Below are 114,124 nucleotides of genomic sequence, written 5' to 3'. Positions count from 1 at the left end.
ACTAGAAAATCACGGTAAGAATTTCAGCGCTGGCAGAAGGGAGTGACCCCCGAGTCGAGTGTGAACACGAGCGGCTGGGGTCGCGATAGAGAAATACGTACGATGATTTTTGGGATAAAAATATTGAGGCTTGATCTTTTGTTTTTTTTGAAATCATCGATTCACCAACTCCAATAAATTATTAACGCGTGAGTAATCAAGACAAGAGAAAAAATTCATGAATACCGATCAAACCAAAAATTAAAACACATAGAAACATAGACTTCTATTTCCAAATTTCTTTGAAAACCAGAAAAACCTATGTTTCTATGTGTTTAAAATAAAATTCTAATTACATCCGGATAAATAACAATAGGACTATTTCAAATACTGTTTTTTATAATAAGTCGCATATTCCCCAGTAGTTACATTATTCAACCAATCTGCATTATTCAAATACCAATTAACCGTAATTTCTAACCCTTGCTCAAAAGTTACTGAAGGCTCCCAACCCAACTGTTTGTTTATTTTATTTGCATCAATAGCATAACGCAAATCATGTCCTGGTCTGTCTTTGACATAGGTGATCAATTTTGCAGATTCACCTACAACTCGTCCCAACTTATCATCCATGATCGAGCACAATAATTGCACTAGGTCAATATTTTTCCATTCATTAAATCCTCCAATATTATAAGTCTCATGATTTATTCCTTCATGGAAAACCAAGTCTATAGCTCTGGCATGATCTACAACAAACAGCCAATCACGGGTATAATTCCCGTCACCATAAACCGGCAAAGCTTTATTAGTAATAATATTGTTAATGAATAACGGAATTAATTTTTCAGGAAAATGATTCGGCCCATAGTTATTAGAACAATTCGTCAGTACATAAGGCAAACCATAAGTTTCACCATAAGCTCGTACAAAATGATCCGAGCTTGCCTTTGAAGCTGAATACGGAGAGTTAGGGTCATATGAAGTAGTCTCCGTAAACAAACCCTCTGCCCCCAAAGAACCATATACCTCATCGGTGCTAATATGGTAGAACCGTTTCCCCTCGGTGTTATTAGCCCAGAGTTTTCTGGCTGCGTTAAGCAAATTAACAGTCCCAATCACGTTCGTTTTCACAAATGCCATAGGATCTTCTATGGATCGGTCAACATGGGATTCAGCAGCAAGATGAATAACGCCGTCAAACTGGTGTTTTTCAAACAAATTAGTGATATAACTTTCATCGGTAATATCCCCTTTTAGAAAAGTATAATTAGGCTCATTTTCAATATCTGCAAGATTTTCTAAATTCCCTGCATAAGTAAGCGCATCCAGGTTATAGATTTGATATTCGCTATATTTTGTAACAAAAAGTCGGACAACATGTGACCCGATAAACCCGGCTCCACCGGTAATTAATATTTTTTTCATCTAAATTTTTATATTTTATTATCAGTTAAAAAATGCAACGATATAAAAACGTACCGTAAATCATTTTTAAACTATCTAAATGTTATCATTTACTTTAACTTCATTTTCAAAACACAGCCTAGTGATTCTAAAACAAGAATATAATGTGTTTTATTAACTTCTTTAACAATTGCTTTCTGTTTAGAAAATGGGCCTGACTCTAGTTCTATAGAATCCCCAACCTGAATCGAAGTTAAGGAAACGTCATATGAATCTGGAGTATGAAGCCACTTCCTTATTACATCAATTTCTTCGTCTTTGACGATTGCTGGTTTTCCTAACCAAAATAAATAACGTACAGCACCTGCAGACTGAAATACTAAATTCCGGTCTGATTCTGCTAACTGCACAAAGACATAAGAATTGAATAAAGGAACCTCTATCTTTTTCTTCCTGTCAGACCATTGACGCACCACCGTTATTAATGGGCAATAGCATTCGATTCCAATTTTCCCTAATTGCTCCGCTACTTTTCTCTCCCATTTAGGTTTTGTATAAACTACATACCAATTCATCTTGCGTTTTGTATTGAAATATTTTATTATTAGCCCCTTTGGATGCCATCACTTTTTAATAATTACATCCAAAAGAATCATATTATTTTCTTTTAAGAACCAATCCCTTGATAAATAAATCCAATGGCTTCTAGCGCCGGACCATTCAAGATGTTTCTTCCATCAAATACAAAAGCAGGTTTTTGCATCGAATCATATATTTTTAGCCAATCATATTGAATAAACTCATCCCATTCCGTAAGTACTGCTATGGCATGTGAATTTGCGCAGGCATCATAAGGACTGTCAAATGACAACACATTCCTTTCATTAGATGAAGGGGTTCTTGTTTCTAAATAATCCAAATCTGCCAATACTTTTTTTCTGGATACTTTAGGATCAAAGACCGCAATTTTAGCATTTTCATTGATTAAATCATCAGCAACATAAATGGCTGCTGATTCTCTGGTGTCATTAGTATCTTTTTTGAAAGCCCAACCCAAAAAGGTGATTTTTTTATCCGCAACGGTATTGTACAGCGTTTGTACAATATTGTTAGAAAACCGTCTTTTTTGATGATCATTCATGATGATTACTTGTTCCCAATAATCGGCTACTTCATTTAATCCATAGGATTTTGCTATATAAACTAAATTAAGAATATCCTTTTGAAAACAGGAACCTCCGAAGCCAACAGATGCTTTCAGGAATTTTGATCCAATTCTACTATCCATCCCGATAGCTTTCGCAACTTCATTTACATCTGCTCCCGTTTTTTCGCAAAGCTCAGACATCGCATTAATCGATGAAATCCTTTGCGCTAAGAAAGCATTAGCAGTCAGCTTTGATAATTCCGAAGACCAAACATTCGTAGTTAATATTTTATCAGCATCCACCCAGTTAGAGTATACATCAACCAATGCCTGAATTGCTTTTTGCCCTTCTGGGGTAGAATCCCCCCCTATTAAAATCCGATCAGGGTTTAACAAATCCTCCACAGCGGTTCCTTCAGCAAGAAACTCAGGATTGGACAGAATTTGAAACTGAACGCCATTCCCTGTATTATCCAAAATACTTTTGATTGCTTCAGCTGTTCTCACCGGAAGAGTTGATTTCTCTACCACTATTTTGTTATCTTTTGCTACTCTGGCAATTTGTCTGGCGCACAATTCAATATATTTTAAATCAGCTGCCATCCCTTTTCCTTTTCCATAGGTTTTGGTAGGCGTATTCACCGAAATAAAAATGATTTGGGCTTCATCGATCGCCTTTTCAACATCAGTGGAGAAAAATAAGTTCCTTCCTCTGGCCTCCGCAACAACTTTATCCAAACCTGGTTCATAAATCGGAATATTATCGATATTCTCATCGTTCCAAGCGGCAATACGCTCTTCATTTAAATCAACAACAGTTACCTTAATTTCAGGACATTTTTGCGCAATAACTGCCATGGTTGGACCTCCAACATATCCGGCACCAATGCAACATATTTTAGTAATTTTCATTTCTTCAATTTTATTCTATTATCCCTCTTTTACCTAAGGTTCTTCCAATACCAATCAACCGCTTCTTTTAATCCTTCCTGCAAAGAGAACTTTGGATCATACCCCAATAATTCTTTCGCTTTGGCTATACTAGCCAAAGAATGAGGAATATCTCCTGCTCTATTAGGTCCATACCCTACTTCAACATTGGCGATTCTTTCGTCATACTTAGCTAAGAATTCCTTCAAATAACCCACTAAGTCATTTAACGTATTCCTATCACCATAAGCGGTGTTATAAACCGTATTAACTGCTTCCACATTCTTTGTTGACATCGCCAATTCATTCATTTGAATAACATTATCAATATAAGTAAAATCACGGGAATAGTTTCCATCACCATTAATTTGAGGGCTCTCCAATTGCATTAATTGCATCACAAATTTTGGAATAACAGCTGCATATGCTCCGTTAGGATCTTGCTTTCGTCCAAAAACATTAAAATAACGCAAACCTATAGTTTCCATTCCGTATGTATTGCTAAAAATCTCTGCATATAACTCGTTTACATATTTTGTAATTGCATACGGAGAAAGTGGTTTTCCAATCACCTCTTCTACTTTTGGCAATCCCACCGAATCCCCATAAGTAGATGAACTTGCAGCATATATAAATCGTTTCACATTAGCATCTCTTGAAGCAACTAGCATGTTCAAAAAACCCGAGACATTAACATCGTTAGTAGTAATCGGATCATTGATGGAACGAGGCACAGATCCCAAAGCTGCCTGATGCAAAACATAATCAACGCCCTTTACAGCATTTTGACAATCGGTAGCATTACGTATATCCCCTTCAATTAAAAGAAAATTTGCATTGTTTATAAAATCTTTAAGATTGTGTCGGTATCCCGTTGCAAAATTATCAAAACAAACCACTTTATGTCCCTTAGATAAAAAATATTCACATAGATTAGAGCCTATAAATCCAGCTCCACCTGTAATTAATACCGTATTTTTAATATCATTTTCCATCTTTTCTTAATTTAAAAAATCCAATTATTTAGAAACTCTTGGACGTACTATTTTAAGTATTCTTTCATAGATAGTTTTTGGTCTGTCCTCCTCATGATATCCATTTGAATACGTCCCGTATCCATAGCCATATCCATAGCCGTACCCATATCCAGCACCATATTTCGCCTTGTTCTCAAACCCATTCAAAATAATACTAGTATTATTTAACTCTCCACGTTTAACCCTATTATTCAGAAGTGTAATCATTTCTTTTTTGGTGAAATTCTGTCTTACTATATATAAGGTTACATCACAATATTGCGCTAATTCTAAAGTGTCAGATACCAGTCCAACCGGCGGAGTATCCAATATAATATAATCGTATTTTTTCTTTAATTCTTCCATTAAATCCTTCATTCTTTCACTCATGATCATCTCTGCCGGATTGGGAGGAACCGGTCCGGAAAGAATAACATCCAGAAAAGGAATTTGTGTAGGAATTATAATTTCGTCAACGGTTTTTTGGTTAATTAGATAATTGACTACCCCTACCTCGTTAGTTAAATTAAATTCAGCAAATAGTTTAGGTTTTCTTAAATCAAGACCAATGACAACTGTCTTTTTCCCGCTAAGTGCAAATACTGTTGCAATATTTAGAGAGCAAAACGTTTTTCCTTCACCACTCACCGAGGATGTAATCATAAGTGTCTTCGCCCCATCTACATGTTGCTGTTTATATAAAAACTGAAGTGAAGAACGAACGGCTCTAAAAGATTCTGACAAAGCAGATTTTGGTTTGTCAAATACTGCAAGATTAGTAGTCTCTTTACTTAGCCCAATAACTCCAATCAAAGGAATTTTTGTTAATTTACTTATATCCTCCGTGTTTTGAATAGAATTATTGATAAAGAAAATTATAAACACAAAAAGCAACGGAAAGAGTATTCCCAGGAATAATGCCAAAACATAATTAACTGATGTTTTTGGACCGATAAGTCCTCCGCCTATATCCTTTGCAGGGTCTATAAAATGAATATCTGATAAATTTGCCGCTTTAACAATATCAGCTTCACTCCTTTTTTGAAGAAAAGTGCTATAAATATTATCACTTAAATCATATTTTCTTTTAATCTTAATCAACTCTTGTTGGTCTTCCGGAAGCTGTTTAATGGTACTTTCCGTTTCGTTAATTTTACTGCTAACCACCGCTAAATCGCCTTGCAAAGAAGCTTTTGCTGTAGAAATATTTTCTAACAATACGTTTTTGACAGCCTCCATTTGGTTGTCAAAATCTTTGAATATCTTATCACTTTTCACCGCATAGGCCATCTCCGATCTTTGTGCAGAAAGGCCAATCAATTTAGAGACATTCATTACAATATTAGGATCATCAATACCCGCCACTGATGGTGCTGGAAGTTTAGAATAATCGACGCTGTTTCTTAAATATGATTTTAAAGAATTGTAATACGCCATTTTACGTGTTACCTCGTCTTTCTTGACATCAAACTCGAGAATCTTATCAGAAAATTTTTCACCCCCTGCTTCTACATCATATATATTTTTGTCTTTTCTAAAGGTTTTCAGCTCATTTCCGGTTTCCTTTAGTTGAGATTCCATAGCAACCAGGGTACTATCAATAAACGCAATAGTATTTGTCGCAAATTGATTTTTACTGTCTAGTTGTCTTTTTATCAGCATTTTTACAGTCGCATTCAAATATTCGACCATTCTTGCCTTATTAGGCCCTTGCATCCCTAAAGTAATTATAGAACCACCCTTGTCATCTGACCGAACATTTATTCCTCGATAACCAGAAACAGTTCCATCAAAATCATTAAACTGCACAAAATATTCATTTCCTTTGTAAAAACCGGGATTGTCTTTTATTTGTAATTTCCAATTCAAAAAAGGCAATGAGACCTGCTCTCCTACCTTGTACCTTTTTACAAAATCACCCTGCTCAACTGCTGTATTACTGTAGGAATTATTAGAATAGGTTATTAAAGAAACGTTTTGACTTGCAAATGGAATTCTGATTTCATAGATATTTTCGCTCAAAAATTTGATACCAATGAGACCTCCAGATAATTGACCTTTTGATTTATCTATATTTACATAAAAAGGAACCGCACCATAGGCATCTTCCAAATTATATTTCCCTTGAACCAGGTAACTAATATAATATTGTAATTTATCAACTACTAATTCATTATGCGATCTCGATTGTAAAGTAGTTGAAATAGTTTGAACCTGGTCTGAAGTACCACCCCAGTTAAAAACTAGACTGGTCGTAGAGGTAAACAGTGGATTTGTTTCTTCTTTTACGGAAATAAGAGTTTCCATCCCGTAAATTTTCTGTTTACGGATATTAACTTGATAAGCAATGGTGAAGGTAATTAAAAGACTGATTAAAAACCATTTCCAATAACTACCGATTTTTATTAAAAAACCCTTAAAGTCAAAACTTACCTGGTCTTCAAAAATTGAAAAATCTTTTATGTCTAACATTTTTTGAAATGTATTTTAATTTTTAAATAGTAAAAAGAAGATTGTTGTTGCCACTGAAAATAATGTAGTGATAGTACTGAAGGATTCTATTCCGGTTTTTCCGGTTCCCCAAGTTTTTTGCTTGAGCGGTTTTATATAAATATAATCATTGGGTTGTAAATAAAAATAAGGAGAATTCATTACATTAATATCTGTAAGATCAATATCATGCATCAGGACTCCCGTAGGTGTTTTTCTCATGATTGTAACCGCTTTTCTATCCCCGGTAATGGTTATATCCCCAGCATTTGCAATCGCTTCCATTACATTTACATGTTCTTGAAATAAAGTTTTAGTTCCCGTACTTCCTATTTCTCCATTGATGGTATAGCGAAATCCTGCTAATTTAACAGTGACAAAAATATTGGCTTCCTTATTGAAATATTCCGCTAATAATTGTTTCTCAATTCTCAATCTTATTTCCTCCAAAGTAAAACCGATCACATTTAGTTCTCCTAATACCGGCACTCTAATATTTCCATGATCATCCACGGTAAAGCCATCAAAATACAATCCCGTTTCTGACTTACCCGTTTCTCCTTGATTCGTCGTACTAAAAATCGCTACTAATTTAGGATCAATTGCCTTAATCGTGATACTCAAAACATCATTCGTTTGCAATCTATACGGTTTTGACTCAACCACCGAAATCGACATTTCATCACTTGAATTATCCTTTTTTTGAAGATAAATTAAATCCTGCGTTGGGATACACGAAGATAATAAAACACTAATACATAGCAATAAATAGACTACTGACTTGCTCATTTCAATCTTTTTAACGACAAATATAGGTTTTCATTTACTATTTAAAAAGAATCGCTATTTTTTAAATGGATTAATTATTTTTAAAGGCCTTTTCAAAAGGAACTCGGTGCAATATACTTCTTCCCAAGGTGACTTCATCAGCGAATTCTAATTCATCTCCTACTGAAATTCCTCGTGCAATTGTTGATATAATTATCTCGCTTTCGCCAATTTGTTTATAGATATAAAAATTGGTTGTATCCCCTTCCATTGTGGAGCTTAAAGCAAAAATTATTTCGTTTACACTTCCTGATTTTACTTTTTCAACAAGCGTAGTTATATTTAACTGACTAGGACCAACACCGTCTATTGGTGAAATTTTACCTCCTAAAACATGATAGATTCCTCTGAATTGACCTGTGTTTTCTATAGCCATCACATCTCGTATATCCTCAACAATACATATGATCTGATGATTTCTGTTTTTGTTAGCGCAAATTTCACAAAGTATACTATCAGAGATATTATGACAGCTTTCACAATACTTGATATCTTCGCGCATAGTCACTATTGCTTGCGCCAAAAAGCCTGTTTGTTCCTTGGGTTGTTTCAATAAATGCAATACTAATCGCAATGCCGTTCGCTTACCGATTCCAGGCAATTGAGACATTTCATTGACTGCTTTTTCAATTAATTTTGAAGAAAATTCCATAGATGCAAATGTAGTAATTTGTTCAATCTGTTTCTCGGTTGAATGGTTAAAAGAATAAAACGGTTAATCCGTTAATCCGTTAGACAAAAAATCGTATTTTGGTCACTTTAAATTCAAAAAATGACCCCAAGCACCATACTTTTACTAGTATCCATTTATTTTGGAATCCTATTCTACATCTCACATGCTGTAAGTAAAAAAGACAGCGGAAATGATGCTTTTTTTAAAGCCAATAAAAATTCAAAATGGTATTTGGTCGCCTTTGGAATGATAGGAACCGCACTTTCCGGCGTGACCTTTATTTCTGTTCCTGGCGAAGTGGGTTCTCCAAACGGTGAACAATTCAAGTATTTTCAGTTCGTATTAGGTAACGCAATTGGATTTATAATTATTGCCAAAGTTTTGCTTCCTTTATACTACCGAATGAATTTGACTTCCATTTATGGTTATATAGAACGTCGATTAGGAACTTATTCTTATAAAACCGCCGCCACGATTTTTTTAATTAGCCGAACAATTGGTTCTTCGTTTAGATTGTATCTGGTAGTTATTGTTTTACAACGTTATGTTTTTGATTATTACGGAATCCCGTTTGCCGTTACGGTATTAATTTCGCTCGCCTTGATATTTGCTTACACCTATCGCGGTGGCTTAAAAACGATAATCATTACGGATACTTTACAAACATTCTTCTTAGTCACTTCGGTTTTCTTGACTATTTTCTTTATTTGCAGAAGCTTGAACCTGAATATTTTTGAAGCTTTTGAGGAAGTGAAAAACAGCAATTATTCTAAAACATTCTTTTTTGAAGATTTTGTCTCAAGCAAGTTTCATTTTGTGAAACAAATTTTGGGCGGAATGTTTGTAACTATTGCAATGGTTGGGCTGGATCAGGATTTAATGCAGAAAAATTTGAGTTGCAAAAATATTGGCGAAGCCCAAAAAAACATGTTCACTTTTACCGCAATATTTGTTCTTATCAATATCTTTTTTCTAAGTGTAGGAGCATTACTTTATATTTATGCCAATAAAAACGGAATTGAAGTCCCGACCGATTTAATAACTGGAAAACCAAGAACGGATTTACTTTTTCCAGAAATTGCATTTCATCATTTGACTTTGATTCCTTCAATAGTTTTCTTGTTAGGTTTAACAGCAGCAACATTTGCTACAACTGATTCCGCATTGACAGCACTTACCACTTCGTTTTGCGTCGATTTTCTTGGCATGGATAAAATCGAAAATCTAAACAAACCAAATATCGTGCGAACCAGACATTTTGTTCACATCGGTTTTTCGTTTCTAATGTTTATTGTTATTGTATTTTTCAATTCTATTAATGACAGTTCTGTAGTAGGAATGATTTTCAGAGTTGCTTCTTACACGTATGGTCCGCTTTTGGGATTATATTGTTTTGGATTATTTGTAAAAACTAAAACCGTCAAAGACAAACTGGTGCCATTCATATGTCTATTATCACCAGCACTGACTTTCTTTATTAGCGAAAATTCAAAAGTGTTATTTTTTGGATATGTTTTCGATAACGAACTAATTATTGTAAACGGGCTAATCACTTTTATTGGATTGTTATTGATTAGTAAACCCGCGGTACAAGAAACTAGGTTTTAAATTATTTTTAAATCTCAAAGTTCTTGTTTCCCTAGCCCTGATAGAAATGGAAATCCTTTGATAAAAAACGGTAATTTTTTCTTATAAAAAAAGAGCGACCGACGGAAGCTCTTGTTTTATAAGAAAAAATACTGTTTTGTTCAAAGATTGAAATGGATAGCAGGAATAGCTTCTAAAAAAACTAATACTGATTTGTGGATAACAAAACCAATGTACAGGCTATTTCAACTTTTATGTCATTTAATTTTAACAACTGATAAAACTCCGGATTCTCAGTCCCTGGATTAAAGATTACACGTTTTGGCTGTGCCTCGACTATATAATTATAATAATCACGCTGACGCGCAGGATTTAAATATAAAGTAACTGTATCAATATTTTTTAATGGAATCGCTTTAGTCTGGATTTTTATTCCTGCCACTTCACCTGCATTTTGACCTATTGCAAGAACGGAATGACCTTTTTCAACCAATTTTTCAATTGCCATAAAAGCATACCTAGCCGGTTTTGTAGAAGCTCCAAGAACCAACGTTTTTTTATTTTTTATCATTTTATATAATTATATTGTGCAAAAGTAATCAAAAAGGTTTAAGCGTTCAGCAATTTTCAGGTTTTGTTGCGACACTTATAAAAACAATAACGTAACATTAAAACGAAGAAGAAATTTAAAAAAAGAGTATTTTTGCGGTCTTAATATTAATAATATGGACCTTTTCATTTATCTTTTCGTGGCTCTTTTTTCAGTTTTAAACCCTATTGGCACCGTTCCAATATTTGTTGGACTCACTCAAGACGACACTAAACAAGAACGTTCTAGAATTTCGTTATGGACGGCGATAAATGTATTTGCCATTCTAATAATCTCTTTTTTTATAGGTCAATATGTTTTGATTTTTTTTGGAATCAGTATTGATGCGCTCCGAATTGCCGGAGGAATAATTATTGTAAGTTCGGGATTTTCATTGCTTTCAGGCAAATTCAATAAAAAAAGAGGGATTAACAAAAAAATAGAAACCGATGCTCAAAAAAGAAATGATATTGCATTGACTCCACTCGCCATACCAATGCTTGCGGGTCCTGGATCTATTTCTTTACTTATTGCATTTTATCAGGAACACAATTCAACAAGTGACATTATTATCTCTTCACTTGCTATTCTTGCCATTGCTGTTGCGATTTTTGTCATTCTTAGAAGCGCACACTATTTAGCAAAAATACTTGGAGCATCCGGAATTGTTGCTATTTCAAGAATCATTGGATTTATTGTAATTGCCATTGGAATTCAATATATAGTCAGTGCAATTATCAATATAATTAAAGGAAATCTAACATAGATAAATAATTTTTATAATCTGACAAGGCTGTGAGCAGTGCCAGATTATAAAAAAGACATCAATTAATTTTTAGGCAAGAAAATTTCTGCCATCATGCATCTGGCACTTCCTCCACCGCAAGCCTCGATAGTATCTAAACTTGAACTCAATATTTCAGCATGTTTTTCTAACTGCGCAATTTGTTTTGGCGTTAAACTTTGATATGCCGATGTACTCATAACCAAATACCTTTTGTCATTTGCGCCACGAACTTCAAGCATATTCCCTGCGAAGTTATTCACTTGCGCTTCGGTAATCAGGACGATCTCTTTCCCATTTTCTTTCAGATTATCCAAAACCATTTTGCGCTCTTTTTTGTCATCAATACAATCGGAGCATATCACGGCAAAGGTTTCACCCAAACACATCATCACATTTGTATGATAAATTAATTTTCGCTCTCCATCAACAGTTTGATATGCTTCAAAAATTACTGGTGCATAATCAAAATCTTCACAGAATTCTATGAATAATTCTTCATCTGCTCGAGGTGACAAAGCACAATAGGCTTTACTGTTAGCTCTGTCCAGAAGCAAGCTTCCAGTTCCTTCCAAGAAAAAACCGTCTTCCTCCGCCGAAGTGTAATCGACAATATTATTAATTACAAAACCTTTGTCCTCCAGCATATCCAAAATCTCCTCCCGTCTTTCCTCGCGACGATTTTCGGCAAACATTGGATATAATGCTACGTCACCATTCTCGTGAAAAGAAATCCAATTGTTTGGAAAAATACTATCTGGCGTATCTGGATTTAAAGTATCATCAACAACTGTTACATCAACACCTACAGCTCTTAGTTTTTCAACAAAAGCATCAAATTCTTGTTGTGCTTTTGCGTTGACTGTTGCCGGTAAAAGTCCGTCTAAAACTTTTTGGTAATAGTTATTTACAGCCGTTTGCTCGTTCATTCGAAACGCTACCGGGCGAATCATCAATATGGAATTTGTTGTTTGTTTCATGATTTTTATATTTTTATTCAGATGAAATTAATCTCTAATTAAAGGCAAAGTAGAACAGCGCAATAATCCTTCTTGCTTTGCAATTTCAGCATATGGAATTTCTTCAACTACAAAACCATTGCCACGCAACCAATTGTTTAATCTGGTAAAGTTTTTTTCTGAAACCACTACATCAGTATCAATAGAAAAGATATTCGAATTCATGTCATACATTTCGTCACGAGTGATGTGAAAGAGATTCTCTTTTCCAAAAAGGTTAACAAGGAATAAGTAATCCGCTTCTTCACGAAATCCACTTTTGTAAATAATTCCTTTATCCTTCCCAACAGGTTGAAAACAACAATCAAGATGCAAGGCATTATCCCTAGCTTCCATTTTGGATTTCACTAGATCAAATTCTTTGACAATTTTATTTGGAAATAAATCTTTAATAAACTGTACTCCTTGAATATTAGTTCTTGCCGTAATATAATCTTTATAGTCACTTCCTTTATAGGTTCCGATAAAGATATGATTATTCCACAAAATCACATCTCCGCCTTCTATATGGACCTCCTCAGGTGGACGAACGACTTTTTTAGGATCAATCTGGTCAATTATGTATTGGATAGCATCTAATTCTCGTTCTCTTTCTGGTAAAATATTTGATTTTATAAAAATATCATCAATAACAAATCCAATATCTCTAGTGAATATTTGATTATAATTCTCAATCATTTCTGGTCGAAAGACAGTTACATTGTATTTCTTAAGCACTTTATTAAACGCTTCCATTTCATTAATCATATCTTCTTCAAGCGGATAAGTTCCCGCCAAAATATGCTCTAATGATTTTGGATCATAAGCCTCCACTGCTTTAGGTGTTGGGCCATTATGTAATGCAGTCCCCAGAACTACAGCCCGTAGTCTTGAAGTTTCATTCTTTATATTTAACTCAAGCATTTTTTTTCATTTTGACAAATATAAAAAAAGCTTCACAAATTAGTGAAGCTTTTTAAATTGAATTTATCTTTTATCAGATGTTTTGAAATCTCTCAAAGGATGACCTGTGTAAATCTGTCTTGGTCTTCCAATAGGCTCTTTGTTTTCACGCATTTCTTTCCATTGTGCGATCCAACCAGGCAAACGACCTATTGCAAACATTACGGTAAACATGTCAGTAGGAATACCTAATGCTCTGTATATAATTCCCGAATAAAAATCTACGTTTGGATATAATTTTCTTGAAACAAAATACTCATCAACAAGTGCTGACTCCTCTAATTTTTTTGCAATAGCAAGAATTGGATCATCAACACCTAAAGTAGCTAAAACTTCGTCTGCTGCCTTTTTAATGATTTTTGCTCTTGGATCGAAATTTTTATAAACTCTATGACCAAAACCCATTAATCGGAAAGGATCATTTTTATCTTTAGCTTTATCTAAATATTTATCAGCATCTCCACCTGTTCTGTGAATTTCTTCTAACATTTCAAGTACTGCTTGATTTGCTCCTCCATGTAAAGGTCCCCAAAGGGCAGAAACTCCCGCAGAAATTGAAGCGAATAAACCTGCATGAGAAGAACCTACCATTCTAACTGTCGAAGTAGAACAGTTTTGCTCGTGATCAGCATGAAGAATGAATAATTTATCCAAAGCGTCAATTACAACTTGATTTGCTTTATAAGGTTCAGTTGGCAATTCAAACATTAAACGCATAAAATTCTCAACATACCCTTTAGTATTATCATAATAATTCAAAGGATAACCCATCGTTTTTCTATATGTCCAAGTAGCAATCACTAGGAATTTACCCATAGTCTTACAAACCGCTTCGTACATTTCTTTTTCATTTTCAACATTTACCGACTTTGGGTTAAATGCTGTCAATGCACTTGTCAAAGCAGCTAAAACACCCATAGGATGCGCCGTTTTAGGAAAACCATCAATGATGTTCTTCATTTCCTCGTTAACCAAAGTGTATTTTCTAATATTTGTTTCAAAATGCTCCAATTGCGCTGCAGTTGGCAATTCTCCAAAAATAACTAAATAGGATACTTCAAGAAAGTGCCCTTTTCCGGCTAAATCTTCAATTGAATACCCTCTGTAACGAAGGATTCCAAGTTCACCATCTAGGAAAGTGATTTCGCTGGTGCATGAACCTGAATTTTTATAACCCGGATCAAGAGTTATTACTCCTGATAAATCACGTAATTTACTAATATCAATAGCAACTTCATTCTCACTTCCTTTGATAATAGGCAGTTCAAATTTCTCACTATCGATCTCTAATATTGCTGTTTTCGACATAATATAATTGAAATAAACTTTTTAAATAATAATTTACCAAATCTAGGGAATTTAAGACTAATTAAAAAGAGAATAATACAATGAATATGTTAAATATTAAAAAAGCCATTCAATTTACTTGAATGGCTTTTTCTTGAAAAATATTTTAAATTATTTTATTTTGAAAGCATTTAAACCCGGAAAATAAGCTGTATTTCCTAATTCTTCCTCAATTCTTAATAATTGATTGTATTTAGCCATACGATCTGAACGAGAAGCCGAACCTGTTTTAATTTGACCGCAATTTAAAGCTACTGCTAAATCTGCAATTGTATTATCTTCTGTCTCTCCTGAACGATGCGACATTACTGAAGTATAACCCGCATTTTTGGCCATATTTACTGCTGCGATAGTTTCTGTTAAAGTTCCAATTTGGTTCACTTTTATAAGAATAGAATTAGCAATACCTTTTTCAATACCAGTTGCCAAACGTTTTACATTTGTAACGAATAAATCATCTCCAACTAATTGTACTTTATCTCCAATTCTATCAGTAAGCAATTTCCATCCGTCCCAGTCATTCTCATCCATTCCGTCTTCGATAGAAATGATTGGATATTTAGCTGCTAATTCTGCTAAGTAATCAACTTGCTCTGCAGAAGATCTAATTTTACCTGTTTCACCTTCAAATTTAGTATAATCATATTTACCATTTACATAAAATTCAGCTGCAGCACAATCCAAAGCAATCATGATTTCATCTCCAAAAGTATATCCAGCCGTTTCAACTGCTTTCTTGATTGTATCTAAAGCATCCTCAGTTCCTCCAGGAAGATTTGGTGCAAAACCACCTTCATCACCTACTGCAGTAGAAAGTCCTCTATCATGTAAAACTTTTTTCAAACTGTGAAAAATTTCTGTTCCCATTTGCATTGCTTCAGAAAAAGATTTTGCTTTCACAGGGAAAATCATAAATTCTTGAAACGCAATCGGCGCATCAGAGTGAGAACCACCATTGATGATATTCATCATTGGAACTGGCAGTGTATTTGCAGAAACTCCACCTACATATCTGTATAAAGGCAACCCTAATTCATTAGCAGCCGCTTTTGCAACAGCTAAAGAAACTCCTAGAATAGCGTTTGCTCCTAAGTTAGATTTATTTGGCGTACCATCTAAATCAATCATCATTTGATCAATAACATTTTGTTCGAAAACTGAAACTCCTAATAGCTCTTCAGAAATTACGGTATTAACATTCTTCACTGCATTCAAAACTCCTTTTCCAAGAAATGCCTTTCCACCATCGCGTAATTCAACTGCTTCGTGCTCTCCAGTTGAAGCTCCAGATGGAACAGCAGCTCTTCCTAAAACACCATTATCTGTAATTACATCTACTTCAATTGTAGGATTTCCTCTTGAATCGAAAATTTGTCTTGCGTGAATTTTGATAATTATACTCATAATACTAAAGTTTAAATTTTAAAATACAAATATATTCTATCTTTTCGAATGATTTTATGAAAAAAACGAATGTTATTAACGAAAACGTTATAATTATTTGACAAACAAAACATTTAGGCTATTTTAAGAATTTATTTTTACATTATCTGTTATTTTTTTTAATTCCATTTAAATAAAAATAAAAAATTAACCTCGATTTGACCAAAATATTTTACTGTACAGTTTTAATTAAAACAAATTCGTGTAAATTCACAATTAAAAACAAAATGACTTGATTATCAATAATATAACCTAACTTTATGTTCTTGTTTTCGAGAAACAAAAATACACTTTAAGTCGTAATTCTTTTTTATAAATTTTAACTATTCAATGTATTTATTAAAAAAAATAAAAATGTGATGAGAACTTTTGCAGACCTTAACAATTTAACCAATTCTAGTGAAATTATAGAATTATTAAAGAAAACAGCTACTCCATTAGAAAATCTAGCAGACCTAGATCCTCTGATGGATTACATTGGAGAGGCCAAATATGTACTTTTAGGAGAGGCCTCACATGGCACGCACGAGTACTATACATGGAGAGCAAAAATCACACAAAGGCTAATTAAGGAAAAAGGATTTTCTTTTGTAGGAGTTGAAGGTGATTGGCCTGACTGCTATCGTTTAAATCGTTTTGCTAAAGGATATCTAAATTCAGGAACGGATATCTACAATGTACTTAATGAATTTAAAAGATGGCCAACATGGATGTGGGCAAATTGGGAAGTAGCAGCATTTATAGATTGGCTAAAGAGTTATAACATAGATCTTCCTGCTGACAAAAGAATCGGATTTTACGGGCTGGATGTATATAGCTTCAGAGAGTCCATGAATTCGATCATTCAATATTTAGAAAAAAATGATCCAAAAGCACTGGTAATTGCAAAAAATGCTATGAAATGTTTTGAACCCTACGGCAAGGACGAAGGGCAAACCTATGCCCGAGCCTCTTCATATGTTCCGGAATTATGTGAAAAAGAAATCCTGCATATGCTTACCGAAATAGTAAAAAATGCTCCCAACTATAATCATGATGCAGAGAATGTCTTGAGCACAGAACAAAATGCATTCATAGCCAGAAATGCTGAAAAATATTACCGCGCCATGATAAAACGAGGTTCAGCTTCTTGGAATATTCGCGATGAGCATATGGTTTCCACTATAGAACGGCTCATGAAATTTCATGGAAAGGAAGCAAAAATAATTGTTTGGGAACATAACACACATATCGGCGATGCGCGCGCTACATATATGGCATCCGAAGGAATGGTAAATGTAGGACAACTATTAAGAGAGCAACATTCAACTGACGGAGTTCTTGCAGTAGGATTTGGATCGCACAAAGGCAGTGTAGTTGCTGGTAGAGAATGGGGCGATTCTATGCGAAAAATAAAAGTTCCCGAAGCAGTTGAAGGAAGTTGGGAACATACTTTTCATCTTGCAAGCAAGGGACAAAATAAATTATTATTGATGAACAAATTGAAAGAAGAGAAATGCATTTCGTCCTATATTGGGCATCGGGCAATAGGTGTTGTTTATAATCCAGAACATGAGAGGTTTGGAAACTATGTCCCTACAATTATGCCAAAAAGATATGACGCTTTTATTTTTATTGATGAAACAAAGGCTTTACATCCGATTCATATTCAGCCAGAAGGAAACCAAATTCCAGAAACCTACCCTTTTGGGATGTAACTTTATATTGCTTTATAAAAAAAGGGTTTGACTTTAATTAAAAAGTCAAACCCTAAATATTTAAACTTTATATGTTTATCTAAAATAAACTTAATAAAATCTTACCCTTTTATATTTTCAATAAATTGGTCAAACAAGTAAGAAGAATCATGAGGACCAGGACTTGCTTCTGGATGGTACTGAACAGAAAAACAATTTTTGTTTTTCATGCGCATCCCAGCAACAGTTCCATCATTGAGATGAAGATGTGTAATCTCTAAGTCTGGATGATTGTCCAATTCTTCTTTGTTTACAGCAAAACCATGATTTTGAGAAGTAACTTCACCTTTTCCTGTAATTAAATTTTTCACAGGATGGTTGATTCCTCTGTGTCCGTTAAACATCTTATAAGTTGAAATGCCATTTGCTAATCCAATTACTTGATGCCCAAGACAAATCCCAAATAAAGGTTTATCATTCTCCAAAATTTCTTTAGCAACCTGAATTGCTCCAGAAAGAGGCTCCGGATCACCAGGACCATTAGATAAAAAATATCCATGTGGATTAAATGCAGCTAAGTCTTGATAACTTGAATCAAAAGGAAAAACCTTGATATAACAATCTCTTTTGGCAAGGTTACGAAGAATATTCGTTTTAATTCCTAAGTCAAGAGCTGAGATTTTGTAGGTTGCATTTTCTTCCCCATAAAAATACGGCTCCTTAGTAGATACTTTAGAAGCTAATTCCAAACCTTTCATGTCTGGAACCTTTGCTAATGCAACCTTCAATTCTTCAATTGGTGTTTCATCTGTACAAATTACAGCATTCATAGCACCGTTATCGCGTATGTAACTTACTAGCGCACGGGTATCAACGTCAGATATACAGATAAGGTTTTGCTTTACAAAATAGTCTTCTAAACTCCCTGAAGCTCCTTCACGAGAATAATTAAAGCTAAAATTTTTACAAACCAAACCAGCAATTTTAATGCTATCCGATTCAACTTCTTGCTCATTTACTCCATAATTCCCTATATGGGCATTAGTAGCCACCATTAATTGACCGAAATAAGATGGATCAGTGAATATTTCTTGGTAACCTGTCATTCCTGTGTTAAAACAAACTTCTCCAAAAGTGGTTCCGCTGATTCCAATAGATTTCCCATGGAATATGGTTCCGTCACTTAATAGTAGAATTGCTTTTTGTCGTGTTGTATATTTCATGTGTAGTTAAATATTGTACAAATTTAATTCTTTAAACCAATGGATGCAAGGATTAAAAGAAATATAAGTTTTGAAGATTCGATGATATTTTTTTGAGCTTTACTATGAAAAACAATAATTCTAAATAGCCCCGATTGAAACGGCATCCTTTTTTCAAATTCTGACGAAGGAAGAATTAGAAAAAGATATAGCGAAAAGCAGGTAAAATGTTCTTATAAAAATATAATGTTCTGCTCCTAAAATTTGAAAAAAAATTAAAAAAAAAGGATAAACTATAAATAGCTTATCCTTGATTTTTATTGAATGATTATTTTCATAATTACTCAGCAGTCTCAGTAGTTGTTTCAGTTTCGGCAGCTGGAGCTTCAGTAGCTTCATCTTTCTTAGCTTTACCACCACGACGGCTTTTTGCTTTTTTAACTTCTTTTTTACCACCATTGTAAAGTTCATTAAAATCTACTAGTTCGATCATTGCCATATCAGCATTATCTCCTAAACGATTTCCAACTTTAATGATACGAGTGTATCCACCTGGACGGTCACCTACTTTAGCTGCTACGTCTCTGAACAAGTCAGTTACGGCATATTTGCTACGTAAGTAAGCAAAAACGATACGACGATTGTGAGTCGTATCTTGTTTTGATTTTGTTATTAAAGGCTCAACGAATTGTTTAAGCGCTTTTGCTTTAGCGACAGTAGTGTTAATACGTTTGTGCTCGATAAGAGAACAAGCCATATTAGCTAACATAGATTTTCTATGCGCAGTCTGTCTGCTTAAGTGATTGAATTTTTTTCCGTGTCTCATTGCTATGTAAATTTAAACCTTGCGGCTTAGATTATTCTTTATCTAGTTTGTATTTTGCTAAATCCATACCGAAGTTTAAATTTTTAACTGCAACAAGTTCATCAAGTTCAGTTAAAGATTTTTTACCAAAATTACGGAATTTCATTAGGTCATTTTTATTGAACGATACTAAATCACCAAGTGTATCAACTTCAGCCGCTTTCAAACAATTTAATGCTCTTACAGATAAATCCATATCAACAAGCTTAGTTTTAAGCAATTGTCTCATATGTAATGACTCTTCATCATATGATTCTGTTTGTGCAATTTCGTCAGCCTCGAGTGTAATTCTTTCGTCAGAGAACAACATGAAATGGTGAATTAAAACTTTTGCAGCTTCTGTAAGTGCATCTTTTGGATTGATTGATCCATCAGTTTTTATTTCAAAAACTAATTTCTCATAATCTGTTTTTTGCTCTACACGGAAGTTTTCAATTGCGTATTTTACGTTTTTTACCGGAGTAAAAATAGAATCCGTAAAAATAGTTCCTATTGCAGCATTTTGTTTTTTGTTCTCTTCAGCAGGAACATATCCTCTACCTTTTTCGATTGTTAAATCGAAATTCAGTTTGATTTTACTATCTAAATTACAGATAACTAGTTCTGGATTCAAAACTTGGAAACCCGAAATGAATTTTTGAAAATCACCAGCTGTTAATTGATCTTTACCAGAAACAGAAATAGTAACTGCTTCATTATCGATATCTTCAATTTGACGTTTGAAACGCACTTGTTTTAGATTAAGGATAATTTCGGTAACGTCTTCAACAACTCCTGGAATAGTAGAAAATTCATGATCTACACCTTCAATGCGAACAGATGTAATTGCATAACCTTCTAATGCTGAAAGCAAAACTCTTCTAAGTGCATTACCAACGGTCAATCCGTAACCAGGTTCTAAAGGTCTGAATTCAAATTTACCTTCAAAATCGGTTGAATCGATCATGATAACTTTATCGGGCTTCTGAAAATTAAATATTGCCATAAATTTCGACTAAGTCAATTATTATTTGTTGTACAACTCTACGATTAATTGTTCTTTAATGTTTTCTGGGATTTGAAGTCTCGCAGGTACAGAAACGAAAGTACCCTCTTTGATATCGTTATTCCAAGTAATCCATTCATAAACATGACTTGAATTAGATAAAGAACGTTCGATAGCTTCTAAAGATTTAGATTTTTCACGAACTGCAACTTTATCACCAGGTTTAAGGTGGTAAGAAGCAATATTTACTACATCACCGTTAACAGTAACGTGTCTGTGAGAAACAAGTTGTCTAGCACCTCTTCTAGAAGGAGCAATACCCATTCTAAAAACAACGTTATCTAATCTTGCTTCACATAATTGTAAAAGAACTTCACCAGTAACACCTTTAGTAGCTGATGCTTTTTTGAATAAACCTCTGAATTGTTTTTCTAAAATTCCGTAAGAATATTTAGCTTTTTGTTTCTCCATTAACTGGATAGCAAATTCAGATTTTTTTCCTCTTTTTTTAGCCATCCCGTGTTGTCCGGGTGGATAATTTCTTTTTTCGAAAGCTTTATCGTCTCCGAAAATTGCCTCGCCAAATTTACGAGCGATTCTTGTACTTGGACCAGTATATCTTGCCATTTTAAATTGTTTAAGATAGAGATTATGAATTCAGGTCTTATCCTTCGATAATCGTTATTCTATCTAGGTTATACTAAAAATATTTTGAGTATTAAACTCTACGTCTTTTCGGAGGACGACATCCATTATGAGGCATTGGAGTAACATCGATAATCTCTGTAACTTCAATACCACCATTATGCAAAGAACGAATAGCAGACTCACGTCCGTTTCCTGGTCCTTTTACATAAACCTTTACTTTTTTAAGTCCTGCCTCAAGAGCTACTTTACTACAATCTTCTGCTGCCATTTGGGCTGCGTATGGAGTGTTCTTTTTAGAACCTCTAAAACCCATTTTACCAGCTGAAGACCAAGAAATAACTTCACCTTTTTTGTTTGTCAAAGAAATGATGATGTTATTGAAGGTAGCAGAAATATGAGCCTCTCCCGTTGATTCAACGATAACTTTACGTTTTTTTGCAGTTGCTTTAGCCATATTACTTATTATTTAGTTGCTTTTTTCTTGTTAGCAACAGTTTTTCTTTTACCTTTTCTTGTTCTAGAGTTGTTTTTAGTCCTTTGTCCTCTTAAAGGAAGACCAGTTCTATGACGGATACCTCTATAACAACCAATATCCATTAAACGCTTGATGTTTAAAGAAACCTCAGAACGTAATTCTCCTTCAATTTTAAATGCTGATACTGCTTCACGAATTGCTCCGATCTCGTCATCATTCCAATCTTGAACTTTTTTATCTTGGCTAACTTGAGCTTTTTCTAAAATCTCAATAGCTCTACTATTTCCTAATCCGAAGATGTAGGTAAGTGCTATAACACCTCTCTTATTTTTTGGGATATCTACCCCTGCTATTCTTGCCATAATTATCCTTGTCTTTGTTTAAATCTAGGATTCTTTTTGTTTATTACGTACAATCTCCCTTTTCTTCGCACAATTTTGCACTCGGGACTTCTCTTTTTTACTGAAGCTCTAACTTTCATTTTGAATATCCTTTAATATCTATAAGTAATTCTTGCTTTTGACAAATCGTAAGGGCTCATTTCTAGTTTCACTTTATCACCAGGTAATAATTTGATGTAATGCATACGCATTTTTCCAGATATGTGGGCGATTACAATATGTCCATTCTCTAACTCTACACGGAACATTGCATTTGATAATGCTTCAATGATTGATCCGTCTTGTTCTATTGCTGATTGTTTTGCCATAAGTTAAGCTACTGCTTTTCTATTTTTACCACTTTTCATTAAACCATCATAATGTTTGTTTAACAAGTATGAATTAATTTGTTGAATTGTATCTATGGCAACACCAACCATAATTATTAATGAAGTACCTCCAAAAAACATTGCCCAAGATTGTTGAACATCCATCAGACTCACAACAATTGCTGGGAACACAGCTATCAAAGCAAGAAATAAAGATCCTGGAAAAGTTATTAAAGACATCACTTTGTCAAGATAATCAGAAGTTTCAACTCCAGGTCTAACACCAGGAATAAAACCGCCGCTTCTCTTTAAATCATCAGACATTTTGTTAGTAGGAACTGTAATTGCAGTATAAAAGAAAGTAAATACAACTATCAAAGTTGCAAATACGAAATTATACCAGAATCCGAACATATTACTAAAAGCGCCAACAATTGATTGTGATGCATCTGATTTTGATAAACCCGCCACTGCAGCTGGAATAAACATAATTGCCTGAGCAAATATAATAGGCATAACACCAGAAGCATTAAGCTTCAATGGAATCCATTGTCTATTTCCACCCATTAAATCTTGTTCGTAATCCCCTGAAGTTGTACGACGAGCATACTGAACCGGTATTTTTCTGATTGCCATTACGAGCAATACACAAGCAATAATAACTAAAAGCCAAATAATAATTTCGATAACCAATAACATTGGTCCACCGTTATTGTTAGTAACTCTAGTTGTGAACTCCTGCATAAAAGCTTGAGGCAATCTCGCCAAGATACCAACCATAATCAATAATGATATTCCGTTTCCAATACCTTTATCAGTAATTTTTTCACCTAACCACATGGCAAATATTGTCCCTGTAACTAGAATCACTACTGAAGAAAATAGAAATTCAAATGAATTAAATCCTAACAAAAAAGCACTACTAGGCAAGGTTCTGTACAAATTATAAATGTACGTTGGACCTTGAACTAAAGTAATACCTATTGTTAACCAACGGGTAATTTGATTAATCTTTTTTCTACCACTTTCTCCATCACTTTGAAGCTTTTGCAAATACGGAATCGCAATTCCCATTAACTGAACAACAATAGATGCAGAAATATATGGCATTATCCCTAAAGCAAAAACTGAAGCTTTAGAGAAAGCACCTCCGGTAAACATATCTAAAATAGATCCGATACCATTTTTGGTTTGACCAGCTAAACTGTTTAATTGAGTTGCATCAATTCCAGGAAGTGTAACGTGTGCTCCAAAACGATAAACTAAAAGCAAACCCAATGTTATTAGGATTCTATTTTTCAGTTCCTCGATTTTCCAAACATTACTTATTGATTCAATAAATTTCTTCATATTAATTGAAAAATTACATGGTTACAGCTTCTCCACCAGCAGCTTCGATAGCAGCTTTTGCAGTAGCAGTAAATTTGTGAGCGGTTACTTTTAATTTTGCTGTCAATTCACCTCTACCTAAAATCTTAACGATTTCGTTTTTGGTAGCCAAACGATTAGCAACATAAACTGTCATATCAACAGTATCTTTAATCACACCATTGTCAACCAAAAGTTGAAGTGTGTCAAGATTAACACCTTCGTAATCTTTACGATTGATGTTTGTAAAACCGAACTTAGGTACACGTCTTTGAAGTGGCATTTGCCCACCTTCAAAACCAATCTTTTTAGAATAACCAGAACGAGATTTTGCTCCTTTGTGACCTCTTGCAGAAGTACCACCTTTTCCAGAACCTTCTCCTCTACCTAATCTTTTATTTTGATTGTGTGTAGAACCTTCAGCAGGTTGTAAATTACTTAAATTCATAACAGTATTTGTTATTTAGTTTCTTCAACAGAAACTAAGTGTTTAACTTTATTTATCATCCCAAGGATTGTAGGATTTGAATCATGCTCTACAATTTGTCCCATTTTACGTAGACCTAAAGCTTCCAAACCTCTTTTTTGAGTAAGAGGACAGTTGATTTTGCTTCTAACTTGTTTTACTAATAATTTAGCCATAATTTCCTTGAATTAACCTTTAAAAACTTTTTCTAAAGAAACACCTCTTTGTTTTGCAACAGTATAAGCGCTTCTCATTTGTAATAAAGCATCAAAAGTTGCTTTAACTACGTTGTGAGGATTTGAAGATCCTTGAGATTTAGATAATACATCATGAATACCTACTGATTCAAGAACTGAACGAACAGCTCCACCAGCAATAACTCCTGTACCATGAGAGGCAGGAATTAAAAATACACGTGCACCACCAAATTTACCTTTTTGTTCGTGAGGAACTGATTTACCATTCAAAGGAATTTTTACTAAATTCTTCTTTGCATCTTCCACTGCTTTCGCAATTGCTTCAGAAACATCTTTAGATTTTCCTAATCCGTGACCAACAACTCCGTTTTCATCACCTACAACTACAATAGCAGAAAAACCAAAAGCTCTACCACCCTTTGTAACCTTAGTAACACGATTAACACTTACCAAACGATCTTTTAATTCAAGACCACTTGGTTTTACTAGCTCTACATTCTTGTATTTACTATTAGACATACTATATTAGAATTTAAGTCCAGCCGCTCTCGCGCCTTCCGCTAATGATTTAATACGACCGTGATATAAATAACCTCCTCTATCGAAAGTTACTACCTCTATCCCAGCTTTTATCGCTTTTTCAGCAACTAGTTTTCCAACTGCTGTAGCAACTTCAATGTTCGTACCGTTACCTATTTCTTTTTCTCTTGAAGAAGCCGCCAATATAGTAACACCGTTTACGTCATCAATAAGTTGAGCATAAATTTCTTTGTTACTTCTAAATACAGATAGTCTTGGATTAGTAGCAGTACCACTGATCGTTTTTCTAATTCTGAATCTAATTCGTTGTCTTCTTTCAGGTTTTGTTAATGACATAATCTTATTTTTTAAGCTGATTTACCTGCTTTTCTTCTTAATACTTCCCCTACATACTTAACACCTTTCCCTTTATACGGCTCAGGCTTACGGAAACCTCTGATTTTCGCAGCTACCTGACCTAAAAGTTGTTTGTCTATCGATGTTAATTTCACAATTGGGTTTTTACCTTTTTCAGATATCGTTTCCAAAACAACTTCTGAAGCAATTTCTAAAACTATATTGTGAGAATAACCAAGTGCTAAATCTAATTTTTGTCCTTGATTTGAAGCTCTATAACCAACCCCTACCAATTCTAATGACTTAGTAAAACCATCTGTTACACCGATAATCATATTATTGATTAAAGATCTGTACAAACCGTGTTTTGCTCTTTGGTCTTTGTGATCAGACGATCTTTCTACTTGAACTTGACCGTCTTCAACTGTAACAGTAACGTCCGAAAACTCCTGAGTTAGTTGACCATTTTTTCCTTTTACAGTAATAATACCATTTGCAACTTCAACAGTTACACCAGCAGGGATTACAACCGGACTTTTACCTATTCTTGACATCTTATATAGTCTTTAAATTAGTATACGTAACAAATAACTTCACCACCTACGTTCAATTGCTTCGCTTTTTTTCCAGTCATCAACCCTTTTGAGGTAGATACGATAGCGATGCCTAATCCGTTAAGGATTCTAGGAATGGTAGAAGAACTTGAATATTTACGTAAACCTGGTTTACTAATTCTTTGGATATCTTTAATTACTGACTCTTTAGTATCTTTATCATACTTCAAAGCAATTTTGATCGAACCCTGAACAGCGTTGTCTTCAAATTTGTAACTCAAGATATAACCTTGATCAAATAAGATCTTTGTTATTTCTTTTTTTAGATTAGATGCAGGAATTTCAACAACTTTGTGGTTTGCAGCCACTGCGTTACGAACTCTTGTCAAATAATCGGCAATAGGATCTGTATACATGTGTATCAATTTGCGGTTTTGGTTTTCGATAAACTATTTATCGAACCTGAAACCAATTTATAAATATTTATGATACAGACAAAACATAAGTTAAGTCTGTATCAGGACGTAATAAAATTACGTCTTACCAAGATGCTTTTTTAACACCAGGTATCAATCCGTTATTTGCCATTTCACGAAATGTAACACGTGAAAGACCGAATTGACGCATATACCCTCTAGGTCTACCTGTTAATTTACAACGATTGTGCAAACGAACTGGTGAAGCATTTTTTGGTAACTTTTGCAAACCTACGAAATCTCCAGCTTCTAACAAAGCTTTTCTTTTCTCAGCATACTTCGCTACCGTTTTTTCTCTCTTAACCTCGCGGGCTTTCATTGATTCTTTAGCCATGTCTTAATTCTTTTTAAAAGGTAATCCTAATTCTGTCAATAGAGACTTTGCTTCTTTATCTGTTTTTGCAGTAGTCACAAAAGAGATATCCATACCTGAAATTTTGTTTACTTTATCAATATCAATTTCTGGGAAAATGATTTGTTCCAAAACTCCAAGGTTATAATTTCCTCTTCCGTCAAAACCAGTAGCTTTAATACCACTGAAATCTCTTACACGTGGCAAAGCTGAAGTAATAAGTCTATCTAAAAACTCATACATTCTTTCCCCACGCAAAGTAACTTTTGCTCCAATAGGCATCCCTTTTCTCAGTTTGAATGACGCAACGTCTTTCTTTGAAATAGTAGATACTGCTTTCTGTCCAGTGATCTTTGTTAACTCATCAACTGCATAGTCAATTAGTTTTTTATCAGATACAGCTGCACCAACTCCTTTACTTAAAACGATTTTGTCCAATTTTGGAACCTGCATTACGTTTACGTATCCGAATTCCTCTTTAAGAGCAGCAATTACTCTGCTCTTATATTCTTCTTTTAGTCTAGGTATATATGCCATTACTATAGTACTTGATTAGATTTTTTTGAAAATCTTACTTTCTTATCTCCTTCAACTCTAATACCAACTCTAGTTGTTTCCTTAGTTTTAGGATCAATTAGAGAAATATTAGATATTTGTATAGAAGCTTCTTTCTTCACGATACCACCTTGAGGGCTTTTTGCACTAGGTTTCGTGTGTTTTGAAACCATATTTACACCTTCAACAATCGCTTTGTTTTTCTCACGGTAAACACGTAATACTTTACCTTCAGCACCTTTATGGTCTCCAGCAATTACTCTTACAATGTCACCTGATTTTATTTTTAGCTTTATCATCTTAAAAACGAATTAAAGCACTTCTGGTGCTAATGATACAATTTTCATGAATTGTTTTTCACGAAGTTCTCTTGCTACCGGACCAAAAACACGAGTTCCTCTCATTTCACCAGCAGCATTCAATAACACACATGCGTTGTCATCAAATCTAATGTATGAACCATCGGCTCTTCTCACTTCTTTTTTGGTACGTACAACAACTGCAGTTGAAACAGCTCCTTTTTTAACGCTTCCGTTAGGAGCAGTATCTTTGATAGAAACTACAATCTTGTCACCAACAGAGGCATACCTTCTTTTGGTACCTCCTAAAACACGGATAGTTAAAACTTCCTTTGCTCCAGTGTTATCTGCTACTTTTAGTCTTGATTCTTGTTGTACCATAATTATTTAGCTCTTTCTAGGATTTCAACTAACCTCCAACATTTAGTTTTACTTAAAGGACGCGTCTCGCTAATCCTTACAGTATCTCCAATGTTACAGTCGTTCTTTTCGTCGTGTGCGTGATACTTTTTAGTTTTCAACACGAACTTACCGTATAATGGGTGTTTTACTTTTCTTACTTCTGCAACAACAATAGATTTATCCATTTTGTCCGAAGTAACAACACCAACTCTTTCTTTTCTTAAATTTCTTTTTTCTTCCATCTTTCAGCAGAATACAGTTATTGTAACTCTCTTTTAGTAAGTTCTGTAGCTAATCTAGCAACTGTTCTTCTTACACTTCTAATTTGAAGTGGGTTCTCAATTGGCGAAATAGCGTGAGCCATTTTTAGATCAGCATATGTTTTCTTAGTCTGGCTAAGCTTTTCTTGCAACTCCGCTGCAGAAAGATCTTTTATTTCTGATTGTTTCATAATATAATATAAATTATGCTTCGAAATCTCTAGCAACGACGAATTTAGTTTTTACTGGAAGCTTTTGAGCTGCAAGACGTAACGCCTCTTTTGCAACTGACAAAGGTACTCCTCCAACTTCGAACATAATTCTTCCGGGTTTAACAACGGCAGCCCAATACTCAACTGCACCTTTACCTTTACCCATACGTACCTCAAGAGGTTTCTTAGTGATAGGTTTGTCTGGAAATATTTTGATCCATAATTGTCCTTCTCTCTTCATAAAACGAGTTGCAGCAATACGCGCAGCCTCGATTTGACGAGAGGTTAAGAACATTCCATCTTCATGTACAGATTTAATACCAAACATTCCATTAGAAAGTTCATGTCCTCTTTGAGAATTTCCTTTCATTTTACCTTTTTGTACCTTACGGTATTTTGTTCTTTTAGGCTGTAACATTTTTCTTTAGTTTAAAAATTTACTTTCGTTTACGAGCGTCTGGTTTACCACCTTTATTAAAAGGTTTTCTATCTCCTCTCGGAGAATCGCCACCTTTACCACCACCAGTTCCAGATTGTTTTTTATCCATTCCTGCAAGCGGAGAAAGATCTCTCTTTCCATAAACTTCACCTTTCATGATCCACACTTTGATACCCATTCTACCATAAGTAGTATGTGCTTCTGCAAGTGCATAATCAATATCAGCTCTGAAAGTTGATAGAGGAACTCTACCTTCTTTGAAACCTTCTGAACGAGCCATCTCAGCACCATTCAAACGACCAGAAATCAAAACTTTTATACCTTCTGCGTTCATACGCATAGAAGCAGCAATAGCCATTTTGATTGCACGTCTGTAAGAAATTCTGCTTTCGATTTGACGACAGATGCTTGTGGCAACTAGATACGCGTCAAGTTCAGGTCTTTTAATTTCAAAGATGTTGATTTGAACCTCTTTGTCAGTAATTTTCTTAAGTTCTTCTTTTAACTTGTCTACCTCTTGCCCACCTTTTCCGATAATGATACCAGGTCTAGCAGTAGTGATAGTAACGGTTACAAGTTTCAAAGTTCTCTCAATGATTACTTTTGATACACTAGCTTTTGATAAACGAGCATGGATATACTTTCTGATTTTGTGATCTTCGGCAAGTTTATCACCGTAATCATTTCCACCATACCAGTTTGAGTCCCATCCTCTGATGATACCAAGTCTATTTCCAATTGGATTTGTCTTTTGTCCCATCTTGTATTAAATTGCTTGTGTGTTATTAATAGATCCAAGCACGATTGTTACGTGATTAGAACGTTTTCTTATTCTGTGTGCACGACCCTGTGGAGCTGGACGAAGTCTTTTCAACATCATTCCACCATCTACTGTAATCGTTTTAACAAATAAACCTGCTTCTTCCATATTAGCGTCAGGGTTTTTAGCTTGCCAGTTGGCAATTACAGATAAAACCAATTTTTCTAATTTTCTTGAAGCTTCTTTAGAACTGAATCTTAAGATGTTTAGTGCTCTTTCTACCTTCTGACCTCTTACCAAGTCCGCTACTAAGCGCATTTTTCTAGGTGAAGTAGGGCAGTTATTCAATTTTGCGAAAGCAATAGACTTATTAGCCTCTTTTCTCGCATCTGCTGTTTCTCTTTTACGAACTCCCATTGCTTCTTATTTTTTACCTTTATTTTTTGCTCCAGCATGACCTCTAAAAGATCTAGTTGGTGAAAATTCTCCTAATTTGTGACCTACCATGTTTTCTGTTACGTAAACTGGTACAAATTGACGACCGTTATGAACTGCGATTGTTTGTCCAACAAAGTCTGGAGTAATCATAGAAGCTCTAGACCAAGTCTTAACCACTCCTTTATTTCCACCTGCAATGTTTTCTTGAACTTTCTTGTCTAACTTATAGTGAACGAAAGGTCCTTTTTTTAATGAACGTGCCATATCTTATTATTTCTTTCTACGTTCTACGATATACTTGTTACTCGGGTTTTTCTTAGAACGAGTTCTATAACCTTTAGCTGGTATTCCATTTCTTGAACGTGGATGTCCACCAGAAGAACGTCCTTCACCACCACCCATTGGGTGATCGACAGGGTTCATTGCAACAGGTCTTGTTCTAGGTCTTCTTCCTAACCATCTTGTTCTACCTGCTTTTCCAGATACAACTAATTGGTGATCAGAATTAGATACAGCTCCAATAGTAGCCGAACAAGTTAACAAGATTAATCTCGTTTCTCCAGAAGGCATTTTAATTGTTGCATATTTTCCATCTCTTGCCATTAATTGAGCAAATGTTCCAGCAGAACGAGCGATTACAGCTCCTTGTCCTGGTCTCAATTCGATACAAGAAATTACAGTTCCAAGTGGAACTCTACTTAAAGGTAATGTATTACCAATTTCAGGTTGAGATTCAGGACCAGAAACTAATTTCTGACCAACTTTCAATCCGTTTTGAGCAATAACATAAGTTTTCTCACCATCAGCATAAGCCAACAATGCGATAAATGCAGTACGATTTGGATCATATTCGATTGATTTCACTGTAGCCGGAATTCCTTCTTTTGTACGTTTGAAATCAATAATACGATATCTCTGCTTGTGACCACCACCCGTATAACGCATGGTCATCTTTCCTTGACTATTTCTACCTCCAGAGTTTTTTATCGGCGCTATCAAAGAGCGTTCCGGCTTATCAGTTGTAATGGCGTCATAACCATTCACAACTCTAAATCGCTGACCTGGGGTAATAGGTTTTAATTTTCTTACTGACATTTTTCTATCTTAGATATTGTTGTAAAAATCAATTGTTTCTCCTTCTTGTACTTGAACAATTGCTTTTTTAATTGCATTAGTCTTTCCACTGATCAAACCACTTTTAGTGTATTTTGTAGTTCTATCCGGTCTTACGTTCATCGTGTTGACACTCAAAATAGTTACACCATAAGCAGCTTCAACAGCTTTCTTAATTTGAACTTTATTTGCTTTTTTATCAACAACGAATCCGAAGCGGTTTAAAACTTCACTTTCTTTGGTTACTTTTTCCGTTACTATAGGCTTAATTATGATGCTCATATCCTATTATTTACTTAAATTTTCTTCAATTATCTCTAAAGAACTCTCTAAAAGCACTAAATTACTAGCGTTTAAGATAGCGTAAGTACTTAATTCTAAGCTACTTACTACGTTAGAGCCCTTTAAATTACGTGACGACAAATATACATTTTTATTTGAATCACCCAACACAAACAGAGACTTTTTATTTTCTAACTCTAAAGCTTTCAAAACGTTGATGAAATTTTTAGTGTTTGGTGTTTCAAAATTAAAGTCTTCAAGAACGATAATATTCGACTCTTTTGCTTTAATTGAGAAAGCAGATTTTCTAGCCAAACGCTTCAAGCTTTTATTCAATTTAAATGAATAACTTCTTGATCTTGGTCCGAAAACTGTTCCACCACCTTTAAACAATGGATTCTTTGCACTACCCGCACGAGCAGTACCAGTTCCTTTTTGTTTTTTAATCTTACGTGTACTTCCCGCTACTTCAGCTCTTTCTTTAGCTTTGTGCGTTCCTTGTCTTTGATTAGCAAGATATTGCTTAACATCAAGATATACTGCGTGATTGTTTGGTTCTATACCAAATACTGAATCAGAAAGTTGAACTATTCTTCCAGTATCTTTTCCGTTGAAATCTAATACTTTTGCTTCCATTACTTCTGAATGATTACATAAGAGTTGTTACATCCAGGAACACATCCTTTAATAACAAGTAGGTTCTTTTCAGCCACTACTTTTAAAACTCTAAGGTTTTGAACTTTTACATTGTCTCCTCCCATTCTTCCAGCCATACGCATTCCTTTGAATACTCTAGATGGATAAGAAGAAGCTCCTACAGAACCTGGCGCTCTTAAACGGTTGTGCTGACCGTGAGTTGCTTGACCAACACCACCAAAACCGTGACGTTTTACAACTCCCTGAAAACCTTTACCTTTAGATAAACCTTGTACATCTACAAATTCTCCTTCTTGAAAAATAGAAACATCTATAAGATCTCCTAAATTTTGTTCTGTTGCGAAATCTCGGAATTCAACGACTTTTTTCTTAGCTACAGTTCCCGCTTTTTTAAAGTGACCTAAAGCCGCTTTTGTGGAATGTTTCTCGTTTTTGTCATCGAAACCAAGTTGCAACGCTTCGTACCCGTCAACACCTTTGGTTCTGACTTGGGTAACAACACATGGTCCAGCTTCGATTACTGTACAAGGAATATTCTTCCCGTTTTCGTCGAATAAGCTAGTCATGCCGATTTTTCTACCAATTAACCCAGACATAAATATTAATTATTAATTATTAAATATAAATATAGAACGCAGCTTTTAACCGAATCCTATTTTTTAAAGTGGTGCAAAAGTATAACTTATTTACACACAAACCTAAAAAAATATTTTTCGCTTAAAAACAGCGTTCTTTTCTTACTAGTAAGCTACTTAAACTTTGATCTCTACTTCAACACCGCTAGGCAATTCAAGTTTCATCAAAGCATCAATAGTTTTAGATGATGATGAGTAAATGTCAATTAATCTCTTGTATGACATTACTTCAAATTGCTCTCTCGCTTTTTTGTTAACGTGTGGAGAACGTAGTACAGTGAAAAGTTTTTTGTGAGTTGGTAATGGAATTGGTCCTGTTACTACTGCACCGGTACTCTTAACCGTTTTTACAATCTTCTCAGCGGACTTGTCTACCAACATGTGATCGTAAGATTTTAGTTTTATTCTGATTTTTTGACTCATTTTCTTAAAGATTAAGCGTTTCCTTTTGCTTTTTTGATTACTGCTTCTGAAATATTAGCAGGAGTTTCTGCGTAGTGCGAAAATTCCATTGTAGATGTTGCTCTACCTGATGAAAGTGTTCTTAACGTAGTAACATATCCAAACATTTCAGACAATGGCACATCTGCTTTAATAGTTTTAGCACCAGCTCTGTCACCCATGTCATTTACCTGACCTCTACGACGGTTAATATCACCTACGATATCTCCCATGTTTTCTTCTGGCGTAATAACTTCCATTTTCATGATTGGTTCAAGAATTACAGCACCTGCAGCTTTAGCAACTTCTCTATACCCCATTCTGGCAGCTAACTCAAAAGATAGCGCATCAGAATCGACAGGGTGAAAAGATCCGTCTGTTAAAGTTACTTTCAAACTGTCTACTTGATAACCTGCCAATGGACCGGTTTTCATAGCTTCTCTGAAACCTTTTTCTACAGATGGAATGTATTCTTTAGGAACGTTACCACCTTTTACAGCATTAACAAACTGTAATCCTTTTGGAACTTTTCCATCAACTTCATCTGCTGGCTCTAGTTTAAATACGATATCACCGAATTTACCACGACCACCTGATTGTTTTTTGTATGTTTCTCTGTGAGTTGCACTTCTAGTAAAAGCTTCTTTGTATTCAACTTGAGGCTCACCTTGATTCACTTCAACTTTAAATTCACGTTTCATACGATCTACCAAGATATCTAAGTGAAGTTCACCCATACCTGATATAATCGTTTGACCTGAAGCTTCATCAGTTCTAACAGTAAATGTTGGATCTTCTTCAGCTAATTTAGCCAAAGCCATACCCATTTTATCAACGTCAGCTTTCGTTTTTGGCTCAATTGCAATACCAATTACCGGCGCTGGAAATTTCATAGACTCAAGAATAATTGGGTGTTTTTCATCACACAAAGTATCTCCTGTTTTAATGTCTTTAAATCCTACTGCAGCTCCAATATCACCTGCTTCGATATAATCGATTGGGTTTTGTTTGTTCGCATGCATTTGGTATATACGAGAGATTCGTTCTTTATTTCCTGAACGTGTGTTCAAAACATAAGAACCAGCATCTAAACGACCTGAATAAGCACGGAAGAAAGCTAAACGACCTACGAATGGGTCAGTAGCAATTTTAAATGCTAAAGCAGCGAATGGCTCTTTAACATCTGGCTTACGTAAAATTTTAGTTTGATCTTCTTCTAATAAATCAGCATCATCAGGATGAATCCCTTCGATACCTTCTTTATCCATCGGAGAAGGCAAATATTTACATACTGCATCTAACATGAATTGAACTCCTTTATTTTTGAAAGAAGAACCAGCAATCATCGGAATGATAGCCATATCCATAGTAGCAGCTCTTAAAGCAATATTGATTTCTTCCTCTGTAATAGAGTCTTCATCTTCCATGAATTTTTCCAACAAATTTTCATCATAATCAGCAACTGCTTCAATAAGAATCGATCTGTATTCTTTCACTTCTGCAACCATATCCTCAGGAATAGGCACAATATCGTAAGTAGCTCCAAGGCCTTCCTCATGCCAAACAATAGCTTGATTTTTAACCAAATCAACCACACCTCTGAAGTCATTTTCTTCACCAATTGGCAAAGTAATAGCAACCGCATTGGATTTCAACATATCTCTAACTTGCTGACAAACCATCAAAAAGTTAGAACCTTGACGGTCCATTTTATTTACGAATCCAATACGTGGCACTCTATATTGATCAGCAAGCCTCCAGTTAGTTTCTGATTGTGGCTCAACGCCATCAACAGCACTAAACAAGAAAACTAACCCGTCAAGTACACGTAAAGAACGATTTACTTCAACAGTAAAATCAACGTGTCCCGGGGTATCAATAATATTAAAGTGATACGGTAATGTATCAGGCAAAACTTTGCCCTGTTCTGTTGGGAAATTCCATTCACAAGTTGTAGCTGCAGAAGTAATTGTAATACCTCTTTCTTGCTCTTGCGCCATCCAGTCCATAGTTGCAGCACCATCATGCACTTCACCTATCTTGTGTGACTTTCCAGTATAGAATAATATACGCTCAGTTGTTGTTGTTTTACCAGCATCAATATGAGCAGCAATTCCTATGTTTCTTGTATATTTTAAATCTCTAGCCATTTCTTATGAATTAAAATCTAAAGTGAGAGAATGCTTTATTAGCTTCTGCCATTTTGTGAGTATCCATTCTTTTCTTAACGGCAGCACCTTCTTCTTTAGCCGCAGCTAAACATTCTGAAGCTAACCTTTGAGCCATAGATTTTTCGTTTCTTCTTCTTGAATAAAGAATCAACCATTTCATCGCCATAGAAATTTTTCTATCTGGACGAATTTGCATTGGAATCTGAAATGTAGCTCCACCCACTCTACGACTACGTACTTCTACGTGAGGCATAACGTTAGTTAAAGCATCTTTCCATATTTCTAATGATGGTTTCTCTGCATCTTGCTTTTTAGACTCAATGATGTCAATTGCATCATAAAATACTTTAAACGCTGTCGATTTTTTTCCATCCCACATTAAGTTGTTCACAAAACGTGTTACCAGTTGGTCATTAAACCTTGGATCTGGTAAAAGTGGTCTTTTCTTTGCCGCTCTTTTTCTCATGTCTTTTTTTTAATAAAACGTCATACCAATACAATCACGACGAATCGCGCTTCTACAAGAATAACTTTTTAAATTATTTTTTTGCTTCTTTTGGGCGTTTAGCACCATACTTAGATCTTCTTTGCGTTCTTCCCGCTACTCCTGACGTATCAAGCGCACCACGAACGATGTGATATCTAACTCCTGGTAAATCTTTTACCCTTCCACCCCTAACTAATACTATCGAGTGCTCTTGTAAATTGTGTCCTTCACCAGGGATGTAAGCATTCACTTCATTACCATTTGTCAAACGTACACGCGCTACTTTACGCATTGCAGAGTTTGGTTTTTTTGGTGTTGTAGTGTAAACACGCGTACAAACCCCTCTTCTTTGAGGACAAGAATCTAAAGCAACCGATTTACTCTTCTTAGTTATCTGAGTTCTTCCTGTTCTTACTAATTGTTGAATTGTTGGCATAATTAATACTAAAAATTTCTTATTATATTAAATTCCCGCTTTTTACGGGGTTGCAAATGTAGAAAATATTTTTCACTCTACAAACGTTAAACTATTAATTTTCAATAAGATTATTTTGGCGTTTGATTTTTATGACAAACCATAGATATTTGCATTACTTTTATTAAAACAAATATTCATTTGAAATCTTTACTCCTTTTCTTTCTGTTTTTAAATTTTGGATCGAGCTGCTTCGCTCAAAACTTTCAGCTACGCATAATTGGCAGCTCACATTCTGAAACAATAACTATTGATTCATTAAACTACACATCCAAACATGAAAACCTAAAATCGCTTAATGACGAAATTAACAAAGTATCAAAAAAACTATCGGAAATAGGATATATCGAAAACTTGATACTAGGTAATAGTAGAGAAGGAGACTCTAGTTATACTTCAACGATAAGTTTAGGAATAAAAATAAAATACATCCGTATATATATAGGTGCAAATACCAAACTAAAAGAACTACTTACAACGGACAAAAAGTCAGACACAATAGTTATTCCATACGCAGAAACGGAAGCATTTCTAAACAACGCAATCCTAAAACTAGAACAAAAAGGATTTTCTTTAGCAAAACTAAAACTAAACAACATACAAAATAAAAATAAAACCCTTATTGCAGATTTATTATTTCAAAGCGACAAACTACGAACCCTGAACTCCATCGCTATAAAAACGGCCGAAAATAAAAGAAAAACAAAGTTCCCAAAAGGATATTTAGCACAAATCAACAAAAAATACCTCAATAAGACTTTCAACAAGGAAATCCTTGCACAAATTAATGGCGATTTTGAAAAATTCGGATTTGTAAAACAGATTAAATATCCAGAAATATTATTCACAGAAGATACCACTGAGGCATATATTTATCTCGAAAAACGAAAGTCAAATATTTTTGATGGATTCATTGGCTTTTCCAACAATGAGAACAAAAACATAACATTCAATGGCTATTTGGATATAACTTTAGAAAACACGCTACACACAGGAGAATTATTTTCACTCTATTGGAAAACTGACGGAAACAAACAAAAAACATTTAAGACCACTCTTGAACTACCTTATTTATTTAAAAGCCCAATAGCACTGAAAGCACAAATTAATATTTTCAAACAAGACAGCACCTACCAAAATACAAAAACAGCAATTGACCTAGGCTACTTCATCAATTACAGTAGTCGGATTTACCTAGGATTCCAATCCACTGAATCCAGCGATATTCAAAACACAAACAGTAAACAATTAAGCGACTACAAAAATTCATTTGCAACTTTAAATTTTGAATACACAAAAATAGACAACGCCAGTTTATTATTCACAAAAAAGACTTTTATCTCCCTAACGACAGGAATTGGAAAACGAGACACCAATAATCAAACGGAAGAAATTGGTCTAAACAAACAATTCTTCATTGACCTGCTGGCGTCGCATAATTTTTATTTAGATAAAAAAAATAGCATTCAGGTAAAATCGCAGAATTACTATTTACAAAGCGGAAAATATATAATAAATGAATTATACCGTTTTGGCGGCTTTAGCTCTATCAGAGGATTTGAAGAAAATAGTCTTCAAGCAAATTTTTTAACAACAATTTTAACAGAATACAGACATACATTATCCCCCAGCCTGTACATTCATTCCATTATTGATTTTGGGCTAACTCAAGACAAAACATTTACTAAAATAGACTCTCAAAAACAACAACTATTATCAATAGGACTAGGTTTAGGACTTCTAACCAAAAATGGTTTATTAAATTTAGCTTTTGCAAATGGTAAAAATAATAACAGTAAATTAACATTTTATAACACTATAGTTCACATTTGTTATAATGTTAAATTTTAAAATAGGATTAAAAAAGAAATACATTTATTAGGAAAGTTAACAAATTATTATGAAGTTTGCGAGACTAATTCAAAATATTTAAAAATGAAACTAAAGTTCAATGGATTCTTAGTACTATTAGTAGTACTTGTGGCGCAACTAACTTTTGCGCAAGAAAGAGCCGTTTCAGGAACTGTTTCCGACAATGCAGGACTACCTTTACCAGGTGTGAGCGTATTAGTAAAAGGAACTAAATCTGGAACACAAACTGATTTTGATGGAAAATACTCTATCAAAGCATCACCAAGCCAAGTCTTGATTTTTAGCTACATTGGGATGAAAACCCAAGAAAGAGTAGCAAGTTCTGCAAATGTTAATATTAAATTAGCGAGTGACGCACTAGAACTTGAAGGAGTTGTTGTAACAGCTTTAGGAATTAAAAGAGAAAAAAAATCTCTTGGATATGCCACACAAGAAGTTAAGGCAGAAGACTTAAATTCAGGTGCAGGAAGTGGGAATTTCATCAACGAACTTTCCGGAAAAGTAGCAGGTGTTAATATCAAAAGAAACAACAACTTTGGCGGTTCATCTAGTATCGTATCTAGAGGGGTTAAAAGTTTAAACGGAAGTAATGAAATGTTAATTGTTATTGACGGAATGCCAATCAATAACTCATTAGTAACTGGTGGTACAGGAAATCAAACTTCTGGTGCTGGTAACACGTATGATTATGGTAATGCTGCAATGGACCTCAATCCGGAAGACATCGAAAGTGTGAACATATTAAAAGGAGCAGCAGCTTCTGCACTATACGGTTATTTAGGTGGTAATGGTGTAGTAATGATTACAACAAAAAAAGGTAGAGCAAAAAAAGGAATGGGAATCACGGTTTCTTCTGAATTTGTTGGAAGTACTATTGACAAATCCACTTTCGTTAAATATCAAGATAAATACGGAGCAGGTTACGGCCCTTTTTATGAAGACGCTTCTGGATATTTCTTAGAAAGAGATGTAAATGGAGACGGTATTCTTGATTTAGTTGTTCCTACATCAGAAGATGCTTCTTATGGAGCGGCGTTCGATCCAAAATTAATGGTGTACAACTGGAACGCATTTACACCTTGGTCAGACAGTTTCGGAAAAGCTACTCCATGGGTAGCCGCTAAGAATGACCCTACAACTTTCTTCCAAACAGGAACAAATTTTAACAACTCTGTTTCATTAGAAGATGGAAATGACACTACTAATTTTGTTTTGAATTATACTAACTCAAAACAAACAGGTATTCTTCCTAACAGTGATATGAAAAAGAATAGCGTAAGTGCTAAAATAAATCACAAATTTACTGACAAATTATCTGCAAGTGTTTTTGCTAATTACAATGCTCAAAGCACGGTGGGTAGAAACTCAACAGGATATAATGAAAATATCATGTCAAACTTCCGTCAGTGGTGGCAAACAAACGTAGACGTTCAAGAACTGAAACAAGTTTACGAAAGATCTGGTGGACAAAATATTAACTGGAACTTTACTGACCCATCTGACTTAACTCAAATTTACTGGGACAACCCTTATTTCATCAGAAATAAAAACTTCCAATCTGATGAAAGAAATCGTTTTATTGGATACTCTAAATTGGATTATAAAATTGCTGACTGGGTGACTGCTACAGCAAAAATATCTACTGATTCTTATAGCGAATTACGTGAAGAAAGAAGAGCATTTGGATCTATCGCTGGTGATTTTGGTATTAACAGATTATCAGAAACATCTGGATACCAAAAATACCAAAGATCTTTTTCTGAACAAAATTATGATTTCATCCTAACATTCAAAAAAGACCTTTCTGAAAGTTTTAATCTTACTGGTCTTCTTGGAGGTACAGCTGTTAGAACCAGAGTTATTTCTACCTTAAACTCTACACAAGGTGGTCTTATCGTACCAGATTTGTTCAGTTTATCAAATTCTGTACAAACTGTTCCTTTCCCTGTGGAAGCAGAAATTAATCAAGGAGTTAACAGTTATTATGGATCAGCATCTTTAGGATTCAAAGACTTCTTTTTCGTAGATGCAACGGCAAGAAGAGATTCTTTTTCTAACTTACCAGTTGGAAATAATGCAATCTGGACTTTATCTGCTTCGGGTAGTTATGTTTTCACGAAACACATTGATCAACCATGGTTAAGTTTTGGTAAAATTAGAGCAGGCTATTCTGAAAGTCCATTAGGAACTCCAGGATTGTCTTTAGTGGAAACTTATATTAAGAACGACCCTTTTGGCACTAACCAACAATATTCTGTTACAGGTACCAAAAATAATCCAAACTTAAAACCGGTGATATCAAATACTACAGAAATCGGTTTAGAAATGCAATTTTTAGATAGAAGACTTGGCTTTGAAGTAAGTGTTTACAAAAACGTAAACGACGGAGAAGCTTTCCAAGTTCCTTTTACTCCTGCTACCGGTAACAGTGCAAAATACATAAATGCTGCCACTGTAGAAAACAAAGGTCTTGAGGTTCAATTTAACGTTACCCCATTTAAAACAAAAGATTTTGCTTGGGATATCAATGTAAACTGGTCTACAAACAAAAATAAAGTTACTAAGTTAGCTGAGGGAATTGAAAACTTAAGATTAAATTCTTTTCAAGGTGGTGTAACTCTAAATGCGTCAGTAGGACAACCCTTTGGTGTACTTAAAGGAACTGATTTCACGTACTTAAACGGAGAAAGAATAGTTGGTGCTAATGGTAGATATGTACTAAACCCAACTGCAAACAACGTAATTGGTGATGTCAATCCTGATTGGTTAGGCGGTATTCGTAATAAATTTACTTATAAAAACTTATCTTTCGGATTCTTAATTGACATGAAAAAAGGAGGAGACATATTTTCTCTTGACCAATCTTATGGTTTAGCTACTGGTTTATATGACGTTACTGCTGGCCTTAATGAATTGGGCAACCCAATAAGAAATACTATCGCCAATGGTGGTGGTGTTATCTTACCGGGTGTTACCGCTGCTGGTGCTCCTAATACAGTAAGAACTCCTTCTCCGAACCAATACGGTAACGTATCAGGTTACAGAAGAGCACCAAACAAAGCTTTCGTTTATGACGCTTCTTTCATCAAGTTAAGAGAGGTAAATATTACCTACTCTTTACCAACTACTCTAGTTTCAAGAATGAATCTTCAAGAAATGAAATTTAGTATAGTAGGTTCAAATTTATGGATAATAGACAAAAATCTTCCATATGCAGACCCAGAAAGTGGATTAAGTGCTAATGCTTCATCAGCAGGATATTCAATAGGTTCTTTACCAACGACAAGAAATGTTGGTGTTAACGTAACATTTAAATTTTAAATTATGAAAAAAATAGTTTTATTAATCTCGTTTTTAGCTCTGACTGTATCATGTACTGATGATATAACTGGACTAAATACAGATACAAAAAATCCAACTTCTGCTAAACCCGAGTTTTTATTTACAAATGCTCAAAAAACTTTAGTAGACCAAATGGTAAACGCATCTGTAAACAGAAACGTTTTCAGAATGTTAGTACAGCACTGGGCAGAAACTACTTACCCAGACGAAAGTCAGTACAATTTGACAACAAGACCTATTCCTGACACTCACTTTACAACCCTTTACAGAGATGTTCTTAGAGATTTTAAAGAGTCAAATCTTCTGCTAAACAAAGTTGTGACTGCTGGTGCTAGTGAAGCTGCAGTTGTGGCTAATAAAAGAGCGATCATTGAAATTATGAATGCTTACACTTTTAGTGTTCTAGTAGACAGTTTTGGTAATGTTCCTTATTCTGAAGCTTTAGATATCGAAGGACACCCACTGCCTAAATACGATGATGCGCAGACAATCTACAAAGACCTTATTGCTAGATTAGCTGCCGCTCAAGCTGCTTTGAATACCTCAGAAGCTAGCTTTGGTTCTGCTGATTTAATATATAATGGTAATGCTGCAAAATGGAAGAAATTTGCAAATACTCTTAGATTAAGACTTGCCATCAACATGTCAGATGTAGATGCTGCTTACGCTTCTGCGCAAGCTACAGCTGCAATTAATGCAGGAATTATGACAAGCAATAGTGATGATGCAAATTTGAATTACTTAGGCGCACAACCTAATGCAAACCCATTGTATGCAGACATAGTTGCAAGTGGAAGAAAGGATTTTGTAATCGCTGATACATTTGCCAATAAATTAAATGCATTAAACGATCCTAGAAGAGCTAAATATTTCACATTTGCACCTGGTACAACTGTTTATAAAGGAGGTATTTATGGTTCATCTAATAGTTATACCAATTTTTCTACAATTAATAATACCATTTTAGCTCCAGCTTTCCCAGGAACTATACTTGCATACAGCGAACAAGAATTTTTACTTGCCGAAGCTGCTGCAAGAGGTGTTGCTGCCGCTGGTGTAGCTGCAACGCACTACAACAGCGCTGTTACCGCTTCTATGGATAGTTGGGGTGTAGCAACTGTTGACGCAACAGCATATTTAGTTGCTAATCCTTACAACGGGACATCAACTGCAGCATGGAAAAAAAGTATTGGAGAACAAGCTTGGATCGCTTTATATAATAGAGGTTTTGAAGCATGGGATTCATGGAGAAGATTAGATTATCCAGTATTAGTAGCTCCTGCTACAACATATAACGATATCAAATCGGTTCCTACAAGATTAACTTATCCTGCAGGTGAAGCTACTGTTAATTCAACAAATGTTACTGCTGCTGCCGCAACAGTAACAGGTGGAGATAAATTAACTTCAAAAATATTCTGGGATAAATTCTAGTTATCACTTAATTAAATTTTTAAAAAACCATCCCATTTTTTGGGGTGGTTTTTTTTTGTATATTTGCGCCATGGAAAAAGAACACCAAATATTCGGGATTAGAGCAATAATAGAAGCCATACAAGCAGGCGCAACAGTAGACAAAGTCTATATTCAAAAGGAAGCGAGCAGCGAACTGATGAAAGATTTAATGAAAGTGATGAAGCGAGGTAACATCAACTTCTCTTATGTTCCTGTTGAAAAATTAAACAGGCTTACCCCTAATAATCATCAAGGTGCCGTAGCAACTATCTCCCCTATTTCCTTTTTTGATTTAGAGTCTTTGATAGAATCAGTAATTGAAAATGGCAAAAAACCTTTGTTTCTAATACTAGATCAAATATCAGATGCCCGTAATTTTGGAGCTATTATCAGAACAGCTGAATGTACAGGTGTAAATGGTATCATTGTTCAAAAAGCAGGTTCAGCACCAGTAAACGGAGACACCGTAAAAACTTCAGCTGGAGCCGTTTTTAATATTCCAATTTGTAAAGTAGAACATATTAAGGACGCGATTTTTCTTTTGCAAGCAAGCGGAATTAAAACAGTGGCTGCCACTGAAAAAACAGATCAAAATATTTATGACATCAATTTAAATGAACCTGTAGCAATAATTATGGGATCAGAGGATCGTGGAGTAAATCCGTCTGTACTAAAAATTGTCGATGAAAAAGCAAAACTGCCTATGTTTGGAACCATTGGTTCTTTGAATGTATCCGTTGCTTGTGGTGCTTTTTTATATGAAGCGGTGAGACAAAGAAGTTAGTCCCATCCCCCGCCCTTCCCAAAGGGAAGGGAATCTAAACTCATATATAAAAACGAATCATGACTCCGGTTTTGATTCGTTTTTTTCGTTTAAGATAATATTATAATCCACCAGAAAATCAGAAGAGTAATAGCTTGACAACTCCTCTGTTTGTTCAGGAGCAGCAAGATTTACAAAATTTCCATTGGCATCAAAACGCTGCATAAATTTATCTTCTGAAGGATTAAAATCCGGTTTTTCCCAATCGTATTTAATTAACTTTCTATACTCTGGTGTTTTATAAAATAAAGACAAGACAAGACCCGTTATCAATCCAGCCAAATGACCCTCCCAAGAAATTACTTTTCCACCTGAGACCTCGGGACTTGGAAAGACATACCACACTAAACCACCATAAACGACAATTACGGCCAGAGACAAAGCTACCAGACGATAGTATCGTGTTTGTATACCTTTGAAAAAGATAAAACTCACCAATACATAAATCAAACCGCTTGCGCCAATATGGTAACTACCCCTACCTATAACCCAAGTAATAATTCCCGAAAGCAAAATTCCAAATCCTATAACTTTTACAGAGTGACTGGCATAAAAAAATTGCAAAGCAGCCAATAAAATTAGCAATGGAATGGAGTTATTATATAAATGTTCAATATCACCATGGATAAAAGGACTAAATATAACTCCTTGTAAACCAATAAATTCTCTTGGATAAATCCCGTTTTCAACAAAATCAAAATCAAATCGTACTTCAAGCCAAAATACGAACCATAAGAATAGTACAAAAAAAAGCGGAAGCCCGATAACTTTATTGGTAAATTTAAAATGATTATCCATTAGTAGCTTTAGGTTTATTATTCTTGGTAATTTTAAAATCAAAAATTTATCCAAAAGCAATTTAATGCTATTTTGTCAGACTAAAACTAATAGTCCACTTTTAAATGCATACCCTAGCCCAGATGGAAACGGCATCCTTTTTATATCGTTTTCATTAACGAGATAAAAAGATAGAGTGGACAGCTGGAAATAGTTCCAAAAAAAAATAGAAACTAAAACAAGTTCAGTTTGAAAAATAGTAATTTTACAAAATGGAAGCACCACTTGCAGAACGCATTCGACCACAAAAATTAGAAGACTATATCAGTCAATCCCATTTGGTAGGACCAAGTGGCTCATTAACACAGCAAATTACAAAAGGAATAATTCCTTCCTTGATTTTATGGGGACCACCTGGAACGGGAAAGACGACTTTGGCACAAATTATTGCGCAAGAATCAAAACGTCCTTTCTATATTTTGAGTGCCATCAATTCTGGTGTAAAAGATATTCGTGAGGTTATCGAAAAAGCAAAACAAAGTGGCGGACTGCTTACTGCAAAAAATCCAATCCTTTTTATAGACGAAATCCATAGGTTCAGTAAATCACAGCAAGACTCTCTTTTGGCAGCTGTAGAAAAAGGATGGATTACTTTAATAGGCGCAACAACAGAAAATCCTAGTTTTGAAGTCATACCTGCCTTATTGTCTAGATGTCAAGTATATGTTTTGAATGCTTTTACGAAAGCTGATTTAGAGACTTTATTGCATCGCGCTTTAAAAACAGATACTTTTTTAGGATCAAAAAACATTAAACTTGAAGAAACAGAAGCGCTGCTGCGACTTTCTGGCGGCGATGGCCGTAAGCTATTAAATATTTTTGAACTTGTCGTAAACGCGTCTAATGAAGACCAAATTATCATCACTAATGACAGAGTATTTGCATTGGTGCAGCAAAACACCGTTTTATATGACAAAAGCGGTGAGCAACATTATGATATTGTTTCAGCTTTTATAAAATCAATTCGGGGAAGTGATCCAAATGGCGCCGTATATTGGTTAGCAAGAATGATTGAAGGTGGCGAGGATGTCAAATTTATAGCACGCCGTATGTTAATTCTTTCTAGTGAAGACATAGGAAATGCGAATCCTACCGCTTTTATCATGGCCAATAATACTTTCCAGGCAGTTACAACCATAGGTTATCCAGAAAGCAGAATTATACTGAGCCAATGTGCTATTTACTTAGCGACCTCTCCAAAGAGTAATGCTTCGTATTTAGCTATAGGAACCGCTCAACAACTCGTAAAACAAACTGGCGATTTACCAGTTCCCATACATTTGCGCAATGCGCCCACAAAATTAATGAAGGAATTAGGATATGGTGACGAGTATAAATATTCGCATGATTTTGCCAACAATTTTGCAGAACAGGAATTTCTACCGGATGCAGTCAGTAAAAAACCATTATACGTTCCAGGGAATAATTCCCGAGAAAATTCTATAAGAGAATTTCTTAAAAATCGTTGGAAAGATAAGTATGGATATTAGATTGTAAATTATATATTCTTGATTGCAAATTTAAATTAAAACAATCTTATCTAAAATTTAACCTCTATTTTTTCTGAAATAAGAATATCGTTTTGATAATATTCAAAAAACCACCGATTGTCTTTTGCTATTAAAACACCTTGAGCATTTCCTTTTATAGCGATGTAACAATTAGTATTTGATGTTTTAAACACTTTCATTACCACTTTTGGTGAACTATCAACTAATTGAAAACCATTAGCAATAGGTTGAGCATAAACTAAATTCGGATTGTTTATATCTAAACTATCAGAGACAGTGCTGCTTTTAGTAGTAATTGCAACAGGAACTGCCGCAGTTGTTATTACTTGTTGTGTGTTCCTTATTCCACTTTCATTGTATTTATGATGTAAAGCAAAAACCGATACAAATGCGTTGTTTAAAGCCTCAGTATAGGCGAGCTGAAAATCCTTTTCTTTACTTATTCCTGTTACCGATTGAAAAATAATTTTCTCGTTACAGTCCTTAAAAACGACATGAAGTTTTGTGGTCAAAAATGATTTTTCTTTTACTACATCATAATACAGCAAACTACATCTGTTATTGAATTCACTACCAATTGTTTGATTAGTATAATAAGCATCAAACCCTGCCTTATTTAAATTAAACTTTGACAAAGTTGCCAGACGGTATTGATTTTCTGTTTTAGTGAAATCAAATTTTAATGGAATTATCACCGATCTATAATCATTTACTGATTGCGAAAAACTGTAACTTCCAATCAACAGTAAAGAAATTAAAGTTGCTTTTTTCATAATTATAAGTATTTCTTTAGTTCTAATAAATGATTGACTTGTTTAATATTTTGTTCCACTTGGACATTACTGCCATTAAAGAAAATAGCATCTAATCCTGCATCAAGCGCTCCTTGCACATCAGCCTCAAGGCAATCACCAATCATAATACTAAATTCTTTTTGCGCCTTAGCCAAATCTAATGCATATCTAAAAATAATAGGATTTGGTTTTTTTACTCCCGCCATTTCAGAATTAGTAATGGAATGAAAATAAGAACCGATTTTTGAATTATTCAATTTTTTAAACTGAACGTCCGCAAAACCATTCGTAATTATATGCAAATTATATTTCGGCTTCAGATAATCCAAAAGCTCAATTGCACCCTCAAAAAGATGATTATCGTCTGGTAAAAACCGAATGTAATCATTTGCTATTGAATCAATTTCTTCATCAGAAATTATGTAGTCTATAGCGTCAAATGAATGCTTTAGTCTATTATAACGCAATTCTGCATGTGTGATTTTATCATATTGATATAACTTCCAACAGGCCTGATTTATTGGAACATATTTTTCAATGAAATCTTTCGTTTCAATTGTTGGATGATTTTTATTGAAAATAGCCTCAAATGTCAATTCAGAATTCCTATCAAAATCCCAAAGCGTATGATCTAAATCAAAGAAAACATCTTTTATATTCGTATTTTTCATTTTTATTTTCTAAAATATCCCTTCATCAACAAAACTAAAATAATTAGCCTCCGTCACGATAAGATGGTCCAGTACTTTTATTTCCAAACTGTCTCCGGCTATTTTTAACTTCTTTGTAATTTGTTTATCCGCATCACTCGGAATCAATGTTCCTGAGGGATGATTGTGGCATAATATTAATCCCGTTGCCCCCATTTCCAGTGCCATTTTAAAAACCAATCTCACATCTACCAAAGTTCCAGTTATACCGCCTTTACTGAGTTGTGATTTTGAAATGACTTTGTTTGAATTATTCAAATATACAATCCAAAATTCCTCGTGTGGCAATTCACCAATAATAGGCTGCATGATTTCGAAAATTGTTTTACTTGAAGTAATTTTTGTTAGCGCAACAGCATCCTCTGACCTTCTTCGCCTCCCAAGTTCTAAAGCGGCAATAATCGAAATTGCTTTCGCTTCGCCTATCCCTTTAAAATTTGTCAATTGAGAAATCGATAATTTCCCTAACGCATTCAAATTATTACTGACACTTCCTAAAATCCTTTTGCTCAAATCAACCGCCGACTCGTTCCGACTTCCTGAGCCAATCAAAATAGCAATCAATTCTGCGTCACTCAATGCACTTTTGCCTTTTAGCATTAGCTTTTCTCGTGGCTTGTCATCTTCGGACCAATTGGTAATAGGAAAAAAGGAATTTTCGGCCATTCACTTATGATTTAAATTTGTTTCTGCATGCAAATACTATTTTCTAAACCTATATATGGCTCATAATTATCTATAATTGTATAACCCACTTTTTGATATAATCCGATAGCTTCTTTTTGTTTATACAACGTTTCTAGTATAGAGCAAGAAAAACCTAGCTCATGTGCCCAAAGTTCCAATTCAAGTATTATTTTTTTTGCCAAGCCTAAGCCTCTTGCTTCTGGAGAGACAAACATACGTTTTAATTCAATTGTATTTTTATCATACTTCTTAAAACAACCGCAGGCAACTGCATTGTTATCAAAATAAACAATAACAACATTAGGATTTAATTCTATGACATTATTTCCCCAATAATTTGTTTTTAATTCTGGGTAACGCTCCCACAAGCTGGCATCTAATGCCGTAATGAGATTGCCAAAATCAGCATTCTCACTCGTAGTTTTAATAATTTCTATTTTGTTGTTCATTCCTTCTATTTCATCAATTCTTTCACTTCATCAAAATTCAATCCGCCATAATTACCGGAACTCATCAATAACAAAGCTGAATTATCGAGATTTAGGTTGAATAAATAGTCTTTGAAATCTTTTGGATTTGTATAAATAATTAAATCTTTTCTGTTGAATGCATTTGCAATTTGTTCGTAAGTCACTTCTTCCAGTTGCTTAATTTTAACTGCATCTGGTGAATAGAAAACAACTGCTCTATCTGCGTACTCTAATGCGCCTTCATATTCTTTTAGGAATTCAGCATTCAAACTGCTATAGGTGTGCAACTCTAAACAAGCTACTAAAGTTCGGTTTGGATATTGCTCTTTTACCGCTTTTGTAGTTGCAGCAACTTTACTGGGAGAATGAGCAAAATCTTTGTAAGCTACTTTGGTTTTGCTTTCAGCAATTTTTTCTAACCTTTTTGACGCTCCTTTAAAACTGGCAATAGCTTCATAAAAATCAGCTTCATCAACACCCATGTTCTGACAAATCCATTTGGCTCCGGCCAAATTATTTAGATTGTGTGCTCCAAAAACTTCTATGGGCATATCGCCTTCAGGCGTTTCGAGAAGCGTAACGCCATCATTCACGGTATATTTTGGAGTATGATAGGCTAATTTTCGGATTGGATTCGTAGCGGCTTCGGCAACACGTTTTACTTCAGAGTCATCTTCGTTGTAAACCAAAATTCCACCATTAGTTATTTTATCAATAAAAATCTCAAACTGTTCTACATAATTCTCATACGTCGGAAATACATTAATATGATCCCAAGCAATTCCAGAAATCAAAGCGATATTAGGCTGATATAAATGAAATTTTGGTCTTCTGTCTATTGGCGAAGACAAATACTCATCCCCTTCTAAAACGATAAAATCATTTTCCTCCGTAAGATGCACCATGGTTTCAAATCCTTCCAGTTGTGCCCCAACCATATAATCGACTGCAATATTATGGTAATGCATCACATGAAGAATCATCGAAGTTATGGTTGTTTTTCCATGAGAACCTCCTATAACTACGCGTGTTTTATTTTTGGATTGTTCGTAAAGAAATTCAGGATAGGAATATATTTTCAATCCTAATTCTTGTGCTTTCAACAACTCTGGATTATCAGCTTTAGCATGCATACCTAGAATTACTGCTTCGATACCAGATGTTATTTTTTCAGGAAACCAACCCAATTCTGCGGGTAAAATCCCTTTTTTATCTAATCTTGATTTTGATGGTTCAAAAATGGCATCATCACTTCCTGTAACTTGATATCCTTTATTGTGTAACGCTAAGGCTAGATTGTGCATGGCACTTCCACCGATAGCTATAAAATGTGTACGCATTTTAGTTTATGGTTTATAGTTGTTGTATTCGAAAAAGTCAAAATTTAATTTTCGACCTTTTACCCTCTTTTATTTTTATATTCTTCCAAAACTAATCTAGCTTTTTCAGGATCATTCATTTTATTTCTATACAAATTGGCGAGCTTTTGGTAACTCATTTTTGAGCCTCCAATAGCTATAGCTTTTTTGTAGTTTTGTTCGGCTAACTTGTATCTTTTAAAATATTCGTCAATATGTCCCTTAGACAGATGACCATCTACTGGCGAGAGTTTCATTAATTCATTTGAATACTTAACTGCTTTAGACTGGCTCCCACCAACAATTCCAGGCAACTGTATATACAACTCAATTAACGCCCAACGTGCCTCAATATGCTTTGGATTCAACGCAATTGCTTTTTCAAAAGAACCTCTAACCTCATCAATCATTCCAAGTGCTTTGAATTTATTGCCATTTATAGCTTTCATTCCAAGAACACCACCATATTTATAATAATAATTGGCTTCTAAAGGCTTGAGTTGTTTTAGTTTTTTATAGTAACCAATCGCTGCATCCCAAGATTTATCTTTTCCGGCTATGTCGCCTAAATATTCAATAGTTTTTAAATCATGAGGATTAGTTTTTAAAATAGATTCAAAAACTAACTGCGCCTGATCAAATTTTTCTTCTTTGAATAGCTTTTCTCCCTTATCGAAATTGGATTGCGCCAAAATCATCAAAGGAAGTAATAAAAAAAAGTACACTGTTTTTTTCATCTTTCAAAAATAAGAAAATTTTAAAGTAATAAACATATTTTGTTCTGCTTATAAGAGCAACAAAACAAAAAGATATAATAATAATCCTGAAACGTTATCCTAACATAGAGGAATTACTTTAGTAAAAACTAATTATGAATAGGAAACGAAAAATTCCGCTGGTGGTCATAAGTGACATACACCTTGGCACATATGGATGTCATGCCAAAGAATTACTACAATATCTAAAATCTATTCAACCAAAAACTTTGGTTTTAAATGGAGATATCATCGATATGTGGAGTTTCACTAAAAGTTATTTCCCTGCTTCTCACATGAATGTCTTGAGACAAATTATAAAAATGTCTAATCAAGGAACCCGTGTTATATATATTACCGGAAATCACGATGAAGCTTTACGGAAATACTCTGATTTTATATTAGGAAATTTTGAATTGGCTGATAAATTAATTCTGGATTTAGACGGAAAGAAAACCTGGATTTTTCATGGAGATGTATTTGACTCCTCTACGAAAGGCTATGCTAAAATACTAGCCAAACTGGGTGGAAAAGGATACGATTTATTGATTTTAATCAACAGTTTGATTAACTGGCTTTTAGTGCTTTTAGGAAAGGAGAAAAGAAGCTATTCAAAAATGATTAAAGATAGTGTCAAGAAAGCAGTTTCGTTTGTATCCAATTTTGAAACTACCGCTGCAGAAATAGCCATTCAAAAAAAATACAGTTATGTAATTTGCGGACATATTCACAAACCTCAAATGAAGGAAGTCCAAAACGAACACGGAAAAGTTATGTATTTAAACAGTGGTGATTGGGTTGAAAACCTCACCGCCTTAGAATACAAAAAAGAAAAGTGGAGCCTTTATCATTATAAAGCAGAACACTACAAAGAACATGATACCCTAGAGGAAAAAATAGTCCATGATATTGTCAACAAAATTCTTTCCTAAAAGCGCATTCAAAAAACAACACGCATTCTTAAAATCTAAATATAGAGTAATGAAAATATTTTATGCTATTCAAGCAACAGGTAATGGACATATCAGCAGAGCGATTCAATTATACCCTTATTTACAAAAATTTGGTGAGGTTGATTTCTTTATGAGTGGCAACAATGCAAGCCTGGATGTCAATTTGCCTATAAAATACAAAAGTAATGGCTGTAGCTTACATTACAGTAAATGCGGTGGTTTGAATTATTGGGATATTGCCAAAAATATTAAACCAAAACAAATCTACAAAGACGCAAATTCTTTGCCACTGAAAAACTACGATGTGATCATCAATGATTTTGATTCGATCACTTCTCTGTCATGCAAATTACAAAAAATACATTCGATACAATTTGGCCATCAAGCCAGTTTTATATCCCCGTTGACTCCCAGACCAGAAAAAAAGAGCGTTATGGGAGAAATGATTCTCAAACATTATGCACCTTCTCCTCAATATATTGGATTGCATTTTGACAAATATGACTCCTTTATACTTCCTCCAATTATCAAAGATGAAATTGTAAATGCCGTACCTAAAAACAAAGGTCACATTACCGTTTATTTGCCTTCTTTTCAAAAAGAATGTTTAGAAAAAGCATTCAATAAACTGCCTAATTATTCTTTTCATTGGTTTTTGAATGATGTGCAAACCAAACATACTATTAAAAACATAACGTATTTTCCAGTAAATCAAGAGTACTTCAATAAAAGCCTCATAAATTGCGAAGGAATCATAACTGGTGGAGGATTTGAAACGCCAGCTGAGGCATTATATTTAGAAAAAAAAATACTTTCTATACCTATTCGTAAGCACTATGAACAAGAATGCAATGCAGCGGCGCTCAAAAAAATGGGTGTACCAGTCCTTTATGATGTGGGCGATGATTTTTATTTGATGATAGAAAACTGGCTTGATTCCCACATAAAATACCCGAAGATACAAGCCAATAATATCCCCGAAACCTTGCAGTTTTTATTTGACACTTATGATCCAAACTGAATCATAAAAATAAAAGGTGCCCTTTTCAGAGCACCTTTTAGTAAAAAATTATAAAGTGTTAGTCATTCAACATTTTCCATAACTTGTCTTTCAATTCTGTCAAGCCTTGTTGAGCAACAGATGAGATAAACATATAAGGAATGTCTTTGAAAGCAACATCCAATTCTGTTTTTAATTCAGCTTTCAATTCGTCGTCTAACATATCGCATTTTGAAATCACCAACAAACGCTCTTTATCAAGCATTTCTGGATTGTATTTCGTCAATTCATTAACTAAAATATCATATTCAGCTTTGATATCCGGAGTATCAACAGGAACCAAAAACAACAAAGTTGAATTGCGCTCAATATGACGCAAAAAATAATGTCCTAGACCTTTACCTTCGGCAGCACCTTCAATAATTCCAGGAATATCAGCAATTACAAAAGATTGAAAATCTCTGTATGCTACAATTCCAAGATTTGGCTTTAAGGTTGTAAAAGGATAATCTGCAATTTTTGGTTTAGCAGAAGTCAATACAGACAACAATGTTGATTTTCCTGCATTGGGAAAACCTACCAAACCTACATCGGCCAAAACTTTCAATTCTAAAATCACATCCATTTCCGCTCCAGGTAATCCCGGTTGTGAGTATCTTGGTGTTTGATTGGTTGAGCTTCTAAAGTGCCAGTTTCCTAAACCTCCTTTTCCACCTCTGGAAAGAATTTGTTTTTCACCATCATCAGTAATTTCAAACAAAATTTCTCCAGTTTCTTTGTCTTTTACAACAGTTCCCAATGGTACTTCGATAAATTTATCATCTCCATCAGCACCTGTACTTCGGTCCCCACTTCCATCACCACCATTACCGGCTTTAATATGTCGGGCAAATTTAAGATGAAATAGAGTCCAAAGACCTTTGTTACCCACTAAATAAACGTGTCCACCACGACCACCATCTCCACCATCAGGCCCACCTTTTTCAATAAATTTCTCTCTATGCAAATGCGTAGATCCTTTTCCTCCTTTTCCGGAAGAAACATATATTTTAACGTAATCTACAAAATTCCCTTCAGTCATCTTTTCTAATATTCAATTTCAACTATAGTTTCAGTACTCATTTTGAGTTCTTCAATCCTATAAACTATTTTTACATGTGCAATGCTTTCACCATCACTTTATCTATCTTCACGCCATCCATATCAATGACTTCCAACTCAAATTTCTGCCAAACTAATTTCTCACCCTGCTTAGGAATATGAGAAAGTTCAGTCATTATTAATCCACTCACCGTAGTTACTTCATAATCATTTATCAATTCGTCTAATTCAAAGTAAGTCAGAAAATCATGTAGTGAATAATGCCCATCTACTAACCAAGTACCATCTTCTCTTTCTATTAATTGAAAGTCATCTTTATAGAAATCAGAAGCATCCCCTACCAAAGCTTCCAAAATATCATTCAAAGTAATTACACCTTGAAAAACACCATATTCATCAGAAACAAACGCATAATGAATTCCTGTTTTCTTAAAATTTTCAAGCGCAATATAGGCCGTTGTTTGCTCCATCATAAAAGGAGCTTCAGTCATTATTTCCGCCAGATTGAAGTTTTCATTTTCAAAATGAGCAAAAATATTTTTTAGGTTTACAACTCCTACAATATCATCATAGTTATCACCAAATACTGGGTAAATAGAATGCAATTCTTTTAGCATGAATTCTTTAACCTGTTCCTTATTTGAATGCAACGGTAAAAACATCACTGATTTCCTATGTGTCATCAATGAGTTTATTTTTCGGTCACCAATATGAAAAACACGCTCTACGATATCTTGTTCAATTTCCTGAACTTCTCCGCCTTCAGTTCCTTCCTTTATAATAGCTTTTATTTCTTCTTCAGTTACTTTACCGTCAGCGGTTGGCTTTATTTTTAAAACATTCAATAAAAATTCCGTCGAATGGGTCAACAACCAAATAAACGGTGCCGTAACAATTGAGACTATTTTCATGGGCAATGCAACTGCTTTGGCTATTGCTTCCGGATGATTTAAACCTATCCTTTTAGGCAGTAATTCTCCTAAGACAAGAGAGAAAAAAGTCAATATCACAACTACAATTCCTACCGCTAATGGGTGTGCGTAAGGTGTTAGCATTTCAAATCCCTTAATAAACGTTTCTACGTCCTTGGTGATTTTATCTCCACTATAAATACCAGTAAGAATCCCAATCAACGTGATACCTATTTGCACTGTTGACAAAAACTTATTAGGAGAATTAGCTAAATCCAAAGCGATTTTGGCACTTTTATTTCCTTTTTTTGCTGCTGTCTCTAATCTATTTTTTCTCGCTGAAATCAATGCGATTTCAGACATAGAGAAAACGCCATTTAACAGTATTAGAAAAAATATTATTACTATTTCCAATTTTTTAGTTGATTCGTTTATGTATCAAAATTTGTTTTTCACTCCTTACTTTCATCAATCGACCACTTGGATTTTAGCCCAGATGGCAATGAAAAGACCGCAGATAAAAAAATTATTTTTTCTTGTCATAAAAGAGCGACCACAGGAAGCTCCTTTTATGACTTAGAAAAAAAATTTTTTAGCGAGGACTTGTAATGTACAGCTGGAATTGCTCCTATAAATTATCAATCACTTTACTTACTCTTTCGGTAATTTCAGCAATTGAACCTATTCCGTTTACTGCATGAAATTTGCCTTGCCCCTGGTAATATTCCATTAAAGGAGCGGTTTTCTCATTGTATTCCTGATAGCGATTTCTGATTTTTTCTTCATCTTGATCGTCTATTCTACCGCTTGTTTTTCCTCGTTCCAATAATCTTTGGATTAAGATTTCATCATCCGCTTCGAGTGCAATTGTTGCGGCAACTTTTGAATCAATTGTGGCAAGAAAAGCATCTAAAGCTTCGGCCTGTGAAATTGTTCTTGGATACCCGTCAAACAAAATTCCGTTTGTTTCCGGATGTTTATTTACCTCATCGATAAGCATTTTAGTAGTCAGTTCATCTGGTACTAGATCACCCGCATCCATATACACTCTTGCTTGTTTACCTAGTTCAGTATCGTTCTTTAAATTAAAACGAAATACATCTCCAGTGGATATGTGTGTTAATTTGTATTTTTCTTTCAAAAACTCGGCTTGAGTTCCTTTACCAGCTCCTGGTTTTCCAAATAAAACAATGTTAGTCATGTTGTTGTGTAGTTATTCTTTCAATTTATATACTTCCGGTAAATTTCTTCCTAAACCATCATAATCCAATCCGAAGCCTACAATAAATTTATTTGGAATTCTGATTCCAACATAATCTATTTTGATGTCTTTCGTGTATGCTTCTGGTTTAAAGAAAAGAGTGGCTATTTTAAAATGCTTAACATTTTGTTTTTTGAATAATGCCTTCAGTTCTACCAAAGTATTACCGGTATCCACAATATCCTCTATTATTATAACCGAACGTCCTGTTAAATCTTGATTCAACCCAATTAATTGCTTAACCTCTTCTGTTGAAGAAGTCCCTTCATAAGAAGCCATTTTTATAAATGACACTTCGCATGGTTTTTTATAAAGCTTCATAAAATCAGAAACGACCATAAAAGCACCATTCAAAACACCTACAAATACGGGTGTTTCATCAGCAAAATCATCTTCGATTTGCGCAACCATTTTAGCAATAGCAAAATCAATTTCTTTAGCGGAAATAAACGGAACAAATTGTTTATCGTGAAGTTGTATCATTATTTTCGTGTTTAAAATAATGTGCAAAGATACAGAATTCGAATTTGACAATTGATAAATGGGCATTATTTTGTATGTGTACTATCGAATGCGCTAATTATCCTAATAACACAATTATAAAACTTAGATTAAAAATCTTAAAAAAAACATATACTTTTCTAAAAAACAAACAGTTAGACGAGTATTGTAATCTGTTAATCGAAAAAATATTGTATCAAATTTATTTATAGCTAAATTTAAGTAAAGGATAATGAAAATCGTACAACTATGGCTTCACTAAATCCAAATACTACAGTTTTAGGTGTAAAAAACGCTAAACACTTGTTGCGAAGAGCCACATTTGTGTACACCAAGGCCTTGATAGACCAATACGCTAAATTAAATTCAAACCAAGCTTTAGATTTACTATTGATTGATAACCCACTCCCTTTGAGCCTTCCTTACGACCCTACTCCGACATCTGCTCCAGACGGTTTTTGGACAGAATCTACAAATTTAGCCACCTCATTTGCTAATCAATATGGTAAAGGTACGATTGTAACCGGCTGGTGGTGGTATAATGCTATTAATACTCCCACACTTAAATTCAAACTTTCTCATTTTCTTTCCACCCGATTTACCGTTATAAAAAATACGGATGTATTTGGGTCTTCAACTGAATTTTATGACTATATCCGCTTGCTTTTATTTTATTCTTACGGGAATTACAAAAAGTTAGCAAAAAAGATGACACTTAATAATTCGATGCTTTGCTTTTTGAATAATACTTCAAATGTAAAAGGCTCTCCAAATGAAAATTACGCACGTGAGTTTCTCGAATTATTTACCATTGGCAAAGGAGTTCAAATTGCACCTGGAAATTACACCAATTATACGGAATCTGATATTGTGCAAGCCGCAAGAATATTAACTGGATTTAAGAGAAAATATGACCGAACCCTAATTGACACTGAAACTGGAATACCAAGAGGGTACAATCAATACTCCGATCACAACACCAGTTCTAAATCCTTTAGTGGCGCTTTTAACAGCAAAATAATCACTTCTGCGACTGATGCTGCCTCGATGGATACTGAATTAGACAATTACATTGAAATGGTTTTCAACCAACCGGCTACAGCCAAAAATATTTGTAGAAAGATATATACCTACTTTGTAAAAAGCAACATCTCCCCTGAGGTTGAAAATGACATTATAAATCCTCTGGCACAAAATCTCTATGACAATGGCTATGAAATTGTTCCGATTATTAGAAAATTATTAGAAAGCCAACATTTTTATGATTTAGATGACAGCAATGCAACTGACGAAACTATTGGAGGAACAATAAAATCCCCTATTCAACAACTATCAGAAATATGCACTTATTTACAAGCCGCTATACCGAATCCTTCTTCTAAACCTTTAGAATTCTACGGTCCTTTTTGGAATGATTTTGTATACAATACATTTCTCACAAAATCTAACATGGGACTATTTAATCCTGAAAACGTAGCTGGACATGCTGCCTATTATCAGGCTCCTGATTATGATAAAATTTGGATTTCATCTTCAACCTTAATTGCAAAATACAGATTAGGAGAATCATTACTCGACGGAGTAAACAGAATTAGTGGCAACAGTACTATTGCTGCTAAAATAAATATTTCAGATGTATTAAAAAATGGTGGAATTGTATCAAACCCGTCAGACCCTATTGCATTAACTACCGAGTTATGCAATGCACTTTTCGCTCAGGAAGCCAGTGCTGATCGCATTAACTATTTTATGAATTCTTTCCTCCTTCAGGGCCTCACTAATTATTATTGGAGTGAAGCATGGAATACTTTTATCAGTACCAATAGTAACACAGTCGTAGAATCCCGATTAAAGCTACTAGTAACCAAGATATTAAGAGCTCCCGAATCTCAAATGTTCTAGTTTATTTCAAATTTCCATTTAAAATCAATATATTTAAGAGAACTTAATCTCTATTATTTTAGCACTATTCAAAAAAAAATTAGCGACCAAGGTATTAAGAGACCCCGAATCTCGACTGTTTTAGTTTATTTATTAATAACAAAACAAGACATATCATGAAAAGAAGAAATTTCATTAAATTGACTTCAACAGCTAGCGCACTTTCACTATTGCCTACTGAAGTTTTTGCTCTTTTTAATTCAGTAGGCATGACAACATGCCCTGACTCTAGCTCAAAAAAAATTGTATTAATTCAATTAGCTGGGGCTAACGATGGATTAAACACCATCGTACCCATCAATCAATATGATACCTATGCTACATTGCGACCGAATATTAAACTTAATAATATTGGGATGACAAATGGTATTATTAATCTTGATTCAACTTTGGCGTTAACCGATCAAGTAGGGCTACACCCTTCTCTCTCGGGATTTAAATCCCTTTACGATAAAGGTTTTATGAGAATTATTCAAGGCGTCGGTTATCCATCCCAAGACAAATCTCATTTTAAATCAACTGATTTATGGCTAACAGGAGGAGATGGCACTATGGCCAATAATAATTTTGATAGTGGATGGACTGGTCGTTTTCTTGAGAATTATTATACTGATTATTTAAACTCAAACTTTCCTTTAGGAATTCAACTTGGCAGTAGTGACAATTCGCTAGGTTTTCATGGAGAAGTTGAACACGGAATGTCTTTGAACATTAGTGGCCAGGATTTATCAGGATTTTATTCTGTAGTCAATGGTTTAGGCGGACAACCTCCCGCAAATATACCCGATTCAGAATATGGGGGTTTAATTCAATACATTATCAATAATGACACTTCTGCAAATTCGTACGCTCAAACCATATCGAATTCCTTTAATAACGGGTCCAATTCTTTAACATATCCGAATACCAGTTTATCCAATCAATTAAAAACAGTGGCACGATTTATCTCAGGCGGACTTCAGACCAAAGTCTATTTAGTAAAAGTAGGCGGATTTGATACGCATGACATGCAAGTAGCGGCAAATAACACTGCCCATTTAGGTAATCATGCCAATCTTTTGACTCAAATATCAGAAGCTATTACAACTTTCATCACGGACTTGAACAATCAAAACATGGCAAATGATGTTGTGGCAGTTACCTTCTCAGAATTTGGGAGAAAAGCTGGAGAAAACGCAAACTTAGGAACAGATCATGGAGAAATTGCCCCAATGTTTGTTTTTGGAAGCGCCATAAATCCTGGAATCTCCGGGACAAATATCAATTTATCCGAAGCAGTACTAGCAAATAACTATCAAGTTCGAACCGTTCAGCATGACAACAGAAGAGTTTTTAGTACAATTCTTCAAGATTGGTTTGGAGCAAGCAACCAAACATTAGACTTGACTTTCTACAATCGAACTACAAATACGGGCTTTACAAATAACAAAATAGCCGATTTAATCAAAACTCAAAACGTAGTTAATTCGACTTGCTATACTGACAAATTACTTTCCGTTAATGAATTCAAAAACAGTTACGAAGTTATCGTTTATCCAAATCCAACTTCGGAACTAATTACCATTAATTCACCAAATAACAATGACATTTATTCGATTTCTATTTACTCAATAGACGGAAAATTTATTGGGAAATATAAAAACCCTTTAAGCACCAGCCAGCTTTCAATCAATGTTGAAAATCTAGCGACAGGATTTTATAATTTAAAAATCGAGACTGCCAACGGGAATTTTTCCAAAAAAATAATTGTGAGAAGATAATTTTCACAATGATGAAATACTTATCTGACTATTTTACAAGTCGTATTTTTTTATTATTACTCATTTAAAAGTATCTTTGTAAAATCAATTTTAAAGATAAATTTCAATATAACGATGAACTATTTTTCTTCCGATTTTAAACTGGGAATTCTCGGTGGCGGACAACTCGGCAAAATGCTGTTGTTTGATACCAGAAAATTCGACATACAAACTTATGTACTTGATCCAAGTGATGAAGCGCCTTGCAAAATAGCCTGTGACCATTTTTTCAAAGGCGACTTAATGAATTTCGAAACTGTTTACAATTTCGGAAAGTTAGTTGATGTTTTGACTTTTGAAATCGAGCTGGTTAATCTTGAAGCTTTAGCAAAACTAGAAGATGAAGGATTGAAAGTTTATCCTTCTCCTAAAACACTGAAACTTATTCAAAATAAAGGAATTCAGAAAGATTTTTATATCCAACATAGTATACCAACTGCAAATTACAAACGATTCCCAAATCTAAAAAGCGTAGTTCTTGATATTCTTGATTCTAAACTAAAATTACCTTTCGTATGGAAATGTACGGAATTTGGTTATGACGGAAATGGAGTCAAAGTAATTAGACAAATCTCGGATTTAGACAATTTAGCTAATGTAGAATGCATTGCAGAAGAAATGGTTCCGTTCAAAAATGAATTAGCCGTTATTGTTTGCCGCAATCCATCCGGAGATATTAAAACATATCCTGTGGTTGAGATGGAATTTCACCCTGAAGCAAACCAAGTAGAATATGTGATTTGCCCAGCCAGAATTGATGATAAAGTTGCCGAGAAAGCAAGAACAATTGCCTTAACCGTTTCCGAAAAATTCAATCACGTAGGATTATTGGCCGTTGAAATGTTTCAAACAGAAGAGGATGAAATCTTAGTAAACGAAGTGGCTCCTCGTCCACACAATTCAGGACATTATTCTATTGAAGCCAGCTATACTTCACAATTTGAAAACCATTTGCGTGCCATTCTTAATTTACCTCTGGGAAAAACGGATAGCAAAGTAGCAGGAATTATGGTAAATTTGGTTGGGGAAGAAGGCTTTTCAGGTAATGTCATATATGAAAATATAGAAAAAATATTAGGATGGGACGGTGTTACGCCACACATTTACGGAAAGAAACAAACGCGTCCCTTTAGAAAAATGGGACATGTAACTATAGTAAATGAAGATATTGCTGAAGCAAGAAAAATTGCAGAGGATGTTAAGAATACGATTAGAGTAATCAGTGATAAATTGAATAATTAAAAGATTTAATGATTTAAAAATTGTAGTAAGCTAATTGAGTTTTAAATGATTTTTCAATCTTTAAATTTTTTAATCTTTAAATAAATAAAAATGAAAGTAGCCGTAATAATGGGAAGCATATCAGATATGCCCGTAATGCAAGAAGCGATAGACATCTTAAAAGCATTTGACATAGAAACAGAAGTTGACATTGTTTCCGCACATAGAACTCCCGAAAAATTATTCGATTTTAGTAAAAACGCACATCATCGTGGGATATCAGTTATAATTGCGGGTGCTGGAGGTGCAGCACATTTACCTGGAATGGTAGCTTCTATGTCACCTCTACCAATAATTGGCGTTCCGGTAAAATCAAGTAATTCTATTGATGGTTGGGACAGTATTTTGTCTATTCTTCAAATGCCAGGAGGTGTTCCTGTCGCAACAGTTGCGCTAAATGGAGCGAAAAATGCCGGAATCCTTGCCGCTCAAATTATAGGAAGTCACAACAAAGCAGTACTCGACCGAATCATATTGTATAAAACAGGATTGAAAGAAGCAGTAAACATTGCCTCCGAAACTCTCAATAAATAAAAAAAAAGCTCCATTACGGAGCTTTTTTCTATTTCAAATCATAAATTTATTATTCTACAATTACTGAATCTTCTATAACGCCTTCAAATTCTGAAGCGATAATATCATCTCTATTTAACCAATACTCAGATGTGACAATAGTAAAATTGACATTATCAGTTGTGGATAAATCCCAAAGTATATCCTCTGCTTCTGGAAATGGAGCATTTTGAGTCATCGCCTGATCAAACAATCTTTTAATAAGAGTACTTTCAGACAATCCGTTACTTAACAGTTTTAAAATATCTTCCTTTGACAACTCTTTTACATTTTCATCCTCTAAAGGAGTAAAACTACATTTCACAACAGTAGCTTTCGCATTAGGGAATTTTCCATTATAAGCCTTGAAAAGTAATTGATTGACGTGAAACAGTTTCGAATGCAAACCTATTTCAGGATATTCTTCACAAACTTTATCTAAAAACATGTCATTAGAAATCTGTTGGATTTGTCCTTCATTTAATTGTTCCGATAATTTATAAGTCAATACGATTACAGCCGCTTCTTTAGGTTCAAAATCAGAAATTGCCATAAACAATAACTCTTTTAAACTAGTTGTATCTCCGTCTGCATCTGGATAATCGAATTTTTCCAGTAATTTTATATAATCGTCATTGGTCCAATAGTCTTCAATTTCATCCACACTAAAGGCGCTTTTTATTGTAACTTGATATTTCATATCGCACTTAATTTATTAACTTTATTATAATGAACTGGCTTAATAACCAATTATTTTTTTACAATATAGGTAATTTTAAACCCAACAGAGACTGACGTTTTATAAAGTTTAACAGTTAATCAATCCGTTTAGAAACCCCATTTTTTTTTAATAAATACCTACATTTGTATATTGAAATTATTATATTTCAACTAATGATAATTAACGACACTACAATGAAAATTCTTACTCAACATTTCAATACAAAATACGATACCGCTCCATTTTCTCAAATAAAACTAGAGGATTACAAGCCTTCATTTATTGAAAATATTGCCTCTGCAAAAGCCGAAATTGATGCAATTGTGAATAATCCACAATCACCAACATTCGCAAACACTATAGAAGTATTGGATTTTTCGGGAAATGCACTAGACCGATTATCCAGTATATTCTTCAATTTGAACTCGGCAGAAACGTCAGACGAAATGCAGAAAATCGCTCAGGAAGTTTCGCCATTGTTAACAGAATTCAGCAACGATATTACTTTGAACTCGGATTTATTCAAAAGAGTAAAATCAGTTTTTGAGCAAAAAGAAAGTTTGACTTTAATGCCTGAACAAGCTACATTATTAGATAAAAAATTCAAAAATTTCTCTAGAAACGGAGCGTTACTTTCTGACGATAAAAAAATACGCTTACGCGAAATCGATACTGAATTAGCCAAACTGAAACTGACTTATGGTGAAAATGTTTTGGCCGAAACTAATAATTACGAATTAATTATTACTGAGGAAACCGATCTAAAAGGATTGCCAGAAGGAACTATAGAAGCTGCAAAATCATTAGCCAATTCTAAGAATACAGAAGGTTGGATTTTCACGTTAGATTTCCCAAGTTATATTCCTTTTGTAACTTATGCTGACAACAGGGAACTTCGAAAAGAAATTGCTATTGCTGCAGGAAAAAAAGCATTCAAGAACAATGAATACGACAATCAGGAAAATGTATTAAAAATTGCCAAATTGCGTTATGAAAGGGCTAATTTATTGGGTTACGAAACACATTCTCATTTTGTTTTGGAAGAAAGAATGGCACAAAATCCAGACAAAGTAAAATCGTTTTTGAATGATTTATTAGTGAAAGCAAAACCCGCAGCAGAAAGAGAGTTTGCTGAACTTACCGCTTACGCGAAAGAATTGGATGGCATTGATCATTTAGAAAAATGGGACGGCGCTTATTATTCTGAAAAATTGAAACAAAAATTATTCAATTTAGATGATGAAAAACTAAAGCCGTATTTTCAATTAGAAAAAGTTTTAAATGGAGCATTTACGATTGCTCAAAAATTATACGGAATATCATTTACTGAAATTTTCGATATCGATAAATACCATACTGAAGTTACGACTTACGAAGTAAAAGATGAAAACAATCAATTAGTTGCCATTTTCTATGCTGATTTTTTTCCAAGAAAAGGTAAACGAAATGGTGCTTGGATGACCTCTTTTAAATCACAATATATTAAAGATGGCATAAACGAAAGACCACATATTTCTAATGTTTGCAATTTCACCAAACCAACAGAAACTAAACCCTCTTTATTGACATTTAATGAAGTAACGACTTTGTTTCATGAATTTGGTCACGGTTTACACGGTATGTTAGCGAATACAACATATCCTAGTTTATCTGGAACTTCAGTGTATTGGGATTTTGTGGAATTGCCAAGCCAGATTATGGAAAACTGGTGTTATGAGCCAGAAGCCTTAGCTTTATTTGCCAATCATTATCAAACTGGAGAAATTATTCCGCAGGAATTTGTGGAAAAAATCAAAGAAAGCGCCAGTTTTCAAGAAGGACTGGCAACTTTACGTCAAATCAGTTTTGGGTTATTGGACATGGCTTTTCACAGTAACAATCCAAACGGAATTACAGATGTAAAAGCTTTCGAAAAAGCAGTTTTCGAAAATACCACTTTATATCCTGATGTAGCCGAAAATTGCATGAGTGTTTCGTTTTCACATATTTTTCAAGGTGGATATTCTTCTGGATATTACAGTTATAAATGGGCTGAAGTTCTTGATGCAGATGCTTTTGCTTATTTTCAGGAAAAAGGAATTTTCGATAAAGAAGTGGCAACAAAATTCAAAGAAAATGTACTTTCAAAAGGCGGAACGGAACAACCCATGGTTTTATACAAACGCTTTAGAGGGCAAGAACCTTCGCCAGACGCTTTGTTAAAGAGAGCAGGATTAATTTAAATAACAACTATTTAGAACCCGAAGTTTACTTACTTCGGCTTCTCTTTTTACTACCTAATTCAATCAAATTATGAGTTTCTTAAAAGCCGAGTGGAATAATCTTGCAATGATTAATTATGAAGTTAATCCTCAAATATTACAAAAATACGTTCCAAAAGGAACCGAAATAGATTTCTTCAACGGCAAATGTTATGTCAGCTTTATCGGTTTCTTATTCGAAAACGTTCGAGTTTTAGGAATAAAAATTCCTTTTCATTCTGATTTTGAAGAAGTAAATCTTCGGTTTTATGTGAGACTTTTTGAGAACGGAGTTTGGAAAAGAGGCGCAGTTTTTATCAGTGAAATTGTTCCAAAATATGCCATATCATTTGTAGCAAATACATTTTACAATGAGCATTATGAGACTTTACCCATGAAACATCTTTTAAAAGTGAATGAAAACTCACGCGAATTTATATACCAATGGAAGGTAAATAACAATTGGAATACCATACATGTAGAAACCAATAAAAATCCCATTCTGATTGAAGTAGACTCTGAAGCAGAGTTTATAACAGAACATTACTTTGGTTACACCAAAATCAACGAAAATGAAACTTTTGAATACCAAGTTACACATCCGAGATGGCAGCAATTTGAGGTCATTAACAATAAATCCGAAATAGATTTTGAAACTGTTTACGGGCCGGAATTTGCCTTTATTAAAGAGTTGAAACCTACCTCTGTATTTCTTGCTATTGGCTCGAAAATCAGCATTGAAGACAAACGAAAAATCTAATTTTAATGACTGTACTAAAAGTTATCACAAGAATAAACGCACCACGCCAATCTGTTTTTGACTTATCTCGAAATATTGATGTACACCAGCAATCTGCGAGTCCTACTCATGAAACCGCAATTGACGGAATAATGTCCGGATTAATCAATTTTAATGAAACCGTAACTTGGCGAGGCAAACATTTTGGAGTTTATTTAAAACATAAAAGCAGAATAACGGCGATGAATCTGTATGACTATTTTGTTGATGAAATGGAAGAAGGACATTTTAAATCTTTTCGACATGAACATTTTTTTACAGAAAAAAATGGGCTGACTGTCATGAAAGACAAATTATATTACGAAGTCCCTTTTGGGGTATTTGGAAAAGTATTTGATTATTTATTTTTAAAAAATCATATGCTTAATTTTCTTATTGAGAGAAATAAAACATTGAGAATTTTATCAGAAAAGCAGTAGAATAATTCATAAAAATACAATTCTTAGAAGCTGACAAGTAACAACCACCAAATTATCGGAATACTTTCTACCCAAAAAGCAGCGTAATATCTTGAACGTTTTTCATTGGCGAAAAGCAGAAATAAGGAAATTAATGCAACTAAAATCAAATTGATGATTAGCTGTTTTTTATCGAAATTACTTTTTAAAAATTCAAGAAAATAAAACGGAATCAGAAGCAATATTCCCAATAATTTAGTTCGCTTGATTCCTATTTGTTGCGGAACAGTTTTCAAATGAGGATCGTCATTTGCCAAATCAATAATTTCGAATATTAAAACCAATACAAAAATTAAGATGAATCGCTGGATGCATTTTAGATAAAAATCGGAAGTAATAGCAATTTCTGCATTCAAAATAGGCAGTCCTAAAGTCACACCAACCCAACATAAAGCCACTATATAAATTTTTATACCGGCCCAGTTTCTGGCATTTTTTCTATTTGGAAAAAACGGAAGTGTATATAATAATGTGACACTCAAAAAAGCAACTGCTACAATTTGGGTAATCCTTTGAAGTTGAAAAAAATAAAAACCAACCAAAAGAAACGCAAAAAAACTAAATAGCGCAATTATTTTTAACTCCGTTCGCATTTGCAGTTTTTTGGCTCTGGCCAAGGCATCATATTTTACAAAATTATATCCTACAACTGTTCCGAAAAAAACAAAATTAGCAATTGCTTCGTCAAAAGAAATGTGGAACATATGTTGCGTCATCCTGACTAGAAAATAACAGGATAAAGCAACGTGTATGCTACTATTTATGTAAAAATTAAATATTTGTTTAAAAATCTTCATTAAACAAAATTAGTCAATTGTGAACAAATACATCATTTAGTTGAAAAATTGACAAAATAGGCGCCACAAAACACCTTTTAAATTATTAATAATACTTATTTTTGCACCACTAAAAAACAACACCTATATTTTTGTATGAAAACAGATGCTTTTGCTTTAAGACACATAGGCCCAAGAGAAAACGACCTACAACATATGTTGAAAACAATTGGCGCGGAAACGCTGGATCAATTGATTTTCGAAACTATTCCAAGTGACATTCGCTTGAAATCAGACTTAGATTTAGAACCTGCAATGACCGAATATGAATTTGCAAATCATATTCAAAAATTAGGAAATAAAAACAAAATGTTCCAATCTTATATTGGGTTGGGATACAATCAAGCAATTATTCCTGCGGTTATTCAAAGAAATGTTTTTGAAAATCCGGGATGGTACACTGCTTACACGCCCTACCAAGCTGAAATTGCTCAAGGTCGTTTAGAAGCGATTTTGAATTTCCAGACCATGGTTATCGAATTAACTGGAATGGAAATTGCCAATGCTTCACTATTAGATGAAGCTACTGCAGCAGCCGAAGCTATGGCTTTGTTATTTGATGTAAGATCTCGTGATCAAAAGAAAGCTAACGTTTGTAAATTCTTTGTTTCAGAAGAAATTTTACCGCAAACATTATCGGTTTTACAAACGCGTTCCACTCCTATTGGTGTTGAATTAGTGATTGGAAACCATGAAGAATTCGATTTCTCAACTGAATTTTTCGGAGCAATCCTTCAATATCCAGGAAAATTTGGACAAGTTCATGACTATGCTGATTTTATCGCTAAAGCGGCAGAAAATGAAATAAAAGTAGCTGTTGCTGCTGATATTTTAAGTTTGGCAAAACTGACTCCTCCAGGAGAAATGGGCGCTGCTGTTGTGCTTGGAACTACACAACGTTTCGGAATTCCGTTAGGTTATGGTGGACCACATGCTGCTTATTTTGCAACAAAAGATGAGTATAAAAGAAGTATGCCGGGAAGAATCATCGGAGTAACTGTTGATACTAATGGGAATCGTGCGTTGCGTATGGCTTTGCAAACACGCGAACAACACATCAAACGTGATAAAGCGACTTCAAATATTTGTACTGCACAAGTACTGTTATCAGTTATGGCTGGAATGTACGCGGTTTATCACGGTCCAAAAGGATTGCAATATATCGCTAATAAAGTACATGCTTCTGCGGCGACTTTGGCAAACGCATTAGAAAAATTAGGTTTACAGCAAACCAACACTGCTTTCTTTGACACCATCGTTGTAAAGGCTGATGCCAAAAAAGTAAAAACGATTGCTGAACAAAACGAAATTAACTTTTATTACGTTGACGAAAATACGGTTTCAATTTCTTTGAATGAAACGACAAGTATTGCTGATTTAAATAAAATTATTGCTGTTTTTGCTTCCGCAAATGACAAACAAGCAACTACAATTGAAAGTTTATCTGAAACCAATCATTTTCCAGAAAACATAAACAGAACATCAACGTTCTTGCAACACGATGTTTTCAACAAATACCATTCTGAAACTGCTTTAATGCGTTACATCAAAATGTTGGAACGAAAAGATTTGGCGTTGAATCACTCGATGATTTCATTGGGATCTTGTACTATGAAATTGAATGCTGCTTCCGAAATGTTGCCTTTGAGCATGGCACAATGGAATAACATTCACCCATTTGCACCACTTGATCAAGCACAAGGATATCAGGAAATGTTATCAAAATTGGAACAACAATTAAATGTTATCACTGGTTTTGCAGGAACGACTCTACAACCTAATTCTGGTGCTCAAGGTGAATATGCAGGATTAATGGTAATTCGTGCTTACCACCAATCAAGAGGAGATCATCATAGAAACATTGCTTTAATCCCATCATCAGCTCACGGAACAAATCCAGCTTCGGCAGCTATGGCAGGAATGAAAGTGATTGTTACCAAAACACTAGAAAACGGAAATATCGACGTGGAAGATTTACGTGAAAAAGCAATTCTTCACAAAGACAATCTTTCTTGTTTGATGGTAACTTATCCTTCGACACATGGTGTTTTTGAAAGTGCTATTAAAGAAATCACACAATTGATTCACGATAATGGCGGACAAGTATATATGGATGGTGCCAACATGAATGCCCAAGTAGGATTAACAAATCCTGCAACTATCGGTGCTGACGTTTGTCACTTAAACTTACACAAAACATTCGCTATTCCTCACGGTGGTGGTGGACCAGGTGTTGGACCAATATGTGTTGCTCCACAACTAGTACCATTTTTGCCAACCAATCCTGTAATTGCAACTGGTGGTGAAAATGCTATCACAGCTATTTCGGCTGCACCTTGGGGTTCTGCTTTAGTTTGTTTGATTTCTTATGGTTATATCTGTATGTTAGGTGCTGAAGGTTTAAAACAATCTACCGAATATGCTATCCTGAATGCGAACTATATCAAAGAAAAATTAAACGGTCACTACGATACGTTATATTCAGGTGAAATGGGTCGTGCTGCACACGAGATGATTTTAGAATGTCGTCCTTTCAAACAAAAAGGAATTGAAGTGACTGATATCGCAAAACGTTTGATGGATTATGGTTTCCATGCTCCAACGGTTTCTTTCCCAGTTGCAGGAACCTTAATGATTGAACCAACAGAGAGTGAAAACTTAGAAGAACTAGACCGTTTTTGTGATGCAATGATTTCAATCCGTAAAGAAATTGAAGCCAGTAATGCTGACGATAGCAATAACGTTATGAAAAATTCTCCTCATACTTTAGCAATGCTTACTACTGATGTTTGGAATTTCCCTTACACAAGAGAGCAAGCCGCTTTCCCATTAGATTATATTGCTGAAAATAAATTCTGGCCAACTGTTCGTCGTGCTGACGATGCTTATGGAGACAGAAACTTAGTTTGCAGTTGTGCTCCAATTGAAGCCTACATGGAAAATTAATTTTGAAATTAACTCAAAAGAAATGTCTCGAGAAATCGGGACATTTCTTTTTCATTTAAAAAAACACTCAAACTTAAAAAAAATGATTTATTCATTTTCTTAAAAATATCCTTTTTACCAATTGCAACAATTAGGAAATAAATATCGCATCATTTTTCGCAATTCCTAATGAAATAATTAATATTTTTGCCAATAAATTATTATTTCGTAATTATATGCACGCATAGTAAATTTTGTGAGTCTAATAATTTATTTATGATTAAATTAGCCTGAATTTTTGGAAAACCAACCCGATGAAAATAAAAATAACTGGAATAGGAAGTTATATTCCTGAGAAAAAAATAAGCAATACAGACTTTGGTGAACATGTTTTTTTGAATGAAGACGGAACAGCTTTTGGTTACCCTAATGAAGTAGTAATCAAAAAATTCAAAGGAATAACAGGCATCGAACACAGGCGTTATGCCGAGGATCATTTAAATTCTTCCGACCTAGCTTTTTTTGCTTCCCAAAAGGCAATAGAAAATGCAGGAATAGATCCTGAAACCATAGACTATATAATCTTTGCACACAACTTTGGCGATGTAAAACACGGAGCAATTCAATCTGATATGCTTCCAAGTTTAGCGACTCGTGTAAAGAATAAGTTGCAAATAAAAAATCCAAAATGCGTTGCTTACGACATCCTTTTTGGTTGCCCTGGCTGGATAGAAGGAGTTCTTCAAGCAAATGCTTTTATCACATCCGGGATGGCAAAACGTTGTTTAGTCATTGGTTCTGAAACCTTATCCAGAGTAGTTGATGAGCATGACAGAGACTCTATGATTTATTCAGATGGTGCTGGAGCTGCAATAATAGAAGCTTCGGACGATGAAACCGGAATGCTTTCCTACGAAAGTGGTACATACGCTAACGACGAAGCCAATTATTTGTTTTTTGGAAAATCATACAACCCAGATTTAGATCCAGACATTCGCTACATAAAAATGTATGGACGTAAAATTTATGAATTCGCCTTAACTACAGTACCAGCAGCAATGAAAAGTTGTTTAGATAAAAGCGGTATTAAGATAGATGAAGTTAAAAAAATCCTTATCCATCAAGCTAACGAGAAAATGGATGAAGCTATCATCCAACGTTTTTATAAATTGCACGACAGACCGGTTCCTCAAGACATCATGCCTATGAGCATTCATGAACTGGGAAACAGCAGTGTTGCAACCGTTCCTACCCTTTTCGACTTGTTAATTCGCGGGGAAATAGAAAACCAATCGATAGAAAAAGGAGATATTTTACTTTTTGCATCCGTTGGAGCAGGAATGAATGTTAATGCATTTGTTTACAGATATTAATATTATTTGGAGCTAATCCAGCTATACACTTCAAGTCCACACTTAAAAAATGTGTTTTTCTAAACCTTAAAAAGAGCTTCTTTCCGTCGCTTTTTTAAGCTAATAAAAACTACATTTTTTAAGTCGTGGGCTTTCTCGTTGCTATCCGGGCTAAAAATTCTGCAAAAAAGAAACATATCTTTGTACCTTTGCGTCCTTGCCGTTAAAAAATAAAAAAATGTACGAAAAAACGTTTCCAAATAAAAGATTCAAACATACTTTAGAATTTCTAAAAAAACATACTTCAACTTCAGAAACCATATTAGATTTAGGCGTAGAAAATCCCTTTTCTAAAATCATGAAAAAGGAAGGATTTTGCGTTAAAAATACAACTGGAGAAGACTTAGACAATAATCAAACTGTATTTCAATCAGACAAAACGGATGTAGTTACTGCTTTTGAAATTTTCGAACATTTACTTAATCCGTATACTATTTTAAAAGAAATAAAATCAGACAAACTTTTTATATCTATTCCCATGCGTTTGTGGTTTTCACCAGCCTATCGCAGCAAAACAGATATGTGGGACAGACATTACCATGAGTTTGAAGATTGGCAATTAGATTGGCTCTTAGAGAAAACAGGATGGAAAATTATCGACAGAGAGCAGTGGACAAATCCAGTTAAAAAATTTGGTCTTCGTCCCTTATTGCGTTATTTTACGAATAGGTATTACATCATTTACGCTGAAAAAATAAAATAATGAATTATTATATTGTCATTCCGGCACATAATGAAGAAGCATTTATTGCTTTGACATTGAATTCTTTGATTTCACAGACTGTTTTACCCAAAAAAGTAGTTGTTGTCAATGATAATTCTACTGATAAAACGGCCGAAATTGTAACGGCTTTCGCCAAAGAAAATCCGTTTATTACTTTGGTAAACAAAACTTCCGAGGCAATACATTTACCTGGAAGTAAAGTAATTCAGGCTTTCCATAAAGGCTACGAAACACTAGATGAAAATTATGACGTTATCGTAAAACTGGATGCCGACTTAATTTTACCCGCAAATTACTTCGAAACTGTTTTAAACATTTTCGAAAAAGATGCTGCAATAGGAATGGCTGGCGGATTTGCTTACATTGAAAAAAATGGCGAATGGATACTGGAAAACTTAACTGATAAAGACCATATCCGTGGTGCATTCAAAGCCTATCGAAAAGCGTGTTTTCAACAAATAGGAAACTTAAAACCTGCAATGGGTTGGGATACCGTTGACGAATTATTATCTAAATTTTATGACTGGAAAGTAGTCACAGACTCTTCTCTTATCGTAAAACACTTAAAACCAACTGGAGCGAATTATAATAAAACAGCCCGTTACAAACAAGGCGAAGCATTTTACACCTTAGGCTACGGATTTTTAATCACATCAATTGCTTCGGCAAAACTGGCACTGATGAAGAAAAAGCCTTTTCTATTTTTGGATTACATAAAAGGTTTCGTAAAAGCCAAATCGGCTAAAACTCCTCTATTGGTAACTCCAGAACAAGCAAAATTCATAAGGAAATATCGTTTACAGAAAATGAAAGAAAAACTTTTCTAACGAAAAACACCTAATTGAAAACTTTTAACTGCTAAGTATTTTCGTAATTTAGCCAATATTTCAAAAACTATGATGCTCCTAAGATATATAACGCAGATAGGAAGATACTGCTTAATGATGAAAGAAATTTTCAATAAACAGACTAAATGGTCCGTTATGAAAAATCTTATTTTTAAGGAAATCGACGATTTAATAATTGGTTCTCTTGGTATTGTAGCATTCATTTCCTTTTTCGTAGGAGGAGTTGTTGCCATACAAACTGCACTGAACTTGACTAATCCATTAATTCCTAAATACCTTATTGGTTATGCAACGAGGCAGTCCATCATTTTAGAATTTGCACCTACATTTATTTCAGTAGTAATGGCCGGAAAAATGGGATCCTTCATTACCTCCAGTATTGGTACAATGAGGGTAACTGAACAAATTGACGCACTGGAAGTAATGGGAGTAAATTCCCTAAACTATCTGGTTTTCCCTAAACTAATGGCATTATTATTATATCCGTTTCTAATTGGGATTGCCATGTTTCTTGGTATCCTTGGAGGGTATATTGCTAGCGTTTATGGCGGTTTTGGAAGCAGTGGCGAATTTATAGACGGTATACAACGAGAGTTTATCCCCTTTCATATTGCTTACGCGTTCATAAAGACCTTCATCTTTGCTTTATTATTAGCTACGATCCCATCATTTCATGGGTATTACATGAAAGGTGGCGCACTGGAAGTAGGGAAAGCAAGTACGGTTTCCTTTGTTTGGACCTCAGTGACCATAATTTTGATGAATTATATTTTAACACAATTACTATTAACGTAATGATAGAAGTAAAAAACGTAGAAAAATCATTTGGTGACATCAAAATCCTTAAAGGCGTTTCGACAGTTTTTGAAACTGGAAAAACAAATTTAATTATAGGACAAAGTGGATCAGGTAAAACAGTTCTGCTAAAAAGTCTTCTCGGTATTCATCAACCAGAATCCGGAACGATTTGTTTTGACGGAAGAGTATATCGCGACTTAAACGCAGATGAAAAACGAGAACTACGAACTGAAATAGGAATGGTTTTTCAGGGAAGTGCGTTGTTTGACTCTATGACTGTAGCAGAAAACGTAGGCTTTCCATTAAAAATGTTTACCAAAGACAACAATAAAAAAATTCAGGAAAGAGTAGACTTTGTATTAAAAAGAGTCAATCTTACTGACGCTCACAAAAAATTACCATCGGAGATTTCGGGAGGAATGCAAAAACGGGTAGCGATCGCCCGTGCTATTGTGAACAACCCAAAATATCTGTTTTGTGATGAACCTAATTCAGGGTTAGATCCAAATACTGCCATATTGATTGACAACCTCATCAAAGAAATTACCGAAGAGTACAATATCACTACCGTTATAAACACTCATGACATGAACTCCGTGATGGAAATTGGAGAGAAAATCTTATTCCTAAAAGACGGTTTAAAAGCTTGGGAAGGAACCAAAGAAGAAATTTTCAGAACGGATAACGAAGCAGTTGTAGCCTTTGTTTATTCTTCTAATTTATTCAAGAAAGTTCGTGAAGCGTATTTGAAAGAGTAAACACTTACCCATTTAACTGGATTTTAATAACTCGACCTCAGCATTAGGATTGAATAAATATGTTTTTCCAGAACTTATTTCCAAACATTCAAACCGCTTAGTTCTGATGGCTATTTTCTTGAAAATTTTTCCGTTTTGAATCCTAAAAACACTTCCATAAGGAATCTCAAACACATAATTTTTATCATTTTGCTGGTCAAATTGTTTCAGTGCCAAAGCCAACGTAGCATCAGTATCGCTACTGGCTGTTGGATTTTTGAAATGTCTGGCCAATAAGGGCAATAAATGATTGGGGAAAATCTCTGGACGAATATAAGGAATCATCAAGCGTTGAAACGAATATTTCCATTCGTTGCCATGTGGTTTTATGTTTCGCCCGAATTTTTCAAACGCTACCAAATGCGAGATTTCATGTATCAGCGTAATTAGAAATTTATATTTATTAAGGTTTGAATTGACCGTGATTTCGTGTTTCCCACTCAAGCCTTTTCGATAATCTCCATGACGTGTTTGCCTTTCGTTTACAATCTTAAGATGCACCTGATTGGCAACGATAAGTTCAAAAACGGGTTTTACGGCATGTTCCGGTAAATATCTTGAAAGTGTTTCGCTCATAACTTAAAATTTACAACTCTAAGTTACGGATTGGTAGAAGACACCTGCAATACTTTTCCGTTGAAATATTTATTCCCGGTCAGCGTAAAATTAAAAATATAATCTGCCATTTCACTCGCAGATATTGGAGCTTGATAGCCTGGAAAAGCTTCCGCTAACATTTCTGTTTGAACGGAACCTAACGCCAAAACATTAAAAGAAATTCCACGTTCTTTGTATTCTTCGGCTAGTAATTCAGATAATGTAATTACTGCTCCTTTACTCGAACTATATGCTGAAAGTCCAGCAAATTTTAAACTTCCTTGAATTCCACCCATAGAACTTATGGTAACTACATGGCTTCCTTTTAGCAAATAAGGCAAGCAAATACGTGTCAAATTAGCAACCCCAAAAACATTTACTTTATAAATGTTTTCGAAATCTTCCTGAGTAGTTTCAGAAAAAGATTTTAGCAATAAACTTCCTGCATTATGAACAATCGCATCTACTTTTTTCCAGGAAGAAGAAAGAAATGATTCTACTTTTTCTAATTCAGATTCATTTGACAAATCAACAGAAAGACAAGTGATATTTTCGTTGTCAATTAATTCTTGTGGAGTTTTTCTGGAAATGGCTAGAACCTGATGTCCAGCATTGGCGAACTGCAATGCTAACTCGAAACCTATTCCTCTACTTGTGCCGGTTACAATGATATTTTTCATATAGCAAAAATAAACAAAAACGTCAAAAAATACCATTTTACACTAAGGATTCTTTCTAATATAAAATCAAGATCCCTGTAATTTTCCTTATTTTTGTTTTGAAAAATAATTGAATCAATATCTTAGAAAATGATCGAAAATATACAATTAGAAGTTGCAAAACTACGTGATATCGATGGCATATTGGCGCTACAAGAACTCTATTTGGTCTCAAATTTATCCGAAGAAGAAAAAGCTTCAGGATTTGTAACCACGCCATTTTCCATTCCTCAATTAACTGAAGTCATAGCACAGGAAGGTTTATTTCTTGCTAAAGACAACAATAAAATCATTGCTTATATTTTTGCAGGTGGCTGGGACTTCTTCAACCAATGGCCTATATTCAACTATATGACTACGCTATTTCCTGATCTTAAATTTTTAGATTTCGACATCACAACAACCAATAGCTTTCAATACGGTCCCATATGTATTCATAAAGCATATCGAGGGAAAGGATTAATAAAGCCACTTTTCGAATTCATGAGAACTCATATTGTAAAAAGATATCCATTGGCTTTGACCTTTATCAACAAAACTAATATCCCTTCTACAAAAGCCCATGCCGAAAAATTAAAATGGACTATTATTGCTGATTTTCAATTCAACAAAAACAACTATTTTATTTTAGCTTATGATATGAATCAGCCTGTTTCTTAAGATTCACTAATTCATATGAATTTCATGTGTTGGAGTATTGGCCATTTGCGTTATAGCAGGCAATAATTCCTGAATAAACGAAGTCATATGGTGAATATCCATGGCTTTAAACTCATCAGAAACGTGATGGTAAAATTCGAAATTCTCAAAATCGAACGTACTTACCGATTGACAAGGAACCTTGAAAACATCGTAAAAAGAGTAATTATCAGATCTATAAAACAATTGATACTCGGCCTCTTTAGGTAGAAAACCAATGGTGTTTTTTCCTGTGTACTCATTTATTTTACCGGCCATATTCGACTTGTCAAAACCAGTGATATAAGCTAGATAATCTCTTTTCATTGGCACTCCAATCATCTCAATATTAAACTGCGCATATAAATTGAAATTTTGTGCTTTTAGTTTTTTGGCTAAATGTTTAGAACCCAACAATCCTTTTTCTTCCCCTACAAAGAATACGAAAAGTACACTTCTTTTATTTGATTTTGTAATACTGAAATATTTGGCCATTTCAGCCACAGCAGTTGTTCCGGAAGCATCATCATTGGCACCATTATTTATAAAATCACCATTTAAACCTTTTTTATCAATTCCTATATGATCGTAATGCCCACTTATGACAACGAATTCTTTTTTTAGAATTGGGTCGGATCCTTCTAAATAACCAACAATATTATAGGCTGGTTCTTTAAAATTAAACAACGTATCTCTATAACTTTTAAAATACGGCCTTACCTTATTGTCTTTGAAAAACTGTTCTAAATAATCGGCTGCTTTTACCATTCCCTTAGTTCCCGTTTCCCTGCCTTCTAATTCATCTGAAGTTAAATATTTTAATGTTTCTGCAACTGCATTTTCTTTCACTTTATAAGTAACCTCTACTGGTGTCTGTGGATTTTTTGTTGATGATTCAGATAATAGCCTAGAAGTTGGTTTACAACCAAAAATAACTAACGAAACTAATAGAAGTGTTTTTTTCATAATTGGATATTTACTATCTTAAATTATAATGGAACTGCTTAAATCCCACCTTTAACTTTAAAATATTTTCTATAGACTTTATACATTTGAATAAAAGCTAAAACTATGAAAAATAAAGGAATAATTACCGGTATTACATATTGAGAAAAGAAAGTAGTATTTTGAGACAGATTATTTAAAATCAAAACCAATATTAACATCCCTAAAAATGTGCCTGTTGCAGTTCCTGCAACGTAAAAGTATTTCAATTTATTTTCGACTTCAATATAGTTTCCGTTCATTAAATAAAGATTCCACCCCGTCCAAAATGGGAATTGCAGAAAGTTAACACAATTAAGAAGCAAGCCTATAAGATAAGGAGAATACATAATATATTTTTCTAAATCATTTTGACTCCCGCTGGTTTGATTAGCGCGAGCATAAAAAGAATAGGCCAGAACAAAAAGAAACACAATAGCAAAATAATCAATAGCCTTCATGAGTTTTTTATTACTGACAAGTTTTTCAGCAAAAATCAAAGTGAAATAAATCACAAAAACCTCAACAGAAATAACGCCCAGCAAATAAAAAATCAAGCTCTTTATTCCAAATTTCGAATAAATTTCGAAGCCAATAATGTTTAAATACCCAAGTGGAATTGAGCCAATAAAACTCACCAGAAGACCTACAAAGATATTTTTAAGAGCACTCATGCAATTAAAAATTTACAATTTTAGTACTTTGTTCTAAATGCAAACGATACTCCTTCATCCCTTCTTTATGTGTCAAATACGGACTTCCCTTTTTATGATTTTCCACACTTATTTCAAACATATAACTAATATGTCGAGCAAGTTCTTTCCAGGCGAATAACAACGAATGTTTTGGGTCATAAATATGTGTGGGTTCGCTCGCCGCTCCATTCAACTCAACAATAGAGAAGTGTTTCCCATCTTCTAGTTCTTCCAAGGTATTGTACATAACATCCAATCTTCCAAAATAAAAACCTGGAATCTGCAAACACATTTCATTAATGGTTGCTGTTAATTTTGGAGTTATCCAATGACTGCCATCTATAAATTTAGCACCTCTGGCGTGATTTCCGTATGGGACCAAGTTTAACTTCTGCCCTTGTGGAAGAATCTCCAATAATTCACTTCCATATTCTTGTTTCAACACCTTCAATTGCAATTCGTACCTAGGATTTGCTTTGATTAATTCTTCAATCGATGAAAATCCGTCGCCTGTTACAATCAGGAATTCTTTGGAAACTATACCGGTTATTCTACCAGTTTTTTCATCAGGATAACGCACGTAGAAAATCCCAACTTCATTGTCGTATGGAATTAAATCTTGTACTACATAATCAAAATTTGCTTTATAAGCATAGTCTTTCAATTCTGTAATCGTATGGATTTTCTTGACTCCAGAACCTCTTAGACCTATGTCCGGTTTTGCTATTAATGGGTATTTTATCTCCGACGTTTCAATAATTTTCTCAATTTCCTCGATTGAAGTTCCTTCGATAATGAGTTCGGTTTTTGGATAATACCGCTGCGGAATTAAATCGTAGATTGCTTTTTTAGATTCCATCATAAATCCTCCATTTTTTATTGTTGGATTAGAGGCATTAAAGAAAAAAATCGATTTTGCTTTGATAGAGTAATAGAACCAAATAAAATAAATTGGAATATAAACAATTTGGAACGGCCAATATTCCCAATGCGTAATCTTATGAAAAAGTAATTTCAATTGAGAAAATTTTAAATAGTGATAAATGACGTTTTATAGTCTCTTTTTGCAATCAAATCGCAATGCAATATAGCGACTTTATTTTTTTCGATTACAGACTGGGTAATACTTAGGGTTTTCATTTCGTCATTCCGATTAATAATCAATCCGTTTTCCTGATTATTCTCTTCAGTATAGCGATGGAAATGCAGCATTTCTGTTTCTGAAATTTTTTCATTTAAATCCAAAAAAGTATAAAACCAATTGGAACGTTTTTCCCTAATTTCGCGAGAATACAAAGTGGATGAAGACCAAACATATTTCTTATTAAGATCTAAAGGAGTCGATTCTTTCGCAATTCCATTCCACCTCAATTGAAACAATTCCTTATTTTGAAATAAAACCAATGTAAATGGCTCTATGTTTTTCAAATCAATTTCTTGCCAAAAATCCTTTGGTGAAAAGCTGCTGATAATATCCAATACAATCAAACCACGACTTTTTCTATAAGGAAGTTCGACTTTATGTTTTTCATCAGCACCATTTAACAGAACTAAAACAGTACCATTTGCATCTACAACGAACCACGTTCCTCCAGCTTTTGGATCTTTTGGAAAAATAACATTCTTACCGTTTATGGTATAATCGCCAGGTGGTATTGCAGAAGGCCTAATTATTTTTTCATCTCGATTTGAGGTAATGATAATTGTATCATTGCTATTGACAAAACTTACTGTGCACATTGTTTTCTATATTCAATTGTAGAGCGGGCAACTCCAAAATTCTCATCAACTATAACACTTTCGCATTTTAAAACCGCAACCTTAATCAAGGCCTGGTGATGAATACAGTGCTCTAAATTATACAGTAACTCTCTATAATAATTACTTTGTATTCGGATTTCTTCATTATCGATAACTTGCTGTAAATAGATGGTTTTATTATCTTTTTCAAGATTACTTTTAATTTCTAAAATATGACGGATCGCGTATTGCATATCATTTTGAATTAACACATTGCGCTCTCTTTTATCATAATCTACAATCCCTGAATCGTATTGATTTTCTAAGCATTGAAACATTTCGATAATATGCCTCGTGTGCTCCCCTATACTGGCATTACTCAGTTCAACACATGGATTTGAGTAATCCGTTTTAGACAACTGATTCAGCAAATCAATTAATTCGTTTAGACTATTATTAATGGAAGGTATAAGCATATTATATTTTTAATTTCAACAAATTTGGCAGTTTATCTCTATTTAAAAAAATTAAAGCAAGACAACTTAATAAGGTAATATTAGCCAATGCAAATAGTGTTCCACCATCACCTTGAACTTCGATCCCAAGAACAAATAGATGCGAAAAAATAGCACCTACCATTATTCCAGAACCCAATAATGCTCCAAGCAATACCGTTCTGGGCATTAAAATTAGAATTACAGTAATCATTTCTAGAATTCCGGTAGCAATTCTACCATAGGGTTCTACCCCAATGCATTAAAAATATAAATACTTTCCTCAGCACCTGTAAATTTAAAATACAATGTTTGCAATAAAATTACCGATACTGTAATTCGTAAAATCCAAGATAAAATAGTTGTTTTCATGATCTCTTTTTTATTTGATGATTTTTTTCCAATTATGCTCTGCCTTTGACTTCAAATTAGCTTGATCTTTATTCCAACTTTTCAATGTATTATTGAAATAAGCATTATAAAATAAATATAGTTTTTCGTCAACAATCTTAAAAGTTTGTGGGTTTATTTCCACTTTTTCACCAGAATCTCCCATAGCATAAGCACACCAACCTCCAAATTGCGGTTCATATTTTAAAGGATTTTTTAAGAAATATTCTCTATTTACAGCTGTTGAAAAATTATACGTTACACCTTCATATGTTGCTATTAGTTCTTTTTTCCCCTTTACAGCTTTCCCTTGTTTAAAATAAGCGACAGGGTCATAGCCATGTATTGCCACCTTTCTTTCTAAATTGAACTCCGCCTCTCTGATCTTAGCGTTTTGTGCGAAAGCACCAACAGTAAAAAATAATACTAAAATAAATAAAAACTTTTTCACAATTATTTATTTAAAGATTTTGCGACCGCAATAAGTAAATCATTTGAAATCCTATTTTTATAATTTGGCGTAATATGCTCAAATTCTATTTCGCCATTTAAATTTACTATAAATACAGCCGGCACCGGTAAAAAAGTACTATTTACTCCTTCAGAACCTTTACTGATAAGAGGCTTATAATTTTCGGGTGCTTGGAAAGCAACTCCTACCGATTTTGCAAATTCACCATTACTATCTGACAATAAAATATAATTTACTTTATCTTTCTCTTCAGTAGCTTTTAAAGCCTTTGGAGCATCCGGGCTAATCGCTATGATTTGGTATCCCAAACTAAGTAAATCTTTTTCGGCCTCACCTAAAGCTGCCAAATGCAAATTACAATAAGGGCACCATCCACCACGATAAAAAACCAAAATAGTCCTTTTTTTAGAGAACAAAGTTTCTAAAACAACATCATCATCGTCAACTGATTTTAGCGTCAAACTGGCTATTTTTTCTCCAATCAACAATGGTGCAATTTCGATAGCTGACTTTGGTAAATCATTTTGAGCATTAGCCGTCAAACCAAATGTTAACAATGCTAAACAAATTATTTTCTTCATAGTACTATATTTTTTATGACACAAAACTACTTTACTATTCCTAAAATATTTGTCAGCTAGTTTACAGTAGATACGAAATAGTTGCAATTACAGTTTTGTAATATCCAAAATTATGATCTCTTTTCGATTATAAGTCAAAGTTCCATTATTTTCCATTTCATTAAGTAATTGTGTCGCAGTTTGTCTCGAAGTACAAATAATCTGAGCAATGTCATTTTGTGTAAGATAATTTTCAATTACTACTTTACGACCTTCCTTTACACCTTCTTTTTCAGCCCAATCTTTTAGAAACTGAAACAATCTGGTTTTGGCATCTTTAGAAATCAAATTAGAGTAACTGTTTTTGATGCGTTTCATTTTCAATCCGACAAATTTTGTATAAGACAAAGCTAAACTAGGATTTTGCAATAGTAAATTTTCAAAATCAGACAGCAAGAAACTGCAAATCGCCACATCATCAGACAGAACCTTTGCATACTCATTGGTCTGATCATCAGCTTCTAAAGTTAGCTCACCAAATAGATCTCCTTTTTGGATAATATCCTTTATCGTTTCGTTTCCTTCTTCATCGACCGCAACTATTTTTATGTTTCCTTTTTTCAAAAGAAAAATCCTTGGCACATCAGAAGAAGAAAAATAAATAATCTCCCCTTTTTGCGCTTTTTTAAAACCAGTAATTATACACAATTGTCTAATTTGACCGAAACTCAACGTTCGAAACAATTTGTGATCGCGTAAATACCAATATTTTAATTCTTCATGCATAAAGTAAATCTTTTAGTAAATGTATTAAAAAAACGATTTAAAAAATAAAACCCTTTCCAATCGAAATTGAAAAGGGTTAACATTCCTATAAAATCATATTTAAGAAACTAAAGTTCTTGAAATTACAATACGCTGAATTTCAGAAGTTCCTTCATATATCTGAGTGATTTTAGCATCACGCATCATACGCTCTACATGATATTCAGCCACATATCCATTACCTCCGTGAATTTGAACTGCTTCAATTGTAGTATCCATTGCGGTTTGAGAGGCGAACAATTTTGCCATAGCTCCAGATTGCGAAATATCCATTCCCAAATCTTTTTCAGAGGCAGCTTTAAAACATAACATTTTTGCTGCCATAATTTGAGTTGCCATATCTGCTAATTTGAAGGCGATTGCTTGATGCTTGAAAATTTCTTTTCCAAAAGCTTTACGCTCTTGAGAATATTTCAGTGCCAATTCGTAAGCACCAGTAGCTATACCTAAAGCTTGAGAAGCAATTCCTATTCTTCCTCCGTTTAACACACTCATTGCAAAATTAAATCCAAATCCGTCAGCTCCTATTCGGTTTTCTTTAGGCACTTTAACGTCGCTAAACATTAAAGAATGCGTATCAGATCCGCGAATTCCCATTTTCTTTTCTTTTGGACCAATATCAAAACCAGCCCAACCTTTCTCAACTATAAAGGCATTAATTCCCTTATGTCCTTTCTCAACATCCGTTTGTGCAATTATGATATAAGTAGAAGCTGATGATCCATTAGTAATCCAATTTTTCGTACCATTCAACAAGTAATGATCTCCTTTGTCAATAGCTGTCGTTTTTTGCGAAGTCGCATCAGATCCCGCTTCTGGTTCTGACAAACAAAAAGCACCAATAACTTCTCCTTTCGCAAGAGGAACCAAATACTTCATTTTTTGCTCTTCGTTACAGTATTTTTCTAATCCTGCACAAACTAATGAATTATTTACTGACATAATAACTGCAGCAGAGGCGTCAACTTTTGCAATTTCAGTAATCGCTAAAACATAAGAGACACTATCCAATCCTGAACCACCATATTTAGGGTCGACCATCATTCCTAAAAAGCCAAGTTCCGCCATTTTCTTTACTTGCTCCGTAGGAAATTTAGAGTGTTCATCTCTTTCAATTACTCCTGGCAACAATTCGTTTTGAGCAAAATCTCTAGCGGCTTGTTGAATCATTAACTGCTCTTCGGTTAGATTAAAATCCATAATTATATAAAATAAAATGTTGTGAATTATTTAAAAAAAGTAGCCAAAGATACTTTTTTCTTGTGAATTTATCAATTTTGATTCGTAAATTTGGGGTATGAAAGCAGAATACTATAACGTTATCGGAGTAATGTCAGGAACATCGCTAGACGGAGTCGATTTAGCTCATATTGAATTTAGGGTAGCGAAAGAAAAATGGTCGTTTGAAATAATTGAAAGCGAAACAATTAGCTATAGCTCGGACTGGATAAATAGTTTAAAAATGGCTGTAAACTTTTCAATAAACGAATTGGATGCTTTAGACCAAAAGTACACTCAACTTCTTGCTAGTACCATTTCTAATTTCATTAAAAAGTACAATATCGAAAACATCGATGCTGTTTGCTCGCATGGTCATACCGTTTTGCACCAGCCACAAAAAGGCTTCACACTTCAAATTGGCAATCTCCCTGAGATTTCATCCTTGGTTCACCAAACCGTAGTTTGTGACTTTAGGGTTCAGGATGTTCAATTGGGAGGGCAGGGCGCTCCTTTGGTTCCAATAGGCGACCGAATGTTATTTCCTGAATATGACTATTGTATGAATTTAGGCGGGTTTTCAAATGTTTCTTTCGAAGAAAATGGCAAAAGAATTGCTTTTGACATTTCTCCTGTTAATACAGTTTTAAATTTTTATGCAAACCAGATTGGCCTTGATTATGATGACAAAGGCAGCATATCAAGAACTGGAATTTGCAACGAAAATTTAATGACTGAATTAAATACTTTAGATTTCTACCAAAAAAAACATCCAAAATCATTAGGGCTTGAATTTGTAATAGATTTCGTTTTGCCAATAATTGAAAGCTACAAAATTACTACAGCAGATAAATTAAGAACTTTTGCTGAACATGTCGCCCTACAAATCGCAGCGGCTTTACCTAATAAAAAAGGAAACCTGTTTATCACTGGTGGTGGTGCCTATAATGACTTCCTAATTGCAAGGATTCAATATTATTTACCGGAAATGAAAATTATAATTCCCGATAAAAAAATATTGGAATTCAAAGAAGCTTTAATATTTGCTTTGCTAGGCGTACTGAAATTGCGGGGAGAAATCAATGTGTTAAGCAGTGTAACGGGGGCCAAAACAGATCACAGTACCGGAAATATCTATTCCCAAAAATAATATTCCAAATACATAATTCGCATTATTCTATTTTTTATATTTGCCCAAATTAAACATATCGCAATAAATGAAAGATTTATTAAAGAAATTCGAAAATAAGGAACCCGAAATCATTTTTAACTGGAAAGATCCCGAAACTGAAGCTGAAGGATGGACAGTCATCAACTCCCTTCGCGGTGGTGCTGCCGGTGGCGGAACACGTATGAGAAAAGGATTAGATATGAATGAGGTTTTGTCATTGGCAAAAACAATGGAAGTCAAGTTTTCGGTTTCAGGACCCGCTATTGGCGGTGCTAAATCTGGAATTAATTTTGATCCAAATGACCCAAGAAAAAAAGGCGTTTTACAACGTTGGTATAAGGCAGTATCGCCATTATTGAAAAGTTACTACGGAACTGGTGGTGATTTAAATGTAGATGAAATTCACGAAGTGATTCCAATGACGGAAGAATGTGGTGTTTGGCATCCGCAAGAAGGTGTTTTTAATGGTCATTTTAAACCAACCGAAGCGGATAAAATCAATAGAATTGGTCAGTTGCGTCAAGGTGTGGTTAAAGTAATAGAGAATCCAAAATTCTCACCAGACGTTTCTAGAAAATATACTATTGCAGATATGATTACTGGTTTTGGGGTTGCTGAAGCGGTTCGTAATTATTACACTATTTACGGCGGTGATGTAAAAGGCAAGAAAGCTATAGTTCAAGGTTTTGGAAATGTAGGCTCAGCCGCAGCATTTTATTTAGCCGAAATGGGAGCAAAAGTAATTGGTATCATTGATAGAGATGGTGGTTTGATTAACGAAGAAGGTTTTACTTTCGAAGAAATAAAAGCATTATTCCTTGCCAAAGACGGAAACAAACTTGTTGCAGAAAATATGATTCCTTTTGAAGAAATCAATCAAAAAATATGGACAATTGGTGCTGAAATATTCACTCCTTGTGCAGCTTCACGATTAGTTGCTCAATCTCAAATTGACAGCTTAATTGCTAATGGTCTTGAAGTAATTTCTTGTGGTGCCAATGTACCATTTGCAGACAAAGAAATATTTTTTGGTCCAATTATGGAAGACGTAGATCATAAAGTGAGTTTGATTCCTGACTTTATTTCTAACTGCGGAATGGCTCGTGTTTTTGCTTATTTCATGGAAAAGAAAGTACAAATGACGGATGAAGCTATCTTTCAAGATACTTCGGCAACTATAAAAAATGCGATTGAAAAAGCGTATAATTTGAATCCATCAAAAACAAATATTAGTGCTACTGCCTTTGAAATTGCATTGAAGCAATTGACATAAAAGATAAAAACACTATAATTTTAATACTGCTCGGATTAAACAGATTCACGATATCTGTTTAATCCGAGTTTTTTTTACTTTAAATAGCAATAATTAATTTTAACAATAGATTACCTTTTCTCTCTTGGCAATTTTTAGTACATTTCAACGTTTTTATTCATATCCTTTTTAAATATTAAAATACCGATGAGTTCCACCATTTCTTCAGATCAAAAGAAATCATTAGCAATATCTTTACTTTTATATGCAACTTTGCTGCTAATTTTATTTTTCATCCGATTTTGGCCCCCAGCCAACATGTCTGAATTAGCTGGTGGCGGAGGTGGCGGAGGAGTTACTGTAAATTTCGGCGATAGTGATTTAGGCTCAGGAGCGAATTACAAGAGTGAAGTTTTAGAAGTAAAAAACCAAACCAAACAAATCCCTGTAAAAGCAACACCTGACGAAGCTATCCTTTCACAGGAAAATACAACGGAAGAAAGTGTAGTAATCCCTCAAAAAGAAAAGACTAAAAAAACCATCGTTCCGGTAAAAGAAATAACAAAACCAGTTGTTGTAAAACCTAAAGTTTCCAATAATACAAATGATGCGTTATCCAGTATCCTAAAAGGATCTAATAAAGGAGGAGATGGTAATGATAAAACAGCGGGAAATAAAGGAAAATCAAACGGAAGTTTGAGTTCTAATGGCTATTATGGCACCGGAGGTTCTGGTGGAGGAACAGGCGGAGGAAATGGTACTGGAAACGGAATAGGAACTGGAAGCGGATATGGTTCTGGAAGCGGCGGAGGATCTGGAAGTGGTTCTGTTGGCGGTACTGGTTATTCTTTAGGAAATAGAAAAGCGGTTTCTAAACCCGCTCCAAAATATACCTGTAACGAACAAGGTAAAGTGGTAGTTGAAGTTTCCGTTGATAGAAATGGCCGAACGATAAATGCGGTTGCCGGAATAAAAGGAACAACTAATACGGCAAGTTGTTTATTAGAACAAGCAAAAATCGCTGCCATGAATACTAGATGGGATGCAAGTAGCGATGCCCCGGAAAAACAAGTTGGAAAAATAGTTTACAATTTCAATTTGAATTAAAAATCAAATGCCAATTTCAATAATTTAAACATAAAAAAAATGCCTCGATAAGTCGAGGCATTTTTTTTATACTAAAGATGACATTACTTAGGACTCGTAGCAATCACAAATTTTAAATTATTTTTTACTCCAATCTGCAATACATCAACCAGATCCTGCACTTGTAAATTGAATGGGATCCTTACCACAACGGTTTGATCCTTTTCACTATTCATTTTAGACATTAAAGTTGTTTCTAACTCCTCAAATGTTACGGGCTGTTTGTCGATAAAAAACTTCCTGTCTTCTGTAACGGACAAACTAATGTACTGCTTATTTGTTTTCTCGTTTGCTTTTGCTTTTGGCAACGTCATTTTTATGACATTTGGATTGGCCAAAGTAGATATAATTAAAAAAAACAACAACAAGAAAAACATAATATCACTCAATGACGAAGTAGCTACTTCGGCATGAAATCTCCTTTTTCGTTTTATAGACATGTTACGATCTTTGAATAATATTTACGAATTCCAGTATCTGTTTTTGAATTTTTAAAGCAAAGTTATCAATCTTTCCGTTCAATAAGTGGTACGCGCTGTACGCAATAATACCAACTAATAACCCCGAACCACTACTGATCATTTTCTCGTATAAACCTCCCGAAATGTTACCAATACTAATATTTTCTGTAACTGAAATGCTATAAAATATTTTAATTACTCCTGAAATTGTTCCAATAAATCCTAATGTAGGTGCAATCCCTGCAATAAGACCTAATTGTCCCAGATGCTTTTCCATTTCTCCAATTTCAATGTCGGCAGCGCGATCCATATTAGATTCAATCTCGGCAATAGGTCTGCCAATAACAAGAATTCCTTCTTTAATAATGTTACCTGAAGACGTGTTGCTTCTTTCGGCAATGGATCGAGCCAATTCCAAATTACCGGAATTAAGATTGTCTCTGACATCTAACATCAATCGGTGATCAATTTTAGAGGCTTTATTAATGTATAAAGTACGTTCTATAATCAAATAAAAAGTATAGAATAATAGGATTGAAATTGGAATTAAGAAGAACCCTCCTTTTAAAATAAATTCCAAAACAGATATTTCAGTATTTGGAGCAATTTTCTCGATTACTACGTTTGACGCAGCATTGGCAATGGTGTCGGCTTGTAATTGTATAAAACTAAACATATATTATTATTGATTTTTACTCATTAATTCTAAAAATTATTTCAATTTTGCAATAAAGATACTTTTCGATGTACTATTAAACTAAAAAAAACGAAAAATATTTTAAACAACCACAATTTTATTCAAAAAATGAACTATCAGGAAACTATAAATTGGATGTTTAATCAACTCCCGATGTACCAACTACAGGGCGCTTCGGCCTACAAAAAAGATTTAACCAATACGCATTTACTAATAGCTCATCTTCATAATCCTCAAGAAAAAGTAAAATGTATTCATGTTGCAGGAACTAACGGAAAAGGCTCCACTTCACACATGTTGTCATCCATACTTCAAGAAGCGGGTTATAAAGTTGGATTGTATACTTCACCACATTTAAAGGATTTTCGAGAACGTATAAAAATAAACGGAAAGGATATTTCTGAAGAATTTGTTACTAATTTCATAAATGAGCACAAATTTTTTTTCGAATCAAACGACATGAGTTTTTTTGAAATGACCGTTGGATTAGCTTTCGATTATTTTGCAAAAGAAGAAGTTGACATCGCTGTTATTGAAGTGGGAATGGGCGGAAGATTAGATGCAACCAATATCATTACTCCACTAGTTTCGGTTATTACCAATATAGGATTGGATCACACCCAGTTTTTAGGAAATACACTTGAATCTGTTGCTTTTGAAAAAGCTGGAATCATAAAACCCAACATTCCTGCAGTTATAGGCGAATATACTACTGAAACAAAACCTGTTTTTTTGGCTAAAGCCAAAGAATGCAATTCGAAAATTTATTTTGCTTCTGATTTAATTACAGAAAACTACCCCTCAGATTTGATTGGGGACTACCAAATGCATAATAAAAAAACCGTTGTTGAGGCTATTACAATTTTAAACACTCAAAAGGAATTTAAAATTACTCCAGAAAATATAAAATCAGGATTATTACAGGTCGTAAAAAATACCGGTTTACAAGGCAGATGGCAACAATTAGGCCAATTTCCTAAAGTTATTTGTGATACTGCCCACAACAAAAATGGATTGGAGATTGTTTTAAAACAAATACAAAAAGAAAAATTTGATGCTTTACATATCGTATTAGGCGTGGTAAATGATAAAGATTTGGACGAAATACTACCCTTATTCCCTAAAAATGCATTTTATTATTTCTGTAAACCTAATATTCCTCGTGGTTTAGATGCTTCTATTTTACAAAAAAAAGCAACTATGTTCGGTCTGAAAGGAGAAGTATACAATTATGTAACAGACGCTTACCAAAAAGCCAAACAGAACGCTGCAAATTCTGACCTTATATTCATTGGCGGGAGCACCTTTGTAGTAGCAGAAATTTTATAATTTTTTTTATTTTTTACTTGCAAATCTAGAAAAGTGGCGTATATTTGCACACGCAATAACGGCAACGAAAGTTACTAAATTGTAGTAGGGCGATTAGCTCAGCTGGTTCAGAGCACCTCGTTTACACCGAGGGGGTCGGGGGTTCGAACCCCTCATCGCCCACAAAAACTCCTTAAGAAATTAAGGAGTTTTTTTTATGTCTTATTTCGTTTGGAACATTCCGAACAAACCTCAAATAATTTAAATAGAGTCAAATTAATATCCTAAAAAATAGACTAAGCTTTACACTAATACAACGCAATAGGTGCCGCAAGACAACTTTTGGGAATGTCAAACGCTTCAACCAAAGAAACCGCATCCGGTCTGATTTCCCAGCAAAGTTGATTCACCATCTTACGGATTGCTTTCGTCTTTACCCCTTCCAAATAACCATCTTCAAGATACCAGCCTTTATTCCTTTCAATTTGCGAAAGCGCATACAATTGGTATAACTTCAATAGTATTCCTTTGCACTTTTCATCCTTAATGAACTGTATGGCTGCCTGAAATTGCTCGAGTATTATTCTTTCGAGGTAAGCTTGAGAAACATCAATCATTTGGTGCTGTACTACATTGAATGCATCATAAGGTTCAAGCCCTCCATCAATGAGTTTTTTAAGTCGCTTTGCCGCTGAGGCCAATGTCGTTTTTTCCCTATACAGAAAGGCATGCAAATGAAACTGGTCGTCGAGCAAATGATCATCATCTGTTTTTCGGGTTATAATCGGGTTTTTTTCAGAAATTGCCGTTTTAGCATTCTCGTAAACGTAATTGATTATTCCCACTGCATCCATTTCTCCAAATGATTTACGGAACTCTGACAGGCGATTCTTGGCCACCAATTGCATCAATACGGTATTGTCGCCTTCAAAAGTGGTATAAATCTCAGTATCATTTTTTAAGGCATCTATACGATTTTCGGACAAATATCCCTTGCCGCCACAAGCTTCGCGACATTCCTGCAATGTATCTCTGGTACTCCATGTTGAATAGGCTTTCATTCCGGCGGCAAGAGCCTCGATTTCCTGCATTTCAGATTCATTTTTAGTAATGAAACGATTAGTCAGATATTGCAAAGCAAAATGAATCGCATAGGTCTTTGCTAACAATGGAATGAGTCGGCGTTGGTGCATTCGGTAATTTAAAATTGGAACTTCCGAGCCGCCCTCAGGTCCAAATTGCTTGCGCTGGTCACTATACCTAATTGTTATTGTCAATCCTGATTTGGCTGCAGCCAATGCAGAACGCGGAATTCCAATTCTGCCGCCTACCAAAGTCCCGAGCATAGTAAAAAACCGTCGATTGTCACTTGGAATCGGACTTTCAAATTCTCCTTTTTCATTTATTGAGGCGAACCGGTCCAGCATATTTTCTTTGGGAATGATAACATTTTCAAAACGGATCGTCCCATTATCAACACCATTAAGCCCCATTTTAAGTCCGCAATCACCAATAGTAATCCCTTTTAGCACCTTACCGTTTGCATGACGCAACGGAACGATAAACGCATTAATACCATAATCATTACCACCGATGATTAATTTTGCAAAAACCGTAGCCATTTGGCCGTGTTTTGCCGCGTTCCCAATGTATTCTTTCTGTGCATTTTCATTCGGTGTGTGAATAGTAAATGTTTGGTCACCGTGATTATAGGTCGCCGTTGTTTCAAGTCCTTTCACGTTCGAACCATGATTGGTTTCAGTCATTGCAAAACAGCCAGGTAATTTTAGTGAACCAATATCTTTTAAGTATTTAATATAATGTTTTTCTGTACCCAGCGATTGTATGCTCATACCCCAAAGCCCAAATTGCACTCCAAATTTGATTACCAAGCTTAAATCATGATAACTTAAAGTCTCCATGATGGCAAAATAATCAGCCAGATTTTCTCCTCCGCCATATTGTTTTGGATAGGCCATATTTCCTAAGTTTTCTTCGGCCAAAATTTTACACCAATCATATACTTTTTCACGATAGACATCAGTATTGGTCGAAGTTTCGTAGGCAAATTCCGGACGGCTGATGACAGACTTTACTTTCTTGATAATTTTAGCCTGTTCCCCATCCAGAATCTGCGTCAGTATTTCCGTATCAAATCTCTTAACTGCCTTATAATTTGAAGTGAAAATGATTGCATTCTTTTTAAAATCCCCTATAACTTCTTCCCCTAAAATTCCGAGGTCATTTTCAAGTTTTACAAATGCCTGTTCTAAGTCTATAATAGTTTTGTCGTTTCCTGAAAGCATTACAGAAATATCAAAAATGCACCTAACCGAAGGTTTATCTTGAATAATTTTCTCTACTTCAGATTTCCAATCAATAAGCTGTTCCCGTGACGGCGGATTTAAGACATTCACTTTCGAAAAAAGCAATTCTTTCTCCTTTTCGGAAAGCCAGTTCTGTGAACCAATAAACTCTTGCAAAGTCAAAAACTCTTTTTGTGTCAATAGGTCATCGGACCAAACAAGATAAAAAAGCGGTATAAAAGCCCTAAGTTTTAGATTCGTCATAGTATTAAAATTTTTAACTTTGGTTAAGTTAGTGCATTTTAATGACGTTAGAGATGAGATAAGATCACAATTATAAATTATTTATGACTAACAACTCCTTTAAAATACTAAAACAGCTATAAAAACACTTCTCACAAATTTGCGAATGAATCACAAAAAAATCCATTATTTCTAATGGATTTCTCTATTATTTTCTACTCTATTCAAACAAAGAAATCGATAGAAAACTGAAGGCTATTAAAACTATTTTTTTCATAAAGAAGATTTTAAAACAAACCGTTTTAGCATTAATAAACTAATGTTTGAATAGCATGAGGCAGAATATTAATTTCCGTTGCTTTAGTTCCAATGCATAAATTATACTTCAACTTCTTATCTGTTTTATTCATAACAACTGTTACCGCTTTACCATCTTGATTTAAAAATGAAGTAGTCATTAAATAGCTTTGACTGGAAACACTGCTAATTCTCTTTGCGCTTTTACCAATAAATTTCGAAAAATGACCAATAAAATAATAGGAAGGCGTATAGATTAATTCCCCTGTTTTTGTATTGCCATGTATCGGTGAAAAACAAAAATTACCTACATGATTTGGACCTCCATTTTCATCCAAAAGAATATTCCAATCTGTCCAACCAACTGTTCCATTATTAAAATCGTGAATCATTGACTCCCCATATCGCTCTCCATTTGCCCAAAGTTGCAATTTTTTAGCATCAAATTTCTCAACACAGCCCTCTGTGAACATCAAATTTTTATCAGGATACATTTCGTGCACTTTTCCAACATTTTCAAACATGGAATCTCCCCCACTCCAGCTTTCATACCAATGAAAACCAATTCCCCAAACATATTTATTGGCAGCTGGATCGTCCAGAATTGTGCTCGCTCTTTGTGCTAATAAATCTCTGTTGTGATCCCAAACCGTAATTTTTTTATCTCCAAGTCCCGCTTTCTTCAATGTTGGCCCTAAATAATTTTTCAGAAAATCACGTTCTTCTTCGGCAGTGTAAATACAAGATTCCCAAGTTTGCCTCGCCATTGGCTCATTTTGAATTGTCAATCCCCAAACTGGAATCCCTTCTTTTTGGTAGCTATTAATAAATTTCACGTAATAATTAGCCCAAGATTGATAAAATTCAGGCAACAGTTTACCACCTTTCAACATATTTTTAGTATCCTTCATGAAAGCGGGTGGACTCCACGGACTTGCATATAATGTTGCTTTACCACCAGCAGCTGCAATTGCTTTTTTGATTAATGGAATTTTAAATTCTTTATCATGCGCAATATTGAAACTCTTTAGCGCTTTGTCACCTTCTTCGACATAAGTATAACTTCCTGAACTAAAATCACAACTGTGAATATTGGTTCTTATTATGGAATACCCAATTCCTTTTTCTTTATTGTAATAAGCTTCTAAGAATTCTTTCTGATTTTCTTTAGTCAATTTAGCAAAAACCTCAGCGCTTGCATCCGTTATTGCTCCACCAATACCCAAAAATGTCTGAAAGGTTTTACTTGGATTCACAAAAACACACAGTTGAGTTTCTAAAGGTTGTTTTAGATCCGTGAATTGTAGATTATCTGTTTTTGTTAATCTTAAATTTGTCCCTTCCGCTGTAGTATAAACGGTAACTGTTTTATTATTTGTTGAAAAAGACTTCGATTGTATGTTACTTTTTTGCTGAGAAAGCGCTAAAAAAGATACTGCTAAAAGCGTAGCTGTTGTGATTTTTTTCATTTTATAAATATTATCTATGTTATTTTACCAAATATAGGCAGTTTTACCAAATAAATACCCCTGCTGAACCCGATTCTAATAATGTTGTAACCCAATTTCCATTGAATTTACTATTAAAAATTTCGGCTCTACTTCCATCATTTTCAACTATTAAAAGCTGCATTCCTTTTATCCATTACAGCGTCTTGCAACATAACAATACGAGCCTATTGACTAATTTACGTTATAAATAAGGAAATCAGTTGTTTCCTGAAAAATTATTTACAGTTTCTTTGTAAGGTTACACCGGAACGACCGAGTACAAATAAGCAAACTTCTATTTTTCTCTGAGAGATCAAGAGAAATCACACCTTTATAAAAAATATCTCAGGTTTTTATGACTATAAAAAAAGCCATCATAAATTAAAATGATGGCTTTTATAATTTAAAAAAATAAATTCGTTACTACAGAAAATCCAATGTTCGCTCCAAAGCCATTCCCCTAGAACCCTTTATTAAAATAGTACTATTTTCAATTTTAGTTTCTTTTAAACGACTTGAAAAGGCATCAAATGTCTCATAAAAATGAAAATTATTTTTATCAATTCTATTGTCATAAAATGCTTTACCAATAAAGTAACTGGTTACATTTTTTTCATTAAAAAGCAAAGTTACAATTGCTTTATGCTCTTGTTGACTTTCCTGTCCTAACTCGAACATATCGCCGAGTATCATAATCTTATTTGGATTATCTAACTGCAGGAAATTTTCGATTGCAACATTCATACTACTTGGATTAGCATTATAAGCATCCAGAATAATCTGGTTTATTCCTTTAGTTAATAATTGCGATCTATTGTTCTCAGGAATATAACTTTCCAGCGCTTCTTTAATTGCTAAATCTGCGACGCCAAAATACTTTCCTATTGTCAGCGCGGCATTTATATTATTAGCGTTGTAAAGACCTATTAAATGAGATGAAATCGTAAAACTAGAACAACTAATTACCACAAAAGGGTTTGCTTTTACTTCCGTAATATTTACATCTGCCGTTTCTTTATTTATTCCAAAAGAAAATGATTTTAATATTTTTGATTTCTCAACCTGGATTGGATCTTCTAAATTTATAAAAGCTAGTTTATCACTCTTTAAAAGATATTGATACATCTCACTTTTCCCCTCAATCACACCTTCTACTCCACCAAATCCTTCTAGATGCGCCTTGCCAAAATTAGTGATATAGCCATAATCCGGCTTAGCTAATTCACAAAGAAATTCAATTTCTTTTTTGTGATTGGCACCCATTTCCACAATTCCAATTTCAGTTTCTGAATTAAAAGAAAGTAAAGTCAATGGCACACCAATATGGTTATTTAAATTTCCAACGGTGGCTTTGGTTGTATATTTTTTCGAAAGAACAACAGCTATAAGTTCTTTGGTGGTTGTCTTCCCGTTACTGCCTGTAAGGGCAATTATAGGTAGTTTTAGATATTCCCGATGAAACTTCGCTAATTCTTGCAATGCTACTAAACTATCGTCAACTAGAATAGTCCTTTGGTCAATATAATAGGCGTCATCATCAATTATCACATAGGACGCTCCTTTCTCAAGTGCTTCTTCAGCAAAAGTATTTGCATCAAAACGCTCCCCTTTTATGGCTACGAATAAGGAATTGGGTTCAATTTTACGAGTATCTATTGAAACTGATTTACACTTTAAAAATAAATTATGAATGCTAGCTATATTCATTTAAAACTGATTTAAAAAAAAAGCCCTAATGAAAGGGCTTTGATTATTATTTTATGAAAAATTAATTTCTTGCTGATTTCTTTTTGTCCGATTTAGCACCGACTCTTGACATCGCACATCTAAATCCAATATAATCGGTAGCCATATCCTGTGGAAAGTACCTTCTTTGAGCTGGATCTAACCAGAAGGCTCTATCTCTCCATGATCCACCTTTATAAACTCTAACTTCATCGTTTATCAAAGTAGTTCTTTTGCTTGATTTATCATATTTTCTAACCATCTTACCTAAACTATCTGTTGTTACATTGTGTTTAGGAGAATTGTACATGATTTTCTCATCCTTCTGTTTTTCAGTTTCTGATTCAGATCCAAAGTTATAATACCTAGTAGATTGTTTATCCCCATCTCTGTAATTGACATTGTCGCTTTTATCAAAATTCTGTCTCAAATAAGTTTCTTGTTCATCAACTGGAACTTGAGCAATTTGACCTGGAAAATTTCTAGCGACGATTCTTCCATTACTCAAAGTATCGTATTTCATATTCTCTTTGGTAACGATTTCAACCTTACCGTCTGCGCCAATTTTATTTTTAGTATATTGATTTCCTCTAAAATAATTAAAATCATTAGATTCATTATCAATAATTGGTCTGTAGACATCTTGAACCCATTCGGCTACATTTCCAGCCATATCATACAATCCAAAATCATTTGCTGGATAGCTTTTTACTGCATTAGTAATATCCGCACCATCATCAGACCAACCGGCAATACCACCATAATCTCCATTTCCTTGTTTGAAATTGGCTAATTGATCACCTTTGCTTTGTCTTTTTCCTGAACGAGTATAATCTCCCGACCAAGGATATTTTTTCTGTCCTTTGTAAATATTATACTCTCTTTGCCCTACATCTGCTGCAGCTGCATATTCCCATTCTGCTTCAGTTGGAAGTCTGTATTCAGGAAGAATAATTCCAGAAGAACGTTGTGCATAAATATTTTTCGCTTCGGTTACTTTACCATCTTTCCCGGCTTTAGGCGCTCTTGCTCCTTTTTTACCTTTCAAAACAATCTCTTCGTTACCTCCATATGTTAACGTTGGACTATTTAAATATGTTTCAGTACTGAAAGAACTTTCTGCTGTAACATCTTGTGTTTTCGCATTTTTCTTTAGGTAACCATTTTTTTCCAACACAGCTTCATTTACACGATCTGTTCTCCATTTACTAAATTCAACTGCTTGAATCCAGTTTACCCCAACAACAGGATAATTAGCATAAGATGGATGTCTCAAATAATTATTAGTCATCGTTTCATTATAACCTAATCTATTTCTCCAAACTAAAGTATCTGGTGAAGCACCTTCGTATATATTTTTATAATTCTCTTCTGTTGGTGGGAATACTTGTTTTAACCAATCTAAGTATTCTAAATACATGAAATTTGTTACCTCAGTCTCATCCATATAAAAGGATTGAACGTGTTGTTGCGTTGGCGTATTATTCCAGTCATGCATAACATCATCTTGTACTTTACCCATTGTAAACGTACCCCCTTCAACAAAAACTAAACCAGGTCCAGCTTCTTGTTTTTTACTTTTCGAAGCTTTCTTACTATCCACATTCCATCCGGTAGCCCTTGACGCATTTTTGGAACTAGATTTTTTACTGCAACTAGCCAAACCTGCAATCATTAGTATTGACATTATCAATCGAAAGGCCAAAATTTTGTTTAGTTTCATACTCTTTAGTAGGTAATAATTTTAAAGTGACGCAATATAACAATTAACCATTAACTTGCAAAATGCTTTTTTAATAAAGTTTATCAAAAAATCATATTACAAAAACGCAAATTTATAATATTTATTATTTACAATTACACTAAATGATTTATTTTTACTCATTCGTAATAATTCAGTCTCAATCCCGTTAAAAAACACAATGAGAAAAACACTGTTAGTTTATTTATCTCTAATCCCATTTATCTCTTTTGCCCAAATTAATGGCAACATTACTATTGAATGGTTAGAAAAAAAAGAAATTCCTTTTGGGGATATCGTAACGAATGCTCCTCAATTTTTCGGCGAAAATTATTATTATGACGTCTCCAAAAAAGCAATAACTTTTTCTCTAAAAATATCAGAAGTAGGTTCTTTAAACAATAATGACATTCAAATTACCAATATTATTTACGAACCCGTTTCAGCATCTTACCTTGGCGATTTAGACCCAAAAAACATACCCGAAACACCTGAAGCTTACTTAAAAACAACGACTGCCCGAGAACTAAAATACACCTTTCTTGTACTTTCGCCCATAGTAAAAGATAACTTTGGATTCAAGCGAATCAAATCGTTTTCTTATAGTACAAAAAATAGTTCCTCCCGAATCATGCAATCTAATAAAAGCACAAGTATTATATCTAATTCTGTTTTAGCTTCAGGAGACTGGTACCAATTTTACATAGAGAAATCTGGAGTTTATAAGATTTCTAAAAGTTTTTTACAACAATTAGGATTCAGCACGAGTGGCATTGATCCAAAAAGAATAAAAATCTATGGCAATGGGGGCAAAATGCTTCCATTATCAAATAACACATATTACCCCTCAGACTTAACTGAAAACGCTATTGAGGTTATTGGAGAAAACGATGGTGCCTTTAACGATGAGGATTACATATTATTTTATGCAGAAGGTGTGGATACTTGGAATGAAGAAAGTCAAACCAATATTAACTTATACGACACAAAGTCTTACTACTATATAACAATTCAAGGAACTGAAGGAAAAAGAGTTGCCCCAATGAATCAACCTGCAGGAAACAGCACAATCACTATAAATACATTTGATGATCGACAATATCACGAAACAGATCTTGTAAACATCTCACATTTGGGTAGGCAATGGTTTGGCGAATCCTTTGACATAAATCAAGAACAAGAATTTGAGTTTAATTTTTCAAACATCGAACTATCTTCTGCAATCAAGATAAAGACAACAGCAGCTTCGGCAGCTTTTGCCCCTACCTCGTTCAAAATATCAGCAAACGGGCAAGAAATTGGAAACATCTCTTTTCCCGCTTTAAATACAAGTTCCGACACCGAATTTAATATCGGATCGCTGCCAAGCAACGTCACTTTCACTGCTTCCGAAAATGTAAAAATTAAATTAACGTACAATAACAACGGTGTTCCAGGATCAAAAGGATATCTTGATTTTATCCAGCTTATCGCCAAAAGAAAACTTCAAGGTTACGGAAAGCAATTCCATTTTCAATATGATTTATCAAATTCTAGTTTAGGAGTTGCAACTTATTCTATCGCAAATTCTGCAAGTATTCCTGAAGTTTGGGATATAACAGACCTCTATAATATAACAAAAGCTGAAAACACAAATCAGAGTACGTTTAGTTTTAAATCAAATCTAGGTGAGCTTAGAAAATATATTGCACTTGATGCGTCAGATTACCTTACTCCTTTAAAAAGCAGCAAACCTAAAATTGCTAATCAGAACTTAAAAGGAACAATTTTCAAAAATGCTCAAGGTCAATTTCAAGACATTGATTATGTAATTATAACTCCCTCTTTTTTAACAAATCAAGCAGAAAAACTAGCTATTTTTCATCGTTCGAAATCAAATTTGAATGTAAAAGTAATCTCTCTTGAATCTATTTATCTAGAATTTTCTTCAGGAAAACAAGATATTTCTGCTATAAGAAATTGCATCAAATATATTTATGAAAATGCCTCAACCCCTGAGAAACGTATAAAATATGTAAATCTTTTTGGAGACGCCTCATATGATTTTAAAAACCGAATTGCCAACAATACCAATATTGTTCCTATATACCACGCCTTAAAAAGTAATACATCTGGCGAAGCTTCATTTGCTTCTGATGATTTTTATGGATTAATGGATTCAAACGAAGGAAATATTATTTCCTATTTTGGAGGAATAGATATTGCTGTTGGAAGAATGCTTGTCAATGACAACAAGCAAGCTGATGAAATGGTAAATAAAATAATCGAATACCATGACTTAAAATCTTACGGTAGTTGGAGGAATAATATCGTTCTAGTTTCTGACGACTCAGATAGAACATCGGATGCTAGTTTACAAAACCGACAAAATAGCTTAGCAGATGGTATTGCTTCAGAAAAACCTTTTTTGAACGTCACTAAAATACTTTTAGACTCTTATATCCAAGAAGCATCCGCTGGTGGATTCCGATATCCAAAAGCAAGAACTGACTTTTTTAATGCTTTCGAAAAAGGAGCATTAATATTTAACTATTTGGGACATGGTGGAGAAGATGGTCTATCCAGCGAGCGCATTTGGGAGAAATCTGATGGCCAAAACTTAAGCAATCAATATAAATATCCCTTATTCATAACTATAACTTGTGAATTTTCTCGATTTGACAATCCGTCCAGACCTACTGCAGGCGAATATACATATTGGAACCCAAAGGGAGGGGCTATTGCTATGATCACAACCATTAGAGCAATAGGGCAATATAGTGCCGAAAATTTCAATGATGTATTATCCAAAAATTTATTATCATACGGATCAAATCAATATACATCTATTGCCGAAGCTTTGCGCATCTCTAAAAACAGCAACCCAAATTCAGCAACCAATGTAGTTTTTTACATAGGCGACCCAGCCTTGATGCTTGCCATACCAAAACCAAAAATAAGTCTTACAAAAGTTAATGACATTTCAGTATCGCAACCCACTGATGACTTCAAATCATTATCTAAGATAAAATTGACCGGAGAAATTACGGATGAGAATAACAATTTATTAACAACCTATAATGGTGAACTTTCCACAACTATTTTTGACAAAATTATTGCAAGAACAACATTTAACAATGACGGCAATAGTTCTCCAATAAATTTCAATGTATTAGGAGAAACTATATTTAGAGGAAATGCATCAGTTACAAATGGTAAATTTGAGTTTAGTTTTGTCGTTCCCCGAGATATCCGTATTCCATTAGCGAACGGAAGAATCAGTTTTTATGCCAAAAAAAATCAATTTTTAGAAAATGAAACCGGCTATAATACAAGCATCAAAGTGGGCGGAATAAATGAAAATGCAGTCGCAGACAATATTAGTCCAAGAGTTAAGTTATATATGAATGACGAAACTTTTGTTTCGGGAGGCACAACAAATGAATCTCCTTTCCTTCTTGCTTTTCTTGAAGATGAAAACGGCATAAATACAGCCAGCGGAATAGGTCATGATATTGTTGCGATATTAGATGGAGATGTGAATAATCCTTACATACTAAACGATTATTACCAAACAACATTAGACGATTATACTAGTGGAACACTTAGATTTCCACTACATAATTTATCATTAGGTTTACATACAATCACGTTCAAAGCTTGGGATGTTTATAACAATCCCATTATTATCGAAATTCAGTTTATAGTAGTTGGTGATGAAACCATAACATTGACGCACGTATTGAACTACCCCAACCCATTTGTCAATTATACGGAGTTTTGGTTTACGCACAATAGGCCTTACGAAGCTCTTGAAGTTCAGGTTCAAGTTATGACAATAACAGGAAAAGTGGTCTGGACTAAAAATCAGATCATTACCACCGATGGTTTTTTATCTAAAGATATTACTTGGGACGGTAAAGATGACTTTGGAAGTAAAATTGGAAAAGGAGTTTACATATATAAACTTACCGTAAAATCTAATTTGACTAATAAAAAGACTGAAAAGTACGAAAAACTTGTAATACTTTAATAAAATATTATATTTGTCCAATCAATTTTTACACAAAAATGAAAAAAATAGCTTTACTTTTTATCTGTTTTTTTATAATTTTTCTTGCAAACGCGCAGGATAGAGTTATTACAACAGGAGTTCCGTTTTTATTAGTTTCTGCAGATGCAAGAGCTGCCGGTATGGCTGATGTGGGAGTTTCTTCTTCTGCAGATGCCTTTTCACAACAGTGGAATCCGGCTAAATATGCCTTTGCCATAGACAAACAAGGTTTTTCCGTGAGTTACACTCCTTATCTTACGGATTTGGTAAATGATATTTCATTGGGACAATTGACTTACTACAACAAACTCAACGAGCGAAGTGCATTTGCAGCAAGCCTACGTTATTTCGGCTTAGGTAATATCGAACTTCGTGAAACAGGTAATCCTGATGAAGTACCCAGAATAGTTTCTCCAAATGAATTTGCCTTTGACGGTTCTTATTCATTAAAACTAAGTGAGCGATTTTCTATGGCAGTAGCAGGTCGTTACATTCATTCCAGTTTAAAAGTAGCGTCTGATAATGGCGATGCAACACCAGCCAGCTCATTTGCGGTTGATATTGCAGGTTTTTATCAATCTGAAGAAATTGCTTTTAACGAATTTAACGGAAGATGGAGAGGCGGATTTAACATCCAAAATCTGGGTCCGAAAATAAGTTATGACAACGATGAATTTAGCACTAATTTTTTGCCAGCCAATTTAAAAATAGGAACTGGATTTGATTTCATTTTTGATGAATATAATAAAGTAGCTTTAAACCTGGAGTTCAATAAATTATTAGTACCAACTCCACAAAACCCAGATTTAAACGGAGATGGAACAGTAACCACGGAAGAACGAGCTCAAAATTTTGAAGATTATCGCTCTATTGGATGGGTTTCCGGTGTGTTTAAATCGTTTGGAGATGCTCCAGATGGATTTGGAGAGGAATTAAAAGAATTCACCTATGCCGCAGGTGCTGAATATTTATACCAAGATTCATTTGCAATGCGAATGGGGTATTTTCACGAAAGCCCACAAAAAGGGGCACGTCAGTTTTTCTCGCTTGGAGCAGGATTTAAATACAATATCGTAAAAGTAGATGTATCGTACTTATTCTCAGCATCGAAAGTGAAAAATCCATTAGAAAACACACTCAGATTCTCACTTACTTTTAATTTCGGTGACAAGTACGATGAATATTAGTAGTCTTAAAAAAAATTAAATAACTATAAATCCAAATTTCATCTTGATGAGATTTGGATTTTTTTTCCTCAAAAAAAAGAATGAAAGAAATTTCCATAACAACTCAATTCACAGTTTTCGATTCAGTTAAAGAATTACCAAAAGATGTTTACAGCCTAATGGAAGAAGCAGTAGCCATCAGAAAAAAAGCGTATGCACCATATTCAAAATTTAGAGTTGGCGTAGCTATACTCTTAGACAACGGACAAATTGTTCTAGGTTCAAACCAAGAAAATGCCGCTTATCCTTCAGGACTTTGTGCAGAAAGAGTCGCTGTTTTTTATGCTGGATCAGTCTATCCGGAAGCAAAAATTTTAAAAATGGCAATCACAGCCGCTTCAGATACGAACAAAACAACTACTCCCATTCCCCCATGCGGTTCCTGCAGACAATCTATCGCAGAATATGAAATAAAACAAGACACCCCAATAGAAATTTACTTTATGGGAGAAGAAGGCGAAGTAAACAAATCCGAATCCCTAAAAAATTTACTTCCATTCATGTTTGACAAAAAATTCCTTTAAAAAACCCAAAAACTACTCTATAAATTTCACTTCTTAGATGTAATGTCTTATTTTTGCTTTTCGCAAATTTGTGTGAGGAAACTATTTTGCGTTATAAGTAACATTTTATAACACAATAACGCTTAAGCAAAAGAAAAAATCCAAATGAAAGAAGTTACAAAAGAGGTTTATTTAAAGTGGTATGAAGACATGCTGCTTTGGAGAAAGTTTGAAGACAAACTTGCAGCATTATACATTCAACAAAAAGTTAGAGGATTTCTACACTTATACAATGGTCAAGAGGCAGTTCTTGCTGGTGCTTTGCACGCAATGGACTTGTCAAAAGACAAAATGATTACTGCATACCGAAATCACGTACAACCAATAGGAATGGGTGTTGATCCAAGACGTGTAATGGCAGAACTTATGGGTAAAGTTACCGGAACCTCAAAAGGTATGGGTGGTTCTATGCATATTTTCTCAAAAGAACACCGTTTTTATGGTGGACACGGAATTGTAGGAGGTCAAATTCCAGTAGGAGCTGGTTTAGCATTTGCAGACAAATATTTTGAAACCGGAGGAGTTACTATGACCTATTTTGGTGATGGTGCTGCTCGACAAGGTTCGTTACATGAAGCCTTCAATATGGCAATGTTATGGAAACTTCCAGTAGTATTTATCGTAGAAAATAACGGTTATGCTATGGGAACATCTGTAGAAAGAACAGCGAATCATACTGATATTTGGAAACTAGGTTTAGGATACGAAATGCCTTGTGGACCAGTTGACGGAATGAATCCAGTTAAAGTTGCCGAAGCAATGACAGAGGCTATTGATAGAGCTCGTCGTGGTGATGGACCAACATTCCTTGAAATGAAAACTTACCGATATAGAGGGCACTCTATGTCAGATGCGCAATTATACCGTACAAAAGATGAAGTGGAAGAGTACAAAAAAATTGATCCAATTACTCAAGTTTTAGATGTAATTAAAGATCAAAAGTATGCTACAGAAGAAGAGATTGAAGCTATTGATCAGAGAGTTAAAGATTTGGTTGAAGAATGCGTGAAATTCGCTGAAGAGTCACCTTATCCTGAAATCCAACAATTATACGACGTAGTATACGATCAAGAAAACTATCCATTTTTACCTCATAAACTATAAAATCAATTATGGCAACAATAATAACAATGCCTCGTTTGAGCGATACGATGACGGAAGGAACGGTAGCGGCTTGGCTAAAAAAAGTAGGTGACAAAATCAGCGAAGGTGATATCCTTGCAGAAATTGAAACGGACAAAGCGACAATGGAATTTGAGTCTTTCAATGAAGGAACTCTTTTATATATAGGTATCCCAGAAGGAGAAACTGCACCAGTAGATTCTTTACTGGCGATTATAGGAAATGAAGGCGAAGATGTTTCTGCTTTAATCGCTGGAAAAGCAACTCCTGCAACTCCTGATACGGCTGAAGCTAAACCTGAATCTAAAGAAACAGCAACTGTTCCTGCAGCTATAAAAGAAGAAACTACTGCGGCTCCTGCAATAGCGGTAGCTTCTTTACCAAAAGGAGTAATCGTAGTTACAATGCCTCGTTTAAGTGATACAATGACTGAAGGAACTGTAGCGACTTGGTTGAAAAAAGTAGGAGATAAAGTTGCCGAAGGTGATATTCTTGCTGAAATCGAAACTGACAAAGCTACAATGGAATTCGAATCTTTCAATGAAGGAACATTATTATATATTGGAATTCAAGAAGGAAATTCGGCTCCAGTTGATAGTCTATTGGCTATTATCGGACCTGAGGGAACTGATATTAGCGGTATTGCTGAAAATTATAAAACGGGTGGAGCACCGCAAGCTCCCGCAACAACTGAAGAAGCAAAATCAGCACCTGCTGAAAAAACAGCAGAACCAATTGTACAAGAAGCATCAACTGATGGACAACGAATTTTAGCATCACCATTGGCAAAGAAAATTGCAAGTGACAAAGGAATTCAATTGACACAAGTGAAAGGTTCTGGCGAAAATGGACGTATCGTAAAAAGTGATATCGAAAACTTTACTCCTCAAGCAGCTTCTGCTCCAGCTACCGCAACATCTGCACCGGCAAAAACAGAAACTGTAGCAGCACCAAAAGTATTTGTTCCAGCAGGAGAAGTCTTTACAGAAGAAATCAAAAATTCGCAGATGCGAAAAATCATTGCAAAACGTTTGGCAGAATCTTTATTTACTGCTCCTCATTATAACTTGACAATTGAAGTTACAATGGATGAAGCAATGAAATCAAGAGCAATAATAAACAGCGTTCCTGATACAAAAGTATCCTTTAACGATATGGTTATTAAAGCTTGCGCGATGGCTTTGAAAAAACATCCAAAAATTAACTCTCAGTGGAAAGAGGATGCTATTACTATCAACCACCATGTGAATGTTGGTGTAGCAGTAGCTGTTGAAGATGGATTAGTAGTTCCTGTATTGAAATTCACAGATGCCATGAGTTTATCTCAAATTGGCGGAAGCGTAAGAGATCTTGCCGGAAGAGCTAAAAACAAAAAATTACTCCCAACTGAAATGGAAGGAAGTACATTTACTGTTTCTAATCTTGGAATGTTTGGAATTGTTGAATTCAATTCTATTATCAACCAACCAAATTCTGCCATCCTTTCTGTAGGAGCCATTGTTGAAAAACCAGTAGTTAAAAACGGTCAGATTGTTGTTGGAAATACCATGATGCTTTCTTTAGCTTGTGATCACAGAACAATTGATGGCGCAACTGGAGCACAATTTTTACAAACATTAAAACAATTTATAGAAAATCCAGTTACAATGCTTGCGTAACAACTTGGTTTTTAAAATACAAATCCCGTCTCGTTTAAAAACTTGACGGGATTTTTTTTATTTGTTCTTAGCCTCAATCCAACGAGACATATATTTTGTACTGCTCAACGTATGATGTTGCAACATTGCTCCAAAAAAATTAGTTATTCGGTGTTGCTGCAAATTAGCTTGCAAAAATAATATTTGCTTATTAAAATCTTCAACAAAGAGCGCTTTTAAATACCGCTGATTGATAATAGTTAATCCGTTATATTGGGCTTCAAGCCACCGTTTATTATCATTGTATAACTGTACTGCTTCATCCGCAAACACTTGTGGACTATCGGTAACAGCACCATTCCACGGTAAATCACCATGCATTGATTCCGACCCAATAGTAGTTGTTACACTTGCCGTTCCACATTGCATCGCTTCTATCAATTTTCCTTTTACACCCGCACCAAAACGCAATGGAGCTAAAACAACACGAGCCTTCGAAACCACTTCTTGTGCTTTATCAGCACGACCTTTTATTAAAAACCCTTCTTTTGGTTGATGCAATTGCAGCACTTTTTGTGAAGGATAGGCACCGTAAATATTCAAAGCAACTTGAGGAAGTTGTTTCCTAATAAGCGGCCAAATGGACTCCTTCAGATATTGAACGGCATTCCAATTGGGCTCATGAAGAAAATTTCCGATGAAAACAAATTCTTTCCTTTCTTCAAAAGGCGGGAATTGTTCGAAAGCTGATACAGTTATTGGTTCCAATAAAAAAGGCAAATAATACAGAAGTGCTTTATCAATTTTAAATGTAGTTGTAAGTAACTCCATCTCAAATTTAGAAATCATTAAAGATAAATCACATCTCAAAATACTGGCAATTTCTCGTTTTGCCACTTCTTCTGTCATTAAATCTGAAGTCTGAAACAAACGATTTTCTTTGAATGCTTTTTGGCGTGCCAAACGCAAACAATGCAAATCTTCGGTATCTAATAATCGCAAGGCTTTTGGGCAATTATCAGTAACTCTCCAACCAAACTGCTCTTCCATCATAAAACGATCGAACAAGACAACGGTGGGGTTTAACTCTTTTACAAAGACATCAAAACTGGCACAATTTAAAGCAATTGATTTTTTATCGACACCATATTCTGCCAAAGCAACCATAAAATCACTGTCTTGAGCCGGACTCGCAAACGTTATGCTATATCCTTGATCTTTAAAAAGTGAAATCAATTGCAGCATCCTTCCTCCTGCCGCAGACGAATTGGGCTCAGGCCACACAAAACCAATTATTAAAAGTTGTTGCACTTGATTGTTGTTTGAATAAAATTATATATGCAAAATAATACTATTTTAGTGGCAATTCCTTTGTTTTGAATAAAAATCAGGAAGAAAACACTAATTTTACAACTAAATAAATTCCAATATCATGCTAGGTTTAAAATTAGCCACAGACCCACGTTGGGTAAATATAGTCGAATCGAACATAGAAGAAATCTTAACAGACCATGCTTGGTGCGAGCAAAAAGCAGCATCAAATGCCATAAGTTTAGTTACCTATAATTCTGAATTAGAGGAATTGGTTACTGAAATGTTAATCATTGCCAAAGAAGAATTAGACCATCTACAATTAGTTCATAATTTAATAAAAAGCAAAGGTCTAACATTAGGCAGAGAGCGCAAGGACCATTATGTAAATGAACTTTTTAAGTTCATGAAAAAAGATGGAAGCCGAAGAGATGCGCTATGTGATCGATTATTATTTTCAGCGATGATTGAGGCGAGAAGCTGCGAACGATTTAAAGTTCTTTCAGAAAACATAAAAGACCCCGAGCTAGCAAAATTTTATAGAGACCTTATGATTTCTGAAGCTGGCCATTACACCACTTTTATTGGTTTTGCCAAAAAATATGCAGATAACGTTGATGTTGACAAACGCTGGCAAGAATGGATTGACTTTGAAACTTCAATTATTATTAAGTACGGAAAAAACGAAACCGTACATGGGTAATATTCTTGAAAATAGTTATAAAAAAAGGATGTCTATTTTTGAACATCCTTTTTTTATAACTTATTGTTATTTGATAATCATGAATTCTGAACGTCTGTTTAAAGCATGTTCTTCTTCGGTACATTTCTCTTTGCAATCTACCTTTAGTTCTGATTCCCCAAAACCTTTACCTGTAATTCTTTCCCCGCTAATCCCTTTTGAAATGATATATGCAACGGTAGATTTAGCCCTTCTTTCCGAAAGGTCAAAATTATATTCATCAGTACCTCTAATGTCGGTGTGAGATTTTACATACATATTCAACTTATCATTTTGAGACATTACATAGACCAATTTATCCAATTCCACTGCACCTTGCGGCGTGATCTTGCTCCTATTGTTATCAAAATAAATTGGGTTTAATATAATTTCTGTTTCTGTTACAGTCATTTCGATCGGATCTATAAACATATCAATAGTCGTACGAACCCCTTTTTTAATCGTACTAAGAGGATAAGATTTAGTAACAAACCCATCTTTATAAACATCGATAGAAAATTGTTTTTGGCAATCAGTACTGTATAAAGCTTCTCCTTTATCGTTAGTTATCTTTGTATCTAAAACATTTTTATTAGCATCCAAAAAAATCACTCTGGAATTAGCTAATAATGCATTTGTTTTAGCATTTTTTACGATAGCAAGCATCTCTGATTTACATACTGGGATTGCATTATAGATATTATCTACACCCGCTCTATTACTGGATAAATACCCAATGTTTTTTTCTTTATTAAATGAAAATGAAAAATCGTCTTTTTCCGTATTGACAGGGCTCCCCATATTATGTGGCGAATCATTTTTATTCAAATCCACATAAAAAACATCTAATCCCCCAAAACCCATTAGACCATTTGAAGAAAAATACAAAATGCCATCATCAGATATAAATGGAAAATTTTCATCACCCACTGTGTTTATTTTATCTCCTAGATTCTCTGGTGTCCCAAAGGTACCGTCAGAGTTAACCGGTACTTTCCATATATCAGTACCTCCAATTGAGCCTGGCATATTTGAAGCAAAATAAAGTGTCTTTCCCTCTTTGTCTACAGATGGATTACCGTTAGAATAATTTTTACTATTGAATGGTAGCGGCGTAACTGATGACCATTTTCCACCATCCTTAACAGCCTTATACAAGCTAACTTGTCCAAATTTCAATTTTTTTGAATTATCTTTTATAAATAATTTTTCATTAAAACTTTCACTTGAAAAGTAAATCGTATTCCCATCTTTAGTCATCGTTAACGGACCTTCGTGGTAAATTGTGTTTAATTCTGAAATTGCGGTTGGTTCTGAATACGTTCCATCTATTTCATTATAGTTGGACTGATATAGATCTAAAAAAGGCTCATCATTCCATCCGTAAATTTTGCTTCCTTTATCTCTTGCACTCGCAAAATAAAGAGAATTACCATAGAGAACAGCCCCAAAATTAGATTTTTCAGAATTTACAGTGATTCTATTTATATCAACTAGCTTTTCAATATTTTTTAGCTTCACAAGATAATCAGGATTATTTTTGAATTCTATTGCTCTCTGATCATTAGGTGACATGGCAGCAAAAACTCTCATTTGTTTATCGGATTCTAGATATTTGCCATTTGATTTTAACATCTGCGCATAATTATAATAGGTCTCTAAACCTTGTTTAGATTCTACTGCTTTTGAATACCATTTTTCTGCTTCAGCGGTATTAGACATATTATAATAACAATCCCCTAGTTGTTTATAAACATAAGGGTCAGAAGTACCTTTTTCAACTAAAGACAGATACTCTTTAGCAGCTGAACTATATTCATATCTGTCAAAAAGTTTATCAGCACTCTTCGTATCTTTATTTTGTGCCATTAGTGAAATATTAATTAGCACTAAAAACAACAGTATAGTAATTTTTTTCATTAATTGTAAAGTTTAATATTAGAAAAATCTTGGAGAACGTGAAACTTTTTTAGCCGTAAATAGATCATACAACAAAATGAATTCATGAGAAGAAGGAGTGGTCACTTTCAGATCTGATATAATGTGATCATATGCATAACCAATTCTTAATTCTGGTGTTACTGCGAAATTCACCATTCCGCCAAAACTATCTTGCAATCTATAAGTGGCACCTATTTCGAATTTTTCTTTATATAAGAAATTGGCAGAAAGATCTAACGATGGGCTTACATTAAATGCTGATTTCAACATAAAAGAAGGTTTGAATTTTAATTCATAGTTTACATCAAAAACATACCCACCTGTCAAAAAATAATGGGATACATCTGAACCATATTCGCGTCCGTTATAATCTAAATGGGCTGATTTTGCTAGATTTGGAATTGAAAAAGCAACATAATAATTATCTGTATAATAAAATGCTCCTACGCCTAAATTTAATGATGCGTCATTTATATCTTGACCAAAAATACCTTCTGAAGGATCCGGTAAGGAAGATTGGATATCTCTCAGACCAACTTGATGAAATGAGACACCCGCTTTTATTCCCAATGCCAATTTGCTCGTCTCATTTAATTGCAAAGTATAGGAAAAATCTCCAAACACATTCTGTTCAGTTACAGGTCCAATTTTATCTGATATAAAAGACAAACCCAGTCCCACATTATTACCAACTGGCGCATGTCCAGAAAAAGTAAAAGAAGTTGGAGCATCTTCTATATTAACCCATTGCTTTCTATATAATGCTCCAAAAGAAATACTTTCTTTCGAACCTGCATAAGCAGGATTAACGACATTCATATTATACATATATTGGGTGTAATGAGGGTTCTGTTGCGCATTTGAATCTACATAGGCAATAAGAACTAAAAGAGAGGTCAAAAATATTTTATTCATATCTATTTGTTTTTCGTTTTATTCGCCCAAAAGATATTCATGGACTTCAAAAATAAATTAATTTATTATTTTTCTCTGATTAGATATATCCAACCTGTTTTTGATTGACCTTCATTAAGCTCAATTACATAATAATATGTTGCACTAGGCAGATCATCACCTTTATCTGACTGTCCTTTCCATTGGTCTGTATAATTCGATTGACTGTAGACCTTTATACCATATCTATCATATATCTGCAGTTTTTTGACATCCATTAATCTTAAATCGAAGTTGTCATTCGCTCCATTACCATCAGGCGAAATCCCTTTTTGGATATTACAAGTAATAGTTTCAACTGTTACTCCTTTTATAGTTTGACAACCTGTTGAAGTTGATGTTATTGTTAAAGTATAATTTAAAGGAAAAATTTCTTTTTCAGAAGTTGAAGCAATCAAATTCGAAACATTAAAAACATTAGAATTTGTCCCTACCGTTACACCTGCACTATCTTTCCATTCATAATCAATATTATTAGGATCATATGAATTAGACAATGGAGTAGCTGTTAACACATAATCTTTATCTGCACACTCTCCGTTAATTTCGAATTGAATTTGTTGAGGAATTGGTCTTATTGTCAAAGCCGCACCCTTAATATCACATGCAGTGTTATTCTTATATCGGACGCTTATTGTATATGTACCTGAGGCAACGTTTATGAAAACAGGACTGTCTTGAAACCCATTTCCAATACTGTACTCAGCGCCTGTTTGACTAACAAAAGTGATTTCTCCAGTTGAATTAGTACAAGTTGGTTGTTTATTCGTCGTTGCCGATGGTATTGCTGGAACTGCAGTGATACTTAGAATAACTTTAGTTCTACTCGCGCTTAAACAATTTCCAACGGAAGATTCTGCAAAATATGTTGCCGTCCCCACACCTACTTGAGTAGGACTTGATACAACAATTCCGCCTACTGCGGCAGTATACCATGTAATTGTATTCCCAGTAGCTGTTGCTGTCAAAGTTTGAGTGGTTGTTCCATTTGAGCAAACTGTCTGATCGTTAGCTATTGGATTTGGAACTACACCTACAATTGTTAAAGTAACAGCTGCACGAGTACTACTAGGACAAAGTCCGTTTGAAGATTCAGCATAGTAAGTAACTGTACCAACACCTACTTGCTTAGGATTTGGAACTAGACTTCCTCCAATAGCAGCAGTATACCATGTTACTGTATTACCAGTAGCTGTAGCTGTTAAAGTTTGGGTTGTTGTTCCATCTGTACAAACCGTCTGATTTCCACCACTAGTTGGGACAACAGGTCTCTGATTTAAAGTTAAAGTTACTGCAACACGTGAGCTGCTAGCACAAGCTGTATTATTGTTTACTGCTTCTGCATAATAAGTTATTGTTCCTAAGCTATTTAAAGCTGGATTCGTTACTTGATTTCCTCCTGTTGCTGCATTATACCAAACAATAGATTCGCCTGATTGCGCTGTAGCACCAGCAGTTAAAGTCTGAATTGGCGTATTAGCACATACCGTTTGATTGCCTCCACTTACAGGTACAACTGGTAATGGATTTATTGTTAAAGTTACTGCAGTACGGGAACTACTCACACAAGGTGTTGAATTACTGTCCGCTTCTGCATAATAAGTAACGGTACCTAATGAATTCAATGTTGGGTTTGAAACTACGTTTCCTCCTGTAGCTGCATCATACCATACCACTGTTTCTCCAGCTTGAGCCGATGCCATAGCCGTTAATGTTTGAATTGGTGATGAAGCACATACTGTTTGACTACCTCCGCTCGTTGGAGCAATTGGAGTAGCATTTAAAGTTAAAGTTACTGCAACACGTGAGCTGCTAGCACAAGCTGTAGCATTGTTTACTGCTTCTGCATAATAAGTTATTGTTCCTAAGCTATTTAAAGTTGGATTCGTTACTTTATTTCCTGCTGTTGCTGCATCGTACCAGACTATTGATTCTCCTGTTTGAGCTGTCGCTCCAGCAGTCAAAGTTTGAATTGGAGTCGACGCACATGCCGTTTGATCTCCAGTGCTTGTTGGAACAAGTGGTTTTGGATTAATAGTTAAGGTTACTGAAGTTCGAGAGTTGCTTATGCATGGTGTTGTGTTTTTCACCGATTCAGCATAATAGGTAATTGTTCCTAATGCACTTAAAGAAGGATCCGCCACTACACTACCTCCAGTTGCTGCATCATACCAAACTACTGTTTCTCCTGCTTGAGCCGATGCCATAGCCGTTATTGTTTGAATTGGTGATGAGGCACATACCGTTTGACTACCTCCGCTCGTTGGAGCAATTGGAGT

At 34.4% G+C, this 114,124-nt stretch carries 115 protein-coding genes and 1 tRNA gene; 35 read left to right on the top strand and 81 right to left on the bottom strand.

Annotated features, from left to right (window positions below; genetic code table 11):
• Nucleotides 1–357: 357 nt before the first annotated feature.
• The 7 genes from rfbB to recR all read right to left on the bottom strand — a co-directional run bounded on the left by rfbB (nt 358) and on the right by recR (nt 8,449).
• Nucleotides 358–1,407, bottom strand: a complete 1,050-nt coding sequence (gene rfbB / locus BUC23_RS13905; RefSeq protein WP_073210421.1) for a dTDP-glucose 4,6-dehydratase — start codon at nt 1,405–1,407, stop codon at nt 358–360.
• A gap of 89 nt (nt 1,408–1,496) precedes the next feature.
• Nucleotides 1,497–1,961, bottom strand: a complete 465-nt coding sequence (locus BUC23_RS13900; RefSeq protein WP_073210419.1) for a UpxY family transcription antiterminator — start codon at nt 1,959–1,961, stop codon at nt 1,497–1,499.
• A 92-nt stretch (nt 1,962–2,053) separates the two neighbouring features.
• Complete coding sequence (locus BUC23_RS13895; RefSeq protein WP_073210417.1) at nt 2,054–3,445, bottom strand: UDP-glucose 6-dehydrogenase; 1,392 nt, start codon at nt 3,443–3,445, stop codon at nt 2,054–2,056.
• A 29-nt stretch (nt 3,446–3,474) separates the two neighbouring features.
• Nucleotides 3,475–4,458, bottom strand: a complete 984-nt coding sequence (locus tag BUC23_RS13890) for an SDR family oxidoreductase (RefSeq protein ID WP_073210415.1) — start codon at nt 4,456–4,458, stop codon at nt 3,475–3,477.
• Between the two features lie 24 nt (nt 4,459–4,482).
• Nucleotides 4,483–6,951, bottom strand: coding sequence for a polysaccharide biosynthesis tyrosine autokinase (locus tag BUC23_RS13885; RefSeq protein ID WP_073210413.1), 2,469 nt, complete (start codon nt 6,949–6,951; stop codon nt 4,483–4,485).
• Between the two features lie 15 nt (nt 6,952–6,966).
• Nucleotides 6,967–7,758 (bottom strand): polysaccharide biosynthesis/export family protein, encoded by a 792-nt coding sequence (locus tag BUC23_RS13880; protein ID WP_073210412.1) that lies wholly within the window; start codon nt 7,756–7,758, stop codon nt 6,967–6,969.
• Between the two features lie 70 nt (nt 7,759–7,828).
• Nucleotides 7,829–8,449: a recombination mediator RecR gene (gene recR / locus BUC23_RS13875; protein ID WP_073210410.1), complete on the bottom strand. Its 621-nt coding sequence runs from the start codon at nt 8,447–8,449 to the stop codon at nt 7,829–7,831.
• 120 nt (nt 8,450–8,569) lie between these two features.
• Here recR and BUC23_RS13870 point away from each other — a divergent pair, with 120 nt between their 5' ends.
• Complete coding sequence (locus BUC23_RS13870) at nt 8,570–10,078, top strand: sodium:solute symporter (RefSeq protein WP_073210407.1); 1,509 nt, start codon at nt 8,570–8,572, stop codon at nt 10,076–10,078.
• Nucleotides 10,079–10,259: 181 nt separating this feature from the next.
• On the opposite strand, the gene BUC23_RS13865 is transcribed toward BUC23_RS13870, so the two are convergent.
• On the bottom strand, nt 10,260–10,625 hold the full coding sequence (locus BUC23_RS13865) for a CoA-binding protein (RefSeq protein WP_073210433.1): 366 nt from the start codon (nt 10,623–10,625) through the stop codon (nt 10,260–10,262).
• A gap of 157 nt (nt 10,626–10,782) precedes the next feature.
• Here BUC23_RS13865 and BUC23_RS13860 point away from each other — a divergent pair, with 157 nt between their 5' ends.
• Entirely contained in the window at nt 10,783–11,412 is a 630-nt protein-coding gene (locus BUC23_RS13860; RefSeq protein ID WP_073210405.1) for a MarC family NAAT transporter, read from the top strand.
• Between the two features lie 62 nt (nt 11,413–11,474).
• On the opposite strand, the gene ctlX is transcribed toward BUC23_RS13860, so the two are convergent.
• The 4 genes from ctlX to eno form a co-directional block, all read right to left on the bottom strand.
• Nucleotides 11,475–12,410 carry a citrulline utilization hydrolase CtlX gene (ctlX, locus tag BUC23_RS13855; protein ID WP_073210403.1) on the bottom strand — a complete coding sequence of 312 codons (936 nt, stop codon included), beginning with the start codon at nt 12,408–12,410 and terminating at the stop codon, nt 11,475–11,477.
• A gap of 27 nt (nt 12,411–12,437) precedes the next feature.
• Entirely contained in the window at nt 12,438–13,352 is a 915-nt protein-coding gene (locus tag BUC23_RS13850; protein WP_073210402.1) for a dimethylarginine dimethylaminohydrolase family protein, read from the bottom strand.
• 63 nt (nt 13,353–13,415) lie between these two features.
• Nucleotides 13,416–14,699 (bottom strand): citrate synthase, encoded by a 1,284-nt coding sequence (locus tag BUC23_RS13845; RefSeq protein ID WP_073210399.1) that lies wholly within the window; start codon nt 14,697–14,699, stop codon nt 13,416–13,418.
• Nucleotides 14,700–14,849: 150 nt separating this feature from the next.
• Entirely contained in the window at nt 14,850–16,142 is a 1,293-nt protein-coding gene (gene eno / locus BUC23_RS13840) for a phosphopyruvate hydratase (protein ID WP_073210397.1), read from the bottom strand.
• Nucleotides 16,143–16,540: 398 nt separating this feature from the next.
• Here eno and BUC23_RS13835 point away from each other — a divergent pair, with 398 nt between their 5' ends.
• Complete coding sequence (locus tag BUC23_RS13835) at nt 16,541–17,878, top strand: erythromycin esterase family protein (protein WP_084538356.1); 1,338 nt, start codon at nt 16,541–16,543, stop codon at nt 17,876–17,878.
• A 101-nt stretch (nt 17,879–17,979) separates the two neighbouring features.
• Here the strand turns inward: BUC23_RS13835 and carA are convergent, their stop codons facing one another.
• The 33 genes from carA to rpsL all read right to left on the bottom strand — a co-directional run bounded on the left by carA (nt 17,980) and on the right by rpsL (nt 36,617).
• Nucleotides 17,980–19,080 carry a glutamine-hydrolyzing carbamoyl-phosphate synthase small subunit gene (carA, locus tag BUC23_RS13830; protein ID WP_073210395.1) on the bottom strand — a complete coding sequence of 367 codons (1,101 nt, stop codon included), beginning with the start codon at nt 19,078–19,080 and terminating at the stop codon, nt 17,980–17,982.
• Between the two features lie 319 nt (nt 19,081–19,399).
• Complete coding sequence (gene rplQ, locus BUC23_RS13825; RefSeq protein WP_073210393.1) at nt 19,400–19,885, bottom strand: 50S ribosomal protein L17; 486 nt, start codon at nt 19,883–19,885, stop codon at nt 19,400–19,402.
• A 31-nt stretch (nt 19,886–19,916) separates the two neighbouring features.
• Nucleotides 19,917–20,909 (bottom strand): DNA-directed RNA polymerase subunit alpha, encoded by a 993-nt coding sequence (locus tag BUC23_RS13820; RefSeq protein WP_073210391.1) that lies wholly within the window; start codon nt 20,907–20,909, stop codon nt 19,917–19,919.
• 21 nt (nt 20,910–20,930) lie between these two features.
• Entirely contained in the window at nt 20,931–21,536 is a 606-nt protein-coding gene (gene rpsD, locus BUC23_RS13815) for a 30S ribosomal protein S4 (protein ID WP_073210389.1), read from the bottom strand.
• A 91-nt stretch (nt 21,537–21,627) separates the two neighbouring features.
• Nucleotides 21,628–22,011, bottom strand: a complete 384-nt coding sequence (rpsK, locus tag BUC23_RS13810; RefSeq protein WP_024981527.1) for a 30S ribosomal protein S11 — start codon at nt 22,009–22,011, stop codon at nt 21,628–21,630.
• Between the two features lie 8 nt (nt 22,012–22,019).
• On the bottom strand, nt 22,020–22,394 hold the full coding sequence (rpsM, locus tag BUC23_RS13805) for a 30S ribosomal protein S13 (protein ID WP_073210387.1): 375 nt from the start codon (nt 22,392–22,394) through the stop codon (nt 22,020–22,022).
• 2 nt (nt 22,395–22,396) lie between these two features.
• On the bottom strand, nt 22,397–22,513 hold the full coding sequence (ykgO, locus tag BUC23_RS13800) for a type B 50S ribosomal protein L36 (RefSeq protein WP_008992256.1): 117 nt from the start codon (nt 22,511–22,513) through the stop codon (nt 22,397–22,399).
• Nucleotides 22,514–22,525: 12 nt separating this feature from the next.
• Nucleotides 22,526–22,741: a translation initiation factor IF-1 gene (gene infA, locus BUC23_RS13795; RefSeq protein WP_007136545.1), complete on the bottom strand. Its 216-nt coding sequence runs from the start codon at nt 22,739–22,741 to the stop codon at nt 22,526–22,528.
• 3 nt (nt 22,742–22,744) lie between these two features.
• Nucleotides 22,745–24,091: a preprotein translocase subunit SecY gene (gene secY / locus BUC23_RS13790; RefSeq protein ID WP_073210384.1), complete on the bottom strand. Its 1,347-nt coding sequence runs from the start codon at nt 24,089–24,091 to the stop codon at nt 22,745–22,747.
• Between the two features lie 13 nt (nt 24,092–24,104).
• Nucleotides 24,105–24,557: a 50S ribosomal protein L15 gene (gene rplO, locus BUC23_RS13785; RefSeq protein WP_066081007.1), complete on the bottom strand. Its 453-nt coding sequence runs from the start codon at nt 24,555–24,557 to the stop codon at nt 24,105–24,107.
• Nucleotides 24,558–24,568: 11 nt separating this feature from the next.
• Nucleotides 24,569–24,751, bottom strand: coding sequence for a 50S ribosomal protein L30 (rpmD, locus tag BUC23_RS13780; RefSeq protein WP_073210382.1), 183 nt, complete (start codon nt 24,749–24,751; stop codon nt 24,569–24,571).
• Nucleotides 24,752–24,763: 12 nt separating this feature from the next.
• A complete protein-coding gene (gene rpsE / locus BUC23_RS13775) occupies nt 24,764–25,291 on the bottom strand; it encodes a 30S ribosomal protein S5 (RefSeq protein ID WP_073210380.1) in 528 nt (175 codons plus the stop codon).
• A 6-nt stretch (nt 25,292–25,297) separates the two neighbouring features.
• Entirely contained in the window at nt 25,298–25,648 is a 351-nt protein-coding gene (rplR, locus tag BUC23_RS13770; RefSeq protein WP_073210377.1) for a 50S ribosomal protein L18, read from the bottom strand.
• A gap of 11 nt (nt 25,649–25,659) precedes the next feature.
• Nucleotides 25,660–26,202, bottom strand: a complete 543-nt coding sequence (rplF, locus tag BUC23_RS13765; protein WP_073210375.1) for a 50S ribosomal protein L6 — start codon at nt 26,200–26,202, stop codon at nt 25,660–25,662.
• Nucleotides 26,203–26,219: 17 nt separating this feature from the next.
• Entirely contained in the window at nt 26,220–26,618 is a 399-nt protein-coding gene (gene rpsH, locus BUC23_RS13760; RefSeq protein ID WP_066081018.1) for a 30S ribosomal protein S8, read from the bottom strand.
• 124 nt (nt 26,619–26,742) lie between these two features.
• On the bottom strand, nt 26,743–27,012 hold the full coding sequence (gene rpsN, locus BUC23_RS13755) for a 30S ribosomal protein S14 (protein WP_007136553.1): 270 nt from the start codon (nt 27,010–27,012) through the stop codon (nt 26,743–26,745).
• A 3-nt stretch (nt 27,013–27,015) separates the two neighbouring features.
• Entirely contained in the window at nt 27,016–27,567 is a 552-nt protein-coding gene (gene rplE, locus BUC23_RS13750; protein ID WP_073210372.1) for a 50S ribosomal protein L5, read from the bottom strand.
• 2 nt (nt 27,568–27,569) lie between these two features.
• Complete coding sequence (gene rplX / locus BUC23_RS13745; protein WP_035668111.1) at nt 27,570–27,884, bottom strand: 50S ribosomal protein L24; 315 nt, start codon at nt 27,882–27,884, stop codon at nt 27,570–27,572.
• 12 nt (nt 27,885–27,896) lie between these two features.
• Entirely contained in the window at nt 27,897–28,265 is a 369-nt protein-coding gene (gene rplN, locus BUC23_RS13740; protein WP_026717863.1) for a 50S ribosomal protein L14, read from the bottom strand.
• Between the two features lie 2 nt (nt 28,266–28,267).
• A complete protein-coding gene (rpsQ, locus tag BUC23_RS13735; RefSeq protein ID WP_073210370.1) occupies nt 28,268–28,528 on the bottom strand; it encodes a 30S ribosomal protein S17 in 261 nt (86 codons plus the stop codon).
• A gap of 17 nt (nt 28,529–28,545) precedes the next feature.
• Nucleotides 28,546–28,737, bottom strand: coding sequence for a 50S ribosomal protein L29 (gene rpmC, locus BUC23_RS13730; protein ID WP_047774317.1), 192 nt, complete (start codon nt 28,735–28,737; stop codon nt 28,546–28,548).
• Nucleotides 28,738–28,750: 13 nt separating this feature from the next.
• Nucleotides 28,751–29,176, bottom strand: coding sequence for a 50S ribosomal protein L16 (gene rplP / locus BUC23_RS13725; RefSeq protein WP_007803637.1), 426 nt, complete (start codon nt 29,174–29,176; stop codon nt 28,751–28,753).
• Between the two features lie 19 nt (nt 29,177–29,195).
• The gene (rpsC, locus tag BUC23_RS13720; protein ID WP_073210367.1) at nt 29,196–29,957 is read right to left on the bottom strand and encodes a 30S ribosomal protein S3; all 762 of its coding nucleotides are present in this window, start codon (nt 29,955–29,957) and stop codon (nt 29,196–29,198) included.
• Between the two features lie 6 nt (nt 29,958–29,963).
• Entirely contained in the window at nt 29,964–30,374 is a 411-nt protein-coding gene (gene rplV / locus BUC23_RS13715; protein ID WP_007136561.1) for a 50S ribosomal protein L22, read from the bottom strand.
• Nucleotides 30,375–30,380: 6 nt separating this feature from the next.
• Nucleotides 30,381–30,659 (bottom strand): 30S ribosomal protein S19, encoded by a 279-nt coding sequence (gene rpsS / locus BUC23_RS13710; protein WP_007136562.1) that lies wholly within the window; start codon nt 30,657–30,659, stop codon nt 30,381–30,383.
• A gap of 6 nt (nt 30,660–30,665) precedes the next feature.
• Complete coding sequence (rplB, locus tag BUC23_RS13705) at nt 30,666–31,490, bottom strand: 50S ribosomal protein L2 (protein WP_035668122.1); 825 nt, start codon at nt 31,488–31,490, stop codon at nt 30,666–30,668.
• Nucleotides 31,491–31,499: 9 nt separating this feature from the next.
• Nucleotides 31,500–31,790, bottom strand: coding sequence for a 50S ribosomal protein L23 (gene rplW / locus BUC23_RS13700; RefSeq protein ID WP_035668124.1), 291 nt, complete (start codon nt 31,788–31,790; stop codon nt 31,500–31,502).
• Between the two features lie 6 nt (nt 31,791–31,796).
• Nucleotides 31,797–32,426 carry a 50S ribosomal protein L4 gene (gene rplD / locus BUC23_RS13695; RefSeq protein WP_073210365.1) on the bottom strand — a complete coding sequence of 210 codons (630 nt, stop codon included), beginning with the start codon at nt 32,424–32,426 and terminating at the stop codon, nt 31,797–31,799.
• A complete protein-coding gene (rplC, locus tag BUC23_RS13690) occupies nt 32,426–33,043 on the bottom strand; it encodes a 50S ribosomal protein L3 (RefSeq protein WP_073210361.1) in 618 nt (205 codons plus the stop codon). The genes rplD and rplC overlap by 1 nt, the downstream gene beginning before the upstream one ends.
• 156 nt (nt 33,044–33,199) lie before the next feature.
• Nucleotides 33,200–33,505: a 30S ribosomal protein S10 gene (gene rpsJ / locus BUC23_RS13685; protein ID WP_011963470.1), complete on the bottom strand. Its 306-nt coding sequence runs from the start codon at nt 33,503–33,505 to the stop codon at nt 33,200–33,202.
• Between the two features lie 11 nt (nt 33,506–33,516).
• Complete coding sequence (gene fusA, locus BUC23_RS13680; RefSeq protein WP_073210358.1) at nt 33,517–35,673, bottom strand: elongation factor G; 2,157 nt, start codon at nt 35,671–35,673, stop codon at nt 33,517–33,519.
• Nucleotides 35,674–35,683: 10 nt separating this feature from the next.
• A complete protein-coding gene (rpsG, locus tag BUC23_RS13675; RefSeq protein ID WP_035668130.1) occupies nt 35,684–36,160 on the bottom strand; it encodes a 30S ribosomal protein S7 in 477 nt (158 codons plus the stop codon).
• Between the two features lie 73 nt (nt 36,161–36,233).
• Nucleotides 36,234–36,617: a 30S ribosomal protein S12 gene (gene rpsL, locus BUC23_RS13670; RefSeq protein WP_007136570.1), complete on the bottom strand. Its 384-nt coding sequence runs from the start codon at nt 36,615–36,617 to the stop codon at nt 36,234–36,236.
• A gap of 180 nt (nt 36,618–36,797) precedes the next feature.
• Here rpsL and BUC23_RS13665 point away from each other — a divergent pair, with 180 nt between their 5' ends.
• The 4 genes from BUC23_RS13665 to rlmB all read left to right on the top strand — a co-directional run bounded on the left by BUC23_RS13665 (nt 36,798) and on the right by rlmB (nt 44,109).
• Entirely contained in the window at nt 36,798–38,507 is a 1,710-nt protein-coding gene (locus BUC23_RS13665; RefSeq protein WP_073210356.1) for a BamA/TamA family outer membrane protein, read from the top strand.
• Between the two features lie 84 nt (nt 38,508–38,591).
• Entirely contained in the window at nt 38,592–41,849 is a 3,258-nt protein-coding gene (locus BUC23_RS13660) for a SusC/RagA family TonB-linked outer membrane protein (RefSeq protein ID WP_073210354.1), read from the top strand.
• Nucleotides 41,850–41,852: 3 nt separating this feature from the next.
• Nucleotides 41,853–43,304 (top strand): SusD/RagB family nutrient-binding outer membrane lipoprotein, encoded by a 1,452-nt coding sequence (locus BUC23_RS13655; protein ID WP_073210352.1) that lies wholly within the window; start codon nt 41,853–41,855, stop codon nt 43,302–43,304.
• A 70-nt stretch (nt 43,305–43,374) separates the two neighbouring features.
• Entirely contained in the window at nt 43,375–44,109 is a 735-nt protein-coding gene (rlmB, locus tag BUC23_RS13650; protein ID WP_073210350.1) for a 23S rRNA (guanosine(2251)-2'-O)-methyltransferase RlmB, read from the top strand.
• Nucleotides 44,110–44,166: 57 nt separating this feature from the next.
• Here rlmB and BUC23_RS13645 read toward each other — a convergent pair whose 3' ends face one another.
• Entirely contained in the window at nt 44,167–44,946 is a 780-nt protein-coding gene (locus BUC23_RS13645; protein ID WP_073210349.1) for a rhomboid family intramembrane serine protease, read from the bottom strand.
• Nucleotides 44,947–45,197: 251 nt separating this feature from the next.
• Between BUC23_RS13645 and BUC23_RS13640 the strand changes: the two genes are divergently transcribed.
• On the top strand, nt 45,198–46,475 hold the full coding sequence (locus tag BUC23_RS13640; protein ID WP_073210347.1) for a replication-associated recombination protein A: 1,278 nt from the start codon (nt 45,198–45,200) through the stop codon (nt 46,473–46,475).
• Between the two features lie 50 nt (nt 46,476–46,525).
• Here the strand turns inward: BUC23_RS13640 and BUC23_RS13635 are convergent, their stop codons facing one another.
• From BUC23_RS13635 to BUC23_RS13610, 6 genes are read right to left on the bottom strand one after another with little or no spacing between them, the layout of a single operon-like run.
• The gene (locus tag BUC23_RS13635) at nt 46,526–47,269 is read right to left on the bottom strand and encodes a hypothetical protein (protein ID WP_073210345.1); all 744 of its coding nucleotides are present in this window, start codon (nt 47,267–47,269) and stop codon (nt 46,526–46,528) included.
• A gap of 2 nt (nt 47,270–47,271) precedes the next feature.
• A complete protein-coding gene (locus BUC23_RS13630; protein WP_073210344.1) occupies nt 47,272–47,961 on the bottom strand; it encodes a YjjG family noncanonical pyrimidine nucleotidase in 690 nt (229 codons plus the stop codon).
• 9 nt (nt 47,962–47,970) lie between these two features.
• Nucleotides 47,971–48,666: a RadC family protein gene (gene radC / locus BUC23_RS13625; RefSeq protein ID WP_073210341.1), complete on the bottom strand. Its 696-nt coding sequence runs from the start codon at nt 48,664–48,666 to the stop codon at nt 47,971–47,973.
• An 11-nt stretch (nt 48,667–48,677) separates the two neighbouring features.
• The gene (locus tag BUC23_RS13620) at nt 48,678–49,136 is read right to left on the bottom strand and encodes a GNAT family N-acetyltransferase (RefSeq protein WP_073210339.1); all 459 of its coding nucleotides are present in this window, start codon (nt 49,134–49,136) and stop codon (nt 48,678–48,680) included.
• A gap of 5 nt (nt 49,137–49,141) precedes the next feature.
• On the bottom strand, nt 49,142–50,497 hold the full coding sequence (locus BUC23_RS13615; RefSeq protein WP_073210337.1) for a UDP-N-acetylmuramate--L-alanine ligase: 1,356 nt from the start codon (nt 50,495–50,497) through the stop codon (nt 49,142–49,144).
• 59 nt (nt 50,498–50,556) lie between these two features.
• Nucleotides 50,557–51,252, bottom strand: coding sequence for a tetratricopeptide repeat protein (locus BUC23_RS13610; protein WP_073210335.1), 696 nt, complete (start codon nt 51,250–51,252; stop codon nt 50,557–50,559).
• Between the two features lie 134 nt (nt 51,253–51,386).
• On the opposite strand from BUC23_RS13610, the gene BUC23_RS13605 reads away from it, so the two are divergent.
• Together BUC23_RS13605 and BUC23_RS13600 are read left to right on the top strand one after the other, a co-directional pair.
• The gene (locus BUC23_RS13605) at nt 51,387–52,202 is read left to right on the top strand and encodes a UDP-2,3-diacylglucosamine diphosphatase (RefSeq protein ID WP_073210333.1); all 816 of its coding nucleotides are present in this window, start codon (nt 51,387–51,389) and stop codon (nt 52,200–52,202) included.
• 49 nt (nt 52,203–52,251) lie between these two features.
• On the top strand, nt 52,252–53,244 hold the full coding sequence (locus BUC23_RS13600) for a glycosyltransferase family protein (RefSeq protein ID WP_073210429.1): 993 nt from the start codon (nt 52,252–52,254) through the stop codon (nt 53,242–53,244).
• Between the two features lie 58 nt (nt 53,245–53,302).
• Here BUC23_RS13600 and obgE read toward each other — a convergent pair whose 3' ends face one another.
• The 4 genes from obgE to hpt all read right to left on the bottom strand — a co-directional run bounded on the left by obgE (nt 53,303) and on the right by hpt (nt 56,979).
• On the bottom strand, nt 53,303–54,304 hold the full coding sequence (gene obgE / locus BUC23_RS13595) for a GTPase ObgE (protein ID WP_073210331.1): 1,002 nt from the start codon (nt 54,302–54,304) through the stop codon (nt 53,303–53,305).
• Between the two features lie 70 nt (nt 54,305–54,374).
• Nucleotides 54,375–55,649 (bottom strand): hemolysin family protein, encoded by a 1,275-nt coding sequence (locus BUC23_RS13590; RefSeq protein WP_073210329.1) that lies wholly within the window; start codon nt 55,647–55,649, stop codon nt 54,375–54,377.
• 214 nt (nt 55,650–55,863) lie between these two features.
• Nucleotides 55,864–56,436, bottom strand: a complete 573-nt coding sequence (locus BUC23_RS13585; RefSeq protein WP_073210327.1) for an adenylate kinase — start codon at nt 56,434–56,436, stop codon at nt 55,864–55,866.
• 12 nt (nt 56,437–56,448) lie between these two features.
• Nucleotides 56,449–56,979: a hypoxanthine phosphoribosyltransferase gene (gene hpt, locus BUC23_RS13580; RefSeq protein ID WP_073210324.1), complete on the bottom strand. Its 531-nt coding sequence runs from the start codon at nt 56,977–56,979 to the stop codon at nt 56,449–56,451.
• A 267-nt stretch (nt 56,980–57,246) separates the two neighbouring features.
• Here hpt and BUC23_RS13575 point away from each other — a divergent pair, with 267 nt between their 5' ends.
• From BUC23_RS13575 to purE, 4 genes are all read left to right on the top strand, one after another.
• Entirely contained in the window at nt 57,247–58,899 is a 1,653-nt protein-coding gene (locus BUC23_RS13575) for a DUF1800 domain-containing protein (protein WP_073210322.1), read from the top strand.
• Nucleotides 58,900–59,054: 155 nt separating this feature from the next.
• Nucleotides 59,055–60,698, top strand: a complete 1,644-nt coding sequence (locus tag BUC23_RS13570) for a DUF1501 domain-containing protein (protein ID WP_073210321.1) — start codon at nt 59,055–59,057, stop codon at nt 60,696–60,698.
• Between the two features lie 114 nt (nt 60,699–60,812).
• Nucleotides 60,813–61,979 carry a 5-(carboxyamino)imidazole ribonucleotide synthase gene (locus BUC23_RS13565; RefSeq protein ID WP_073210319.1) on the top strand — a complete coding sequence of 389 codons (1,167 nt, stop codon included), beginning with the start codon at nt 60,813–60,815 and terminating at the stop codon, nt 61,977–61,979.
• A gap of 90 nt (nt 61,980–62,069) precedes the next feature.
• Complete coding sequence (gene purE / locus BUC23_RS13560) at nt 62,070–62,552, top strand: 5-(carboxyamino)imidazole ribonucleotide mutase (RefSeq protein WP_073210317.1); 483 nt, start codon at nt 62,070–62,072, stop codon at nt 62,550–62,552.
• 49 nt (nt 62,553–62,601) lie between these two features.
• On the opposite strand, the gene BUC23_RS13555 is transcribed toward purE, so the two are convergent.
• Entirely contained in the window at nt 62,602–63,270 is a 669-nt protein-coding gene (locus BUC23_RS13555; protein WP_073210315.1) for a hypothetical protein, read from the bottom strand.
• Between the two features lie 215 nt (nt 63,271–63,485).
• On the opposite strand from BUC23_RS13555, the gene BUC23_RS13550 reads away from it, so the two are divergent.
• From BUC23_RS13550 to BUC23_RS13540, 3 genes are all read left to right on the top strand, one after another.
• A complete protein-coding gene (locus tag BUC23_RS13550; RefSeq protein ID WP_073210427.1) occupies nt 63,486–65,513 on the top strand; it encodes a M3 family metallopeptidase in 2,028 nt (675 codons plus the stop codon).
• A 70-nt stretch (nt 65,514–65,583) separates the two neighbouring features.
• Nucleotides 65,584–66,291 carry a YqjF family protein gene (locus tag BUC23_RS13545; protein WP_073210313.1) on the top strand — a complete coding sequence of 236 codons (708 nt, stop codon included), beginning with the start codon at nt 65,584–65,586 and terminating at the stop codon, nt 66,289–66,291.
• Between the two features lie 5 nt (nt 66,292–66,296).
• Complete coding sequence (locus BUC23_RS13540; protein WP_073210311.1) at nt 66,297–66,749, top strand: SRPBCC family protein; 453 nt, start codon at nt 66,297–66,299, stop codon at nt 66,747–66,749.
• A 23-nt stretch (nt 66,750–66,772) separates the two neighbouring features.
• Here BUC23_RS13540 and BUC23_RS13535 read toward each other — a convergent pair whose 3' ends face one another.
• Nucleotides 66,773–67,585 (bottom strand): hypothetical protein, encoded by an 813-nt coding sequence (locus BUC23_RS13535; RefSeq protein ID WP_073210309.1) that lies wholly within the window; start codon nt 67,583–67,585, stop codon nt 66,773–66,775.
• A 135-nt stretch (nt 67,586–67,720) separates the two neighbouring features.
• Between BUC23_RS13535 and gcvP the strand changes: the two genes are divergently transcribed.
• The 6 genes from gcvP (at nt 67,721) to BUC23_RS13505 (ending at nt 75,089) form a co-directional block, all read left to right on the top strand.
• Nucleotides 67,721–70,570, top strand: coding sequence for an aminomethyl-transferring glycine dehydrogenase (gene gcvP / locus BUC23_RS13530; RefSeq protein WP_073210308.1), 2,850 nt, complete (start codon nt 67,721–67,723; stop codon nt 70,568–70,570).
• A gap of 293 nt (nt 70,571–70,863) precedes the next feature.
• The gene (locus BUC23_RS13525) at nt 70,864–71,922 is read left to right on the top strand and encodes a 3-oxoacyl-ACP synthase III family protein (RefSeq protein WP_073210306.1); all 1,059 of its coding nucleotides are present in this window, start codon (nt 70,864–70,866) and stop codon (nt 71,920–71,922) included.
• 217 nt (nt 71,923–72,139) lie between these two features.
• Nucleotides 72,140–72,664 carry a methyltransferase domain-containing protein gene (locus tag BUC23_RS13520; protein ID WP_073210304.1) on the top strand — a complete coding sequence of 175 codons (525 nt, stop codon included), beginning with the start codon at nt 72,140–72,142 and terminating at the stop codon, nt 72,662–72,664.
• On the top strand, nt 72,664–73,512 hold the full coding sequence (locus tag BUC23_RS13515) for a glycosyltransferase family 2 protein (protein WP_073210302.1): 849 nt from the start codon (nt 72,664–72,666) through the stop codon (nt 73,510–73,512). The genes BUC23_RS13520 and BUC23_RS13515 overlap by 1 nt, the downstream gene beginning before the upstream one ends.
• Before the next feature lie 69 nt (nt 73,513–73,581).
• The gene (locus BUC23_RS13510) at nt 73,582–74,328 is read left to right on the top strand and encodes an MlaE family ABC transporter permease (RefSeq protein ID WP_073210300.1); all 747 of its coding nucleotides are present in this window, start codon (nt 73,582–73,584) and stop codon (nt 74,326–74,328) included.
• Nucleotides 74,328–75,089, top strand: coding sequence for an ABC transporter ATP-binding protein (locus BUC23_RS13505; RefSeq protein ID WP_073210298.1), 762 nt, complete (start codon nt 74,328–74,330; stop codon nt 75,087–75,089). The genes BUC23_RS13510 and BUC23_RS13505 overlap by 1 nt, the downstream gene beginning before the upstream one ends.
• A 12-nt stretch (nt 75,090–75,101) precedes the next feature.
• Here BUC23_RS13505 and BUC23_RS13500 read toward each other — a convergent pair whose 3' ends face one another.
• Together BUC23_RS13500 and BUC23_RS13495 are read right to left on the bottom strand one after the other, a co-directional pair.
• Complete coding sequence (locus BUC23_RS13500) at nt 75,102–75,704, bottom strand: SprT-like domain-containing protein (RefSeq protein WP_073210296.1); 603 nt, start codon at nt 75,702–75,704, stop codon at nt 75,102–75,104.
• Between the two features lie 23 nt (nt 75,705–75,727).
• On the bottom strand, nt 75,728–76,405 hold the full coding sequence (locus tag BUC23_RS13495; RefSeq protein WP_073210425.1) for an SDR family NAD(P)-dependent oxidoreductase: 678 nt from the start codon (nt 76,403–76,405) through the stop codon (nt 75,728–75,730).
• Between the two features lie 129 nt (nt 76,406–76,534).
• Between BUC23_RS13495 and BUC23_RS13490 the strand changes: the two genes are divergently transcribed.
• On the top strand, nt 76,535–77,104 hold the full coding sequence (locus BUC23_RS13490) for a GNAT family acetyltransferase (protein ID WP_084538355.1): 570 nt from the start codon (nt 76,535–76,537) through the stop codon (nt 77,102–77,104).
• Between the two features lie 6 nt (nt 77,105–77,110).
• On the opposite strand, the gene BUC23_RS13485 is transcribed toward BUC23_RS13490, so the two are convergent.
• The 11 genes from BUC23_RS13485 to BUC23_RS13440 all read right to left on the bottom strand — a co-directional run bounded on the left by BUC23_RS13485 (nt 77,111) and on the right by BUC23_RS13440 (nt 84,482).
• Complete coding sequence (locus BUC23_RS13485; protein WP_073210294.1) at nt 77,111–78,088, bottom strand: M28 family peptidase; 978 nt, start codon at nt 78,086–78,088, stop codon at nt 77,111–77,113.
• Nucleotides 78,089–78,126: 38 nt separating this feature from the next.
• Nucleotides 78,127–78,780 carry a hypothetical protein gene (locus BUC23_RS13480; RefSeq protein ID WP_073210292.1) on the bottom strand — a complete coding sequence of 218 codons (654 nt, stop codon included), beginning with the start codon at nt 78,778–78,780 and terminating at the stop codon, nt 78,127–78,129.
• Between the two features lie 4 nt (nt 78,781–78,784).
• Complete coding sequence (locus BUC23_RS13475) at nt 78,785–79,819, bottom strand: D-alanine--D-alanine ligase (RefSeq protein ID WP_073210290.1); 1,035 nt, start codon at nt 79,817–79,819, stop codon at nt 78,785–78,787.
• Nucleotides 79,820–79,830: 11 nt separating this feature from the next.
• A complete protein-coding gene (locus BUC23_RS13470; protein WP_073210288.1) occupies nt 79,831–80,541 on the bottom strand; it encodes an NRDE family protein in 711 nt (236 codons plus the stop codon).
• Complete coding sequence (locus tag BUC23_RS13465) at nt 80,529–81,017, bottom strand: hypothetical protein (protein ID WP_073210286.1); 489 nt, start codon at nt 81,015–81,017, stop codon at nt 80,529–80,531. The genes BUC23_RS13470 and BUC23_RS13465 overlap by 13 nt, the downstream gene beginning before the upstream one ends.
• A gap of 1 nt (nt 81,018) precedes the next feature.
• A complete protein-coding gene (locus BUC23_RS17725; protein ID WP_244153810.1) occupies nt 81,019–81,249 on the bottom strand; it encodes a hypothetical protein in 231 nt (76 codons plus the stop codon).
• 35 nt (nt 81,250–81,284) lie between these two features.
• Complete coding sequence (locus BUC23_RS17790) at nt 81,285–81,407, bottom strand: hypothetical protein (RefSeq protein ID WP_279625703.1); 123 nt, start codon at nt 81,405–81,407, stop codon at nt 81,285–81,287.
• 10 nt (nt 81,408–81,417) lie between these two features.
• Nucleotides 81,418–81,876: a YHS domain-containing (seleno)protein gene (locus tag BUC23_RS13455; protein ID WP_073210284.1), complete on the bottom strand. Its 459-nt coding sequence runs from the start codon at nt 81,874–81,876 to the stop codon at nt 81,418–81,420.
• A 2-nt stretch (nt 81,877–81,878) separates the two neighbouring features.
• Nucleotides 81,879–82,478 carry a peroxiredoxin-like family protein gene (locus tag BUC23_RS13450; RefSeq protein ID WP_073210282.1) on the bottom strand — a complete coding sequence of 200 codons (600 nt, stop codon included), beginning with the start codon at nt 82,476–82,478 and terminating at the stop codon, nt 81,879–81,881.
• An 87-nt stretch (nt 82,479–82,565) separates the two neighbouring features.
• Nucleotides 82,566–83,243 (bottom strand): Crp/Fnr family transcriptional regulator, encoded by a 678-nt coding sequence (locus BUC23_RS13445; protein ID WP_073210280.1) that lies wholly within the window; start codon nt 83,241–83,243, stop codon nt 82,566–82,568.
• A 99-nt stretch (nt 83,244–83,342) separates the two neighbouring features.
• Nucleotides 83,343–84,482, bottom strand: coding sequence for an acyl-CoA dehydrogenase family protein (locus BUC23_RS13440; RefSeq protein ID WP_073210277.1), 1,140 nt, complete (start codon nt 84,480–84,482; stop codon nt 83,343–83,345).
• 97 nt (nt 84,483–84,579) lie between these two features.
• Here BUC23_RS13440 and BUC23_RS13435 point away from each other — a divergent pair, with 97 nt between their 5' ends.
• The 3 genes from BUC23_RS13435 (at nt 84,580) to BUC23_RS13425 (ending at nt 88,030) form a co-directional block, all read left to right on the top strand.
• Entirely contained in the window at nt 84,580–85,650 is a 1,071-nt protein-coding gene (locus BUC23_RS13435; protein ID WP_073210276.1) for an anhydro-N-acetylmuramic acid kinase, read from the top strand.
• 67 nt (nt 85,651–85,717) lie between these two features.
• Nucleotides 85,718–86,944: a Glu/Leu/Phe/Val dehydrogenase dimerization domain-containing protein gene (locus tag BUC23_RS13430; protein ID WP_073210274.1), complete on the top strand. Its 1,227-nt coding sequence runs from the start codon at nt 85,718–85,720 to the stop codon at nt 86,942–86,944.
• Between the two features lie 186 nt (nt 86,945–87,130).
• A complete protein-coding gene (locus tag BUC23_RS13425) occupies nt 87,131–88,030 on the top strand; it encodes a hypothetical protein (RefSeq protein ID WP_073210272.1) in 900 nt (299 codons plus the stop codon).
• A gap of 83 nt (nt 88,031–88,113) precedes the next feature.
• Here BUC23_RS13425 and BUC23_RS13420 read toward each other — a convergent pair whose 3' ends face one another.
• The gene (locus BUC23_RS13420) at nt 88,114–88,509 is read right to left on the bottom strand and encodes an ExbD/TolR family protein (RefSeq protein WP_073210270.1); all 396 of its coding nucleotides are present in this window, start codon (nt 88,507–88,509) and stop codon (nt 88,114–88,116) included.
• A 1-nt stretch (nt 88,510) separates the two neighbouring features.
• Entirely contained in the window at nt 88,511–89,206 is a 696-nt protein-coding gene (locus BUC23_RS13415) for a MotA/TolQ/ExbB proton channel family protein (RefSeq protein ID WP_039110270.1), read from the bottom strand.
• A 129-nt stretch (nt 89,207–89,335) separates the two neighbouring features.
• Here BUC23_RS13415 and BUC23_RS13410 point away from each other — a divergent pair, with 129 nt between their 5' ends.
• Nucleotides 89,336–90,556 carry a bifunctional folylpolyglutamate synthase/dihydrofolate synthase gene (locus BUC23_RS13410; RefSeq protein ID WP_073210268.1) on the top strand — a complete coding sequence of 407 codons (1,221 nt, stop codon included), beginning with the start codon at nt 89,336–89,338 and terminating at the stop codon, nt 90,554–90,556.
• A gap of 87 nt (nt 90,557–90,643) precedes the next feature.
• Nucleotides 90,644–90,718 (top strand) — tRNA-Val (locus BUC23_RS13405).
• A gap of 125 nt (nt 90,719–90,843) precedes the next feature.
• Here the strand turns inward: BUC23_RS13405 and BUC23_RS13400 are convergent.
• The 4 genes from BUC23_RS13400 to gldJ form a co-directional block, all read right to left on the bottom strand.
• Nucleotides 90,844–93,105: an acyl-CoA dehydrogenase family protein gene (locus tag BUC23_RS13400; protein WP_073210267.1), complete on the bottom strand. Its 2,262-nt coding sequence runs from the start codon at nt 93,103–93,105 to the stop codon at nt 90,844–90,846.
• Nucleotides 93,106–93,392: 287 nt separating this feature from the next.
• Complete coding sequence (locus tag BUC23_RS13395; protein ID WP_073210265.1) at nt 93,393–94,850, bottom strand: glycoside hydrolase family 30 protein; 1,458 nt, start codon at nt 94,848–94,850, stop codon at nt 93,393–93,395.
• A gap of 444 nt (nt 94,851–95,294) precedes the next feature.
• Nucleotides 95,295–96,578 carry a UDP-N-acetylmuramoyl-tripeptide--D-alanyl-D-alanine ligase gene (locus BUC23_RS13390; RefSeq protein WP_073210263.1) on the bottom strand — a complete coding sequence of 428 codons (1,284 nt, stop codon included), beginning with the start codon at nt 96,576–96,578 and terminating at the stop codon, nt 95,295–95,297.
• 61 nt (nt 96,579–96,639) lie between these two features.
• Entirely contained in the window at nt 96,640–98,319 is a 1,680-nt protein-coding gene (gene gldJ / locus BUC23_RS13385) for a gliding motility lipoprotein GldJ (protein WP_073210261.1), read from the bottom strand.
• 199 nt (nt 98,320–98,518) lie between these two features.
• Here gldJ and porU point away from each other — a divergent pair, with 199 nt between their 5' ends.
• The 5 genes from porU to BUC23_RS13360 all read left to right on the top strand — a co-directional run bounded on the left by porU (nt 98,519) and on the right by BUC23_RS13360 (nt 106,939).
• A complete protein-coding gene (porU, locus tag BUC23_RS13380; RefSeq protein ID WP_073210259.1) occupies nt 98,519–102,349 on the top strand; it encodes a type IX secretion system sortase PorU in 3,831 nt (1,276 codons plus the stop codon).
• Nucleotides 102,350–102,387: 38 nt separating this feature from the next.
• Nucleotides 102,388–103,557 (top strand): type IX secretion system outer membrane channel protein PorV, encoded by a 1,170-nt coding sequence (gene porV / locus BUC23_RS13375; protein WP_073210257.1) that lies wholly within the window; start codon nt 102,388–102,390, stop codon nt 103,555–103,557.
• A gap of 80 nt (nt 103,558–103,637) precedes the next feature.
• A complete protein-coding gene (gene cdd, locus BUC23_RS13370) occupies nt 103,638–104,120 on the top strand; it encodes a cytidine deaminase (protein WP_073210255.1) in 483 nt (160 codons plus the stop codon).
• A 144-nt stretch (nt 104,121–104,264) separates the two neighbouring features.
• Nucleotides 104,265–105,263, top strand: coding sequence for a pyruvate dehydrogenase (acetyl-transferring) E1 component subunit alpha (gene pdhA / locus BUC23_RS13365; protein WP_073210253.1), 999 nt, complete (start codon nt 104,265–104,267; stop codon nt 105,261–105,263).
• Nucleotides 105,264–105,271: 8 nt separating this feature from the next.
• Nucleotides 105,272–106,939 carry a pyruvate dehydrogenase complex dihydrolipoamide acetyltransferase gene (locus BUC23_RS13360; RefSeq protein ID WP_073210251.1) on the top strand — a complete coding sequence of 556 codons (1,668 nt, stop codon included), beginning with the start codon at nt 105,272–105,274 and terminating at the stop codon, nt 106,937–106,939.
• A gap of 57 nt (nt 106,940–106,996) precedes the next feature.
• Here the strand turns inward: BUC23_RS13360 and BUC23_RS13355 are convergent, their stop codons facing one another.
• Nucleotides 106,997–108,229 carry a glycosyltransferase gene (locus tag BUC23_RS13355; protein ID WP_073210249.1) on the bottom strand — a complete coding sequence of 411 codons (1,233 nt, stop codon included), beginning with the start codon at nt 108,227–108,229 and terminating at the stop codon, nt 106,997–106,999.
• A gap of 121 nt (nt 108,230–108,350) precedes the next feature.
• Here BUC23_RS13355 and miaE point away from each other — a divergent pair, with 121 nt between their 5' ends.
• Nucleotides 108,351–108,932 carry a MiaE family protein gene (gene miaE, locus BUC23_RS13350; protein ID WP_073210247.1) on the top strand — a complete coding sequence of 194 codons (582 nt, stop codon included), beginning with the start codon at nt 108,351–108,353 and terminating at the stop codon, nt 108,930–108,932.
• 66 nt (nt 108,933–108,998) lie between these two features.
• On the opposite strand, the gene BUC23_RS13345 is transcribed toward miaE, so the two are convergent.
• From BUC23_RS13345 to BUC23_RS13335, 3 genes are all read right to left on the bottom strand, one after another.
• Nucleotides 108,999–110,870 carry an OmpA family protein gene (locus tag BUC23_RS13345; RefSeq protein ID WP_073210246.1) on the bottom strand — a complete coding sequence of 624 codons (1,872 nt, stop codon included), beginning with the start codon at nt 110,868–110,870 and terminating at the stop codon, nt 108,999–109,001.
• An 18-nt stretch (nt 110,871–110,888) separates the two neighbouring features.
• Nucleotides 110,889–111,806 (bottom strand): PorP/SprF family type IX secretion system membrane protein, encoded by a 918-nt coding sequence (locus BUC23_RS13340; RefSeq protein WP_073210245.1) that lies wholly within the window; start codon nt 111,804–111,806, stop codon nt 110,889–110,891.
• 65 nt (nt 111,807–111,871) lie between these two features.
• A partial coding sequence (locus BUC23_RS13335; protein WP_139259885.1) for a T9SS type B sorting domain-containing protein occupies nt 111,872–114,124 on the bottom strand: 2,253 nt, incomplete at its 5' end.

The organism is Flavobacterium xinjiangense (genome assembly GCF_900142885.1).
In the GTDB taxonomy this organism is placed as follows: Bacteria; Bacteroidota; Bacteroidia; order Flavobacteriales; family Flavobacteriaceae; genus Flavobacterium; species Flavobacterium xinjiangense.
Note: the sequence above shows the minus strand (reverse complement) of the source record. Positions and strands in the feature narration are given on the sequence as shown.

Excerpts from the sequence above, each read along its gene's own strand:
- BUC23_RS13440 (WP_073210277.1), bottom strand. The coding sequence starts at position 84,482 with ATGGATTTTAATCTAACCGAAGAGCAGTTAATGATTCAACAAGCCGCT.
- BUC23_RS13880 (WP_073210412.1), bottom strand. The coding sequence starts at position 7,758 with ATGAGCAAGTCAGTAGTCTATTTATTGCTATGTATTAGTGTTTTATTA.
- BUC23_RS13835 (WP_084538356.1), top strand. The coding sequence starts at position 16,541 with ATGAGAACTTTTGCAGACCTTAACAATTTAACCAATTCTAGTGAAATT.
- BUC23_RS13565 (WP_073210319.1), top strand. The coding sequence starts at position 60,813 with ATGAACTATTTTTCTTCCGATTTTAAACTGGGAATTCTCGGTGGCGGA.
- purE (WP_073210317.1), top strand. The coding sequence starts at position 62,070 with ATGAAAGTAGCCGTAATAATGGGAAGCATATCAGATATGCCCGTAATG.
- ykgO (WP_008992256.1), bottom strand. The coding sequence starts at position 22,513 with ATGAAAGTTAGAGCTTCAGTAAAAAAGAGAAGTCCCGAGTGCAAAATT.
- secY (WP_073210384.1), bottom strand. The coding sequence starts at position 24,091 with ATGAAGAAATTTATTGAATCAATAAGTAATGTTTGGAAAATCGAGGAA.
- BUC23_RS13340 (WP_073210245.1), bottom strand. The coding sequence starts at position 111,806 with ATGAATAAAATATTTTTGACCTCTCTTTTAGTTCTTATTGCCTATGTA.
- BUC23_RS13415 (WP_039110270.1), bottom strand. The coding sequence starts at position 89,206 with ATGTTTAGTTTTATACAATTACAAGCCGACACCATTGCCAATGCTGCG.
- rplV (WP_007136561.1), bottom strand. The coding sequence starts at position 30,374 with ATGGGAGTTCGTAAAAGAGAAACAGCAGATGCGAGAAAAGAGGCTAAT.
- rpsE (WP_073210380.1), bottom strand. The coding sequence starts at position 25,291 with ATGTCTAATAGTAAATACAAGAATGTAGAGCTAGTAAAACCAAGTGGT.
- BUC23_RS13445 (WP_073210280.1), bottom strand. The coding sequence starts at position 83,243 with ATGCATGAAGAATTAAAATATTGGTATTTACGCGATCACAAATTGTTT.
- BUC23_RS13850 (WP_073210402.1), bottom strand. The coding sequence starts at position 13,352 with ATGCTTGAGTTAAATATAAAGAATGAAACTTCAAGACTACGGGCTGTA.
- porU (WP_073210259.1), top strand. The coding sequence starts at position 98,519 with ATGAGAAAAACACTGTTAGTTTATTTATCTCTAATCCCATTTATCTCT.
- BUC23_RS13515 (WP_073210302.1), top strand. The coding sequence starts at position 72,664 with ATGAATTATTATATTGTCATTCCGGCACATAATGAAGAAGCATTTATT.
- BUC23_RS17725 (WP_244153810.1), bottom strand. The coding sequence starts at position 81,249 with ATGATTACTGTAATTCTAATTTTAATGCCCAGAACGGTATTGCTTGGA.
- rplQ (WP_073210393.1), bottom strand. The coding sequence starts at position 19,885 with ATGAGACACGGAAAAAAATTCAATCACTTAAGCAGACAGACTGCGCAT.
- BUC23_RS13465 (WP_073210286.1), bottom strand. The coding sequence starts at position 81,017 with ATGCTTATACCTTCCATTAATAATAGTCTAAACGAATTAATTGATTTG.
- rpsQ (WP_073210370.1), bottom strand. The coding sequence starts at position 28,528 with ATGGAAGAAAAAAGAAATTTAAGAAAAGAAAGAGTTGGTGTTGTTACT.
- rplX (WP_035668111.1), bottom strand. The coding sequence starts at position 27,884 with ATGATAAAGCTAAAAATAAAATCAGGTGACATTGTAAGAGTAATTGCT.
- BUC23_RS13585 (WP_073210327.1), bottom strand. The coding sequence starts at position 56,436 with ATGACTAACATTGTTTTATTTGGAAAACCAGGAGCTGGTAAAGGAACT.
- ctlX (WP_073210403.1), bottom strand. The coding sequence starts at position 12,410 with ATGAAACAAACAACAAATTCCATATTGATGATTCGCCCGGTAGCGTTT.
- rplN (WP_026717863.1), bottom strand. The coding sequence starts at position 28,265 with ATGGTACAACAAGAATCAAGACTAAAAGTAGCAGATAACACTGGAGCA.
- rplO (WP_066081007.1), bottom strand. The coding sequence starts at position 24,557 with ATGAATTTAAGTAATTTACAACCTGCTGAAGGTTCTACACACAATCAA.
- BUC23_RS13430 (WP_073210274.1), top strand. The coding sequence starts at position 85,718 with ATGAAAGATTTATTAAAGAAATTCGAAAATAAGGAACCCGAAATCATT.
- radC (WP_073210341.1), bottom strand. The coding sequence starts at position 48,666 with ATGGCCGAAAATTCCTTTTTTCCTATTACCAATTGGTCCGAAGATGAC.
- rplB (WP_035668122.1), bottom strand. The coding sequence starts at position 31,490 with ATGTCAGTAAGAAAATTAAAACCTATTACCCCAGGTCAGCGATTTAGA.
- BUC23_RS13390 (WP_073210263.1), bottom strand. The coding sequence starts at position 96,578 with ATGAATATAGCTAGCATTCATAATTTATTTTTAAAGTGTAAATCAGTT.
- BUC23_RS13570 (WP_073210321.1), top strand. The coding sequence starts at position 59,055 with ATGAAAAGAAGAAATTTCATTAAATTGACTTCAACAGCTAGCGCACTT.
- BUC23_RS13510 (WP_073210300.1), top strand. The coding sequence starts at position 73,582 with ATGATGCTCCTAAGATATATAACGCAGATAGGAAGATACTGCTTAATG.
- rpsC (WP_073210367.1), bottom strand. The coding sequence starts at position 29,957 with ATGGGACAAAAGACAAATCCAATTGGAAATAGACTTGGTATCATCAGA.
- rplP (WP_007803637.1), bottom strand. The coding sequence starts at position 29,176 with ATGTTACAGCCTAAAAGAACAAAATACCGTAAGGTACAAAAAGGTAAA.
- BUC23_RS13575 (WP_073210322.1), top strand. The coding sequence starts at position 57,247 with ATGGCTTCACTAAATCCAAATACTACAGTTTTAGGTGTAAAAAACGCT.
- BUC23_RS13480 (WP_073210292.1), bottom strand. The coding sequence starts at position 78,780 with ATGAGTGCTCTTAAAAATATCTTTGTAGGTCTTCTGGTGAGTTTTATT.
- rfbB (WP_073210421.1), bottom strand. The coding sequence starts at position 1,407 with ATGAAAAAAATATTAATTACCGGTGGAGCCGGGTTTATCGGGTCACAT.
- rpsK (WP_024981527.1), bottom strand. The coding sequence starts at position 22,011 with ATGGCTAAAGCAACTGCAAAAAAACGTAAAGTTATCGTTGAATCAACG.
- BUC23_RS13640 (WP_073210347.1), top strand. The coding sequence starts at position 45,198 with ATGGAAGCACCACTTGCAGAACGCATTCGACCACAAAAATTAGAAGAC.
- rpsL (WP_007136570.1), bottom strand. The coding sequence starts at position 36,617 with ATGCCAACAATTCAACAATTAGTAAGAACAGGAAGAACTCAGATAACT.
- rpmC (WP_047774317.1), bottom strand. The coding sequence starts at position 28,737 with ATGAAACAATCAGAAATAAAAGATCTTTCTGCAGCGGAGTTGCAAGAA.
- porV (WP_073210257.1), top strand. The coding sequence starts at position 102,388 with ATGAAAAAAATAGCTTTACTTTTTATCTGTTTTTTTATAATTTTTCTT.
- rlmB (WP_073210350.1), top strand. The coding sequence starts at position 43,375 with ATGGAAAAAGAACACCAAATATTCGGGATTAGAGCAATAATAGAAGCC.
- rpsM (WP_073210387.1), bottom strand. The coding sequence starts at position 22,394 with ATGGCAAGAATAGCAGGGGTAGATATCCCAAAAAATAAGAGAGGTGTT.
- carA (WP_073210395.1), bottom strand. The coding sequence starts at position 19,080 with ATGAAATATACAACACGACAAAAAGCAATTCTACTATTAAGTGACGGA.
- BUC23_RS13820 (WP_073210391.1), bottom strand. The coding sequence starts at position 20,909 with ATGGCAATATTTAATTTTCAGAAGCCCGATAAAGTTATCATGATCGAT.
- BUC23_RS13845 (WP_073210399.1), bottom strand. The coding sequence starts at position 14,699 with ATGTCGAAAACAGCAATATTAGAGATCGATAGTGAGAAATTTGAACTG.
- BUC23_RS13500 (WP_073210296.1), bottom strand. The coding sequence starts at position 75,704 with ATGAGCGAAACACTTTCAAGATATTTACCGGAACATGCCGTAAAACCC.
- rplD (WP_073210365.1), bottom strand. The coding sequence starts at position 32,426 with ATGGAAGCAAAAGTATTAGATTTCAACGGAAAAGATACTGGAAGAATA.
- BUC23_RS13450 (WP_073210282.1), bottom strand. The coding sequence starts at position 82,478 with ATGAAGAAAATAATTTGTTTAGCATTGTTAACATTTGGTTTGACGGCT.
- BUC23_RS13420 (WP_073210270.1), bottom strand. The coding sequence starts at position 88,509 with ATGTCTATAAAACGAAAAAGGAGATTTCATGCCGAAGTAGCTACTTCG.
- BUC23_RS13505 (WP_073210298.1), top strand. The coding sequence starts at position 74,328 with ATGATAGAAGTAAAAAACGTAGAAAAATCATTTGGTGACATCAAAATC.
- fusA (WP_073210358.1), bottom strand. The coding sequence starts at position 35,673 with ATGGCTAGAGATTTAAAATATACAAGAAACATAGGAATTGCTGCTCAT.
- BUC23_RS13360 (WP_073210251.1), top strand. The coding sequence starts at position 105,272 with ATGGCAACAATAATAACAATGCCTCGTTTGAGCGATACGATGACGGAA.
- BUC23_RS13555 (WP_073210315.1), bottom strand. The coding sequence starts at position 63,270 with ATGAAATATCAAGTTACAATAAAAAGCGCCTTTAGTGTGGATGAAATT.
- BUC23_RS13395 (WP_073210265.1), bottom strand. The coding sequence starts at position 94,850 with ATGAAAAAAATCACAACAGCTACGCTTTTAGCAGTATCTTTTTTAGCG.
- rplR (WP_073210377.1), bottom strand. The coding sequence starts at position 25,648 with ATGTCATTAACAAAACCTGAAAGAAGACAACGAATTAGATTCAGAATT.
- BUC23_RS13895 (WP_073210417.1), bottom strand. The coding sequence starts at position 3,445 with ATGAAAATTACTAAAATATGTTGCATTGGTGCCGGATATGTTGGAGGT.
- BUC23_RS13890 (WP_073210415.1), bottom strand. The coding sequence starts at position 4,458 with ATGGAAAATGATATTAAAAATACGGTATTAATTACAGGTGGAGCTGGA.
- BUC23_RS13645 (WP_073210349.1), bottom strand. The coding sequence starts at position 44,946 with ATGGATAATCATTTTAAATTTACCAATAAAGTTATCGGGCTTCCGCTT.
- BUC23_RS13630 (WP_073210344.1), bottom strand. The coding sequence starts at position 47,961 with ATGAAAAATACGAATATAAAAGATGTTTTCTTTGATTTAGATCATACG.
- infA (WP_007136545.1), bottom strand. The coding sequence starts at position 22,741 with ATGGCAAAACAATCAGCAATAGAACAAGACGGATCAATCATTGAAGCA.
- rpsJ (WP_011963470.1), bottom strand. The coding sequence starts at position 33,505 with ATGAGTCAAAAAATCAGAATAAAACTAAAATCTTACGATCACATGTTG.
- rplC (WP_073210361.1), bottom strand. The coding sequence starts at position 33,043 with ATGTCTGGGTTAATTGGTAGAAAAATCGGCATGACTAGCTTATTCGAC.
- BUC23_RS13540 (WP_073210311.1), top strand. The coding sequence starts at position 66,297 with ATGACTGTACTAAAAGTTATCACAAGAATAAACGCACCACGCCAATCT.
- recR (WP_073210410.1), bottom strand. The coding sequence starts at position 8,449 with ATGGAATTTTCTTCAAAATTAATTGAAAAAGCAGTCAATGAAATGTCT.
- BUC23_RS13485 (WP_073210294.1), bottom strand. The coding sequence starts at position 78,088 with ATGAAAAAAACACTTCTATTAGTTTCGTTAGTTATTTTTGGTTGTAAA.
- BUC23_RS13545 (WP_073210313.1), top strand. The coding sequence starts at position 65,584 with ATGAGTTTCTTAAAAGCCGAGTGGAATAATCTTGCAATGATTAATTAT.
- rpsG (WP_035668130.1), bottom strand. The coding sequence starts at position 36,160 with ATGAGAAAAAGAGCGGCAAAGAAAAGACCACTTTTACCAGATCCAAGG.
- pdhA (WP_073210253.1), top strand. The coding sequence starts at position 104,265 with ATGAAAGAAGTTACAAAAGAGGTTTATTTAAAGTGGTATGAAGACATG.
- BUC23_RS13655 (WP_073210352.1), top strand. The coding sequence starts at position 41,853 with ATGAAAAAAATAGTTTTATTAATCTCGTTTTTAGCTCTGACTGTATCA.
- BUC23_RS13550 (WP_073210427.1), top strand. The coding sequence starts at position 63,486 with ATGAAAATTCTTACTCAACATTTCAATACAAAATACGATACCGCTCCA.
- hpt (WP_073210324.1), bottom strand. The coding sequence starts at position 56,979 with ATGATACAACTTCACGATAAACAATTTGTTCCGTTTATTTCCGCTAAA.
- BUC23_RS13600 (WP_073210429.1), top strand. The coding sequence starts at position 52,252 with ATGAAAATATTTTATGCTATTCAAGCAACAGGTAATGGACATATCAGC.
- BUC23_RS13635 (WP_073210345.1), bottom strand. The coding sequence starts at position 47,269 with ATGAAAAAAGCAACTTTAATTTCTTTACTGTTGATTGGAAGTTACAGT.
- BUC23_RS13605 (WP_073210333.1), top strand. The coding sequence starts at position 51,387 with ATGAATAGGAAACGAAAAATTCCGCTGGTGGTCATAAGTGACATACAC.
- BUC23_RS13615 (WP_073210337.1), bottom strand. The coding sequence starts at position 50,497 with ATGCGTACACATTTTATAGCTATCGGTGGAAGTGCCATGCACAATCTA.
- gcvP (WP_073210308.1), top strand. The coding sequence starts at position 67,721 with ATGAAAACAGATGCTTTTGCTTTAAGACACATAGGCCCAAGAGAAAAC.
- BUC23_RS13345 (WP_073210246.1), bottom strand. The coding sequence starts at position 110,870 with ATGAAAAAAATTACTATACTGTTGTTTTTAGTGCTAATTAATATTTCA.
- BUC23_RS13900 (WP_073210419.1), bottom strand. The coding sequence starts at position 1,961 with ATGAATTGGTATGTAGTTTATACAAAACCTAAATGGGAGAGAAAAGTA.
- BUC23_RS13470 (WP_073210288.1), bottom strand. The coding sequence starts at position 80,541 with ATGTGCACAGTAAGTTTTGTCAATAGCAATGATACAATTATCATTACC.
- eno (WP_073210397.1), bottom strand. The coding sequence starts at position 16,142 with ATGAGTATAATTATCAAAATTCACGCAAGACAAATTTTCGATTCAAGA.
- BUC23_RS13520 (WP_073210304.1), top strand. The coding sequence starts at position 72,140 with ATGTACGAAAAAACGTTTCCAAATAAAAGATTCAAACATACTTTAGAA.
- rpsS (WP_007136562.1), bottom strand. The coding sequence starts at position 30,659 with ATGGCACGTTCATTAAAAAAAGGACCTTTCGTTCACTATAAGTTAGAC.
- BUC23_RS13525 (WP_073210306.1), top strand. The coding sequence starts at position 70,864 with ATGAAAATAAAAATAACTGGAATAGGAAGTTATATTCCTGAGAAAAAA.
- BUC23_RS13410 (WP_073210268.1), top strand. The coding sequence starts at position 89,336 with ATGAACTATCAGGAAACTATAAATTGGATGTTTAATCAACTCCCGATG.
- BUC23_RS13495 (WP_073210425.1), bottom strand. The coding sequence starts at position 76,405 with ATGAAAAATATCATTGTAACCGGCACAAGTAGAGGAATAGGTTTCGAG.
- cdd (WP_073210255.1), top strand. The coding sequence starts at position 103,638 with ATGAAAGAAATTTCCATAACAACTCAATTCACAGTTTTCGATTCAGTT.
- BUC23_RS13660 (WP_073210354.1), top strand. The coding sequence starts at position 38,592 with ATGAAACTAAAGTTCAATGGATTCTTAGTACTATTAGTAGTACTTGTG.
- obgE (WP_073210331.1), bottom strand. The coding sequence starts at position 54,304 with ATGACTGAAGGGAATTTTGTAGATTACGTTAAAATATATGTTTCTTCC.
- BUC23_RS13435 (WP_073210276.1), top strand. The coding sequence starts at position 84,580 with ATGAAAGCAGAATACTATAACGTTATCGGAGTAATGTCAGGAACATCG.
- rpsD (WP_073210389.1), bottom strand. The coding sequence starts at position 21,536 with ATGGCAAGATATACTGGTCCAAGTACAAGAATCGCTCGTAAATTTGGC.
- gldJ (WP_073210261.1), bottom strand. The coding sequence starts at position 98,319 with ATGAAACTAAACAAAATTTTGGCCTTTCGATTGATAATGTCAATACTA.
- BUC23_RS13870 (WP_073210407.1), top strand. The coding sequence starts at position 8,570 with ATGACCCCAAGCACCATACTTTTACTAGTATCCATTTATTTTGGAATC.
- rplW (WP_035668124.1), bottom strand. The coding sequence starts at position 31,790 with ATGAGCATCATAATTAAGCCTATAGTAACGGAAAAAGTAACCAAAGAA.
- rpsN (WP_007136553.1), bottom strand. The coding sequence starts at position 27,012 with ATGGCTAAAGAATCAATGAAAGCCCGCGAGGTTAAGAGAGAAAAAACG.
- rplE (WP_073210372.1), bottom strand. The coding sequence starts at position 27,567 with ATGGCATATATACCTAGACTAAAAGAAGAATATAAGAGCAGAGTAATT.
- rplF (WP_073210375.1), bottom strand. The coding sequence starts at position 26,202 with ATGTCAAGAATAGGTAAAAGTCCGGTTGTAATCCCTGCTGGTGTAACT.
- miaE (WP_073210247.1), top strand. The coding sequence starts at position 108,351 with ATGCTAGGTTTAAAATTAGCCACAGACCCACGTTGGGTAAATATAGTC.
- BUC23_RS17790 (WP_279625703.1), bottom strand. The coding sequence starts at position 81,407 with ATGAAAACAACTATTTTATCTTGGATTTTACGAATTACAGTATCGGTA.
- BUC23_RS13860 (WP_073210405.1), top strand. The coding sequence starts at position 10,783 with ATGGACCTTTTCATTTATCTTTTCGTGGCTCTTTTTTCAGTTTTAAAC.
- BUC23_RS13425 (WP_073210272.1), top strand. The coding sequence starts at position 87,131 with ATGAGTTCCACCATTTCTTCAGATCAAAAGAAATCATTAGCAATATCT.
- BUC23_RS13885 (WP_073210413.1), bottom strand. The coding sequence starts at position 6,951 with ATGTTAGACATAAAAGATTTTTCAATTTTTGAAGACCAGGTAAGTTTT.
- BUC23_RS13620 (WP_073210339.1), bottom strand. The coding sequence starts at position 49,136 with ATGAACAACAAAATAGAAATTATTAAAACTACGAGTGAGAATGCTGAT.
- BUC23_RS13610 (WP_073210335.1), bottom strand. The coding sequence starts at position 51,252 with ATGAAAAAAACAGTGTACTTTTTTTTATTACTTCCTTTGATGATTTTG.
- rpmD (WP_073210382.1), bottom strand. The coding sequence starts at position 24,751 with ATGGCTAAATTATTAGTAAAACAAGTTAGAAGCAAAATCAACTGTCCT.
- BUC23_RS13535 (WP_073210309.1), bottom strand. The coding sequence starts at position 67,585 with ATGAAGATTTTTAAACAAATATTTAATTTTTACATAAATAGTAGCATA.
- BUC23_RS13400 (WP_073210267.1), bottom strand. The coding sequence starts at position 93,105 with ATGACGAATCTAAAACTTAGGGCTTTTATACCGCTTTTTTATCTTGTT.
- BUC23_RS13490 (WP_084538355.1), top strand. The coding sequence starts at position 76,535 with ATGATCGAAAATATACAATTAGAAGTTGCAAAACTACGTGATATCGAT.
- rpsH (WP_066081018.1), bottom strand. The coding sequence starts at position 26,618 with ATGTATACAGATCCTATTGCCGATTATTTGACAAGAGTTCGTAACGCA.